Below are 115,343 nucleotides of genomic sequence, written 5' to 3' on the forward strand. Positions count from 1 at the left end.
TCTACCCTGACCAAGTAGAAGAGGTCATTGATCAAATTCCAGGTGTGATTGAATCAGCTGTCATTGGGGTGCCAGACGAATTATATGGTGAAGTGCCAAGTGCGTATATCGTAAAAGACGATTCTGTCGATTTTTGCGAAGAAGATGTGGTGAACTATTGCCAGGAACGTTTGGCAGATTACAAAGTGCCCTCCATTCATTTCACACAGGAGCTGCCAAAAAACAAGCTTGGTAAAATCATGAAGAAAGATTTACGTGAATTGGTTGTGAATGCGTAGTACCTATTCTGCTATAATGAAATTTGAATGATTTTTTGTTTTTCTAACGTTTTGGAGGGAAAGGGTTTGCGACATATTCTACGTAAGAAACACATTCACGATTTGTTAGAACAGAGCAGGCAGCAAAAGGTAAAGAAAACGCTGGGCGGGCTCGATCTCACGCTCCTTGGTATAGGGGCAGTGATCGGCACGGGGGTCATGGTGTTAACCGGAATCACAGCGGCTAAGGATGCAGGGCCGGCTGTCATTTTTTCCTTTGCCATCGCAGCGATTGTGTGCAGTTTGGCAGCACTTTGCTATGCAGAAATGGCTTCAGCACTGCCTGTATTCGGCAGTGCGTACATTTATTCATATACAACGATGGGTGAGCTTGTCGGGCATCTAATGGGATGGACGTTATTGTCCGTTTATATGCTGACTGCTTCAGCTGTCGCCAGTGGCTGGTCGAGCTATTTCAACAGCTTGCTTGAGGGGTTTGGAATTTCGATTCCCCATCAATTTTTAGCGGGACCTGAACAAGGCGGATATATGAATCTGCCAGCCATCATCATTGCCTTACTGATTGCGTGGATCTTATCTAGAGGAACGAAGGAAAGTAAAAAATTCAATAATATCATGGTGTTTGTGAAACTCGGTATTATTGTTCTTTTCATTGTAGTAGGCGGGTTTTATGTACAGCCATCCAATTGGCAGCCGTTCATGCCGTTTGGTGCAGAAGGCGTCATTGCTGGTGCTGCTGCTGTGTTTTTTGCCTTCTTAGGATTTGATGCGATTTCTGCTTCTGCAGAAGAGGTGAAAAATCCGCAGCGGAACCTGCCAATTGGCATTATTGGCTCATTACTCATTTGCACGATCATTTACATTGTCGTTTGTTTGATTATGACAGGTATGGTGCACTATACAAAACTGAATGTCACAGAGGCGATGTCCTATGTCTTGCAAAGTGTACATCAAAATAGTGTAGCCGGTATTATTTCTGTCGGTGCGGTCATTGGATTGATGGCTGTGATTTTCGCCAATAATTATGCAGCAACTCGAATTGCCTATGCGATGGGACGAGATGGTCTTTTGCCGAAAGTGTTTTCGAAAACAAACAAAAGCGATACGCCTGTTGCAAGCATATGGATGATTGGCGGCATGACAGCTGTTATTTCAGGGTTTATTGATTTAAAGGACTTGTCCAATTTAGCGAATATCGGTGCTTTATTGACGTTTGCAATGGTGAGTTTATCTGTCCTCATTTTGAGAAAGACACATCAGCAGCTTGAGAGGGGATTCCGGGTTCCATTTGTGCCGGTCTTGCCGATTATTTCAATGGGCTGCTGCTTGTTCCTTATGTTCAACTTACCAGGCCGGACGTGGCTTTACTTTGGTGTTTGGCTGTTAATCGGTGTTGTCATGTACGCAGCGTATTCAAACAAACATAGTGAATTAGCGAAATCTTCATGAGAAAAAGGTGCAAATCCGTTGACGATTTGTGCCTTTTTTCATACGATTTGGGATAAGCTATAAAAGAGAAGATGGACGGAACAAGAGGAGGATGAGGGGTATGATTAGTGTTAGTCCTTATATTGTGGTAGACGATGTGAAGGAATCTCTTCAATATTATCAAGGGATTTTTGGCGGTGATATTCATATTTTAAATGAACATCAAGACCGTGTGCTGCATGCAGAACTGCACCTTGGAGAATCGCTGCTTCACTTTTCAGATACGTTTGACCGCACACCAAAGCCCGAGAATCTCAGGTTGATTATGCAGTTTGACAATGAAGAAGAACTAAAGGCTGTATATGAAGCGCTAGAAGCTGATGGAGATGTACTGGTCGAATTACAAGATACGTTCTTTGGCGCCCTTCACGGGCAAGTACAGGACCGTAAAAATGGGTTGATCTGGGTGCTGAATTATATGAAATAAACCAAGACCTTCACCTTCGTGAAGGTTCAGCGTGTAGACAAACCCTCGCATTCGGTGTCAGTCCTGCGTGCTGGTGACGAATGACAAATTCGCTCCGCGCCAGTACTCGTCCTTTCTAGGGCTGCAAAGGTTTTCTATCACGCTGAAAAGAAGACAAAAGGCTAAAATCAAGATCATTTTAGCCCTTTGTCAACAATCTGGCCCTTCACCTTCGTGAAGGTTTTTTTGGGAGTGCTTTTATTTTCTGAAAAATGGGAAATATGCTATGTTGGAAGAATAAAGAACAAGGAGAAAGGTGGCAAAGGGATGGAGCAAATTGAATTTCAATCAATCCAAACAAATGGTGTAACACTTCACACAGCAATAGCTGGACCTGAGGATGGCCCGCTGCTTATACTGCTGCATGGATTTCCTGAGTTCTGGTACGGCTGGAAGAACCAAATTATGCCCCTAGCCGAGGCAGGCTATCGTGTCGTCGTTCCTGATCAAAGGGGCTACCATCTAAGTGATAAACCAGAAGGAATTGAATCCTATGTATTAGATCAACTGAGAGATGATATCGTAGGGCTGATTAAGACGCTTAGTCCGAATCAAAAGGCGATTGTGGGTGGTCATGATTGGGGCGGAGCAGTTGCTTGGCATTTGGCATCCACACGTTCTCAATATGTAGAGAAACTAATCATTGTCAACATGCCGCATCCGCGGGTGATGATGAAGGTTCTTCCATTTTATCCCCCGCAGTGGAAGAAGAGCTCCTATATCGCATTCTTTCAGCTTCCGAATGTGCCAGAGGCAGCTCTTCAGGAAAATCACTTTCAAAAGCTGGATGAAGCCATTGGGCTGACTGCAAGACCCCATTTGTTCACGAAGGAAGATGTATCAAGCTATAAGCTGGCTTGGACGCAGCCAGGTGCCATGACCTCAATGCTGAATTGGTACCGCGCCATCAAAAAGGGCGGCTTTGAAAAGCCGATATCAAAGCGCATTTTAGTACCTGTTCGCATGATCTGGGGGATGGAGGACAAGTTTTTAAGCAGAAAGCTGGCGAAGGAAACGATGAAGATTTGCCCAAATGGACAACTAATTTTTGTCGATGATGCTTCTCATTGGATCAATCATGAAAAACCAGAAGTGGTGAACAAACTCATACTCGAATTTTTGAACTAAAGAAAAAAGCTCTGATCAGAGGGGGAAACTCACTCTTGTCCCCATAGAAAAAACACCTCCATATTTTATTTCGGATCACAACGATCCGTTTTCAAACTTGAAGGTGTTTTTTATTTGTCTCATCTTATGGGGTCAGTCCCAAGAGGACCAGAGCTTTTTTGATTTAACCGATTCGATTCTTTTTCAACGAAGCAGGTTCGTCGTCCCAGCATTCAATTTTCTCATTGTTTGGAACGACATTTTTATAAAAGACAGGATCCTTGCCTTCTTTTTTCTGTCTCGTATAATCCTTCAATGCTGCAAAGGCGACCTTAGACAGCATGGTGATGGCGATGAGGTTGACGATGACCATGAGTCCCATGAAGAGATCGGCTAGACCCCACACGAGAGGAACAGTAGCAACTGCACCGAAAAGAACCATTCCAATAACGGCAATTCGATAAATGTTAAGCCAAACTTTGTTGGCTCCAAGGAATTCAATGTTCGTTTCGCCGTAGTAATAGTTACCGATTAATGTACTAAAGGCGAATAGGAAAATCATGATAGCAAGGAATCCAGAGGCCCATGGTCCAATGTGCTGACTGAGTGAAGCCTGTGTTAATTCAATTCCTTGCAAGTTCGTTGTTTTGTATGCATCAGAGAACAGGACAAGGAAGGCTGTGCTTGTACAAATAATTAATGTATCTGTTAACACGCCAAACGCCTGAATTAATCCTTGTTTTACAGGGTGACTTGTCACAGCTGTTGCTGCTGCGTTAGGTGCACTACCCATACCAGCCTCATTCGAGAAAAGACCGCGTTTAATCCCTTGTAATAATGCGCCGCCTAATGTTCCACCAGCAAACTGTTCAAACCCGAAGGCGTGTTTCACAATCGTACTGATGACACCAGGAAGTTCAGTGATATTTGTCACAATAACAAAGAATGCAATTCCGATATAGGCTAGAGCCAGCACAACGACAATGTATTCAGAAGCTTTTGCAATGGCTTGGATTCCCTTGAAAATAATTGCTGCAAAAATAACAGCCATCACAATACCGACTGTTAAACGGTCTAATCCAAAGGAGTTTTCAAAAGCGACAGTAATTGTATTTGATTGCACCGCATTAAAGACGATTCCAAAAGAAATTGTAATCAGAATCGCAAATAAAATTCCCATCCAACGCTTGTTTAACCCTTTTTCCATGTAATAAGCAGGTCCACCGCGGAATCCTGTTTTATCTTTCACTTTATACACTTGGGCTAATGTACTTTCAACAAAGCTTGAGGCAGAACCGATAATGGCTACGATCCACATCCAGAAGATTGCGCCAGGTCCACCAATTGCAATGGCGATGGCAATCCCTGTGATATTCCCTGTTCCTACACGTGCCGCCATACTGATGGCAAATGCTTGGAACGGTGATATCCCTTCTTTTTCTTTTCTTCCTTCTTTCAGGACACGCACCATTTCTTTAATCATTCTCACTTGCAGGAAGCGTGTTCTATATGTGAAGTAGACACCAACTCCAAGTAACAGAGCAATGACAATATAAGTCCAAATAAAATCATTTGTATGTGTTAAATAAGATAGCAAAGCTTTTTCGTTCATAACATCACCTCTTCGAATTCATGACTGTTCATTTTAAAAAATACTGAGATCCCACTCTTTTGCGAGCTTTTTCAGCATCATGACACCGGTAATACTATTTCCGCAATCGTCAATGGCGGGACCATAAATGCCGATTCCGCAGCCTGTTTGAAATGGGAATTCTCTTCTTGCGCTTGGCGGAACGCAAGCCATAATTCCTCCAGACACACCACTTTTGGCTGGAACGCCTACGAAAGCAGCAAAATTACCAGACGCATTATACATGCCGCATGTCAGCATCAATGCCTTTGTTAGTCTTGCGATATCCTTTGGAATGACTTGGACCTGTTTAAAGGGATGATAGCCATCACTTGATATAATCAGCCCAATCAAGGCGATGTCCTCTGTTGTAACCTCGATGGAACATTGCTTTAAGTACACTTCTAATGTGTCCTCGACATCTGATTCTAAGTAATTGGTTTCTTTTAAGTAATAAGCAAGAGCACGGTTGCGGTGCGCAGTTGCCCATTCTGATTGATAAACCTCTTCATTAACAGAGGGACGCTTACCTATTAAGTTTTCGATTAAATCGAAAATATATGCTAGCTTTTCTGTAGAAGTCTTTCCGGGAAGGATGGAGGATACGGTAATAGCTCCAGCATTAATCATTGGATTAAAGGGCTTCCCTGGTTTATGCATCTCAAGACGGTAGATGGAATTAAATGCATCACCAGTTGGCTCTACATCTACCCGATCCAAGACGTATGGTACGCCTCTTCCTAAACAGGCAGCTATAAAGCTGATGACTTTTGAGATACTTTGCAGGGTAAAGGGAACGTCCCAATCACCATATCGTACAGATGATCCATCTGGGCCTATCACGCTGATACCAAGTTGAGAGGAATTCACTTTTCCGAGTGCTGGAATGTAGCCAGCATTCTGTCCATTTTTGTAATACGGACGTATTTCTTCTGCCCATTGATCAACAGAAGACTGGCATGCGTGTTGTGTATTATTAGAAATTGCTGTTTTCATACGATTCCTCCAATCAAAAATCAAAAAGTACCCTATTGAATTGGCGGATGACAAAAAATGCGATCAAATAGGCACGAAAACATGTTACACATCTTCAAAGAACTTGTCATGCGCTGCTTGTACCACTCCTTTACACCTAAATATATGTTGAAATGAAGGCTTTGGCGGCGAAAAAACAAAAAGGGTTTTTAGTGAAAATTCAGAAAACGCTTACATATAGTTTCACTAAAATTGTTCATTCAATTTATCTTGGAAACTACACAATCTGACGAAAATCTACAGAAAAACTTACAAATAAAAATCGGTTTGTCGATCATTGTCTAAACAATTCCCATTATTGTAGACAATCACCAAAATGCTGAATAGCTGAAAGGTCACCATGGCGCCTCGGTGAATAGTCATAAAAAAGGATTTTGAGGAAAGAAGGAGCCGTGAAAATTATTTTTTTGTACGTTGTGAAGAAAAGAGTCTCCTTGTATACTGTGGCTATGCAAAAAGGGGAAGGGATGTCAGTCATTTGAGTTTAAACCAGCTTGTTAAAAAAGACGCATTCATATTAATTTTTATGGTGGTTATTGTGCCGCTTGCAGGAGAACTGAAGTTTTATCCTGTGAATGAAACGTTCCGGATCAGCTTTGGGGCACCTGCGTTTTTCTTTTGTTTATTACTCTTAAGGAAATCTAGACCGTTCTTGCCCGGGTTTTTAACAGGTGCAGCCATTGTGCTTTTTCGAGTAGGTTTAGATCTGATGCAGCATCATGCTGATCTCGCTACATCATTTTATCAGCAATTCCCAAGTTTCTTTTTTTATTTTACATATGCTTTCTTGTTCTTTGCCGTCCGTACGGGACGTTTTAAACAGCGTTCTATTTTTATTGGGATCATTGGTCTCATGATTGAATTAGTGGCTGATTTTGTTGAACTGTTTGTACAATTTTTAGTGTTTGATACGACGATGACGCTATCAAAGCTGAGTGATATGTTTCTCATTGCGTTTGCTCACAGCTTTGTCGTAATCAGCTTTTTTAATATGATGAAGCTGTATGAGGCACAATCAAGAGAGAAGCAGATCATGAAACAAAATGAGCATATGATGATGGTCATTTCAAATTTATATGAAGAAACGGTTCATTTAAAGAAAACGTTAAAACATACAGAGCATATTACGCAAGAATCATACAGGCTTTATCGTCTCTTGCATGAACACGAAGCAGGGAAGAAAGTGAGTCAGGGGCTGTTGAAGCTCGCAGGAGAAATCCATGAGGTGAAAAAGGACAATCAACGTATTTATGCTGGGCTTTCGAAGCTGATTTCTAAGGAAAATATGCAAGACTATATGAAGGCGGAAGAGCTCGTTCAAATTGTCCTTCGCATTCAAGAAAAGTATGCGCTCTCTCTAGGGAAAAACATCTCCTTTACATCTGATATAAGAGGCATTCATTTGCATGATTATCATGTGTTCATTTTCTTATCGCTCATTAATAATTTAATGGCAAATGCGGTTGAAGCCATAAAGGATGACGGAATGATCTCACTCGTATTGAAAGGAAGTCATGATAAAATAGAGATTCGGATTGAAGATGATGGCCCGGGGATTCCTGAAAAAATGAGAGAAATAGTATTTGATCCAGGCTATACTTCTAAATTTGATGCATATGGAACACCATCAACTGGGATTGGCTTATCCTATGTGAAAGAGCTGGTTAAAGAGCTTGGCGGTACAATTAAAATCGAACAAAGAGAATCAAAGGGAACGGCTTTTCAGCTACTCCTTCCTATACAAAATTTAATACAGAGAGGGTGAGTGTATGCGATTTTTCATTGCAGATGATGATCGTGCAATACGCTCGATTTTAGGTCAAATCATAGAAGATGAAGATTTGGGAGAGGTCGTGGATGAAGCCGATGACGGAGTGGGATTAGAAGCACATTCATTGAACCTAAAAAAAATAGACATCCTTCTGATAGACCTTTTAATGCCTGCTAGAGATGGCATTCAAACGATTCGTCATATTCACCCTGAATTCAAAGGTAAAATCATGATGATTTCCCAAGTAGAGGCGAAAGAGATGATGGCAGAAGCCTATGAATTAGGGATCGAATATTATATTCATAAACCTGTCAATCGAATTGAGATCGTCAGTGTGATTCGAAAAGTCATAGAACGGATCAAACTCGAGAAATCGATTTACGATATTCAAGCTTCCCTTCGCCATGTGCTGCCACTAGAGCCTGTGATTTCTCATGATACAACGGGCAATGGGTTGAAGAAAAGGACGATGAAAGAGGCGGGGGAATTTCTCTTATCCGAACTAGGAATTGTCGGAGAGAGTGGTTCTAAGGATTTACTTGAGATCCTGATCTACTTACATGAAACACAGTCAGCCAATTCTCATGAGGTTAATTTCCCGCCACTAAAGCAGCTCTTTATCAAAACAGCGGAGAGGAAGCTGGATCATGGGGCGACCGATGTAGAAGTGATGAGGGAAGTGAAAGCGGCAGAGCAGCGGATTAGACGCGCTATTCATCATTCCTTGAATCATTTTGCTTCACTAGGATTAACAGATTTCTCGAATCCTAAGTTTGAGCACTATGCGTCGAAGTTTTTTGACTTTACCGATGTCAGCCAAAGAATGAAAGAAATGCAGAAGACCTCTTCATCCGCAGGATCAACTGGCAGAGTCAATACGAAGAAGTTTGTTCAAATCTTTTATTTTGAAGCAAAACAGTTATTTGAGGGAATGAGCTGAAGAAAATCTATTGGAATGATTGGAGAAAATAAACAGAAAAAGACCGCTATTCCTATGATCTGTTGTGATCTTCAAGTATCTTTATTATTTAACTGATCATTCTGATTTTTCTTTTTTCTTGAAAATAAAACTCTCATGTGCAATCGTTTGTTAAAATAGTGAGGTTAGACTAGAATGTCGGAGGTTTTATTTTGGGAAAAATTAAACGAAATGCGCTCTGCCCTTGCGGAAGCGGAAAAAAATATAAACATTGCTGTGGTCAAAAGTCAGGCGGAGAACAAACGTCTGAGCTTGTGTTTAAGGAAGCTGTACAAGTTCAAAAGGATTTAATGAATTACGCATTCTCTAAACATCAGAAAGCCATCAATCAATTCATTAATGAGTTTTCTTTTCTTGCAGATATGGATAAAGAAACGCAACAAATCTCAGTCTTTCATTTGAGTGTATGGGGCATCTTCTTCCGTCCATTAACGGATCAGAAAGAAACCATCTTCCAAGAATTCCTGACAAAGAAAGCGGAGGATATTACCCGTCCGAAAACAAAACAAGTGGTTCAATCATGGACAGACATGGAGCCATCTTTGCTTTTATTAAATGAAAAAACGGACGAGTCTCTTTACTTTGAGAATATGGTGACAGCTGAAAAGGTTGAAGTAGATGTAAAACCGGATCAAACAGTGCTGCCTGAAAAGGGAAGTCTCGTGCTTGGATTCCCTGTTCAATTTGAAGAAAAAGCAGAGTTTTTCATTCAATATACGATGTTTGCGAAAGAGTTTACAGATACGCTTCTTCTTCAAGTTCGTCAGCTTGTTGAAGCATTTGAGGCAAATGGAGGAACGCGCAGCACATTTATGAGAGAATCATTCCCTGACGTGTTGAAGTGCATGTTTGCAAAGCAAGAAGTAGAAGAATCAGAAACATCTGCTCAAACAGAAGGCGATACAGGTCTAACAGCAGATCGCATGGACTGGGCAAATGACGTTCAACTGGAAACAGCTAAGCTGATTGAAGACGGAATGAAGGAACACGGGGACCAAAGCTTGACTGATGGCGCTTTAACTGTGTGGAAAGCCTATTGTGATCAGAAATCACCTGTGATCCGTAAAGCAGCATCATTTGCTGCGGGAATCGAATATTACATTCATTCACTTGCAAGCGATGCCCCGCTTTCTCAAGCGCAAATAGCGAAAAAGTATGGCATTAGTGCGTCTACTGTATCGAGCCGTTTTAAAGATATTGAAAAAGCGGTGAAAGAAGAGCAAGAGGCGACTGTATAGCATCAGAAAAGACGCGGCACCTTCATTGGGCCAGCGTCTTTTTTAGTTCATGATTATCTTGTTTTAATAAAACCGCTCATGTACTGCGATGTATTGTAATCGTTAAGGTCAATTTTCCACTGACCATCCCCATTACGTTTCATTTTCACTTCGTATTCAGCCGGGCTGGAGACTGGAGGAAGCTTTTCGAATTCAGATGCGTACAAGTTTAAGCTTTTCTTATACAATTCTTCTTTAGAGCGGATCTTGCCGTTGTAAAACTCGTCTCTTTGCTTGTCCAGCTTGTCTTTTAAGTTAGAAGCATCAATGCCTGTTACTTGAGCGACAACCTTCGCCTCGTCATTAGAGATGGTTTTTACACTTGTTTCTACTTTGGTTTTATCCTTCATGGTGTCTTGAATCCGTTTGTACATCGACAGAATATCACGGTCACTTACTTCATTGCCGTACATGCCGGCAGTTCTTTTGAAGTCTTTTACGAACATATCGTGGTATTTATTCACGACATCGGATTGGTTGTCACCTGTTAAATCTGCAAATTGATCGTTCTTTTTGTCAAATACAATGATATCCGTATAAGCGGATAGCGCTTTTGCAGGGTTATCCAGCTTTTTCGCTGTATCCAGTATTTTGTTTCCATCTAGGTCGATTTCGATCGAATCACTGTTTTTCTTGATGCTGTCTTGGTACACGAACTGATATTTTTTCCCTTTGTCTACTAGGAAATAAAGAGCACCTGATTGTGATTTTCCTTTGTTCAATGAACCAAGGTCAAGACGGTCTTTACTGCCGTAAAATTTTAAATCAGATACTTTGGCATCGTCCTGATAAAGGGAGAAGTCAGAGCTATATAATGATAGAGCTTTGTCACCTTTGTTTGTAATCGTCAGGTTGATTTTTAGCACCAATTCATTGTCTCTTAGCGTAGTTGTTGAGTCTTCTGGTAACGTATATTCGTAGCTATCGACTTTTACCTCTGCTGTTTTTGTTGATTTTTGATCAGTGTTGCTTGATTTTGCTGAGCTCTGGCAAGCTGCAGAGATGATCATCACGAACGAAATCATGAGGAGTGCACTTATTTTTTTAAGATTCACAGTTGATGCTCCTTTGCTTTTCTTTCGTCATTTCATTCCCGCTATCTGACTATGAAAAAAGAAACAGATAGGATGGTATATTCGGGTGTTACAGGGGAAAATCTCCTTATGACGATTTGCACTTTTCATTCTATCGAAATTCAATCATGATGAGGAATAGGTTTTAGTCCCTATCTTTGAAAGGAATTTACACAAAAGCCAATAATAAAAGGAAATGCGTAAGTCTAATATACCGGTTAATAAGAATTAATTTGTAGATTTATTATCGGTTTTAAATGTTTTTTACGTAAAAATCTTGAAGTGAGGGTGTTGGTGCTTCAGAGAGCAGGATACTTGAATGTTGGAAAGGATTCATGGGAAAATAAGGATGATTAAGCAGATAAGGGAGATGAACTTTTGAAAAAGGTAACGCTTGGACGAACTAATTTACAGGTGAATCCGATAGGGCTTGGTACGAATGCGGTAGGTGGACATAATTTGTTCCCGAACCTGAGTGAAGATGCCGGACGAGAGCTTGTGGAGACAGCTCTTGATCAAGGTGTCAATTTCTTAGATTCTGCTTTTATTTATGGGCTGGGCCGTTCAGAGGAGTTGATTGGTGAGATTATTGCCAAAAGAGGCGGTAGAGAAAACCTTGTCCTTGCGACAAAGGGGGCTCATAAAGAAGTAAACGGACAAATTGAATTGGATAACAGCCGAGACTTTTTAAGAGAGCAGGTCGAAAATAGCCTGAAACGACTGCAAACAGATTATATTGATTTATACTATATGCATTTCCCGGACGGCCGGACACCGCTGGAAGAAGTAGCAGGCACATTAAAGGAATTGAAGGATGAAGGGAAAATCAGGGCCATTGGTGCATCAAATCTTGATTTTGAACAGCTTCAAGCCTTTAATCGAGATGGCTACTTAGATGTGCTTCAGTCGGAGTATTCTTTGCTGAAACGTGAGGCAGAGCAGGATCTTCTCCCATACTGCGTCGAGCATCGTATTTCCTTTATTCCGTATTTCCCGTTGGCGTCAGGTTTGTTGACTGGTAAATTTACGAAGGATGCGACATTTGATGATATTCGAGCAAAAGATCCGCTTTTCCAAGGCGAGGCGTTCCTTCAAAACCTCGAAAAAGTAGACAAGCTGAAGGCAATTGCGCAATCAAAGAACGCCGAAACGGCACACGTCGCACTCGCTTGGCTTTTAGCACAGGACGGCATCGACGCCATTATTCCAGGTGCAAAACGAGCTGAGCAAGTTCAGCAAAACCTAAAAACAAACGAAGTTCAATTAACAAAAGAGGAAATCAATCAAATTGACCACATTTTCTCTTAATCAAAAAAGGTGCTTAGCTGCACCTTTTTTTTATGACATCGTGAGAGGGATTTTGATGACAAGCCGCAAATGTGGAGAACGGTAAGTGAAATCAAGAGTACCGTCTGCCTTTTCAACAAGCTGATGAATGATATAAGTCCCCATTCCTTGATGATCCCCGCCTTTTGTCGAGCGGCCAAAGTTTTTGAACAAATGGTCTAACACGTGTTTTTCCATTCCTTTTGTGCTGTTCTCACAATGGATTAAAAAGAGCCCGCTCCGAATAGAGGTCGTAATCGAGATGCTGCCCTCTTTCCCGGCTTGCTTCGCTTCAATCGCTGCGTCTAGGGCATTATCAAGCAAGTTTCCAGTGAAACTAACCTGATCCGCCTTAGAAAAGGGAAGCGATGAAAAAGGTGCTTGAAGGTCTAGAGAAAGGGCAATGTCCTCTTTTTCAGCCCGTTGAAAAAAGGAATGCAGGGTTGAGGCCAAATAGGCATTTTCTCCTTTCATCCAAGGGAAATGTTTTACGTATTGCTGAATCAAATCCTTGATCTCGTGCTCGTCGTTCGACGCGGAAAAGGCATTTAAATGTCTAGCTGTTTCATGATGTTTACTGCGCAGCTCAAGCAGCAATTCATTGGTTCTTGATTCTGCATTGATCAGCTCTTGAAGCCGCCCGTTTAATCGTTTCTCCGTCTGCATCATCTTCAATGAAAGGATATCTGTTGTCATGATGATGATCAAAACTAAAAGAGAGCTCCATCCATTTCCTTGCGTCAGAAAAAGGGAAAGACCTGCACAGGTAAAGAGCACAAAAGCGCCCAACATCACATAACCACTCACATGAGGCAAAAACCTTTTGTATATGAAAAATGTATAAAGACAAATCACACAAAAAGTGAGGAGCCACAGCACTCCTGATGATAGCGGCAGAATAGCTTCAGCAGCTGCATGAAACGCAAGACCTAGCCATATGAGAGCATACATGCGGAATCCAAGATAGAAAGCGTTCACGTTCGTTCTCCTTAAAAATAATATTTCTTAAAATATTCTAATTGCTGCTTGGTCATCATGGCTTTTTTATCTGTACCTTCAAAAGACACGATAAATGAATTTTTGGCATACGCCGAGAAGTTCTTAATGTAATGAATATTGATGATAAACGATCGGTGAGAGCGGATAAAATCTTTTTCAGCTAGATCGCCCTTTAACTCGTTTAGTGTCTGATATGTTTGGATATCTCCTGTTGTTGTGACAATGGTGGTTGACCTGCCTGTTCGCTCAACAAAAATGACATCCTTCTTTTGCAGCACATGAATATCTGACTGCTGTTTAATGAGAAGCCGTCCATGAATGCTTTTCTCCTGCTTGGTGGACATGTAGCGTTCTAAGGATTTGGCAATTCGATCGGCTTGGTAGGGCTTCATAATATAATCGTGAACATTTAAATCAAACGCATGGACCGCATATCCGCTGTTTCCTGTCACAAAGACAACATCGACATTCAGTGCATGAGAGTGAATGAGATCCGCTAATTCATAACCGGACATTCCGGGCATTTCAATGTCTGCGAACAACAGATCAATATCTCCTTTTTTGACCTTCTCGTATGCATCCTCTGCTGACTGCGTGACAAAGACAATCTCCACAGTCTCCATTCTGCCTACAATGGCATGCAGTTTTTCTAAATCTACTCGGTAATCGTCAACGAGACCTACTTTTATCATAAAAATCACCTATGACTCATCGTATTATTTGTCTATTTTATCATTTGTTTTTTAAAATAGATCATTTCAAGACAGAAAAAGGACGTTTCGCGACATTTTTATGTCAGGGAAGCTTTATTTTTTCTATCATAGACTTAGAAAGTTGAAAGGGGCGAACCACATGATTACTCTCAGCGATTGCAGCTGCTGGTTTAAAGATAAGAAAAAAGTCGTGAAAGCGATGAAACATATGACGTTCTCCGTGAAGGAAGGGGAAGTCGTTGGCATCCTAGGAGAAAATGGTGCAGGGAAGACCACATTATTACGCGCCGTAGCCACATTATTAGAACCTACGCACGGATCAGTCACTGTCGCAGGCTTTGATACGGTGAAAGAATCTACGGAAGTGAAAAAGCGAATTGGTGTCTTGTTTGGCGGTGAGACGGGGCTTTACGATCGTTTAACGGCACGAGAAAACCTTGAATACTTTGGCAAATTGTATGGCTTAGATCAGCATGAAATCAAAGCAAGAATAGAGGATTTGGCAAAGCGTTTTGGGATGAGACAATATGTGGATCGAAAGGTGAAAGGATTCTCAAGAGGAATGAAACAAAAGGTGGCGATTGCCAGAACCTTGATTCATGATCCTGACATTATTTTATTTGATGAGCCGACAACAGGCTTGGATATTACATCAAGTAATATTTTCAGAGACTTTATTCATCAGCTCAAGCAGCAAAATAAAACCATCCTTTTTTCAAGCCACATCATGGAAGAAGTCAGCCAGCTTTGTGACAGTGTCATGATGATTCATCAAGGAGAGCTTGTGTATAAAGGGACACTTCCAGAATTATATACACAGGAACAAAGTGATGACTTAAACTATATCTTTATGTCGAAGCTCGCTAGGGGGATTTCATAATGTGGAAAACCGTATTTTTAAAAGAAATGACAGATGCGCTAAGAGACCGAAAAACGCTACTCTTAACAGTGCTGATACCTCTTTTGACGATGCTTGGATTGGTGTTCTTTTATGAAAGCATGATTGCAGATCCAGGAAATGAAACCTATACGGTCGCAGTGAATGAACAGCTTCCAACTGAAATGAATCAAATGATCAAAGAGGTCAAAAACCTCACACTTGAAACATTTGATGACCCGCAGCAAGCTGTCAAAGATGGAAAGGCGAATGCTTATCTGGAAATGCCGAAAGAGGCAGACGACATGCTTCAGCATCAACAATCATTTGCGATTAAAATTCATGGGTACACAACAGATGATGATTCGGTGATAACGGTTCAAATGCTGCAATCCTTACTGGAGCAGTATCAAAACCAAGTCGTAGAAAAGCGTTTAGCCGCTGATCAAATCAATACGTCTGTTGTTCATCCATTTCAGGTGCAGGCTGTTGATGTAGAAGAGGGCGATGAAGGAGAAAATGGCATGACCTCTATGCTTTTGTCGATTCTTCTTCCAATGATTTTGGTGACCTCCGTCATCTCAGGTGCTTTGCCAGCTGCGCTTGATATTGTAGCGGGTGAAAAAGACCGAAAATCCATTGAAGCGTTGTTCCTGACACCTGCCAGCAGACTCCAAATTCTCATCGGAAAATGGCTGGCTGTCTCCATGTTCGGGATTTTAAGTGGAATTGTGGCGATCGGCATGCTGCTACTATCCACGCTGCTCTTTACAGAAAAGCTAAAACAAGCACTGAACTTTGGTGATCAAATGTGGAGTATTATCGGCGTCATGTTTGCGGCGCTCATCATCTTCTCCTTCATGGTATCGATGATTGAACTGCTACTCAGTGTCGTTTCAAGCTCAGTGAAAGAAGCGCAATCGTACATGTCCATGATCATTACATTAGGTGTGATCCCAATGTTCTTTACCATGAGAGCAGGTGCTACGCAGCTAGATACGTATTACTTTGCTGTCCCATTCCTCAATATTCATGCGCTCTGTAAGCAATTGATGTTTGGAATCATTGATCCGATGGCCGTCACTCTGACACTCGGCTCCTCAGCCCTCGCAGTCGTCATCTTGTTTGTCATCGTGAGAAGCTTGTTTATGCAAGAGAAATGGATGCTTGCAAAATAAAGAAAGTAAAAACTTGTAGATTTTATCTGCAAGTTTTTTATATCCAGAGATTTATATAAAAGAGATTCACGATCGGGTGAAAGGAATGGCATAATGGAAGGGGGAACTTACATTATTATCCTAATTTATTTAAAGAGGTGATTCGTTTATGTCTTATCAAACAGAAGACGATGATGTGCTAGAGCTATGTAATATATATGCTCAACAAACACACCATTTTGAAGCTTTTATTTTGGGAAACAGGAAAGGGTTATTGGAATTAAGAAAAGCGATAGATGAGGCATTAGAAACGGGTAGTTCCGTTGCACATTTATATCCATCTGATTTTGAAGGATATGAAACGTATGTTGCTTTAGTAGACGATGAGCAAAAGTTTGAGAAATTAATGGATCCTTATGTAGAGGAATACGGACAAGAGGAGGATGCGGTTGATCCGGTTGAAGTGATAAAAGAGTATGAAGCTGTAAAAGAAAATTCTTCATAATAGACCGTATCTTGCTTTCTGTGCTGTAATTCGGAATTAAATATAGGATCAAACGAAAAACGTTAACAAAAAACCCCCGGCATCGGGGGTTTTTCCTTAGTTCTTGATGAACTTTTCAACTAATGAGCTTGTTTTGTAATCGTTCAAATCAAGTTTCCATTGGTCGATGTCATTTTTCTTCATGTTGACTTCTACTGTTTCTTCAGAAGATGATGGTCCTAATTTTTTGAACTCTTCTGGGTAGATCGAGAGTAGGTATTTTTGAGCTTCATCGTAAGAAGCTGAACGGTTTTTGCTGTAGAACTCAGTCGCTTTTTCTTTTAAACGATCGACAAGCGGGCTTGCATCAATTGGTGTAAGAGTTACAGTCACAACAGCTTTATCACCACTGATCGCTTTTGTTTTTGTTGATACTTTTGATTTTTCAGCTAATGTTTCTTTCACAGCTTTTAGAAGCTTATCAAGGTTTTCGTCCTTCGCTGAGCTAGAAGAAATACCTGATGACGTGATGTAGCCTTGTTTGAATGATTTATCAAATTGGTTGACAACAGTTGATTTGTTATCACCTGTTAGTTTTTCGAACTCGTCGTTATTCTTACCGAAAATCATGACATCAATATAAGAAGAAAGGGCTTTTGCAGATGCTTGAAGTGTATCTGCTTTTTTCATTAAGTCTTTACCTTTAATATCGAATTCTAGTGTTTTGTCATCTTTTTTAGAACCACTACCTGGCTCATTGTACACAAGCTGATAGTCTTTGTCTTTATCAACAACAAAGAAAAGACCGCCTTTTGATACTTTGTCTGCATTTAGAGAGCTTGAAGATAATACTTCATTGTAGTCATCTGGAGAGATCGTAGACACCTGTGAGTCATCTTGGTAAAGCGTAAAGTTGCTTTTATCAACATTTAGAGGCTCTTTGCTGATATTTTTTACAGATACGTTCACTTTTAGTACATACTGATCATCCTGTACAGATGTATCGTATTGAGGTGGTAATGTGTACTCAGCACTTTCTACCTTTACCTCTGCTGCATCAAGAGATTTTGTATCTTTTTCCTTTGCAGCTGACTTTTCTTTTCCACCACTACAAGCAGCAGCGACAACAGTGACACATAAGATCAGAAGAAACAGGGATAATTTCTTTTTAAACATGACGTGTTTTCCTCCTCGGGTTTATGATGAATTTCATTGAAAAGCTTTAGTTCATATCATTCTTTTTGCACAAAAAGAAAAATACTGTATGTTTTTTACTGTAGAATGAAGCGAAAGTACTGTCAATACTTCAGTGCGTTTCTAAGGTCGCACAGCTTCAAGTAGTAAAAATGACACTAAGTTGAAAGGAGAAACTTGTAAAATATGATTTGATGTCTCCTGTAAAAACTCAATATTTTATATTTTAAGGTTTTGAGTCGGATTGTTGAATAGGTTCAAATGACTGTTTTTGATGCTGATGTCGCAATTAGAAGGATTTTTATGACTTGTAAGTGAGTCTATAGTAATGAATATTTTTTCCTGTAATGTGCATGATCACTAGGTTTGTGTGTTGTTGGCAGAGAGACACATGTCCAGCAAAATGTTGAGGTGTTTAGACAGGCTCTCGACACGGAATGTGTCTTTTCCCTTCAAAATGGCAGTCATCTACACAGAAACCCTACATAAAATAAAAGAGAAACGAATGGAGGTGGATGTATGGCAGTGGTAAGAGCGACAAGCTCTGATATTGACCTCATGGCCAGACTGCTGAGAGCGGAGGCAGAAGGTGAAGGGAAGCAAGGGATGCTGCTTGTAGGAAATGTGGGCATCAACCGGTTGCGTGCCAACTGCTCTGACTTTAAAGGGCTGCGTACGATTCCACAAATGATTTATCAGGAGCATGCATTTGAAGCAGTCACGCATGGTTATTTTTATCAACGAGCACGAGAAACAGAAAAAACACTTGCACGGAGGAATATTAACGGAGAACGATTTTGGCCAGCAAAATTCAGCCTTTGGTATTTTAAGCCGCCTGGTAATTGTCCACCGACATGGTACAATCAGCCGTTTGTGGCAAGGTATAAGTCTCATTGCTTTTATCAGCCAACCGCTGAAACTTGTGAAAATGTCTATAACACCTTTTAGCTTGATGAACAGCACAATCCTCTTAGTCAACGATTGCAGAGGATTGTGTTTTTCTTTTTTTCAAAATGGGTAACCATTGTGTATCAACAAGATGAAGCACGTGATAGGAGGAAATAAAGATGTATCAAGATTTAAAAGGGAAAACAGCCATTGTCACAGGTTCTTCAAAAGGAATCGGACAAGCCATCGCATTACGATTTGGACAAGAGCAGATGAATGTGGTTGTGAACTATAAAGGTGATGAAGAGGGTGCTGAAGAAACGGTCCAAGCCATTCAGCAGCGCGGAGGTAGGGCGGTGAAAGTACACGCAGATGTCTCCAAAGAGGAAGGAATTCAATCCATCATGGATACAGCACTGGAGCATTTCGGAACAGTCGATGTGTTCGTCAATAATTCAGGCTTTAATGGTGAAGAAGCGATGCCGCATGAGATGACGCTCAAGCAATGGCAAAAAGTCATTGATGTCAATATCACAGGCGCCTTTTTAGGGGCAAAGGTCGCAATTGCCTATATGATGGAGCATGACATCAAAGGGTCTATTTTAAATATATCCAGTGTCCATCAGGAAATACCGCGCCCGTTCAATGTTCACTATTCCACTTCCAAAGGCGGAATGAACATGATGACAAAAACGCTGGCTCTTGATTATGCAGAAGCAGGGATTCGGATCAATGCAATTGCACCAGGTACAATGGCGACCGAATCGAATGATGATTTGCAGGATGAACAGAAAAAACAAAAGCAGCTTGAAAAGATTCCGATGAGAGCATTTGGTGAACCGAAGGAGATTGGGTCCGCTGCTGCATTCCTCGTATCTAAGGAAGCTTCGTATATCACAGGCACCACTTTATTTGTAGATGGAGGAATGACGCTTTACCCTTCTCAAATCAATGATTAATCCAAAAAAACATCCGCCCAATTAGCCGGCGGATGTTTTTTGTTCGTAGCGGTGTGCGGCTTTGGCTGGTTTGCCGAGCAGCATCGGGTACTTGCTCAGGAAGGAGATACACGGCACCATAAGCAGCAATGTTCCGATCGTGTAAAAGAGAGTCCAAGAGAGCTGCGCTGTATCTGCAATATTGATGCCAAGTCCATAATAAACAAATGCTTTCATGATATCGATGCCGGCAAATTGCAAGACAAGAATAACAATGGAATTTCGTCCGAGATACGTCAAAATAGGGGACGTTTTGAATTTGAAACTTAAATAAATCACAGCAGCTGAACCGAGCAACGCACATGCATAGAAAAGAAAAAGATCACCATAGTCATTCACGCGCATATCAATCCGCGAATTAAAGCTTTGCATGTAAGCCGTCAGTACAAGCAGACCTGTACAAAGAAGAAGGGTTGGGTCTGTTTTTAATTCCACAAACCATTGCTTTGTCAAAAATCCGATTGAATAAAACACAACAGCCGTCAAGGCGACATTGGCATTCCACGGCAGACTTTGGTCTAAAAGCAAGGTTGAGGCATATCCAGCACCTCCGCAAAGGACGGTCAGTAAGATCAAGACAGCAGGTTTCCCTTTTGTCAGACGGTGCATAAAGAAAAAGATCACTTCCACTAAAAAGAGCGTCGTTAAAAACCAGATGGCTGGGTTATGCGTGAGTCTAGCTTCATCTGCATTGGATATAAAAATACCTGTAAACGGAACGAAAGGGTCAATATCCGTTTGTCCCTTAAAGGCAAAAAAACGAGTAACGGTGAACCAGAAAACATACGTAATGATGGAGAAATAGAGATAGGGCAAGAGTAAGCTCTTGGCTTTCTTCTGAATAAATGACAGAGCAGGGCGTGAGGATGATCGAAACATCATGCCTGATAGTAAAAAGAAAAGCGGCATATGAAAAGAGTAAATGAATTGCTTGAGCGGATCTGGAATGGGCACATGTGCCATGACTACGAGCAGAATACCAATCCCCTTAGCTGCATCGACCCATTCGAGTCTCTTATTCATGGCCTGTCATCTCCTTCCTTCTAGCGTCGTAAACGTGTCTTTCATATGTACCTCTACTATATAAAAGGTACACCCCTTATGCGTTTACAGTTCGCTAACGATTAGAAGACACATTTGCGATCAGATGACAGGCGGAAGGATTTTGACATCTTGATGTTACATTTCCCATTTCAGATCGTTGACAAAGGGCTAAAATGATTTTATTTTAGCCCTTTGTCTTCAAAATAATTCGGCAATTCGTTTGAAGGAGCGCTGTTTTTCGATCGGATCAAATGAATTGTTTAAAATCATGATGTCATCCGTTTGATAGCGGTCCATCAAGCTAAGTAATTGCTCTTTCACCGTTGCCTTTGAGCCGACGATCATCCGCTGGCGGTTTAGTAACACTTTTTTCTTTTCCTGCGAGGTGTAGTGATAGGTACTGGCTTCTTCTATAGAAGGTACGCGGCTATCTAGTCCTTTTTCAACACGCAGCAGCCATAAATCTGTACTGCTGGCGATCCGTTCGGCCTCTTCATCGGTTTCACCACAAATGACAAACACGGCAAACATAGCGTGCGGCTGGGTGGAAAAGACAGATGGAGAAAAGTGAGACCGATACGTCTCAAATGCTTGTTTGCCACGTGCAGGGTGGATAAAGTGACCAAAAATATAGTTGATCCCAAGTTCCGCTGCCTGCATGGCGCTATTTTCTCCTAGACCAAGCAGCCAAACTGGAGGACGAGCATCAACAAGCGGAGAAGCCTTGACCCCTGCATGCGGGTGCCCAGAAGGCAGGCTGTCTGATAAGTAAAATAGAAGATCCTTCAGCTGGCGGTCAAACTGAGACAGGTCTTTATGCACGCCGTCTGTCAAAGCCAGTCTCGTCCTTTCAATCCCGCCCGGAGATTTACCGACACCGATTTCAATTCGTCCAGGATACAGAGCCTCAAGCTGCCGCGTGACCTCTGCTACTTTCAAGGGGCTGTACTGCGGAAGTAAAATGCCGCCAGACCCGGTACGTAAGGTCGATGTATGAGCAGCAATATGTGCCATTAATATTTCAGGTGCTGTACTAGCGAGCCCTCTTGTGCTGTGGTGTTCAGCAAACCAATAACGCTCATACCCAAGCGTTTCCGCAAGCTGAGCCAGCTGCGTTGTGTGAATCAATGTCTCTTGCGCTGTCTGACCTTTAGGAATAGCGACTTGATCTAATATGTGAAGTGATGGCATCATCAACATCCTTTCGATAATACGTTGGATATAAGTATAAAGAAATCCACGGATGGAAGGAAACGAAAGGGTTTATCCTTTGATCTCATGCTTTATCTTTTCTATATCAACATATGAAACCACATCAATACACTATTTATCAGCAAGAGCTGTGGACAAGAATTTTCGACAATGTTTCACATGAAACACTTCATTTACGACATGAACCATTTTCAACATGGATCTTTCGTTAAAAAAATATCATCTGTTTGAAACCTATCTTGAACGTAGATCGTATATACTAGTAAATAGAAAAAAGAGTAAGAGGCTCCAATGTCATTTCATGAATTTTGTCGAATTTTCATGTATGATGATTTTAATAGGGTCCATCGCTTAATAAATAGATTTTTATTATGCTGGAGGAGTGATTGATTTGGCGATTACATTAGAAAAAGGTCAACGTATTGATTTAACAAAAGGGAAGGCAGGACTAACGAATATCCTAGTTGGACTTGGCTGGGACCCTGTATCACAAGGCGGCGGATTTTTAGGAAAGCTGTTTGGCGGCGGAGGCGGCGCTGATATTGATTGTGATGCTTCAGTGCTCATGCTGAAAAATGATAAGTTTACGGAAAATAAAGATTTGATTTATTTTGGCAACTTGAAAAGCAAATGCGGCAGTGTCGAGCATACAGGTGACAACCTGACTGGTGAAGGAGACGGAGATGATGAACAAGTCCTCGTCAACTTGAGCAAGGTGCCGGGCAATGTGAATAAATTGGTGTTTGTTGTGAACATCTATGATGCACTAAGAAGAAATCAACACTTTGGTATGATTCAAAATGCGTACATTCGCATCGTGGATCGTTCAAACAATCAAGAATTAGTGAAATATAATTTAAAAGATGAGTATGCAGGGAAAACATCATTAATCGTCGGAGAGCTTTATCGTCACGAGAATGAGTGGAAGTTTGCGGCTGTTGGGGACGGTACAAATGATGCGAAGCTTGCCGATATTACGAGAAACTACATTTAATTAGAAGGGAGAGGTTCCTAGTGGGAATTTCTTTAGCGAAAGGTCAAAAAATTGATTTAACAAAAACAAATCCAGGTTTAACAAAAGTGGTCGTAGGTCTTGGCTGGGATGTCAATAAGTATGACGGCGGACAAGACTTTGATCTAGACGCAAGTGTATTTCTTTTAGATGCGGCAGGTAAGGCAAGCTCACCATCTGATTTTGTCTTTTACAATCAAACAACTGGCGGTGGCGGCAGTGTCGTTCATACAGGCGATAACCGCACTGGTGAAGGCGACGGAGATGACGAGCAGGTCAACATCGACTTATCAGCTGTACCAGCGAGTATTGAGAAGATTTCATTTGTCATCACGATTCATGATGCAGAAGCGCGCAGTCAAAATTTCGGACAAGTCACGAACGCATATGTGCGCATTTTAAATGCAGCATCAAATGAAGAGCTCATTCGCTATGATTTGGCGGAGGACTTTTCAATTGAAACAGCGATTATTGTAGGTGAATTATACCGTCATGGCGGAGAATGGAAATTCTCGGCTGTTGGATCGGGCTATCAAGGCGGACTTGCCCGCATTGCAACAGACTTCGGTTTAGATATCGGGTAACGACCCGTTTTCATATTTTCAGGAGACAGGAGAGATACGAATATGGCGATTCAGCTTTCAAAAGGACAACGTGTCGATTTAACAAAAACCAACCCAGGACTGACGAAAGTGATGATCGGTCTTGGCTGGGATACGAATAAATATTCTGGCGGAGCCGAATTTGATTTGGACGCTTCGGCATTCTTAGTGGATGCAAACAATCGTTGTCAGCAAGACACAGATTTTGTTTTCTATAATAACCTTCAGCACCCAAGCGGCAGTGTCACTCATACAGGTGATAACCGGACGGGTGAAGGAGATGGAGATGACGAGCAAATTCTCGTTGATTTCTCAAAAATTCCTGCTAACATTGATCGTATCGGAATTACAGTGACGATTCATGATGCAGAGACGCGCAGCCAGAATTTTGGACAAGTCTCAAATGCGTTTGTTCGTGTTGTAAATGAAGAGGGCGGGGAAGAATTGATTCGCTTCGATTTAGGGGAAGACTTCTCAATTGAAACGGCTGTCGTAGTGTGTGAATTGTACCGACACGAAAGCGATTGGAAGTTTAACGCGATCGGAAGCGGATTCTCTGGCGGACTTGCAGCTCTTTGTCAAAATTATGGGTTAGAAGTATAAACGAGAGAAACAAAATTCAAGAGGCGCTGCCAATGACTCATATGAGGGCCTTTTCCAAAGTGAGAAAGAAACAGCGATCAAGAATAACAGCAGGCGAAAGCCTGCTGATGCTTCTACACTTATAGGAGGAAAACCAGTTGGACATTTTGAAACATATGTTGGACACGTATGCCTCGTTTTTTGATTGGCATATGTGGGCAGAGGTATTAACAAACCCTGTCTCTTGGGGGCTCATTGGGACCCTTGTTGTGCTTGAAGGATTGTTATCAGCAGATAACGCACTTGTATTAGCTGTCATGGTGAAACATTTACCAGAAAAGCAGCGTAAAAAGGCATTAACCTACGGATTAATTGGCGCTTATTTCTTCCGTTTTCTATTCATTGGCGTGGGGATGCTGCTTATTAAGTTCTGGTGGATTAAGGTTCTCGGAGCTGCATATTTAGCATGGCTTGTCATTAAGCATTTCTGGTTAGGTGACGGCGATGACGAAGCGAAGGAATTGAAAAAAGAAGGCTGGATGATTCGCGTATTTGGCGTGTTCTGGGCAACCGTTATTTCTGTGGAAATTATGGACCTTGCCTTCTCGGTGGACAGTATTCTTGCGGCATTCGCTGTATCTGAGGAAGTATGGATTCTTCTATTAGGCGGAATGCTTGGCATTCTCATGATGCGTACAGTGGCACAGTTATTCCTTGTCCTCATTGACCGTATCCCAGAGCTTGAGAATACCGCGTTTATTCTCATCGGGATTATTGCTATCAAAATGGGCTTAAGTGCTGCACATATTGAAATTCCGCATCTTGCATTCTTTGCGATTATTATTCTAGCGTTTATCGGAACGTTTATTGTTCATAAAATCAATAAGAAGAAACATCAAGATGTGACAAACGAAGCTGCGGCTTCAAAAGAAGAATAGAATAGGACGATCAAAAAGGAATGGAGTTGAACTAGCGGCTCCATCTTTTTTGAATCATCAGGTTATTGATTTTCTCTAAACAACAGGAGGTGGCACAGCATGCGGTATTTCCGTTTTTTATCAGAGGCGAGGCAGCACGATCTTTTTTTCAAGCGGCCGGAGGCGATGCATTCACTGACACCGAGGCATGTACTTGCGCATGCATTAGGTGCTACTTTGTATATGCCTGCGACAAGACAAGATATAGCAGATATGCTGCTGTCGCAGAAATATGAAGCGCTTTGCTCTGTTGTATTTTGCTTGGAGGATGCCATCGGTGATCAAGAAGTGGACATGGCTGAACAGAATCTAGTGGCACAACTGGCCAGTCTCAAAGAGAAAGTCACGCATGCGCCTGAAACGGCTGAACATTTGCCTCTTATATTTATTCGCGTTCGTTCGCCGAAACAGCTGCTCAAAATGGCAGACTTGCTCGGTTCCTCTCTTCAATTACTTACCGGTTTTGTGTTCCCGAAGTACTCGGTTCATAATGCGAAGGATTATTTGGACAGTCTGAAACAGGCATCGTCCCAAACGCAGACAACACTTTATGGGATGCCCATTTTGGAAACACCTGATTTACTAGAAAAAGAAACAAGATATACGGTGTTGTCAGAGTTAAAGCAGATCTTGCTGAATGACGAGGAATATATTTTGAATATTCGCATTGGGGCAACAGATCTTTGCGGTTTGTACGGGATTCGCCGTGATCGTGACACGACCATTTATGAAATTAATTTGATTGCTGATCTGATCACAGATATCATCAATTATTTTGGCCGTTCCTTTGTGGTATCAGGTGCTGTGTGGGAGCATTTTGGCCCTGCACGAAAGGAACAAAAACCATTCATCCGGGCACTTTCTCATAAGAGTGGCGAATCGTCTTCATCTGAATTTGATGACGTACAAGGTTTACTCAAGGAGACAAAACTCGATGTGGCTAACGGCATTCATGGAAAGACGGTCATTCATCCAACACATCTCAAGCCGGTTCAAAGCATGTATGTTGTGACGAAGGAAGAGTATATGGATGCATTAAGCATTCTGGAACATGCAGACGGCACAGTTGGCGTAATGAAGAGTACCTTCTCTAATAAAATGAATGAAACGAAGCCGCATTACCGGTGGGCAGAGCACATTTTAATGAAGTCAGATATTTACGGGGTGTTTCATGAAAATAGAAGCTATATCGACATACTCACAGAAACAGAAGCCGCATACGCTGAGCATCTTGGAACATATGGAAGTTGAGCTTGTTCTCAAAGAAGGTGCGCTTCAGCTAGAAAAAGAGCATCTTTTTGACATGGCTGCAAGGGTGAACAAAAAAAGAGCCTTTTTATTCGTTAGTAAGGTGCTCGGTAAGCACATTCCTGTTCATCCAGTAAAACCGCTCCTTGTCTCGGGACTTTTAGCCATGGCGTATGCCAAAGAGCAAACAGGCAAGACGTCTCCATATCAAGAGCTTTTAGTAGAAGCACTCAAGACGGATGACCACACGGTATTAACTAAAGCCTACGAAGCGCTCAAAAAAGAGAAGCTTTCAACAGGAAAACAGCCGATCGTGATCGGCTTTGCAGAAACAGCCACAGCTCTTGGTCACGGTGTGTATGACGTATTAGAAGGAGCATCTTACATTCATACGACACGTGAACAGCTGCTGGATCTTGATCCTTCATTGGTATTTGAAGAAGAGCATTCGCATGCAACGGATCAGCTTTGTTATGCAGACGAAGCATTACTTCGCACAAACCGTCCCATCGTGCTAGTAGATGATGAAGTCACGACAGGTCGTACGAATATCAATATCATTCGGGACCTTCATGCAAAGCACCCACGGCATTCTTACACGATTCTTTCTATTTTAGACTGGCGGACAGAGGAGCACGAGAAAGCCATGTGTGAGCTTGAAAAGGAGCTTGGTATTCACATCACCTCATTGTCTTTATTAAAAGGGCAAATGGTTTTTCGAGGCAAAACGCTCGATGAACCAGCTTATTCGTATGAGATAGCTGAGCAAAAGGATCTGCCAAGTCTCTCTGTTCACTCCCTTCAATCTTTCTTTCAGCAAGAGCCATATGCACGTTCTCATGCAACCAATTCGGCTGGTCATTCGCCATATATACATGAAACGGGTCGTTTTGGTTTAAACGCAGCAGATACGGCAGTCATCGACCAAGCAGCTGCAGAGGCTGGGCTGCAACTAAAGCAGGATCGCAAAGGAAAGCAGACACTTTGTTTAGGAACAGGTGAGCTGATGTATGTGCCGATGAGAGTGGCTGCACATATGGGAGAAGGTGTTCTCTTTCATTCAACGACGAGAAGCCCAATTCATCCCGTTGAAAAGGATGGATACGCTGTTCAAAACGGGTTCACCTTTGTGAGTCCAGAGGATGCTCGAATCCAGCATTACGTGTACAACATACCAAAAGGTCAATACGATGATGTATTTCTCTTCTTTGAGAAAAAGGTCTCTCAGGAGGCATTGCTTCCGCTTGTTCATTTATTTGCCGAGCGGCATGTGAAGCATGTGCAGATTGTGACTTTATCAGACGAGGTGAAGGTGAATGGCTAATGTGTATACAAAGATGGGAAGCTATCCAGAGCAGGATGTAACCTTCTTACTCAAAGATTTATCATCCATTGAGATGGAGAAAAGTACAGAGGAGCGGGAACGTTCGATTCAGAGTGGTGCCCATTATTCAGAAATGCTGCCGATTGAATATAAACCAACGGAATCTTATATGGATTTATTCTATGAATCTCTGAAAGAAAGTAAGGAGAAGGTAGCAGAAGCAGTAGCTGTTGTAGCAGAACAGATTGTGAAAAAGCGAGGCTTCCAAACGGTGCTTTGCAGTTTGGCTAGAGCGGGAACGCCGATCGGGGTACTTATCAAACGATATATTCGAAAGACATATGGTCTTGAACTGCCTCATTACAGCATCTCGATTATTCGTGATCGAGGAATAGATGAGAATGCGCTGCATTATATGCTCAAGGAGCATCCGGGCTATGAGATTGCCTTTATTGATGGATGGACCGGAAAAGGTGCGATTTCGAGAGAGCTCCAAAAAGCGGTGATTGATTTTGAAAGAAAGTACGGTATTCGTCTTTCTAGTGAACTAGCTGTACTCGCTGATCCTGGCTATTGTACACATGTCTACGGAACGAGAGAGGATTTTCTCATTCCAAGTGCTTGCCTGAATTCGACTGTATCTGGACTTGTTAGTCGTACCGTACTAAACAACCGCTGGATCAATGCCGATGATTTCCATGGGGCAAAATATTATGAAGAGCTTCTTGAAGAGGATGTGTCCAATCTGTATGTGGATACAATCGAAGAAGCATTTTCTAGCCTCGAACCAAATGTAGAAGAGAAAGCAGAAACCATCCTCGCGCACGGAATGCCTGCGGATTGGCGAGGGATGGCGTCCATTGAAGCGATCGGTCAGGAGTTTCAAATTGAAAACAACCATTTGATTAAGCCGGGTGTTGGTGAGACGACTCGTGTGCTGCTGAGAAGAATCCCTTGGAAAATCTTGATTCAGCCTGGGTCTCAGGAGAAGCTAAAGCATATTTTGCTTTTGGCAGAGGACAGAGGCGTTCCTGTCATTGAATATGCCAATATGTCCTATACGTGCTGTGGACTCATTCGTCCGCTGGAGCAGACGTCATGAAGACAAGTGTGTTTGCCAGCGATTTAGACCGGACACTGATTTACTCACACCGAGTGCTGGATCAGTATGAGTATGAAGGAGATTATGATTTAGTTGAGATGCTGGATGAACGTCCGCTTTCCTATATGTCGGTTGAAACGAAAAAATCCTTGCAGAAGATTCATCAATTGGGCTGGTTTATTCCAGTGACGACAAGAACGACCGCTCAGTATGAACGGATCACCTTCTTTCAACAAGAGCTCAAACCGGAGTATGCCATCACGACAAATGGGGGCTGTATCCTGCATCACGGCAAGCCGCTTGAGGATTGGCAGGTCATCGTTGATGAGAGGCTCAAAGCGTGTATGTCAGTCAGAGAGATGCTAAGAGCCATCTCCGAACTTCCAGTTGCAGCATGGGTGAAGCGTACCCGGACAGCCGAGGGAAGATTTCTTTATTTGATTATGAAAGATGAGTATCTGTCTCGCATTCCACTTGCTGAATTGAAGCAGTGGGGCGAGGAGAGAGGCTGGCAGGTGTCTCTACAAGGACGGAAGCTTTACTTTATTCCGTCACCGCTCAATAAGTGGGATGCTGTTGCTTTTCTAAAGGAGCGGCTGGAGCTTGAATATGTATACGGTGCGGGTGATTCCCTCTTAGATGCAGGTCTCATTCGACAGGCAGATATGGGCTTTGCCCCAAGGCATGGAGAAGTGCTCGACTTTGATCCATTACTTGAGCCGACAGCAGCATCTGGCATGGCAGCAGCAGATGAAATCACCGCTTGTGTCATGAACCAGATGACGGCCGCAAAAAAGCCTTCGATTCGATAGCAGAAGTAGAAGGGTGAATGATATGATAGTAGTAGCTTTCGAGAAAATATAGGAGAAAGGAAGGAGCGGCGTGAGTTATAAAGAAATCAATGTTAACCAAACACGGGCGGAGCAGGAAGCCTGGAAAAACGTGCTGAAAAAGCCGCTCCCTGAAAGAGACGGTTATGTAAAGGACGAGCATACATTGTCCTTGCCGCGTCTCGCCGCCCGGGTCCTTGGAACTCCGCATGATGCAACCGATTATTTTATTTATTTACATGAATTATATGAAACAGATGGCGTTCACATTTTAAGTGAAACGCTCAATCGTCATATTGAGCCGGAGCATTTTCAAGCGCTTCAACGCATTCATTTGATTAACCAAGAAGAAAAGGGATTATCTGTGAATCGCTTTGTGGCTTTCTTAGATGGTGAACAGCTGATTGTACGCCATCCAAACCCTGTGATGAACCGGCATATCCGCCTTTCATTGATCAAGGTGTTTGAGCATTTCAAACAGCTGCATGAAGGGGGATTTCAGCATCCCGATTTCCGCCGGGTACTCCTGGATGTAGTGAAGTTTTCAAATAATCATCTAGGTCCATGGCTGAAGGAAGTCAATATAGAAGAAAAAATGCCGGCTGTCATTTGGTATGGAGAGGCGAATAAAAGTCAGCTTTATTTTCTTTACTATGTCATGCTGATTGGCTGTGATGTTGTGCTATTTCATCCAGAGGGCGAGGATTCGTTCCGCGAACTAGATCCAGAAGAAAAGCTGACTTTTATTGATCAGTATCCGGGGACTTCAAAGCTGGAACCGTTCCCTACTGAAAAGCCTGAGAGGAAATCAACGGTGGCGTACCGCTCGACAAGAGAGCTTGAAGAGGTGCTCCACACGGAAGATTCAATGCTGTATAAGCCTTGGCAATTCAGAGATCATACTCCTCATTCTATTACGCTGAAGACAACGTATGATGAGCTGTTTTTAATTGCAAAGGAACGTTCCTTTATCCGCCCTAATTTTCAAGCAGACCGCGACACGATACAGATTCCGAACCTCTTTGCGAAAATGATGGGAGTCACACGAGACAAGCGTGAATACTGGGATCGTATCCACACGTTAATGGAATGGAAAGAGACGAAGACCATTCGCCATTTTCCTTTTACGAAAGAAGTGTCTTCGAATTATCAATTTCATTATCAGCATGCCCTTTCGTCTGCTGGAGAGATTGATCCTGAATTATTAATGAAAAGCAACGTGTGGCAGTTTTCTCATCTATATGAGGGGACGCAGCGTGCGATAGCAGAGGCGATATCTCGAATCTGTCAGCATCCGAAGCTATTAAAAGAAGGCAATGAGACTGAATTAGATGTCCGTATTTATTTATTCAAACAGGTACTGCATATCGGCCAGGAGCTCATTGAACTCATTCAAACCTTTGATTATGCACAAACCGTACCGAAAGTGATTTTATATCATACGGAATATAATGGTGAGCTGACTCGTTCTGATGCGGCTGCCCTGATTTTTCTAAATGAAATGGGTGTGGATCTCTTCGTGTATCATCCGGCGGGATACCAGTGTATTGAGCGGTATATAGATGACCAATTATTTGATACCCATTGGCTTGATGAGATGGTTATGAACCAGGAGTTTAAAGAGCCGTCCATCGTTAGAAAATTATTTCAATCCATTAAAAACAGATAAGGAGATCAAAGCTTATGACAAATACAAACGGAAATGACATCATTTCAATTGATAAAGAGGAAATCTCCATTGAGAAGGCAGACGATATTCGCGTTCAGCTTCGAAATGAACCAGAAGTGCAAAATATTGCGAGACAGATCGATGCGAAAAATCAGCTGGAGCTGCTTGAATACGGAAAACAGCCGGCCGTTGAAATCTCTAAGTTCTCTGATCGTATTCTTTCGATGATGCGTTCAACTAGTGTCACTGACTCAGGAACGATGCTGACGCAGCTTGGAAAAATTATGGATCGTTTTGATAAAAATGATTTTGACGAGCCAAAGGGTGGTTTACTGTCAAAAATCTTTAAACGCGGCGGCAGCATGATTGAAAAGATTTTCAGTAAATATCAAACGCTCGGTGCAGAGATTGAAAAAATTAATGTAGAGATCAGTAAATATAAAGACGAAATGACCAAATCGACTGTGACGCTTGAAGAAATGTATGAGCATAACATTCAATACTATATGGAGCTTGAAAAGTATGTCGTTGCAGGTCAAATGAAAATCGAGGAATTAAAGCAATTGGTTCCTTCTTATGAAGAAAAAGCAGCTAGTGGAAACCAGCTCGCACAAATGGAGCTTGATACACTTCGTAACGGCATTCAAGCGTTGGAAGAGCGTGTATATGACCTTGATATGGCACGGATGGTGGCTCTTCAAACAGCACCGCAAATTCGTTTGCTGCAGCGTGGGAATACGAAACTAATCGGTAAAATCAACTCAGCGTTCATTATCACGATTCCGATCTTTAAAAATGGCATCATTCAAGCTGTGACAGCGAAAAGACAAAAGCTTGTGGCTGATTCAATGAGTGAGCTGGATAGAAGAACAAATGAAATGCTGAAACGAAATGCTGAAAACATCTCAAGCCAAAGTGTAGAGATTGCCAAATTGTCTGGACGTCCAAGTATCGACATTGAAACGATCGAATCTTCCTTTAATACGATTGTACAAGGGATGAAAGAGACAAAACAGATCGAAGAAGAAAACAAACGATTACGCGAAGATGGAACAAAGCGTATGCTTGAATTGCAAGATAATATTAAGCGAGCTGCACTAGAGTCCTAAAAAATAAGCTGTCTGTAACTAAAGTTGCAGGCAGTTTATTAATATTTTAATTAAAATTTGAATGAAAAAGGTTTCTATGTGACCATTTTCGGGTAAATCCTGTTCAGGGGAATGGTTCACCCATGTTCGAAAAAGTTCGCTATGGTGAGGATTTGAGTTATTTTTTAGCACAATTAGGAATTTCCAGTAAAATATTGTCTGATGAGAGGAAATACCCCGTAAATGATGTTGTTTATGAAGCATTCTATAGGATTTACGAGTAATACGGCGTATAAACTCTAATCACCAGACCTCTTATATGGAATTCATACATATTGTGCGGAAATAAGCGAATTCTAAAGATTGTTCGCATCATAACGCTTATGTTACGGTTATAAAGATGCTAATTTGGAGGGAAAATATGAATTCTGAAGAGAGAAATATCAAAATCAAGATAAATAATGTATCTAAAATTTTCGGTAAAAATGCTAAAAAAGCAACTCAAATGCTTGAAAAAGGAAAAACAAAAAGAGAGATCCTAAAAGAGACCGGCGCAACAGTTGGTGTCAATCGAGCAAATTTTGATGTGTATGACGGCGAGATATTTGTCATCATGGGGCTATCAGGGAGCGGAAAGTCCACACTTGTGCGGCTGCTAAATAGGTTAATCGAACCAACCTCCGGCGAAATATATATTGATGGGGATATGATAACAAATATGTCAAAGGATCAATTGCGTGAAGTCAGACGGAAAAAGATCAGCATGGTCTTCCAAAACTTCGCATTGTTCCCGCACCGCACCATTCTTGAGAACACAGAGTATGGTCTTGAATTACAAGGTGTAGACAAAGAAGAGCGCCACTCAAAAGCGCTTGAATCTTTAAAGCTTGTTGGACTTGAAGGCTTTGAAGAGCAATATCCAAACCAATTAAGTGGTGGGATGCAGCAGCGTGTTGGATTGGCACGTGCATTAGCAAATGACCCTGACATCTTATTAATGGATGAAGCATTCAGCGCACTCGATCCATTAATTCGTAAAGACATGCAGGATGAATTGCTTGAGCTTCACACATCTGTAGGAAAAACGATCATTTTCATTACCCATGATTTAGATGAGGCGCTTCGGATTGGCGACCGCATTGTGCTCATGAAGGACGGGAATATCGTCCAAATCGGAACACCAGAAGAAATTTTGATGAACCCATCGAATGAATATGTTGAACGATTCGTTGAAGATGTCGACCTTTCTAAAGTATTAACCGCTGGTCATATTATGAAACGTGCAGAAACAGTCCAGCTCGACAAAGGGGCACGTGTTGCGCTCACGCTCATGAAAAACCTTGGAATTTCGTCAATCTATGCAGTTGATAAGAAAAAGCATTTATTAGGTGTTATTTCTGCACAAGCGGCGAAAAAGGCGGCAGAAATGGGAGCATCGCTTGAAACTGTTCTTGATAAAGAATTCACGACAGTATTGGAATCTACGTATTTGACAGAAATCTTTGATGCAGTGTCTGATGCGGCAAACATTCCAATTGCCGTTGTCGATGAGAAAAACAGAATGAAGGGTATTGTGGTCAGAGGTGCATTAATTGGTGCGTTATCAGGTAATGATGAGTATATCAACATGTCTTCTAACAAGCTTGAGGAAATTAAAACACAAGAGCCTTCTGCACAGGAGGTAGAATAAGATGTTTAGTATGAGTGATTTACCTAGAATTCCGTTCGCGGATTACATCGATCAATTTGTTGACTGGTTAACATTAACGTTTGGCGGTTTCTTTGATGGCATCACAAATGCATTAGCAGGTACAGTAAATGGAATTGTGGCAGTACTTGGTGTGATTCCATCCATTATTTTAACCCTTATTTTTGCCGGCATTGCTTGGTGGATCAGTACAAGAGGAATTGCTCTTTTCACACTTATTGGATTCTTGCTGATTGACTATTTAGGCTACTGGCATCCAATGCTTCAAACCCTTGCGCTCGTTTTAACAGCTGTGGTCATTTCCATCGTAATCGGGGTTCCGATCGGTATTTGGGCATCACAGAAGGAAACTGTGCGTAAAATTGTGACACCGATTTTAGATTTAATGCAGACAATGCCTGCATTCGTTTATCTATTACCAGCCATCTTCTTCTTTAACATTGGCGTTGTGCCTGGAGTTGTGGCATCGGTTATTTTCTCTATGCCGCCAACGATTCGTATGACGATTCTCGGTATTAAACAAGTACCAGCTGATTTAATTGAAGCAACAGAAGCATTTGGTTCAACGACATTCCAGCGTTTGTTCAAAGTTCAGCTTCCACTTGCAACAAAAACCATCCTAGCTGGTATTAACCAAAGTATCATGCTTGCTCTATCAATGGTCGTCATTGCGGCAATGGTAGGTGCACCAGGACTTGGTTCAGAAGTATATAGTGCGGTAACGCAGCTGAAAACAGGAATTGGATTTGAAGCAGGTATTGCCATTGTCATTGTGGCAATTACACTTGACCGTATTACACAAAACATTAAAACGAAAAAAACCAGGGGGAATGCTTAATGTGGAAAAAGTCTCTCTACATTGGGATGACCGCCCTGCTTGTCTTTTTACTAGCCGCTTGTGGCGCAAAGTCGGACTCAAATGCGAGTGCAGCACAGCAGGTGAATAAAACCATTATCGGTATTGATCCTGGTTCAGGGATTATGGCGCTAACGGATCAAGCGAAAAAGGATTACGGCTTAGAGGATTGGACGGTTGTGTCTGCATCAAGTGCAGCCATGACTGCAACGCTCAAGAAATCTTACGACCGTAAAAAGCCAATCATCATCACTGGCTGGAATCCACACTGGATGTTTTCTCGATATGATTTAAAATATTTAGAGGACCCAAAGAAATCTTACGGTGAAGCGGAAGAGATTCATACGATTTCACGTAAAGGGTTTGCAAAGGATCAGCCGGATGCAGCCAAAATGCTTGGTCAGTTTAAATGGTCTCAAGATGATATGGGCGAAGTCATGATGGATATCCAAGATGGTATCAATCCAAAGGATGCCGCCGTTAAATATGTGAAGAAACATAAAGACCAAGTAGCGAAATGGACAAAAGGCGTGAAAAAGTCGAATGGTGACAAAGTCAATCTTGCCTACGTTGCGTGGGATAGTGAGATTGCAAGTACCAATGTTGCTGCAGAAGTACTGCGTGAGCTCGGATTTAAAGTGACCTTGACTCAGGTGGAAGCAGGTCCAATGTGGACAGCAATTGCAACTGGAAGTGCGGATGCCTCGTTATCTGCTTGGCTGCCAAATACGCATAAAACGTATGCAGCGAAGTTTAAAGGGAAATATGATGATCTAGGCACAAGTATGAAAGGTCTTCGCATGGGTCTAGTTGTTCCGACATATATGAAGAACGTCAACTCGATTGAGGATTTGAAAAAATAGCCAATTATGATGAGGTTCCCTTATAATAGAAGGGAGCATATGAAAAAGCAGTCTGCTCAAAAAGCGGCTGCTTTTTTCTTATATATAAGGAAGGTGGACGAGTTGTCGATGATGGTTAAGCCAATCATGATTTTCCTGCATGGCGGAGGAGTAAGTAGCTGGATGTGGCAGGAGCAGATAAAAACATTCAAAGAAGCGTATGAATGCTATACGCCTGACCTCATTGGTCACGGGACTAGAGCAGATGAACAGTCCTTTTCCATGCGAGAAAGTGCTCTTGAAGTCATCTCATGGATCAAGCAGCATGCGCACGGACATAAAGTAATACTCGTTGGCTTCTCTCTAGGTGCACAGGTTGCCGTTGAGGTGTTATCAAAAGAGCCTGACATCGTAGACATAGCCGTCATCAATAGCGCTCTTGTAATGCCGCTGCCATGGCTTTACTTGATGGTGAGACCTCTTTTACCTCTTACGTATCCATTATTAAAGAAAGATTGGTTTATCGAGCTCCAAGCTGAAAAAATGGGGCTTCCAAACGATGTACTCAATCACTATGTGGCGGATTCGAAGAATTTGCAGAAGAAAACCCTTCTGACGATGTTTCAAGAAAATCTCCATTACAAGCTCCCAGACACGTTTCAACAAGCGAAGGCACGAATTCTTGTCACAGTGGGGGAAAAGGAAAAAGGCATCATGAAACGGTCAGCAAAGAAAATAACGAATTCACATCCGCAGGCAGCAGGTGTCGTCGTTCCCGCTATTGGACATACATTTACGTTTGAGAAGAAAGAACTGTTTATGGATATGGTTCAATGCTTTATAGAGGAACGCGCATTACCAGTGGAATTAAAGGAAATCAAGTAACCGAAAGTAAAGACAGGCATAAAAGAGGCAGCCAAATCTTAGAACCTATATGATAGAGGTATAAAACGCTTACAGATGAGCTACTGTCTGACTGAAAGCTCATGAGACGTAGAAGGAGGAGCTATGAGTAAAAACTATATCATATTCGGTGCAAGTCAAGGATTAGGGGATGCTTTTGTTAAAGGTCTTCCTTCAAGCGGAGATACAGTTTGGATTGTGTCTCGAAGTGAACCGAGCAGTTTGAAATTAGATGACGGTGTACATAGAATTTGGCTGAAAATTGATTTATCAAGCCAATCTCATATCCCATACATGATCGAAGCATTGGGGGACAAAACCATTGATGTCCTGATCTATAACGTCGGCTTATGGGAAAAACGAGGCTTTGAAGATGATTATTCATTTGATCACGATCAGCCAGAGGATATCGCTCATTTAATCAATGTGAACGTCACGTCTACGATTACTTACATCCAAGCACTGCTTCCGCACGTAAGAAAATCGGAGAATGGAAAAATCATCGTGATTGGTTCAACGGCGGGACTTGATCATACAAACCTACCGCAAGTTTCTTTTGTTGCATCTAAATTTGGCCTGCGCGGAATTGTGAATGCACTAAGAGAGCATGTGAGAAAAGATAAAATATCTGTCACCTGTATTAATCCAGGAGAGCTGGCGGCAGAGGTACCATATGAAGATGGTGCCGAAAAAGCCATCGCTCTATATGATGAAACGAGAATTCCTGTACAGGATATAGTAGAGCTTGCGAGATGTGTGATTCATTTATCAAGGGTATCCTGTGTAAAAGAAATCAACGTCCCAGCCATGACAGATTTGAATGCGTAAAACAATCAGACCACCCGTTTAAAGAAAAAACGGGTGGTTTTTTGATTTTATGATGAATGCTGCTGAAGGGTTTGATAAACAGCTTCAGTCAAAATCTCAATGCCGGTAAAAATAGCAGAGCGGTCGAATGTCATATACGGATGATGTAGACCGGGCTTTAGATCACAGCCTAAACCAAGCATCGTGGATTTGATATGCGGAACCTTTGCTGCATAAAAGTGAAAATCCTCTCCGCCTGTCGTTACGATCGGAGGATCAAGCTGTTCTTTCCCTAAAATCTTTTCAATGGCTTGAGACATCATCTGAACGGCTTCCTCATTTAAGGTAGCGGCAGGCAGACGATGATCTGTTGAAAGGGTAATGGAAGCGCCAAAGGCATCCGCTACAGCATGTACGGCTCTTTCAATTTCTTTTTCTAGTTCATCCATCACTTCATTTGTTTGTGCTCTGACATCTAATGTAAAAGAAGCTTTGCCGGGGATGATGTTTGAACTACCTCCGCCAGCATGTAGGTTGGTCATTTTCACAGAATGTGCAACTCTTGGGTCGACATGAATATGCGCGAGTCTTTGCACGAGGGTAGAAGCGACTTCAATGACGTTGACCCCTAGATGCGGGCGTGCACCGTGGGCTTCCTCACCAATAATTGTGCCGATGTAATGATTACTCGATCCATGTAAGATCGCAGGTGCGCAGCGTCCGTTTAATGTTTCTTGAATTGGGCGCACATGCACTCCGTATAAGTAATCAACGTCTGCTAGCACACCTTTTTCAATCATTTTCAGCGCACCGCCGCCTTTTTCCTCAGCAGGCTGAAAAATGAAGCGGATGGTGCCGTTTGGGAGCTCCTTTTCTTTTAATGCCATGAAGGTGCCGAGAGCCATTGTCATGTGTGCATCGTGACCACATGAATGATTGGCTTGAAACTCACCATCTACTTCCTGCCAAAGTGCATCAATATCGGCTCTCACAGCGACCACTGGTGAACCTTCTCCCATTTCACCGATCACCCCTGTACAGTCGTCAAATGTTCGAGTTTGACAGCCCATTTTCTTTAATAAGTCCTCAAGATAAGCCGTCGTATTCGTTTCTTCCCAGCTGATTTCAGGGTGGGCGTGAAGGTGATCAAAGATGTCTTTCACCGTTTGCTGCATGTCGTTTGTCAAAGTTGTCATGAATAGCCTCCTTGCTGACAGAAAATCTGTCAAAATATTCTTTTAGTGAAATAATATTGATCTTAAATATCATCAGTGTTTATAATATAACACATCATTTGATTATTCAGAAAATTAAGTGAAATTCCAATCGGGACAAAGGGGTTTTGACACATGAAAACAGCAGCAGTATTACCACCAGAGAAACAAAAAAGAAAACTTCAAATGCCGGATGCGTATGTTCTCTTATTTATCATTGCGCTCATTTGTACCGTTGCAACGTATTTTGTGCCAGCAGGTGAATTTGACCGAAAGACGTCAGGGGAAATTACAACAGCTGTTCCTGGCAGCTATCACCGCATTGATCAATCACCCGTAAGTCCAGTGGGCTTTTTTACAGCCATTCAGGAAGGGATGGTAGGGTCTTCTTCTATTATTTTTCTCATTCTATTTACTGGTGGAACCATAGCCATTTTGGAGAAAACAGGTGCCATTAACGGAATGATTCACCATGTCATCAGCAGATTTCAAACAAAGCAATTATTGTTTATTTGTATTGTTGGAGGATTATTTTCAGTGCTTGGAACGACCGGAATTGTCGTGAACTCTGTTATAGGATTTATTCCAATCGGGATCATTGTGGCAAGATCCTTGAAATGGGATGCTGTGGCAGGAGCTGCGGTCATTTATATCGGCTGTTATGCCGGGTTTAACGCAACCATATTGTCTCCATCTCCACTGGGGTTATCTCAGACGATTGCAGAGCTGCCGATTTTTTCTGGCATTGGCCTGCGTGTCATTATTTATCTTTGTTTTCTTATATCTAGTATTGTGTACATCTATTTATATACAAGACGCCTAAAGAATAAAGAGAAGGGAAGTCTTCTTGGAGATGAATGGTTTCCTGCGAAGGGACTTGGCGGATCTGATGCAGAATCTGTGGACAAGCCTGCATTTACGGGCAGGCATAAGCTGATTTTAGCAGTGTGTGGATTGTCTCTTGGGGGCTTCTTATATGGCGCGCTTCAGCTTGGCTGGACCGATAAGGAAATGGCAGGAGTCTTCATTTTCATGGCCATTGCTGCTGGATTGCTTGGCGGATTAGCAGCCAATGATATTGCGAAAACGTTTATCATCGGCTGTCAAAGTCTTGTTTACGGCGCACTCATTGTTGGAATGGCACGCTGCATTTCTGTCATTTTGGAAAACGGTAAGCTGCTTGATACTGTGGTTAATGGCTTGGCGAGTATGCTGACAGGATTTAGTCCAATTGCTGGTGCGATCGGGATGTATATTGCGAGTGCACTTCTTCACTTTTTGATTTCATCAGGATCAGGAGAAGCGGTTGTCTTTATTCCAATTCTTGCGCCGCTGGCTGACTTAATGGGCATCACAAGACAGGTCGCTGTAGAAGCGGTGATGCTTGGTGAAGGGGTGGTTAACTGTATCAATCCGACGTCAGGTGTGCTCATGGCTGTGCTTGCTGCAAGTGGTATTCCTTATGTGAAGTGGCTTCGTTTTATGGTGCCGCTTGCGCTCATTTGGTTTGTCATTGGCCTTGTCTTTATTTGCATCGGCGTGATGATCAATTGGGGACCTTATTAACATGTATAAAGCTGCTGACAATGGCTTGGCAGCTTTTTTCTTGTGGAAATATGCATGGAGACAGCGCTTTGAAAGCACAATAAGTGTGTTCACAAATTCGCAACATATTTTTTTTCAGAAACCCCCTTGAAAAAGTTTGTGAAGTGTTGCACAATAAGAATGTGAAATACTTCACATACAGAAAACAACCTAGTTTTACTCAGGAGGATGAGATAAATGACAAACGAAAAAGTAAACAAAGTAGCACTTATTGGAGCAGGTTTTGTAGGTAGCAGTTATGCCTTTACATTAATAAATCAAGTGATCACAGATGAATTGGTTGTCATCGATTTGAATCAAGATAAAGCAATGGGTGACGTCATGGATTTAAACCACGGGAAAGCATTTGCTCCGCATCCGGTGAACACATGGTATGGAGATTATGAGGATTGTAAGGATGCGGACATTGTGTGTATCTGTGCTGGAGCGAACCAAAAGCCAGGTGAAACGAGACTTGACCTTGTTGAAAAAAACTTAAATATATTTAAAGGCATTGTAGACAATGTGATGAAAAGTGGATTCGATGGTATTTTCTTAGTCGCCACAAACCCTGTTGATATTTTAACATATGCGACTTGGAAATTCAGTGGACTGCCAAAAGAACGAGTGATCGGCAGTGGAACTACACTTGATACTGCAAGATTTAGATACATGCTTAGTGAGTACTTTGACGCAGCGGCACACAATGTGCATGCGTACATCATTGGAGAGCATGGGGATACAGAGCTTGCTGTTTGGAGTCATGCGAATATCGGAAGTGTACCGATTACAGAATTAATGAAGAAAAATGATCAATACAAACAAGAAGATTTAGATGAGATGATGGAAAATGTCCGTCATGCCGCTTATCAAATCATTGAGAAAAAAGGCGCTACTTACTACGGCGTAGCGATGAGTTTGGCCCGCATAACAAGAGCGATTCTGCACAATGAAAACAGTATTTTGACTGTCAGCACTTACTTAGATGGAGAGTACGGAGCAGAAGATGTCTACATTGGTGTACCTGCCCTTGTGAATCGAAATGGCGCAACAGAAGTGATAGAGCTTGCACTGAATGATACAGAAAAAGAACAATTCGCGCACAGTGTGAATGTGTTAAAAGAGATTTTGGCTCCTCATTTTTAATCAAAAGCAACCTATCTGAGCAGAAAAGGATGAATCACTATGTGGCAGCAAATATATAATCCGTTTGGTAATGAGTTCGTGAGTGCATTGGTAGCAATGCTTCCAATTTTGTTTTTCCTACTTGCATTAACCGTATTTAAGTTAAAAGGTGTTTTAGCCGCTTGTTTTACCTTAATCGTCAGTTTTGTAACAGCGGTTTTCTTCTTTCATATGCCAATTGAAAAAGCATTATCTGCTGTGCTGCTCGGTATATCTAATGGGCTGTGGCCTATTGGATATATCGTCATCATGGCGGTGTGGCTCTATAAAATTGCTGTGAAATCTGGTAAATTCGATGTTATTCGTTCTAGTATTGCAGGAATCTCTCAAGATCAACGTCTTCAGCTCTTATTAATTGGTTTTAGTTTTAACGCATTTTTAGAGGGAGCCGCTGGGTTTGGTGTACCGATTGCGATTAGTGCCGCTCTCTTAACAGAGCTTGGGTTTAAACCGCTGAAAGCTGCGATGCTCTGCTTAATTGCCAATGCTGCGTCTGGCGCATTTGGTGCTGTGGGTATCCCAGTCATTACAGGGGCGCAAATGGGCAATATGACGCCGCTTGCATTATCTCAAACCCTTGTGTTTACGATTCCGTTTATTTCATTCTGTATTCCGTTCCTACTCATTCTCATTGTGGACGGATTCAAAGGGATTAAAGAAACGCTCCCTGCCTTGCTTGTTGTGAGTGGAAGCTATGCCATTTTGCAAGCTGTCACAATGGTGACAATGGGTCCTGAGCTTGCCAATATTATTTCAGCTTTAGCAAGTATGGGGATTTTGGCTTTATTTCTTCGAAAATGGCAGCCGAAACATATTTATCGTGAAGAAGGGGCACCAGACATTGAACAGAAACAAACGTATCGCGGCGTTGAAGTGCTGAAAGCATGGTCTCCATTCTATATTTTAACTGCCGTGATTACGGTATGGAGTCTACCAGCATTTAAAGCATTGTTTGCTGTAGGAGGCCCGCTCAACTGGACAACCATTTTAGTAAAAATGCCATTTTTGCATCAGCAAATTGTGAAATTACCACCAATTGCACAAACAGCAACACCTATTGATGCGATCTTTAAAATTGATGTGATCAGTGCAACGGGTACTGCCATTCTGATTGCGGTGATGCTGACAGGTTTGTTTAGCAGACATATTACATTAACAGAAGGCGCTGCTTGCTTAAAAGCATCAGTGAAAGAGCTTTGGGTGCCAGTTCTCACTATTTGTTTTGTCATGGGCTTTGCCAACTTGGCGAACTTCGCCGGACTAAGTTCAGCCATTGGGCTTGCACTTGCCAAAACAGGCGATTTGTTCCCGCTTGTCAGCCCAGTGCTTGGCTGGATCGGGGTGTTTATTACAGGATCTGTCGTGAGTAACAACGCCTTATTCGGTAACCTTCAAGCGGTCACTGCTTCTCAAATCGGCTCACAAGCAGGTTTGTTAATCGGAGCAAATACAACAGGCGGGGTCATGGCGAAATTAATTTCTCCACAATCTATCGCCATTGCTACAGCAGCAGTTGGAGAAACAGGTAAAGAATCTGAGCTCTTCCAAAAGACTGTGAAGTACAGCTTCATCCTGCTCGGCATAGTGTGTATATGGACATTCATTCTTGCTCAATTTATATAGGTTTAAAAAAAGACTGAGACAGCTCTCAGTCACAGCGTGTAGACAAACCTTCGCATTCTTTGTCAGGCCTGTGCTCCGGTGCTCACGAATGTCAAATTCGCTCCGCTCCGTTGCTCGTCCTTCCTAGACTGCAAAGGTTTTCTATCACGCTGAAAAAAGGAAAACAAAGGGCTAAAATAAAGATCATTTTAGCCCTTTGTCACCAAAAAAGACTGAGACAGCTCTTAGTCTTTTTTGTTTATGTCGATTCCCTTGTCACGAGCCGGGTAGGCAGCTGGATATGTTCACGCTGTAATGGTTTTTGGTCTTGCAGGATCTCGATTATTTGCTGCACAGACCGCTGGCCAAGCTCTACGATCGGGATGTCGATTGTGGTGATCGTTGGAGCCGTCACCTCGCAAATGTCTTGATTGTCATAGCCAATCACCGCTAGATCCTGAGGAATTTGATAACCATATGAAATGGCCTGTTTAATGAGTCCTGCTGCGACTTGATCATTACCGGTGAAAATGGCATCAGGTGCATTCTTCATGTCATGGATGACATCCATTAAGCGAAAACCGTCTTCAATGGTGAAGGCCTCGCCGAACAGCCAATCGTCATGCAGCGGCAAGCCGTGTGCAGAAAGAGCATCGAGATAGCCCTGTTTCCTTTGTTTCTGTGCTTCACTGCTTTCTGTATCAAAGCAAAACCCTATCGATTTCCGCCCCGACTGAATCAAGTAGTCAACTGCTTTATAGGCAGCTTCCCGCTCATCGTATCCAATAATCGGGATGTCTGCTGTTTGATGATATTCATTCGCCATGACAATAGGGCCGTTCGTTAAAAATGGCTCGATCTTTTCCCACGGATTTTCTAATGCCCCTAATATGACCCCATCTACTTCTCTTCTTTTTAATAATTGAAGCCCTTCAAGCTCTAATGATTCCTGATAAAACGTCTGAAGCACGATGGCTTTATAGCCTTGATCCAGTGCTTCTTTTGAAATTCCTTTAATGAATTGTGCAAAAAAAGGATGGTCCACAGCCGGGACAGACACAGCAATGGTTTTTGTCTGATGTGAACGAAGGGTGCGAGCCGCTGAACTCGGTGTATATTCCATTTCTTTCATCACCTGTAAAATGAGCTGGCGCTTTTCCTCTGACACATATGGATGATGATTCAGCACTCTGGAAACGGTGGTGGTTGAAACCCCGCAGCGTTTGGCAATTTCATAAATTGTACACATATTAACAAATCCTTTACACAAAGTTATTGTTCTGAAATCGATAACATCATTTACAATGTGAAACAAGTTAAATATTAACAAATGGAATTGATTAATTGGAGGGAATGGAATGCAAATATTGACGAAGATATCAGGTAAAAGCAAGGATTATCTTCCTTTGCTGGATATGATCAATCAAGGTGTTCAAGTAAAGTCTGATTCAGTTGAGAAGCACCTAGCAAATGAAAAGCTGGTGACGTTCCTCGAGCAAGATATAGGGCACACAGGATTGGAAAAAATTCTCTTCCATTATAAACAAAATAAGGAAAAAAAGATACCGTTCCTGCCAGTCGATAAACTGATTTCAGAGGATGAGATCGATGACATTATGCAGGTGCTGAAAGAAGTATTGAGTTCTGGCCGTTTTACTTCAGGGCCATATATCCCGGCGTTTGAAAAGCAGCTCGCTGAGTACTTAGGGAAGAAATATGTCATTGCCACGTCAAGTGGAACAGATGCCCTAATGATCAGCCTTATATCAGCAGGTGTCACTCCAGGAGATGAGGTCATTTTGCCAGCGAATAGCTTTGCTGCAACAGAAAATGCAGTGCTTGCAATTGGGGCTGTTCCAGTCTATGCCGATATTGATCCAGATACTTACTGCTTGGCACCGAGTGAAATAGAGAAGCATATCACAGATCAAACGGCATGCATTCTTCCGGTTCATTTATATGGAAAACAAGCGGATATGAAGGCCATTTCGGCGATTGCGAAAAAGCATGGGCTGAAAATCATTGAAGATGGCTGTCAGGCAATTGGCAGCACTGGCCTTGGAGCATATGGAGATGGGCTTGTTCTCAGCTTTAATCCATACAAAAATCTTGGTGTCTGCGGCAAGGCCGGAGCCATCGCGACAAATGATGAAGCCTTAGCGGAAAAATGCATGGAGATCAGCTATCACGGCTTTGAAGTAGGAAAGAAAAATGTCAAACGCAGTGACTATGGCTTTAATTCGAAAATTGATAATTTGCAGGCAGCGATCGGACTCGAACGTATGAAGTATTTAGGATTACAAAACTTTAAACGTTTCTACTTAGCAAAGCGATACATTGACCAGCTACAAACGCTTGAGGAAGAAGGATACTTGAAGCTTCCGAAGCTAACGGATGATCACGTCTGGCATCTGTTCCCGATTAGAGTGCTGAAGGGAGGGCGAGATGAGCTTGCAACGAGATTGCTGAAAATGGGCATAGAAACGGATGTTTATTACCCGATTCTATCGCATCAGCATCAAACAAATCTTGTTTCTCAAAAGTATAAACAAACGACACTTCCACAAACGGAAAAAGCAGCACAGGAATTACTTCACTTGCCGCTGTATCCAGGCATGCCGCTGCAAGATCAGGAGAAGGTCATCGAGGGGGTTCATCATGTTATCAAGTCTTCCATTCAATAAAAAGCTGCTGAATCAGCCGGATAATCCGAAGTGGATCGTCTTCTGTGACTTTGATGAAACCTATTATTCTCACGAAATGACAGAGGAGCAGAGAGAGGATGTCAAGCGGCTGGAAGCCTTTGTGGCAGAAAAGAGTGAAGCAGGACAGCTCATGCTTGGCTGGGTCACGGGAAGTAGCCTCGATTCTGTCACAAGTAAAATGGAAACAGGCGGTTTTTATCAATTCCCGCATTTTATTGCGTCGAACTTAGGGACTGAGATTGTGTATACATCGGATGCTCGTTTTGGACAGCCAGATGCGGAGTGGATGAAGCGGCTGGATGCACAGGGCTTCTCAGATGAAAAAATTGAAGACATCCTCGAAACCATACATGAAAAGGGAATTCATCTCAGACCGCAAACGCAGCTGGGCAGCTCAGGGTATAAGAAGAATTTCTATTATCAGGAGCAGGATGAACGGACAGATCTTCATCATCTATCATTCATCCAAACACTTGCCAAAGAGCGCGGGGTGGCGGTCAACATCAACAAATGCAATCCGCTCGCAGGAGACCCTGCGGATTGCTATGATGTCGATTTTTTACCAGTCGGCACAGGGAAGGATGAAATTGTCCGCTTTATGCTGAACCAATATGATTTATCGAAAGATCAAGGCTTTGCCTTTGGAGATAGTGGGAACGATTTGCGGATGCTTCAATCCGTCACGCACGGTTTTCTCGTCCAAAATGCGACGGCCGAAGCCAAGCGGCACCATCATCAAATTTGTCATCATGGGTATGCAAAAGGAATCTATGAAACACTGAAAACAGTGATGTATAAACATGAGGAGGCACATTCATGAAGAAAATTGGAATTGTTGGAGCAGGGAATATTGCAAAAGCACATGCAAGGGCATTATCAACGATCAAAGGTGCAGAGTTATCAGGTGTTTATGATTTACACGAGTCAGTTGCACAGGGATTCATTAAACAGTATGGCGGACGCGTGTATTCAAGTATCGAAACTTTAGCAGATGCATCTGATGGGTTGATCATTGCCTCCCCTAATTTTTGTCACAAAGACCATGCCCTTCAGGCACTAAGAGCAGGACAGCCCATTTTATGTGAAAAGCCGATGGCTGTGTCGCTGAAGGAAGCGAAGGAAATGGTGGAGACAGCCAAACAGTTCCAGGTTCAAGCCAGTATGGGCTTTAACTATCGTTACTTATCCTTTGTGAATATTTTGAAGAATTTGATTGCCAATGGTGAATTAGGTCGGATTTTAACTGTCAGGACTCATTTTAAGAAAAACAGTGCCCTCAGAAGAAAGACATTTTCATGGAGAGACAGCGGGGAGAGTCTGCGTACGAGCGGTGCATTAGGAGATCTTGGCATTCATTTAATTGATATGCTTTGGTACTTATTTGGCAGTGACATGAAGAAAGACTCCTTAAATACCAAGATGCTGACGCATGTAAAGGAAAAGGAAGAGAAAAAGGTACAGGTGGATGATCATACCGAAATTTTCGGTCAGATGGAGAATCAAGTGTTCTTTCACTTGGTCACATCCAAAAGCACGCAGCCTGAGGAATGCGGATTTAGTGTTGAAGTCGTTGGTCATGACAAGGTATTCAAATACCATACGAACATGAAAAACGAATACGAGATCAGCGATGGCTTGTGTGTGGAGCGTCATCAAATGCCGCAAACCTTGCTGACAGATCCGCCAAACGAATTTTACGGATGGTCTGATACGTTCCGTGATCAGCTGATGCACTGGGTGAATACAGATCCATATCCATCTCATATGAAAGTCGCTGATTTTGTAGACGGGTATCGCGCGCAAGCAGCGCTTAATACGTGCTTCGAGAGGGAAGAGGCTGTCGAGTCTGCCCAGACATATTAAAGAGGTGGAGCGGAGGATGTCAAAACTCCGCTCCTTTTTAGAGGAAGTGAAAAGATGAAAAAAGTATTTTATTTTGGCTGTGTCTTTTATTTTTTTATTGGGACCATTCATGTGTTTTTTGGCAGCTTAACTCCTTATTTACTGTCTAGTTACGATAAGGGTCCTGGGGAATTATCTTCTTTAATCTTTTTTCAGTTTATTGGTTTTTTGACAGGGGTTCTGTTATCCCCCATCCTTGTGAGGAAAAAAGGCTACGGCGCTGTTCTGACCATGGGTCTTTTGCTGATGATCGGGTCACTTCTGCTTGGGCTTTTGGTTCCTGGCTGGTCAACACTTGTGCTGGCAGGTTTTTTTCTTGGGAGCGGGGCAGGCAGTCTTGAGACAACAGCCGGAGCGTATGTGATTTCGATGGCAAACAGTGCGAAGCGAATCAGCATCATGGAGGTCTTCTTTGGGTTAGGAGCACTGTTATTTCCGCTTGTGATTTTACTGACTGTCAATGAACAGACGTGGCACTATGTGTTTTTATTTCAAGTCGGTGCACTGACATTCTTTCTTATGCTCTGGCTTGCCTTCATGAACAAATTGCCTAGTGGACAGATGACTGCTCCTTCCAATGGGGTAAGAAAACCGTCCTTACTTGTTGATCGAAACAATCGAATCATTGTGGTGATCATGATTTGCTTTGCCTTTTTCTACGCAGGAATTGAAACGAACTTTGCGAACTTTTTGCCGTCGATCATGCTGGAGAAGGGGGGAGACAATTGGGGTCTCTTTGCGGTCTCTACCTTTTGGACAGCGATCGTCATTGGCAGAACTGTCATTGCGAGAAAAGCTGATAAGTTGCACCCGCTGCGTTTTTTAAAGCTAAGCGCAGCACTCATGATTCTGCTGCTCGTTGTATTTGCCCTGACAACCCACATCGCCGCGCAGCTGCTTCTCATCTTTTTCATCGGTCTGTGTGCAGCTGGTATGTTCCCAATCGCACTGACTGCATCTGCATTAATGATTGAAAATGCGATCGACGAGGCGACGAGTTACTTTATTGCAGCCGCAAGTTTAGGCGGAGCCTGCTTGTCCTTCTTGATCGGCTTTAGTCTTGAATGGGCAGGAGCAGCAAGTGCCGTCTTTGTTTTCGCCTTCTTAGCTGTTCTTCTGTTTGCAGCTGCGATTCAAATGAAACGTGCTACGAAAAAGGAAACGGTCCTGCCGCAACAATCGGCGCTGAAAGCCGATCGATAAGCAATACCCGATGCTCCCTTGAGTCCGCCTGAAAAGATGACAAAGGACTTGTACTAAACCATAGAACGTTTGAATAATATGTACAAGTCAGCATCAAAAGGAGGACGTCTATGTGGCGGTGTTTTTTGGTTATATCTTTTTAGGGTTGTCACTTTCAGCGCCTGTTGGGCCAGTCAATGCAGCTCAAATCGACAGAGGGATTAAAAGTGGATTTTGGCACGCGTGGATTTTTGGTGTGGGGGCCATGGCTGCGGATATTGTCTATATGCTCCTCATCTATTTTGGTGTCGCCCAGCTTTTGACCGCACCTCTTGTGAAAACCTTTTTGTGGCTGTTCGGCTTTTTTGTTCTGACCTATACCGGCATTGAGAGCCTGCGTAAAATCAATTTGCAGGAGAGTCCGAAAAAGGATGGAGGAAACACTTCGGTGGGTCAGTCATTTATGACGGGGTTTTTCATTTCTCTTTCCAATCCGCTCAGTATTTTATTTTGGCTTGGCATCTATGGCAGTATTTTGGCCAATACGATCGAAAAGTATGGGACATCCCAATTGCTCATGTATAGTATGGCTATTTTTATCGGCATGCTGATTTGGGATTTCAGTATGGCACTGCTTGCTAGTTCGTTTCGGCGTTATTTAAGTGAACGTGTCTTACATGGCTTATCCGTGCTTGCAGGCTTATCTTTACTTGGTTTCGGCGTCTATTTTGGTTATCAAGGGATCCTGGCATTGATTGGGTAGGAAAAACAGACTGATACATTCAGTCTGTTTCAGCGTGTAGACAAACCCTCGCATTCGGTGTCAGTCCTGCGTGCCGGTGCTCACGAATCTTCAATTCGCTCCACTCCGGTACTCGTCCTTCCTAGACTTCAAAGGTTTTCTATCACGCTGAAAAGAAGACAAAGGGCTAAAATAAAGATCATTTTAGCCCTTTGTCAACAATCTAAAACAGACTGATACATTCAGTCTGTTTTTTTGTAAGGATTGACAGACATAACACATTCTTGAATAATGGTGAGATATAAAATGGATTTAAGGAGCTTTGCCATGCGTATTTTTCTTCCAGTTTTCAACTATGTGTGCATGCTGATCTTATCAGTCATCATAGCAACATTCGTATATACCATTCTATTTATCCCGACTGAAGTAGGCTTTGGTTATGTGGAGATGACGAGTCTGCTCATTTTGATCGCTTATGTGGTGTTTGCTACACCGATTCAGCTTGTTTTACACCGGCATCCTAGAAGGTTTCGAGGTCGAGACTTACTTATTTATTTTCTTGCGGCGTGGGTGGTTTGTTCTGCGTTAGCGTTATGGATTGATTATGGACTGGTCGTGTTCATTAGCTACAAAGTCTATCTGTTTAGCTTTTGCTCAGCCTTCATTTATTGGGTGCTCGATTCTGTCTTTTTGATGAAGAACCGATCATAGGGATGATAAAAAAGTGCTCTATTAAAAGAAGCAGAATGGGGTGAAAGACACACACCTCAATTTATTTGAACGAGAACATCCACCTCTGGAATGCGCAAGGAAAGTCGTTTCAGGACAGTCACCACAGCCTTTTTTTCTCATAGGCTATGGAGAAGACGCTAAAACGAGGTGGAAGGAAATGGCCCAGTTGTATGCAAAAAGTTGTCTTGATCAAAATCTACGATCTCTAGAAGAATGGAAGCAGGACGCTTTTACGCAATTTGGAGAGATGGTAGGGGATGAGGCAGATACATTCCCATGTGTACCCGGAAGACAGGGGTTTTTTCTTGATCATTTACGGTATGGGTTTGTTGGTGACCCGAGGGAAGAGGATGCGGTTGATGAATTGGCCCAGCTCTTGAGAGAATATCAAAGTTGTTCGAAAGAAACGGGTCAATATGCCTCATTTGTTTGCTTTTTTGAGACACCGCAGGATTTGAGGGAATATTCGCTCGAAGAGTATGAGGAACAGTTTTGGTCGCTCGTTCAGCAATTGCATGAAAAGGATGAAATGAAATGGCCAAAGGACATTCCGACAGATCCTGAGAATCATGAATGGGAATTTTGTTTTCATGGGGAACCCTATTTTATTTTATGCGCAACACCGGCTCACAAACTCAGAAAAAGTCGTCACTTTCCTTATGTGATGTGGGCATTTCAACCAAGATGGGTGTTTGAGAAGATGAACGGATCCACCACATTCGGGCAAAAAATGAGCAAACTTGTTCGGAAAAGGCTCAAGGCATATGATCAAGTAGATGTTCATCCAGCGTTAAAGTGGTATGGTGATCAGAAAAATCTGGAATGGAAACAATATTTCCTCTCAGATGATGAGGCGGAGAAACCAGCCTCCGCCAAATGTCCATTTACTGCATTAAAAAACATGATGAAATTATGATGCGGTCTGATCCTGCTGCTTCCACTTTTTCCTCATAAATAGCACCATGATGGCAATCACTGCAATGATCCCAAGACTGATAAAAAAGCCAGGTCTTCCGCTTGCCTCAGTTAATGTGCCTGAAACGGCGGCTCCAATCAGGAGCAGTGCAAGAATCATTTCGCACGTTTGGCGAGTGGATGGCTTTGATAGCTTTTTACTTGAGAATAGAATGAATACCCATGTGTACAGAAGGGTAAGGCCGGCTGCTGTTGTGAGATGCTCGTAGATGTGTTTGGACAAAAAGAGCGCAAGCAAAATCGAGACAATTAATCCAGCAGCAGTTAAGATAATTGAAGACCATCTGACATGAGATGGGTCTTTTTGTTTAAAACAAGCAGGTGCATCTTGATGCTCCGACATCGTGCCAAGCAGCGTCGTGACTGCATAGAGTGAGGCAACCAATGTCGAAAAGCCGGCAATAATGAAAATGCCATTAAAGATATGAAGAAAGATCGATAAATGAAATGGCTCTAATGATGTAATAAAGGGACTGCTGTTCTCATTAAAGGCTGTCACTGGTACAAGCAAGAGAGCAAGTCCAATTGAGACGATATAGATCACCGCTAGAATGATCAGCATGACGCGTCCAGACTTTGCTGCATCCTTCGGGTCCTTTAAATGAACCGCCATCAGCCCCATGACTTCTATTCCCCCAAATGCATAAAACGCGTAAATCAATCCATTCCAAAGACCAAGCGGACCGAGCGGCATCCATTCGTGATCTTTGTTTGGGAGGTGAAGGGTTGGTTTATGATCTGTCAGAATACCGAATAACACAAGCACAGCAAGGATCATAAATAGAAAAATCGCCGCTGTCTTCAGTACCGCAAGGACATTTTCTGTCTTTTGAAAAGAAGAAAGCCCTATGATAATCACGAGTAGAGCAAGAGCGGAATAAATCGCAGAAAACACCCAAAGCGGAACAGATGGAAACCAGTGGCGGGTAAAAAGAGAAATTGCTGTTAACTGACTTCCTGTAATCAGCATTTCTGCAAACCAATACACCCAGCCATTGCTAAACCCTGCCCAGCGTCCATATGCTTTACGAGCATAGGAACAAAATGACCCTTTATCAGGATTATCGGCTGTCATTGCAGCCAAATGCTTAAAGACAAGATAGGTTCCGATCGCAGCAAGCAAAAAAGAGATGCAGACGGAATAACCGGACTTTGTAATGGCGATGCTGGAACCAAGGAAGAAACCGGTGCCAATTGTACAGCCTACTCCGATGAGAGAAAGCTGCCACCAAGATAAAGATTGTTCTTCTTTCAATGCATGTGCAACACCTTTCTGTTTCAATGACATTAGCTTGTGACCGGCTCCTTTTTTTATACATGATCAAGGGGACGTTTTGGGCATACTGTCAAGGAAAGGAGTGCAGGTGTTGAACGGAGAATACGTGATTTTACCAAAGGATGGACATGGCTTTCGTTTAGGAAAAGGCCAATGTATGCGGGTGGTTGATGTTGAAGGCCAGCAAGTAGCAGATGTCATGGCCTATCACGAAAAGGATTTTTATGAAAAATTTGACCAAGGCGCGACAATGGACAGCCTATTTTCGTCCAAAGTGAAAAAAGGCGATAAGCTCTATTCTAATTTATACAAACCGATGTTTACGGTCATTGAAGATACAGTCGGGTGCCATGATTTATATATGCCCGCCTGCCGGCAAGAAATGTACCAGCTTTTATACGGACGGACGCATTTAGAGGTCATGCATACATGCTACGATAATTTAAGGACTGCCTTCGAATCATTTGGGATTCCGAAGGAGGATATGTACTATCCTTTTAATGCCTTTATGAATACAGTCATTGATGAAAAAGGAAAGCTGTCTGTGGAGCAGCCAAAATCGCTTCCTGGTGATTACATTCGTCTGCGAGCCGAAATGGATCTCATTGTGGCCGTATCCGCATGCCCTGCTGATATTGGGAAGTGTAATGGCGCAAGCTGTACATCTATACGGGTAGAAATTGATTGAAAAAAAGGCAAGTCCGTATAGACGGGGTCTTTTTCATTTGTGAATGTTTGATCATTGATGAAATAGGGGAACGTCTTACAAAATGTTCTTCCTGAAAACATGGTATAATGAAGATTCAAAAAACGTTGTCAAATCAATGAATTTAGAGTAAAACCTGTTCTCTTCATGTAGAGGATGCTTAGGAGGAAAAGTGTATGAGTTTGCAAAAAAAGATCAGCCAAGAGTTGCATGTGCAGCCCTCAATTGACCCGAAGCAGGAGATCGAAAAACGGGTTGGATTTTTAAAGGACTACTTGAAAAAAACCGGCGCGAAAGGATTCGTTCTCGGGATTAGCGGCGGACAGGATTCAACGCTCGCTGGCCGTCTTGCACAGCTCGCTGCATCTGAACTGCGTCAAGAAGGAAAGGAAGAGGCAGTCTTTATTGCGGTTCGTCTCCCGCATGGCGTGCAGCAGGATGAAGATGATGCCCAGCTCGCTTTATCATTTATTCAGCCGGACAAGTCGTGGAAATATGATATTGCGCCTGCCGTGACGGCATTCAGTGAACAATATCAAAAAGACACAGGCGGACCGTTGTCTGACTTTAATAAAGGGAATGTCAAAGCACGCATGCGAATGATCGCGCAATATGCTGTCGGAGGAGAAGAAGGATTACTTGTCATTGGTACAGATCATGCAGCCGAAGCAGTCACTGGGTTTTTCACGAAATATGGTGACGGCGGTGCAGACGTTCTCCCGCTCACAGGTCTGACGAAACGCCAAGGCCGGACACTGCTAGAAGCGCTGCAAGCACCAGAGCGCCTATACTTAAAGAAACCGACAGCCGATCTGCTTGATGACAAACCTCAGCAAACGGATGAAACAGAACTAGGCATTACGTACAATGAAATTGATGATTACTTAGAAGGTAAGCCCGTGTCAGAACAAGCAGCAGAAGCGATTGAAAAGCGCTATGTTCAATCAGAGCATAAACGCCAAGTACCCGCTTCCATGTTTGATGACTGGTGGAAATAAAAAAGCGACCTCTCCAGTAGACGGAGAGGTTTTTTTATGTTGAATTTTTAAATGGGTTTGACAAAATAACCAAAAATTCATTAAATTAGTAGAACGATCTACTCAAGTCCATTTAACTAAATAAAGATTTTTTTGATCAAAAAAAACAATCATAATTAGTTCGATTCACTTAATTTCACTGCTATTTACAGTATTTTCAGAAAAAACGATTGACGAAGAAAAAGAATACGCTTACAATGAAACCACATTCCGAAAAGTGAAATTAGATTCCACTGAATGGAATAAAGGGGTGGTTCACCTCCAAATAAGAAGCTAAAGGAATGATTGACACAATGAAAAATCGAAGTGCACTGGAAATCTACAAAGAGGGAGGCGCTTGGTGGGAAACTGAGATTAGTCATATTCAAAAAAATTCAATTGAACTTCGAGGTTATCCGATTGAAGAACTGATTGGCGAACTGTCGTATCCACAAATGCTTTATTTACTGCTTGTTGGTGAATTATTGGATGATTCAAAAGCAGCTCTTTTTGAAAGTGTTCTTGTCGCAGGCGCGGACCATGGACCAAGAGCGCCATCTATTGCAGCTGCCAGAATGGCGGTGACTTGCGGCATTTCGTTTAATTCCTCTGTTGCAACAGGGGTGAATTTATTAGGTGATATTCATGGCGGAGCCGGAGAGAAGGCCATGCGTATGTTATACGAAGCCAAAGCGATCTACGATGATCAAAAGGATATACAGTCTGCGGCCAAGCAAGTATGTCACACATGGTTAACTCGCAAGGAAAAAATCCCGGGGATCGGCCATCAGCTTCATGATGATGATCCGAGGGTTAGACGTCTATATGAGCTAAGTCACACATATGTCCAGCAAGGTCTTATCAGTGGGATATATTTACGGTTAGCCGAAGCGATTAGACATGAGCTTGAACACCTGAAAGGGAAGAAAATCACGATGAATATAGACGGTGTATCTGCTGCAATCCAATGTGAATTAAACATTCCAGCAGAAGCAGCAAAAGGCATTTTTTCCTTATCCAGAGGAATGGGCATCGTGGCGCATGCATATGAGGAGCTGACAAAGGGAGCCCTCGTGAAGGGACCTTGTCCAAACGAAGAAAGATTGGTTCGGTATGCAGGACATGGAACGCGGCACTTGAAGGAGGGAGAGAAAATTTGAGCAGTTTGAAAGCGTTATCATATATAAACGGCGAGTGGATGGATACCGATCGTGTGAAAACAGATATCATCAATCCTTACTCAGGAGAAAGGATCGGTACATCATATCTCGCCTCATCAGAAGACATAGAACAGGCACTTTCTATTGCGCAGCATGCTAAAAAACAAATAGCGGGAATATCGGCAATCGAACGCTCAAAGCTTCTAACGAAAGCAGCCACCTTGCTTGAAGAACAAAAAGACCATTTCGCAAAACTGATTTCGTTAGAATTAGGCAAACCGCTTAAAAATACAAGAGATGAAGTTTCACGATCAATCGAGACGCTAGCGCAGTCGGCGGAAGAAGCGAATCGATTAGTAGGTGAGACCATTCCAGGCAATGTATCATCACGTGGGCAGGGAGCAATGGCCATGACATTTAAAATACCAGTCGGAGTTGTGCTGGCGATTACTCCTTTTAATGCACCGCTCAACTTAATTTGTCACAAAGTTGGTCCAGCTTTTGCGGGAGGGAATGTCATTATTTTGAAGCCTGCACCGCAAACATCAGCTGTTGCTACAGCGTTTGTCAAACTCCTTCTCGATGCAGGGTTCCCTGAGGCAAGTTTGCAGCTTGTGATTGGCGGGGTCGAGGCTGGGAAACAGTTAGTCACTGATGAAAGAACGAATCTCATCTCTTTTACCGGTGGGGCTGCCGGAGGAGAGCATATTACAACCTCTGCGGGATTAAAAAAAGTATTGCTCGAACTCGGAGGGAATGGCGCGACGATTGTTCATCACGATGCTGATATTGAACAAGCCGCATCCCTTTGTGCCAAGACAGGCTTTAGTAATTCTGGTCAAAGCTGTATTTCTGTTCAAAGAATTTATGTCCACCAGGAAATAATGCCGTCTTTTACTGAGGTATTAAAACAAAAAGTAGAGCAGCTTGTCGTTGGAGATCCGCTGTCCAGTGAGAGTGATATCGGCTGTATGGTCGATGCACAGGCCGCGCAGCGTGTTGAGACATGGATACAAGAGGCAGAGAGTATGGGGGCACAGCTTTTATGTGGGGGAAAAAGAAATGGAGCGAGCATCACACCGGCTATTTTGCTGAACCCTCCGAAACAGGCCAAGGTCGTCTGTGAGGAAGTATTCGGCCCAGTTGTCAGCATTCTCCCTTATGCGGAGCTGGAGGAGGCAATTAAAGAAGCAAATGATAGTCGATATGGTTTGCAGGCAGGGATCTTTACGAATCAGCTGGATGTTGCGTTACACGCAGCAAAAGAACTTGAAACTGGCGGTGTTGTCATCAATGGGACATCAAATTTTAGACTGGATCATTGGCCTTATGGAGGAATTAAGCGAAGTGGTCTTGGAAGAGAAGGTCCGCGTTTCGCTATTGAGGAGATGACCGAAACCAAAATGATCGTGCTTCCACAGGGTCTGTGAAAGGGGCGTTTGGATGTGAATGCATTTCAGCAAAAGGTAAAAAGTGTGCAGACAGGCGGTCAGCCAATGATTTGTACGCCGCTCATCGGGCAAACAAAGGAAGAATTGTTTCATGAGGTCGAGGTATTAACTGAGAAGAAGCCTGATGTGATAGAGTGGCGGGCGGATTTTTTTCATCACCTTCATGACAAGGAACAAGTCATAGAAACCCTTAAGGGAATGGTAGAAAAGGCAAAGGGCATACCATTTTTATTCACCATCCGCTCTGAAAAGGAGGGCGGCGAAAGTATATCACTCTCAGAAAATGAGAAGGTTTCTCTGCTTGTCGAGCTTTGTTCCACACAGCTTGTGGACGCCGTTGATTATGAATTGATGCATGATGTGACACATTTACAGCAAGTCAGTCAGGCGGCTAAAAGTAATGGGGTCACCTTAATTGTGTCGTATCACGATTTCCAGCGCACCCCTGAGTTGGATCGTCTCGTGCAGCTATTCGTCAATGCAGAATCAGTCGGTGCCGACATCGCAAAGATTGCAGTGATGCCGCATTCCTATGAGGATGCATTAACACTGCTCTCTGCGACCAGCCATGCGAACAAGCAGCTGTCGATTCCCGTTATTTCGATGGCAATGGGGGAATATGGGGCTTTTACAAGAATGGTTGGTGGACTTTTTGGATCTGTCATGACCTTTGCTGTAGGGAAAGAAAGCTCAGCTCCCGGGCAAGTGGCAATACAGGATTTGAACAGCGTTCTATCTATTGTTTTTCAAAGAATAAGTGAGTAGCAGATTCATAGCTGCACCGTGAGAGGAGAGAAACATGAAGAAGAATATTTCTACACAGGTTATTCAGTATTTAGAGAATCGGGGAGTCGAGCATATTTTTGGTCTCTGCGGTCATACGAATATTGCTTTTTTATCAGCGCTTGAAAAAAGCTCGATTCAATTTGTAAATGTCAGACATGAACAGATAGCGGCACATGCAGCAGATGGTTATGCGCGAGCAAAGAAACAGACAGCTGTTGTTCTCAGTCATCTAGGTCCTGGACTCACCAATGCGGCAACAGGGGTAGCGAATGCAGCACTTGATTCCATTCCAATGGTTGTCATTGCAGGAGATGTCCCGAGTCATTACTACGGAAAGCACCCACATCAAGAGATCAATCTTCATTCCGATGCCTCTCAATACGAAATTTACCGGCCGTTTGTGAAAAGAGCATGGCGAGTCGATATTCCAGAATTATTTCCAGAGATTTTATTAAAAGCATTTCAGTTAGCTGAAAGCGGCCGTCCTGGCCCAGTGCTGATATCTGTTCCAATGGATGTGTTCTCAAAAGACCTAGATGTGTCCTTGTTTGAACAAATCAACCATCATACACAGACCATTGAAAAACCTTCAATTGATGATCAAACGGCCAATCGGATATTAGATCGATTGCTGCAGGCAGAAAGGCCGCTTTTATATGTAGGGGGAGGCATTTTACTAGCTGACGCAGCTGAAGAATTAAAGGCATTCTCTGATCATCTAAGTATCCCTGTCGCCCATTCTTTGATGGGGAAAGGAGCCATGCCAGATGATCACCCAATGACCCTTGGAATGACAGGATTTTGGGGGACAAAATTTATCAATGATCAGTGCAAAGCGGCGGACTATATATTGGCTTTAGGCACCCGTTTTGCTGAAGCTGATGCGAGTTCGTGGGAATCAGAATATACGTTCCGTTTCCCATCAACCAAGCTCATTCATATTGACATTGATCCGAATGAAATTGGACGTAACTATCCTGTTGACATTGGAGCAGTAGCTGATCTGAAGCAGGCCTTGACTGTACTCAATCGAGTGGCGAGAGAAAGACTGCCAGAAGTGCTAAATCGACCTGAATTGAAAAAGGAAATTGCGGCATATCGTAAGGAGTTTCAGGCGAGCAACCTGAAGAACATTCAAGATGAATCCTTCCCAATGAAGCCGCAGCGTATTTTGCAGGAAGTGCGAGAAGTATTACCGCCAGATGCTTTTATTACAACAGATGTTGGCTGGAATAAAAATGGGGTCGGACAGCAATTTCCTGTGCTCACGCCAGGGACCATTCTAACACCAGGCGGCTTTGCAACGATGGGATTTGGAGCACCTGCCGCACTTGGGGCAAAGATTGCCCAGCCTGACCGTGTCGTTGTGTCACTCGTTGGGGACGGCGGATTCGGTCAAAATCCATCCGTTCTCGCAACAGCCGTTGAAGAGAACATTCCTGTTGTGTGGATTGTGATGAATAACAGTGCGTTTGGAACAATAGCTGGCTTGCAAATGGCGCACTATGAAACGACGTACGGTACTGTTTTCAGAAAAGGTGGAGAAAGCTATTCTCCGGATTTTGCTGCCATTGCAAGAGGTTATGGGATGAAGGGGATTAAAATCACCTCTGCTTCTGAATTCAAAGAAGCTTTAGCTGAAGCAATTGCATCTCAAGAGCCTTGCGTCATCGATGTAGCAATGAAAAATGATCCTGTCCCTACGGATGGACATTGGAATATTAATGATATTTATTCACCAAATTCAAAGCGCTCACATGTCAGCGTGAATTAAACATAACGAGGAGGAAGTAACAATGAAAATTAAAGTATTGAATCCGTTTCAAGATGGGAACCCATTATGGTTAGGTTTAGATCATCCAGAGGAGCATATGATTCGAAAGGTATTTCAAACCATTACACCAGATACTGTTGGGTCAGAGCATATGATGGCAGGTCTCACCATTTTTGAACCGGGAGAAGCAAGTTCAGTGCACAATCACCCAGGTTCAGAGGAATTTGATTATGTGATTAAAGGATCTGGCGAAGTCATTTGTGATGGAGAAAGGCAGTCCTTTAAACAAAATGATTTCATGTTCATTCCAGACGGTGTCTCGCACCAGCATGTAAATACAGGAGATGAACCTTTATGGCTGATTTGGCTTTACACACCGCAAGGGCAGCTTCCGAAGGATTAACAAACTGCTCCGGTAAGCCCTCCTTTTGAATCATCAGGGTCTTCCGGGTCAATCAGAAAGATGACAAGGGCTAAAATAGAAAGTTATTTAGCCCTTCATCACTTGAATGAAAGGGAGTCAAGCAATGAATATGAATACACCGCTCGAAGGAATGAAAATATTAGACGTCTCTACGATGATCGCTGCCCCCTATGGCGCGGTGCTTCTAGGGGATTTTGGTGCAGAGGTCATCAAAGTCGAGATTCCTGGTAAAGGCGATACGCTGCGGCATGTTGGCCCTTTTGCAGAAGGTGAACCACTTAGATGGTCAGGTCTCTCACGGAATAAGAAATCTCTAACACTGGATCTGCACAAAGACGAAGCAAAAGACATTTTTAAAAAGCTTGCAGGTCAGGTCGATGTGTTGATTGAAAATTTTCGCCCTGGAACTCTCGAAAAATGGGGCGTAGGGTACGACGTATTAAAAGAAATCAACCCTCAATTAATTATGATTCGTGTATCGGGTTATGGACAAACGGGTCCGTTTAAGGACAAGGCCGGATTTGGAACACCTGCGACGGCGTTTAGCGGATTTACATATATTCAAGGGTTTCCAGACCGGCATCCAGTCAGTCCTTCCTTTTCTTTAACAGATTATATTGCAGGCATATATGTGGCGTTTGCTACTGTGACAGCGATGTATTACAGAGATACACATTCAGAAGGAACTGGGCAAATGGTGGATTTGGCCCTCTATGAATCTGTGTTTCGTATGTTAGAATTTTTGGTTGCAGAATATGACAAGCTTGGGAAGGTGCGTGAGCGTTCACCGGGGTTAAGCGGTCATTCAAGCCCTGCCGGCACCTATGTGACAAAGGATGGGCATTATTTGGTTCTTGTGACGAGTACGGATTCGACCTTCAATCGATTGGCAGAGGCGATGAATCGATTAGATTTATTAGAGAATGAAAAATTCGCGGTCAATGCATCTAGGCTGAAGCATAACAAAGAGATGGATGCGATCGTCTCTCAATGGATCGCGTCGAAAACAAGGGATGACGTATTAGAAATTCTAGATACTCATGGCGTTCCTGTGAGCCCAATTTTAAGTATTCAGGATATTTTCGAGCATCCGCAATTTAAAGCACGAGAGAATATCGTCGAGGTGCATCACCCCCGTCTTGGAAAAGTAAAGGTGCCTGGGATCATTCCAAAGTTTGAAAAAACACCCGGAAGTATCCGGCACATTGCACCTGATTTAGGCGAACATAATTATGAGATTTTAACAAATATGCTTGGCTTAACAGAAGAAGAGTGTAAACAATTGGAGGAAAAAGGGGTTATTTAAGGCGCTCAACCGAACCGCACGCTGCGGAAACAAAGGAGGATGGTTATGAAAGTGCATTCAGAACTGAAGGGGAATGAATTGCGGCCCGCTTATATGAAGCCAACGAAAGCCCGTTTTGGCATATTGATTCTGTTGTTTTTTATTACCGCCATTAATTATATTGATCGAGCCAGTGTATCTATTGTTGCACCTGCTATTCAATCTTCATTGCAATTAAATCCTGCCTTATTAGGCCTCATTTTTTCAGCATTTAGCTGGACATATACAGCGATGCAAATACCAGGCGGTTTTATTCTCGATAAATTTGGCTCAAAGGTAACGTATGGGATATCACTCATTACTTGGTCTATTTTCACAGGCCTGCAGGCGTTTGCGAACAGCTTTGCCTTTTTATTCGGCTGTCGTTTGTTTATTGGGATTACAGAATCTCCCGCATTTCCTGCGAATAACCGCATTGTCACCACATGGTTTCCAAGGCGGGAACGGGCTTTTGCGACAGGTGTTTATACTGCTGGAGAGTATGTGGGTCTTGCATTTGCGACACCTCTTCTTTTTTGGATCATGACGACTTTCGATTGGAGAACCGTCTTTATTACGGCAGGTGCGCTCGGTATCATATTTGCTTTCTTTTGGTACAAGTATTATCACGAACCGAAAGAGCATCCGAAGATGAATGAAGAGGAGTTAGAATTGATTCGGCAAGGCGATGGACTGACAGTAGCATCACAGGGGAAGCTGAAATGGGCAGACTTTGCCGCCCTTCTAAAATACCGTAAATTGATTGGGCTCTATATTGGCCAATTCTCTGTAGCGTCTACACTTTTTTTCTTTTTAACATGGTTTCCGACCTATTTAGCAGAGGCGAAAAATATGGCATTTCTTAAGGTAGGTTTTGCGGCTTCTCTTCCTTATATTGCTGCATTCTTTGGGGTATTGTTTGGAGGTTATGTGTCTGATTGGCTGCTTAAAAAGGGCGTATCCGTTAATGTAGCGAGGAAGCTGCCGGTAGTGGTTGGCTTGCTTCTGACGAGTACCATTGTTTTAGCGAACTTTACAACGAATATTCCGCTTGTGCTGACCATTTTATCCATCGCTTCATTTGCACAAGGACTGTCTAATATCTCTTGGACGATGCTGTCTGAAGTGGCACCAAGGGAAATGGTTGGTCTGGCTGGCGGTGTATTTAACTTTTTTGCAAATTTAGCTGGGATCATCACTCCGCTTATTATCGGATTCATCGTGTCGGCGACAGGTTCTTACAACGGAGGGATTTTATTCGTCAGTTTAGTCGCATTAGGCGGGGCATTGTCGTACATTTTTATCGTAGGGAAAATTGAACGTATTCAATTAAAACCAGAGTGAGAAAGTAAAAGAGAACTCAAACCAAGTTGAGTTCTCTTTTTTATGAATAAAAGATAATAGTGATGATCGTTGCACATGCGATACCCATGCTGATATAAAAGCCAGCAAACCATATATTCCAGCGAGTGATACGGTAAGGGTTGACCTTCATCAAATCAGCTAACAGGGAGACAGAAACATTAAAAGGACTAAACATGACAGTTGATGTTCCAGCAACGATAAGCATGATGGCAATGGGAAGAGCAGGAAGTTCTTGGATGACAGGTGCCATCATGCTGACTAACAAAGCAAGCGAGACGAGCGGGTGAAAACCGCAAAGAGCGGTGATCAGAAAATATAACCCAATGACACAATAAACCAAAATGGCATCGTCTGATATACTGACAATAAATGCTTGAATCGGCTGCATACTGTTTGTGGCAAGCAGCATATCGACAAAGAAGCCAGCACTTAAAAATAGACACATATAGTTGGAGAGCTGACGGGTTCTTTCTTTCCAATGAGGGACAGAGACGGCGATATATTGTTTTCTTTTTTTGATGACAGAAGAGAATAATAGAGCAAATGGAATAATGGTTAGCACAACAGCGAATAAATAGCCTTTCCCAATCCATGCATCGACAAGTGAGACGGCTGTCATAAAACTCAGCAGCATGAAAGCAAGCTGAAGGGTTTTTCGCTTAATTCGACGAGGATTGGAGTTTGTTTCTGCGGACTGAATGATGTTTGGGAATCGTTTGCTTTGACGAGAGAAGAGCATCCAATCTGTCGCCAGCACGATGACCATTAAACCAAAAGTAACGGGTGCGATTTGATAATATTTGAGTTTGGTTGCATCAATGGTGACGCTTACGAGCACTTCAACAGGACTCCAGCTTAAACATAATGCATATGACCTTAAAAGGTTACGTGTATAAAGATGTTGTCTCACTTGTTCTTTTAGGGAATCCAGCGACGGTTTGAGCGATGTATATAGTAAGGGGATCGTCGCGATATTTAAAAACATGCCAAGAATATGAGTGACAAATGAACTCTTGCGATAAAGCTGGTTTGTGCTCGTTGTATGCAGTGTGAGCAGTTTATTTAATTGTGTATCGAAATGTCCAACATGTATGAGAGAATGAATAAAAGGCAGCATGAAAAATAGAGAAAGCAAGCCTAGCATGGAATGAAAGTGAAGAAAAAACGTGTGCAATGGCTCGTCGGATAAGAAAAATAAGAACAAGCCAATCATGAGAAACATAGCACCTGTTTTCAAATAAAGCCCACTTGCTTTCTTAAAAGAAATGATGAGCGAAGCAGCGGCCAGCAGACCAACAAAATAGGAGAGTATGGGAGCGGGAAATAGTTGATGAACAATATATAGGCTAATAAGAAGTGTAAAAACGAGCAGGTACATTCAAATATCTCCTCCATCAAACCTCTCCAATCGTTTTTATTCCGACTGGTGGAATTTGTTTTCTTTTAGTGGAACGTTTAAAATGGATTATAGCAAAATCGATCGTTTATGTCGATAAGAAATCAAAGGGGAAAAGGAGAAAGTGAACATGGCTGATAAGAAGTCAAAAGAAGAATCAGGACTGCGTACGGTTCAGCGCGCTTTGGATATTCTTTATTGTTTTAGTGAAGAACGTCAAGAGCTGACGCTAACGGAAATTTCAAAAGAGATGAATTTAGCAATGTCTACTACAACGAGACTGCTCAAGGCACTTGAAATGAATCATTTTGTGGAAAAGAATCCAGACACAATGAAATACCGATTGGGTCAAAGACTTTATCTCCTTGGATACATTGCAGGAAAGTCCATTAAATTGAGAGAACTGGCTAAACCACTCATGTACGCACTTCGTGATGAAACAAAAGAAACCGTCAACCTGTATGTACTGGATGCAACAAGCAGGGTTTGTATTGAACAGGCGGAAGGGCTGCAATCGATTCGACATCTTGTCAAGGTTGGTGAGAAGCTGCCGTTATACGCAGGTGCAGGCGGAAAGGTATTATTGGCATTTCAAAGTGAAGAATTTCAACAAAAAGTATTAGCGTCTGAGGCTGATCATGTGATGAGAGATGACTGGCAAAAGGAATGTAAACATATTCTTGACACGTATACTTCTTGCAGCATCGATGAACGAGAGGTAGGATCTGCGGCAGTAGCGGCACCAGTCTTTAACATTCATGGGGAAGTGAAGGCTTGTTTATCCATATCTGGTCCAACCCAACGGTTTACTGAAGAAGTCATTCCCAAGCTGCAGCAAAAAGTGAAAGAACAGGCACAAAGGCTTTCTGAACAGCTCGGCTACGTCGTCAAACACAATTTTTAAGATTGCCTATCTTTTCGCGCTCCATTTATCATATAATAGAAACGTTATGTAGCATTCCTTGTCGTAAGGAGGACGTGTCACGATCATGAAAATCAATAGAGAAATCCCTGTAAGACAGCGGAATATTGTTCTCATTGGCTTTATGGGTGTTGGGAAAACAACCATTGGTCAGCTAGTTGCCAAAAAGCTATATCGAGATTTTATTGATGTCGATCAGGAGATTGAAAAAAAATACAACATGACGATTCCAGAGATGTTTCAGCAAAAAGGAGAAGCATTCTTCAGACAGGCTGAAAAGGATTATATCGTCGATTTATGTGAACATACGCAGCTCAAGATCGTCTCACTTGGAGGCGGTGCATTCAAACAGGAAGAAATCAAACGTGCCTGCTTGAAGCATTGTACGGTTCTTTTCCTTGACCTATCTTGGGAGAATTGGAAGCAGCGGCTTGATATTTTAATTGAAAACCGTCCTGTTCTTCACAACCGGTCGCTTGATGAAATGAAAGAGCTGTTTGAAGAACGCCGTGAGATTTATTCTCTTCATAACTCCAGAGTGGAAACAGATCATTTAGAGGCTGAGGAAGTCGCCAATTATATTGTGGACACACTCAAGCTTGGCTGGGATTTATATTCGAAATAAAAAAAGTCTACCGTTTAGGGACTGACCCCCGTTTTTGAGACAGGGATCAAAACACCTTTATACAGCCAATTGCCGATAGTTTATCGGTGATTGGTTGTTTAGTTTCGTTTGAATACGAATGTTGTTATAATAATAAATGTATTCTTTGACAGTGCGTTCTACGATGCTGGTCGTAGTGCGGTCAATCCTGTTAAGATAGAACGTTTCAGACTTTAGTGAGGAATGAAACGATTCGATGGAGGCATTATCAGCGGGCGTCCCTTTACGGGACATGCTCATGGTAATGCCTTTTATATGAACAGCTTTCTGATACTCGTAAGATGTATATACAGAACCTTGATCGCTATGTAACACGCAATTCTCAGGCAGTGCTGGGAGCTGATTAAGTGTGTTTAAGATAAAGTCTGTGTCCTGCTTATCACCAATCGTAAAAGCAATCACTTCTCCATTATATAAATCCAATATACTGGAAAGGTACAATTGTTTCTGTCCATAAGGCAAATACGTGATGTCCGTTACTAGTTTTTCAAGAGGGCGATCAGACTGAAAGTTCCGATCCAGTATGTTACCGGCCACGGCATAGGGCTGCCCATTCTTCTTACGCTTTTTCATTTTAACCCGGCATTGCCACTGGTTTTTCTGCATGATACGTTGAACAGTTTTATGGTTAATACGCATTCTCATTTTTAGTATGGCTGTGATTTTTCGATAACCATATCGATATTTGTGCTTTCGGCACAACGTGCCGACCTGTTTCTCTAGTTGTCTTTTAGAATGATTCTGAGTCAGATCCTTTTTCCATCTATAATACGAAGTACGTAAGATGCCTAAATGGACACAGATGTCCTGTACCGTCATCGTTTTGTGAAATTCTTCTACCAGTTTGATTGACGTTTCCTTATCAACTTCCTTTCCAATTCGTTGTACTTTTTTAACACTTCATTCTGTTGACTCAAATAGCGATTTTCTGCCTGCAGTCTCTCTAATTCGGAAGAGTACTCGGGACCCTTTCCATAGGTATATTGTTTTCCAACAGGCTGTTCGAACCGGTGTGTATCCCCAGCCTTATGCCACCTCACCCATGTCTGAACCTGCGTCTTATTCTTGATATTCAATTTCTGCATGATCTCTTTCATAGGTACGCCTGCCAATCTCATTTCTACAGCCTTCTGTTTGACTTCAACCGGATAACTCACTCTTGTCCCCATAGAAAAAACACCTCCATGTTTTATTTCGGATCACAACGATCCATTTTCAAACTTGAAGGTGTTTTTTATTTGTCTCATCTTACGGGGTCAGTCCCTTTAGGGTAGACTTTTTTCTATTGATGTCTTTTTCTTCGTAGATAGGATGATGTTTTGACAGTAAAATTTATTTATCCTTTTTTGGTATGTTGCCGTTTGGAAAAAGAGGTATCATACTTCAACCAGTTCATGAAGATGAGGGTTTTTTTGGTTGATATGGTAAACAAAATATATCCCTTATTTTCTTTTTTGGAAAAATAAAATAGTATCTAAAATTCAACAATAGTTTTTTGAATTATTATAATTTTAAAAAAATAATGTTGACACCTCCGGCAATATCATTCTATGATAGTTTACGTAAACGCTTACCGTAAACGTTTACTATAACGAATGGGGAGGAATTTGTTTATGAAAAATAAAGAAAAATGGAGCGGTGTATTCCCGGCTGTCTTAATTCCTTTTAAAGATGACTATTCAATTGATGAACCTGCTTTTCGTAAGCTTGTCCGATGGGTGGCGGATCACAAAGGGATTAACGGGATTGTTGTCAATGGACATACTGGCGAGATTATGACTTTACTGCCACATGAACGAGCTGAGGCAGTGCGCATTGCAGCCGACGAATTAAAAGGGGAAGTACCTGTCATTTCTGGGGTTTCTGCTGAAGGGACAATTGAAGCAATCCAGCATGCAAAAGCCGTTGAAGAAGCTGGTGGTGAAGGTATACTTCTCATGCCGCCACATTCATGGCTAAGATTCGGTATGCAGCCTGAGTCACCTGTCCAATTCTTTAAAGATGTTGCAGAAGCGATTGATATTTCAATCATCGTTCATCAATATCCAACATGGACAAAAACCTCATATACAACCAGTCAATTACTAGAAATGTCGGAAATTGAGAATGTTGTTTCGTTTAAAATTGGTCAAAGAGACATGGCACAATACGAGGTCGATGTACGGGCATTGAAAAAACATGCACCAGATGTATCGTTACTCACATGTCATGATGAATATTTATTGCCAACATTGGTTCAAGGCATTGATGGAGCACTTGTAGGTTTCGGCTGTTTCGTGCCAGATTTGATCGCTGAACTTGTGAAATGTGTGGAAGAAAAAGACCTTGTAGCGGCTAATAAAGTTTACGATAGAATCTTTGAATTAAAGCATGCTGTGTATAAAATGGATGAACCTTCATCTACTTCTCATCTGCGCATGAAGGAAGCGATGTATCAGCGAGGTTTGATCAGTAGCTCGCTTGCTAGGAAGCCGGTATTACCTTTAACTGATGAGGAAAAAGAAGAAATTCGCCAGGGCCTTCAAAGTGTTGGTTTGCTTAAGGAAAACGTCGGTAGATAACAGACCATTGATTTCATGATGAAGGTGAGTCAGGTTATAATAGTGTATAAAACAACAGACTCCCGGAGGTATGAAATGTGTCAGTAAGTATTAAAGATGTCGCATTGAAAGCTGGAGTGTCTATCGCCTCTGTTTCCAGAGTATTAAGTGGTAAACCAGGAGTAGGTGCTCAAACGGCTGAAAGAATCAAACAAGTGATTGATGAGTTAGGCTATCGCCCTAATTTAGGAGCTAGAGGGCTCGTTAAAAGAAAGACTGGCAATATAGCTGTCGTGGTTCCGCGTGGTTCATATATTTTGAATAATCCATTTTTTTCGACGATTTTAGATGGTATTGCGAAGGAATTAGATGAAACTGAATTCAATATGTTGATGTCATTTACATCTATACAGCAGCAGCGATTACTTGAAACACAGGCTGTAGATGGTGCCATTTTATTTTCTCCAAGAAATGAAGAATTGAGTATGGATTGGTTAAAAAGTTTAGCTATTCCCATTATTGTTGTTGGAAGTTACTTAAAGGACTCTCCTTTCCCATGTGTCAGGCCAGATGATGAACAAGGTGTGTGTCAATCCGTAACGGCCTTATTTGAGAAAGGTCATCGAACCATTGGGCTGGTCAATGGTCCAATGAGTTCGATGCATAGTGTGAGGTACTACAAGGGATATGAGCGCACACTTAAAAATTTAGGGTTAACAATGAACAAAGAACTTGTGTTTGAGCTAGATGAATTTGATGGGGGAAAAGTAGTAGAAGTGGTTTCTCAATTTCTCCAAGGAAACCAGCACATGACTGGAGTTGTTTGCTCTTCAGATTTTTTGGCGATGGGGGTCATGAAAGCTGCAGATCACGCAAATGTGTCCATACCTCATGACTTGTCAGTCGTTGGTGCCGATGATGTGCCCATTGCAAGTTTTCTAACCCCTTCTTTATCTTCAGTTCATGTAGATTTAGTTGGAATGGGGAGAAAAGCTGTTTCTTTATTAACACAGGTATTAGAAGGAGAACAGTTAGAGGCGATGGAACATATCTTCCCTATGTACTATATAGATCGGGGCACCACGGGAACGCCAAAAAAGAAATGATAGATGCTGAAAACTCGTATGAACGCTCTAGAATGTCTCTTGATTTAAAATGTAAGCGATTTCTTTAGCGCTCTTCGGCATGTACTTTTGCATCATTTCCTCTAATAAGGAGGAGATATCATGACGTTAGAAGTCAGCGGAAATTCAAATTCTCATGATGGGCAAGTTGTTGATAGAGCTTCACAACTATTGACGAGAATGGAAAGTGTACCTTTTTCTAGATGGCATTTAAAGCCTCGTATCATTATGGGATCTGCCACCTTTTTTGATGCTTTTGATGCTCTGTCTTTAGCGTTTGTTCTCCCAGTTCTCATCGGCATGTGGAGTTTATCACCTGCTCAAATTGGTCTTCTTATTGGGTCTGGTTATATAGGACAAGCGATTGGTGCCATTTTCTTTGGATGGTTAGCAGAAAGGCGTGGCCGTGTTTTTAGTGCAAAGTGGACTATACTCCTCATGTCCGTCATGAGTATTGCATGTGTGTTTTCAGGTAATTTTATGGCACTGTTTATTTTTCGTTTTATACAAGGAATTGGGGTAGGAGGAGAGGTGCCGGTAGCAGCCTCATATATCAATGAGCTATCCCGGGCTCAAGGGAGAGGCAGATTTTTTATGCTTTATGAGATGATTTTTCCTTTAGGGTTAATGATCTCAGCTCAAATCGGCGCATTTGTTGTACCTAGCTTTGGGTGGAAGTGGATGTTTTTAATTGGAGGCATTGGAGGTCTAATCGTCTTTGTATTCTTTTTTATGTTACGTGAATCTCCAAGATGGCTTATTTCGAAAGGCAGATTAGATGAGGCCGAAAGAATTATTGAAGAAATTGAAGCTAGTACTGACAAACGAATGCCTGTAAAACAAGTATATAATAGTACTGAAAAGGGCGATTGGAAAGAGCTTTTTTCAACTTTTTACCGTAAAAGAACATTGATCGTATGGGGACTATGGTTTTCTGCCTACTTTGTATCGAATGGTTTAAATAACTGGTTACCAAGTCTTTATAATACGGTTTACAATTTGCCAGTTGGAGATTCATTAAGGGCAGCCTCTCTCACAAATATTTTACAGACCATAGGTGTATTCGCTTGTGCATTTTTAATTGATAAAGTAGGACGAAAGCGCTGGGCAACCATTGCATTTATCGTAACAGGTGCTTTATTAACGGCTTTATGGATCAGCGGAGCGAGTTCTCCAGAAAGTGTGATCTATTTAGGGTCCGCTGCTTACGGAATGATGGGGACAATTACAGTTCTTCTCTATTTATATACACCTGAAATTTATCCAACACGTATGAGGGTGATTGGAACGGCATTTGCTACTGCTTGGCTTAGGCTGGCCTCAGCGATTGCTCCTATTATGATAGGCTTTATTTTAGAGGTGAGCGGTGTTTCAACTATTTTTATTCTTTTCGCAAGTGTGACTGTAGTGGGAGCAATTCTTGCTTTTAAAATGATCGAAACGCGTGAGAAAGTATTAGAGGATATTGCACCGTGATTGACGCACGCAGTGAAGAACTTATTCCAAAGAGGGTAGGTTCTTTTTTTATTCAGAGGATCTACGTACAATTTTTAAAATGCCTAACCTATCTCCGTTCTTTTATCTTATAATAGAAACACGATGTAGCACTCCTTGTTGTGAGGAGGGACGTGTCACAAACATGAAAAGCAATACCTGTGAGACAGTGAAGATGTATATTCGAAATAAAAAAGTCTACCGACGAAGGTAGACTTTTTCTATCAGTTTAATTCTTGATTCCTTGAATGAGTGCAGCTTTTAAGCAGAAGGAAATAGGCTGCTGCTGTGCATCGAATTGAAGCTGAAATAGCTGCTTTGTATCAGGGTCTGCGGCTTGAAGATGGGAAACGATCTCCTGTTGGACATTTTCTGGTGTGCGTCCACGTGTGATCCAGTCCTGATAATCAATTTGCAGATCCCAGTAACGAACCTCTTTTTGAGTCAGTTTGTTGGCAGCGAAAAGCTCTTCCCATTCTGATAATGAGCTTTCTCGCACATGAGAAGGATCTCTAAGTCTATTTAAGTGATTAATGAATGAATCCTGTGCCGCATTCTCAGGTGCATAATGGTCGACGAGCAGAAATGCGCCGCCTTTTTTTAAGACCCGGCTGATTTCGGACATGGCTGCGGGAAGGTTTGGAAAGTGGTGAGCGGCAAACCGGCACGTCACGATATCAAATGATTCATCAGCGAATGGCAATGCTTCTGCGGCTGCCCGTTCAAAAGTAATATGTTCCAGCTGGCGTTCTTTTGCAAGTGCTGCTGCAACCTCGATCATTTTTTGCGTGACATCAATGCCGATCCCTTTAGAAATAATGTCTGAAAAGGAAAAAACGGTATGCCCTGCTCCGCAGCCGATATCAAGTAAATGCTCATGACCCTTCGCATTTGCTGTCGCTTTCATCCATTCCAGCTCTTCTCCGGCTGAAAATATAGGTGAATCTCGATAGTTCTCGGCATTTTGTGAGAATTGGTTTTCAGCTTTAGCATATGGATTCATTTCTTCTCCCCCTTTGTTGTCTCTTTATCGTAAAATTCCTTTTGTTATTTGTCTAAGACATAAAAGATATGACATGAATAGTTAAAACCTATGAGGTGATGTAAGTGGATATACGAATGATGGAATATGTCATGGAAGTGTACCGGCAGAAAAGTTTTACAAAAGCAGCGGACCAGCTTCACATTGCACAGCCTTCTTTAAGCCAACAAATAAAGAAACTGGAAGAGGAATTAGACACCCCCCTATTTATTCGAAAGTATGGACAAGTCACACCCACCCCTCAAGGGAGTCGATTCATTAAAAGGGCTGAGAACATTTTGAAGGAAAGAGATGACTTGCTGCGTGAAATGGGAGAAGCTGCTTATGAGGTGGGGAAAGAGCTGAACATTGGAGCGCCAGCAGTCACAGGAGGATATGTCTTGCCCGGTTTATTAAAAACCTTTTGTCAAACGTATCCTCATGTTCACGTTCAGCTAATAGAAGAATCACCTCGTGAGCTAGAAAAACTTCTATTGGCTGGTCAGCTGGATTTGGCTATTTTATCTATGCCTGTCGAGCATGAATCATTGAAAACGAAACAAATGCTGACAGAGCCGCTTCTTCTCGCAGTTCCGCAAACTGCTCAGCCCTGGTTAACAGGTGAATTGAACGAAATCATCAATCAAGCAGATCAGAAAGGGGCTGTTCCGTTTCGCCTTCTGGAAGACGCAGCATTCATTATGCTGAAAGAGGGATACGGCTTTCGGCAAGTGGTCACGGAACTATGTCTTCATCATGGTTTTCAGCCGAAGATTACCTTTGAAACAAGTCATATTCAAACAGCGCAGGCATTGGTCAAAAATGGACTAGGTGTGACAGTTGTGCCGAAAATGGTGGCACAAGAGGACAGGAACGAAGTCACTTATTTGAAAATTGATTCATGCCCAACCCGCACTCTTGTGTTTGCATATGTGGAAGAAAGGTATTTAACGAAAGCAGCTCAAGCCCTAATGGACCTTTATCAAAAAGCTTAAACAAACGTTTAATTAAATGCAAAAAGCAGGGGAGCACCCTGCTTTTTAATAAATATCCAGACGCTGATCTGTCATCACAGGAATCTGCTGTCTCACTTCATCCACTAGCTGAAGGTCAATGTCCGCATAATAAATGTCTTCCTCATGACTTGTTTCAAGCAGAATACGGCCAAGTGGATCAATCACCATGGAGTGTCCAGGGAATTCAGTGTCTCTGCTTGTGCCTGTTCTGTTAACAGCAATCATAAATGACTGATTTTCTATTGCTCTTGCGATGAGCAAGCTGCGCCAATGATCCACTCTTGCTGACGGCCATTGCGCCGTATTGATAAGCACCTTCGCCCCTTTGTTGACAAGTGTTCTGGAAAGCTGCGGAAAGCGAAGGTCGTAGCAGATCATCGCCCCGATCTTCACATCCTCATCATAGTCAAATAAACCAAGCTGATCACCAGCGGTTAAATAGTTGTGCTCATCCATTAAGCGGAACAAATGAATTTTGTCATAATCGACTAAAAGCTCACCTTGGCGGTTAAATCCATACATCGTGTTGGTGATCCTCTCATCTTCTGTACGCTTGTTCAATACACTTCCTGCAATGAGAACGACTTGGTGCTTACGGGCAAAGGAAGAGAAAAGCTGTTTTGTTCGTTCACCGTTTACATCCGCCAGCTGATCGGCTTTTTCAAGAGCGTAACCAGTATTCCACATTTCGGGTAAAATGATCAGATCAGGCTGCTCGCGGATCGCTTCTTCTAAAAATGCTTCTGCTTTTTGAAAGTTCACATCAGGTTCTCCAATTTGTACGTCCATTTGGACAAGGGCGATTTTCATACAGGTTCCTCCTTTATTCGATGATTGCAAATATGAAATCCATGAATGGATCGATTTTGATTTTTTTGACTGAGATGAGAATCTCTAGTTTTCAAGCCAGTTTCTTTATCATAAAGGTTTCAATCTTCTTTGCCAATAGAAATGTCAGAAGGTTTTGTCTTTTGTAGTGAAAATGTCTTTCTTCGTCAAGAAAACAGTGATATGATACACACAACTAATAAAACAAAGGGGGATAGTAGGATATGCAATTGTTTGATTTACCGTTAGATGAGCTAAAAAAGTATAAACCGAAGAAAACAGCACGTCCTGATTTCTCAGACTTTTGGAAGGCGTCGCTTGAAGAACTGAACCAAGTGGAGGCAGAGCCAGCACTTGAACCTTATGATTATCCAGTAAAGGGCGTTAAGGTGTACCGCCTGACGTTTCAAAGCTTTGGTCAATCTCAAATTGAAGGCTGGTATGCGGTACCAGATCAAACAGGTCCGCATCCAGCACTCGTTCGTTTTCATGGCTATAATGCAAGCTATGACGGCGACATTCATGACATCGTCAATTGGGCACTGCATGGCTATGCGACATTTGGCATGCTCGTCCGCGGTCAAGGCGGCAGTGAAGATAAGACAGTGACACCAGCAGGGCAGTCTCTGGGATGGATGACAAAAGGTATTTTATCGAAAGAGACCTACTATTATCGTGGTGTTTATTTAGATGCGGTTCGAGCGCTCGACGTGATTCAGTCCTTCCCAGAAGTGGATGAACACCGAATCGGCGTGGTGGGCGGCAGCCAGGGTGGTGCACTAGCGGTTGCAGCTGCAGCACTTTCAGACATTCCGAAGGTCGTCGTGGCAGATTATCCGTACTTATCAAATTTCGAACGTGCGGTAGATGTGGCATTGGAGCAGCCTTATTTAGAAATCAATTCATACTTTCGCAGAAACAGCGACCCAGAAGCGGAAGAAAAGGTATTTGAGACGTTAAGCTATTTTGATTTAATCAATTTAGCCGGATGGGTGAAACAGCCCACATTGATGGCGATCGGTCTGATCGACCAAATCACCCCGCCATCTACTGTGTTTGCGGTATACAACCATTTAGAAACAGATAAAGATTTAAAGGTGTATCGCTACTTTGGACACGAGTACATCCCGGCTTTTCAAACAGAGAAGCTTGCCTTCTTACAAAAGCATTTAACGAATTAAAAGAAAAGAGGCCACTCTCTAGGAGGCCTCTTTTTTAATAGCTCGTATTCTGTCTCGTTTTTTCATCAGGCACTAACGCGGTGATAATGAGAGCAAGGGCAGTGATGATATGAAGAATGAATCCGAGAATCGGAATCCAGGCAAGACAGGATGTGACAATTCCGATGATGCTTCCAATCATTGGTCCCTGGTCTCGCTTCGATAAGACGAGTGTGATAATATGCAGAATAAGCATGACCATGAGCGGTGTATAGCCATTACTGATAACGAATAGACCTCCGATCACAGGGATGGCAAGGCAGGCTTCAAAAATCCCAGTGATCCATTTCATAATGCGAGATATAGACATTAGATCCAACTCCTTTTTCATATATGTCTTATTCGTATTTTCCCAAAACGTGAAGAAGTCATGCAGAATTCTATAGAAAGAGTTGATGGACGCTTGAGAGAGAGAATTAAGGAAGAGCTGAAAATCATTGAAAAAACGTATGACGTAAAGATTTGCCTTGCCGTCGAATCAGGCAGCAGGGCATGGGGATTTCCCTCGACCGATAGTGATTATGATGTTCGTTTTTTATATGTTCCCCGGAAAGAATGGTATTGGGTGATGGAAGAGCATCGTGATGTCATTGAACGGCCGATTGATGACATGCTTGATATCAGCGGCTGGGAGCTTAGAAAGGCACTGCGCCTATTCAATAAATCAAATCCGTCCATTATGGAATGGCTGTCTTCTGATATCATCTATGCTGAATCTTTCTCTTTGGCAAAGCAGCTAAGAGAATTAAAAGATCGAGCGTTTTACCCTGCGGCTTTGATGTATCATTACCTCAATATGGCGAAGCGGAATGAGAGTCGGCATTTACGAGGAGAGCAGGTGCGAATCAAGAAGTATTTCTATGTGCTTCGTCCGCTGCTTGCCTGTCAGTGGATTGAGCGTTACCGGACAGTTCCACCAATGGACTTTCATGAATTGCTCAAAGAGCTAGTGGAGGAAGGCCCGCTTTTAGCAGAAATTCACGAACTGCTCAAACGTAAAATGGACGGAGAAGAAATGGATGTAGAGAACCGTCTCGCTCATGTCCACCCATTTATTGATAAAGAGCTGGCGCGTTTTGATGAATTGGTGAAAAGCTACAATCAACCGAAAGATAATCTGATGCAAGAATTAAATGAGCTGCTGCAGTCTACCCTTGATGAGGTGTGGGCGTAGGAGGGAAGAGCCAGCCGGATAGCGGCAGGCTCTTTTTTATCTCTTATTGTGATAAAACCACAAAAAAAGTCAGAATTTTTGTCATCTTCAAATATTGTAGCGGACAGCTTATGAGCCTTACAATAAAGACATAGCTTACAAAGAGTGGGAGGTGCCCTTTATGGAGTCGGTCACAAGAAATTTCTTCTTGTTTTTGTCAAAAAGCAGTCTCTTGAACCATATTGCTCGTAATTGGGGAAGTGCTGTTGCATCTAAGAAAATCATCGGTGGGAAAGATTTTGAGAGCGCTATCTCTGTCATTAAACGATTAAATGATCAAGGAATGGCTGTAACAGTCGATCACCTTGGTGAGTTTGTCACAAAGGCAGAGATTGCAAATGAGCGGACGGATGAGTGTATTCAAACCATTCAGCGGATTGCAGAGGCCAAGCTCAATTCCCACGTGTCACTCAAAATGACATCACTCGGCCTGGATATTGACGATGACCTTGTGTATCGCAATATGAAACGTATTTTAGATACGGCAGAAAAACACCGTATCATGGTGACAATCGATATGGAGGATGAACAGCGCTGTCAAAAAACGCTGGACATTTTTAAAGAGATGAAATCTCAATATGAGTATGTTAGTACGGTCCTGCAGGCGTATTTGTACAGAACAGAAAAGGATCTTGATGACCTCAATGAGCTGCAACCATTTTTACGACTTGTAAAGGGTGCCTATAAGGAATCCGCCGAAGTGGCGTATCCGAACAAAAAAGACGTTGATCAGAATTACAAGAAACTGATCGAAAAGCAATTACTTACAGGGAACTATACAGCCATTGCGACACATGACGATCAAATGATCGAGTTCACGAAAAATATTGTAAAAAAACACAATATACCGACAAGTCAGTTCGAATTTCAAATGCTGTATGGCATGAGATCAGAAACGCAGCAGTCACTTGTGAAGGAAGGCTATCAAATGAGGGTCTATACCCCGTATGGACGAGAGTGGTATGGCTACTACATGAGACGTCTTGCAGAACGGCCGGCAAACATTGCCTTTGCTTTAAAAGGAATGACGAAAAAATAATTTGAAACGGGAGCGTGACAAAGATGACAACACCTTACAAACATGAACCATTCACGGATTTTAGCCAGGAAGAAAACCGTAAAGCGTTTGAACAAGCATTAGCAAAGGTAACAGAATCACTGGGTCAAACCTATCCGCTCGTGATTAATGGCGAAAGAATCGAAACGAAAGACCAAATTGTCTCGATCAATCCAGCGAAAAAGGGTGAAGTTGTTGGAACCGTATCAAAGGCCGGGAAAGAAGAGGCAGAACAAGCGGTTCAGGCTGCGGCCAAAGCATTTGAAACTTGGCGCTATACGTCTCCAGAAGAAAGAGCCAGCGTCATATTCCGTGCTGCGGCAAGCATTCGCCGTAAAAAGCATGAGTATTCAGCCCTTCTTGTCAAAGAAGCAGGTAAGCCTTGGAACGAGGCGGACGCAGATACAGCAGAAGCGATCGACTTCCTTGAATATTATGCTCGTCAAATGCTGGAGCTGGCGAAAGGCAAACCAGTGAACAGCCGCGAAGGGGAACACAATCAATACGTATACACACCAACTGGCGTGACGCTCGTCATTCCGCCGTGGAACTTCTTGTTTGCCATTATGGCAGGAACAACAGTAGCACCAATCGTTACAGGGAACACAGTTGTCTTAAAACCTGCAAGTGCAACTCCTGTCATTGCGGCACGTTTTGTGGAAGAGCTTGAGCAAGCAGGTCTTCCAAAGGGTGTGGTGAACTTTGTACCAGGAAGCGGAGCTGAAGTTGGAGATTACTTAGTCGATCACCCGAAAACAAGCCTGATTACATTCACTGGCTCAAGAGAAGTAGGGACACGTATCTTTGAACGTGCGGCAAAAGTACAGCCAGGTCAGCAGCATTTAAAGCGTGTCATTGCTGAAATGGGTGGTAAGGATACAGTGGTTGTAGATGAGGATGCAGACGTCGAATTAGCGGCTAATGCCATTTTCACATCAGCCTTCGGTTTTTCAGGTCAGAAATGTTCAGCTGGATCTCGGGCAGTCGTCCACGTGAAGCTGTATGACCAAGTGATCAAGCGAGTGAAGGAAATCACAGAAACGAAAACAACAGCGAACCCTCTTTCTGCGGATGTCTACATGGGACCTGTCATTGATCAAGCGTCCTTTGACAAGATCACGGATTATATCGAGGTTGGCAAACAGGAAGGCCGCTTAGTCACTGGCGGAACGAGTGATGATTCAGAAGGATATTTCATTCACCCAACCATTTTTGCAGATCTTGAGCCAACATCTCGCTTGATGCAAGAAGAAATCTTTGGACCTGTCTTGGCCTTCTCGAAAGTATCTAGCTTTGATGAGGCACTTGAAGTAGCCAACAACACGGAATATGGTTTGACAGGTGCTGTCATTACCAATAATCGTGATCACATCAACCGTGCGAAGCAGGAGTTCCACGTAGGAAACCTCTACTTTAACCGTAACTGCACAGGAGCCATCGTGGGATACCACCCATTCGGCGGATTCAAAATGTCAGGAACCGATTCAAAAGCAGGCGGTCCAGATTACCTAGCTCTACACATGCAGGCAAAAACGATTAGTGAAATGTTTTAAGTTGGAAAAGCATGAACCTGTGCACACGGGTTCATGCTTTTTTTGCTTGTCTACGACTTGTTTCTATGCAAATCTGTCCGGAAAGAAGTATGATAAATGTATTACTTAATCAGGGAGCAATCGGGATGGAAGAGATATTAGAAAAGCTTCATACATTTTTTGATGTCGATAAGTTAATTGCATTTATTAGCGGGTATTTAAAAAAACCAGTCATTTTAGAAAGCACAGAGTGTCAGCTCCTTGCTTATAATTCTTACAGCATTCAGCAGTTTGACCCAGTCAATCAGCAAACGATTTTCTCAAAGGAATGTCCGGGGTCTGTAGTCGATTGGTTAAAGAAAACAGGGGTCATCGAGCGGCTTCACAAGGAGTCAAAGCCTTTTTATGTGAGCGGTCATGACGAGCTCGGGTTTAATCGGCGGGTGGCTGTGAGCGCCAAGCATAAACAAGAGGTTGTAGGCTTTATTTGGGTGCAGGACATTGAGGATTCCCTCTCTCAGGAGGAGCTGCAATTTTTGCATGAAGCTTCCTTTCAAGTGGGAAAAGTGATTTATAAGAATAAGAAACAGCTGGAGAAAAAGGAAGGCAAGATTGAAGAATTTTTCAAAAAGGTCATGGATGATCATTTTTATACAGAAGAAGAACTGAAGTGGGAGGCTGAGAATTTAAGCATCCCGCTGCCAGCGGTATTTACTGTCATGGTCGTACACGCTGCCGATAACAAAAGTGAGACGGCAGAAGATGTAAAGGACGTCATTCGGACGTATTTGCAGCTAGAAGACAAGGTGAATCACGTATACTCCGTTCAAGCCGACATTGTCGTGATATTGGGCAGCTTGTCAGACCGGCACTCACCGAAAGCGACTGCGGCTGACGTCATCGCTCACCTGCAATCGAAAGCGCATGCCCATCCTTTTCCATTGTATATTGGAATGGGAAGAGAATATCGAGATGTCATGAAAATGAGCACAAGTCGATTTGAAGCGATAGAGGTCGTGAAGGCTGTGAAAATTGTGGGGGGACAAGAGCTGATTCCATATGATTACGAGAATCTGGGGGTTTTCCGGTTCTTAGACTCAATTTACAGTCATCAAAAAAAGAAAAATGACTTCAATCCAGATTTATTACGTTTGAAAGAAAAAGACCGTGACAGCCAAACCTCATTTTTAAAAACGCTTGAAGTCTACTTATTGAATAACTGCAAGCTAAAGCCAGCCGCGGAGCAGTTGTTTATTCATCAAAATACATTAAATTATCGAATGAAACAAATCTTTGATATGACCTCAATCGATTTAAGTCACTTCAGCCAGCGATGTGAGTTATTTATTGAATTAATGCTGATGAAAAAAGATCAATAGTCATCGAATCCGCAGGTGCCCGGGATCACCTGCGGGTTTTCATGTGAAAATGGCATACAACGGCTGTGTTTCGTTGTATGATAGATAAGGATTTTATGAAAGGGGGGCCACCTTTGGGAGCAGTCACCTTGGCCATTTTGATTTTCATCCTGACCCTCGTCCTTGTCATTTGGCAGCCAGGACGTTTAACCATTGGATGGTCAGCATGTGGAGGCGCCATTCTTGCACTTGCCTTTGGTGTCGTTCATCTGGGCGATGTGTGGGAAGTGACGCAGATAGTATGGAACGCAACATTTGCGTTTATTGGCATCATTATTATTTCGTTAATTTTAGATGAAATTGGGTTTTTCGAATGGGCTGCACTGCATATGGCAAAAGCCGCAAAAGGGAACGGTGTCCGCATGTTTATTTATTTAACATTGCTCGGCGCTGTCGTGGCTGCTTTTTTTGCGAATGATGGAGCGGCACTGATTTTGACCCCGATCGTCTTGTCTGTAGTGAGAGCGTTAAAGCTGGATGAGCGGATGATCCTGCCTTTTGTGATGGCGAGCGGCTTTATTGCAGATACAACCTCCTTGCCATTTGTTATTAGTAACTTGGTCAATATCGTATCAGCCGACTATTTTCATATTGGGTTTCTAGAATATACAGCAAACATGTTCGTGCCAAACCTTGTGTCGCTTGGAGCAAGCATGCTAGTGCTTTATGTGTTTTACCGAAAGCTTATCCCAAAAACATACGATGTATCACAGGCGAAGGAACCGGCATCAGCAATCCGGGATATCCGCATGTTCCGCTTGTCTTGGTATGTACTTGGCTGTCTGCTTGTCGGTTATTTTGCAGGGGAACTCATTGGGGTTCCGGTCTCCATCATTGTGGGCGGTATTGCCCTTGTCTTCTTGTGGCTGGCGAGAAGAAGTCCGCAAGTGGCGACAAAACGTGTCGTAAAAGAAGCACCGTGGTCCATTGTCTTTTTCTCAATCGGCATGTATGTCGTCGTATATGGACTGAAGAATGTCGGTCTCACAGAAATATTGGCGGCATGGATCGAACAAGGAGCATCGCATGGCTTGCTTGCGGGAACGATGTTTATGGGCGTGCTTGCCGCAGTGCTGTCCTCTGTCATGAACAATCTGCCTACCGTATTGATTGATGCGATAGCAATCGGTCATACAGATACAGCAGGCGTCATGAGAGACGGACTGATTTATGCCAATGTCATCGGCTCCAACCTTGGTCCGAAAATGACCCCTATCGGCTCATTGGCGACATTGCTGTGGCTTCATGTTCTTAAGAAAAAAGGCGTCCATATCTCTTGGGGTGCATACATGAAAGCCGGAATCATCCTGACCATCCCAACCTTGATCCTTACTTTACTGGGGTTATATGCGTGGTTATGGCTAATACATTAAAGCTGAATCTAAAAAAGAGCAGGTCGATTGGATCTGCTCTTTTTTGTTACAGATATTTTGCATAGTGTTTTTCTAAAAAGTCCTGAAGCAATGAGACTACGCTGCAAATGCCCCAGTAAATGAGGGCGACCAAAATATACATGGTCATATAATCGAATTCGCGCCCACCTACGATCTTTGCTTGCTGGAAAAGCTCGGGTACAGTAATCATCGCAGCCAGTGAGGAGGCTTTGATTAAATCGAGCATGACATTGGTCAATGGTGGCAGTGCGATGCGGACGGATTGAGGCAAAATGACACCGCGCATCGTTTGCCAATAGCTGAGCCCTAGTGATTTGGCAGCTTCCACCTGTCCACTTGGAACAGATGAGAGGGCCGCCCGATTGATTTCTGCAATATAGGCAGCGCTATTGAAGCTGAATCCAATAATGGCAGCAGTGACCGCTGTAAACTCAATGCCGATATAAGGAAATCCAAAATAAAGAATAAACAAAATCACCAGAATGGGCACACCACGCATGAATGAGATATACAGCCGTGCAGGCAGCCAAAGCATCCACGTGTTCGCCATTCTGGCAAGCGCAATAAAAAAGCCAAGAATGGTGCCAAAAAACATGCTCACAAAGGAAATGAGCAGCGTCAGCCAGATGCCTTTCATGACAAATGGAAATGACGCCTTTGCCAGTGCAGGATTAAATATATATTCTAAATGAATATCTCCCACGCTTGCGGCTCCTTATTTAGAAATGTCGACATCTTCGACATCAGCATTTATTTTCTTTGAGACGTCTGCATGATTAAAGAATTTTTCGGAAATCTTTTTCATGGTTCCGTCTTTTTTCATTTCTTTTAAGACACGATTTAATTCTTTTTGAAGCTCTGTGTTGTCTTTCTTCATCACAAAACCTTGTTCGTTTGGCATGTATTTTAAGTCAGGGTGAATCGTAATATTTAATTTCGGGAATGCAGCTAGAGCTAGTGTCTGCAAGTAATAATCATTTAGAATGACATCTGTACGACCGTTAGCGACATCCTTTAAGTATTGCTCGTTTGTCGCATTATCATAAATGACTTCCTTCGCACCGTACTTGCGAGCGACATCCATGTAAATCGTTGTGGCAGCACCAGCTGCTTTCTTTCCTTTTAAATCTTTTAACGTTTTAATGCCAGACAAATCATCTTTTCTTACGATCGCCGTGCCATAAGAATATTTATAAGGAGTTGAAAAGGCGAACTTATCTTTTCTGTCATCTGTGATGTCAATGTCATTTGCAGCGGCATCCACTTGACCAGAATTAATGGCGCTCAGCATGCCATCATAGCCCATTTCTTTAAATTCTACTTTCACATCAAGGCGTTTAAATGCTTCTTTGACCACTTCCACTTCATAACCAGTCAATTGATCCTTGCCATTAGCGGTATCATGATATGACGTTGGATAAAGGGTGCCTGAAGTAGCAACCACGATTTTCCCTTTCTTTTGAATCTCATCCCACTTTGAATCTCCAGACTGAGAAGAGCCTGATTGACTGCAAGCAGACAAGACAAGTATGAAAGCAGACACAACAAGCATTACCCAGATCGATTTTCTATGATAAAAACGACTCATTTAAGAATCCTCCTCTATTTTTTATACAAAACAAAACATAGCACGCTTTTTCTGTTAGGACAACGTTTTCAGAAGAAAAGCGAAAAAGTAAGAATATTATGTGCAATTTGTGTGATGGAATATGTATAAAAAAGGAAAGTGTGCACAAAATAAATGCGAATAAAGGAGGGAATAAAATGATGAAAAGAATAAGTGGATTGATCATATTATCGATGATGCTGTTGTCTGGTTTTTATATGGAAACAGCTCATGGAGAAACACCCCAAATGGAAAAGCGTCCAGTAACGCATCAAGTAAAACTAACGACAGAACAACAAAAACAAATTGAAACGCTTGAGCAGCAAATTCTTTCTAAACGAAAAGAAGTGATTGAGAAGTACGTCCAATATGGTGTGTTAACAAAGGAACAAGGTACACATATTACGAAACGGATGGATGAGCATTACAATCATTTGAAAAACAACGGATTTGTGCCATTGCTGAAAAAACCACAGCACCATCGACCATAAGGATGAAACCGGCAGCGAGGTGCCGGTTTTTTATTGTTTATCAATCTATTCAAAAGGAGAGACTTTCACCATCTTTAGGGACAAAAATGGCTTGTGCTGCTTGATGATCCTGAATGTAAGCTTGTAAAGAGGCTCTTGTTAGTAAGCAATGATTCACTGCCTCAAGGTGAGTAGCGACAATTTGTGCAGTTGGGTGAGAACGGTGAACGTCTAAAATGTCTTCCTTCGTCATCGTAATCGGATCGCCTTCTAAAAATTGAGCAGCTCCGCTATTGACCACAATGACATCTGGTTTGCAAGTATTGATAACCTCCTTCGGCTCATCACACCAAATGGTATCACCTGCAATGTAAAGGGTAGGTTCATCAGGGTGAGAGAAAATAAAACCGCTGACCTGTCCCATCCGCTTTGCAATTTCTCCTGTCCCATGCTGTCCACCTGTCCGCTGAATATGAACACCATAAATGTCTATTTCATCTTCAATGCATGTGACATGCTGGAAACCAGCCTCTTCAACTTCTTTTTTGTCATTATCCGATTGCGTATAAATGGGTTGGTCTTGGTCTAATTTTTGTTTCGCCTCGTCATCAAAGTGATCCACGTGCAAATGAGTGAGTAAGACAGCATCTGGGTGTAGCATGTTGTCTATGTCAATGTTTACAGGCAAATCAACAATCGGATTGTTCAAATGTTGATTGGCTGTATGAGGAAACGGTGGATATGTTCCTTTTGCTGCTAAAAAGGGATCAATGAAGAAAGTTGCCTGACCATATTCAAGGTAGAAAGTAGCATTCCGAATGAGTGTGATTTTCATGAAAAGGCCTCCTTTTTTTCTGCTTAAGTTTACAGTATATTAAAAGAGTTCCATGTGACAGAGGGTAATGAAAGTCTTTCATCAGAAGGACTTGATTTTTGAAAGAGGTGAGCCAATGTTAGACCAAACCGATTTGGATATATTAAAAGAGCTCTCAAAAAACAGCCGATTAACTATGAAAGCGCTAGGTGAAAAAGTTCATTTAACGGGTCAAGCTGTTGCAAATCGTGTGTTAAAGCTTGAAGAAGAGGGTGTGATTGAAGCATATACCATTTCGATTGACTGGCGGACGCAAAAGACCATTCAAACATTTATGCAGCTCTATACCCGCAGTCATCATCACGAACCGCTTCTGTCCTTTCTCGACCGACAGGAAGAGATCAAGAATTTATTTAAAATAAGTGGTGAGGGCTGTTATATGGCTGAAGGTCATTTCTCCAGTCATGATGAACTGGATCTGTTTTTAACGGAGCTGACAAATTACGCAAATTATAAACTGTCTATTGCGGTTAAGCGTCTCATTCAGCAGTAAGAAAAGAGACGCAGGAGGATAAGGAAACGATGAAAAAATTAATCGAAAATCAAGCTGAACCGGTGACAAAGGAAAAAATCAAAGCAGACTTGGTTCAACTTGGTGTGAAAAAAGGCATGATTTTATGTGTTCACTCATCTTTATCATCTATTGGATGGGTAAACGGAGGCGCTGTTGCCCTCATACAAGCATTGATGGAAACCTTAACAGAAGAGGGGACACTAATCATGCCGGCACAAACGTTAGAGCTTTCTGAGCCCGCTGATTGGATCGATCCGCCTGTTCCTTTTTCATGGTGGAAATCGATCAAAGACACGATGCCTGCATTTGATCCAGCTTACTCGATGCCAACAGCAATGGGAAAGGTAGCAGAAACGTTTTGGAAATACCCGGGCGTGGCGAGAAGCAATCATCCTCATTTTTCATTCACGGCTTGGGGGAAAAAGAAACATGAGCTTCTGAAACACCACGCACTTTCTTTTGGATTAGGAGAACATTCGCCTCTAGCCCGCATGTATGAGCTTCAGGCTCAGGTGCTGCTGATTGGTACGTCTTTTGAAAGTCTGACAGCTTTCCATCTGGCTGAATATCGCATCCCTCAGCAAGACCTCATGACAAGAGGAGCTCCCATCTTAGAAAATGGATGGAGGGTATGGAAAGAATACCAAGATATTATCACAAGAGAAGAACTATTTGAGCAGATCGGCCGTGACTTTCTTCTATCAGGAGGCACTCATCATCACGGTCAAATCGGGCTTGCCAGTTCATATTTATTACCGGTGAGAGAATCAGTAGACTTTGCGGAAAAGTGGCTTGATTTGTACGATCAGTCGTGACCTACACCGTTTGGAAATTCATATGATAAAGGTCTTGATCAGCCTGCTGAGAAGTATAGCAGGTGAGCTGATAGTCTCCCTTTGGAATAGGGAAAGACAGCACCTGAGCCATGACGCTTGTGATATAAACTTGATCGTTTGCATGCGTAAAAGGCACTGTGACCGTTCTATCAGCCGAAGCTGGGGGCATATTGCTATTTAAAGTTACGGTAACAGATGCTTTTCCGTTGTTGACCCCTTCAAAGGATACACCGTGATCTCCTATGGCGAATCCTTGAAGAATGTCATCATCTGACCAGTCAATCACAGGTGGTGTTTTGCTTCCGGTGTATACGGTGATTTGGTGATAGGAGATAGATAGGGAATAGGCTTGGTTTAAGTTATTCATTTAAAAAACTCCTTTATACATAGATTTTCGTTGGAATGTGAATGGTTGAAAGAGTGATTCTTGAAGAGAATGTTAGGCAGCAAGACGATTGTCGCCGTCTTGCGCTTCTATATGAGGAATCTAGATGTGAAATTGTGAAACCATTGCTTTTAAATCTCCTGCTAAATGGGCAAGAGCTTCTGATGAAGCAGTTACTTCTTCCATTGCGGCAAATTGTTCTTCTGTTAAACCAGCTACTTGTTGTGAATGTTCACTTGTTAGTTTAACCCCTTCTGTAATAGTGGCAAAGGATCGTTTCGCATCGTTTGTATAAGCTACGATTTTTTGTGATGCACTAGATAAATGCTTGATACCATCTGCCATTTCTCTCATTGACTGCTGAATATCAATAAATGATTCTTCTGTATGAGAAATAAGTACAGTCCCTTGAGCCGCTTCCTCTCTTACTCGTTTGATCGCATTAGTTGAATGAGTCATCTCTTTTTGGATTTCAGAAATGAGATGGGAAATCATATTTGATGATGCTTGAGACTCTTCAGCGAGCTTTCTTACTTCGTCTGCGACAACTGCAAATCCTTTCCCATGCTCGCCTGCTCGTGCTGCTTCAATTGCTGCGTTAAGGGCAAGCAGGTTGGTCTGGTTAGCGATGTCTGTAATAACATGGGAAATATGATCAATTTCAGCCGAACGTGTTTCTAATGCTTGAATGGCTGTCCCATTTTCCTCTATTGATTTTGCAATAGATGTCATTTGTGAGTTTACTTCCCCAATATTCTGTACACCTTTTAGGGCGATTTCTTGTGCAAATTGACTTCTTGAAGCCATTTGCCCCGCATTTTCCGTGATGTTTGCCAACTCGTTAGATACTTGAATCATCGTGTGCTCACTTGTTGTCATTTGAGCTGACTGTTCTTCTGATGATTGAGCAACTTCCTGAATACTATGGGTGATTTTTTCGGATGCTGCACTTGTTTCTTCTGCACTAGCTGACAGCTGTTCAGATGAAGTTGCCACTAATTCAGACGTGTTCATCACATTAAGAATGGTGTGATTTAGTTTTTCCCGCATTTTATTGAAATGATCAGCCAGATCAGACAGTTCGTCGCCTGCTGTATCTGTCACATTGATGGTTAAATTTCCTTCACCTGCACTTTTAATGGCAGAAGCCATACGCTTGAGACGGGTTTGAATCCGCTTTGTGAAAATAGAAATAATGATCACAGCAACGATTAGGCTTAACAACAGAACTATGAAAAATTGAATGTAGAATGACTGAAGCATTTGTGAAATCATGCTTTGGTTGGCGCCAGTATAAAAAATACCGATCGTTTCGCCTGCATCATTTTTGATCGGCATATAAGCCGTTTGATAGTCTTTCCCTGCAACATTTGCTGTGCCGTAATAGTTTTCACCTTTATCTAATACAGTGGCCTTCACTTCTGGTGAAACTTGTGTACCGACAGCTCGTTTTCCGTTTAACATGACATTTGTTGCGACACGGGTATTTCCTTGGAAAATTGTGACGGTATCATCGGTGTATTCTGCTAAATGGTCGACCAATGTATCATGATCATTGATTTGGGTATTCCCTTTGTAAAGCTTTCCATCTTTTATCTGCCACGAGCCTGCTACTTTTTCATCTAGGTAGGCATAGCCTAGCTTTAAATCACCTTTTGCTTTTTCAGTGGCCATGTGCTTGATGTTTTCTGTCATTTCGCGATTCACCACATAACCAACAATTGCTGAAAAGATGATGATGACACTTAAAAAGATCAGCAAAATTTTGGCACCAAGCCTCAGTTTTCCCTTTTTCTTCATGCTTTTTGACTCCTTTAGGTATAAGGTAGGATAAACCTCCTTAAGGATTATCGGCATGAAAAAAATGTTTGAAATACCTGAATGCAGTTACGAGGAAATTTTTTTAGATAGAAAAGGGAAATGGCGTTAATCGATGATAAATTGTATTCTTGTGCCGTCAGGATCATCCGATAATTGATGACCGACCCATGAGCCGGCTCCTCTATTATCTGAAGGACTAATATATTTGACTGAAGCTCCTGTTCCTCCTTCCTTACACATCGCCATCGGCCATTCGTCCCGATCATACCCGCGCTTTGTTGGGATGCCATGAAGTGATTGTTCTCTTTGTTCATCGCTATGTTTACGGTCAATCGTGCATACGGATGAATGCCCTTCATCAATTGCCTCTTCTATGTGCTTCGCGGTTTCAGGGTAACGTTCTGATGGGAAGTGAATGGTCTTGTCATAAGATGAATTCGTCGTCTCTTGTTTACTTTGCTCCAGCTGAATATAGCCTGTTGCTACACCAACGACGATCAGTAAAAGCAAGAGAATGATTTTAAGAAGTTTCATAGATGATAGCTCTCTTTCTTGTTTGCGTATTTTGTAAACAGAAGTATAGCAGAATTACTTACCAATTTCTCCTGGTTTTGAAAAAACGCCTTTTAAAGTTCGAAAAACGGTTTTTATCCGTTTTCTTGCTTTTCACATTTGTAAAAATTCATAAAAATTTTAATTTTTCAGTTCATAAAAAGATTATGCTTTATCAAAATGGCTTTATCACTGCTTTTTGGGCTAATTTCAAGAATTTAACACACAGAAATTTTAAAAAAATAAAATTGACTAGACCGATATGCTTTAATAATATGGAGTCAAATATCAAATAATGTCGTAATTTATCAAAATATCGTTCTATTTACATTGTAGGAGGGAAGTACAAATGGCGGATGTCTCTTATCGGCTTGGCATAGACATAGGCGGAACATTTACTGACTTATCGCTGATGAATGAAGCAACAGGGGCGCTAACTGAACTCAAAACACCCACAGTGACTGACGACCCAGCTCAGGGAATTATCAATGGGCTAAAACATCTAAAAGACAGAGGTGTTGATTTAGCTAAAATCCAATATCTCGTACATGGCATGACAATCGGTCTTAATACATTATTGCAGAGAAAAGGAGCAGATTTGGCCCTTTTTGTGACGGAAGGCTTTCAAGACATATTGTCACTACAGCGTTTACGATTACCCATTCCTTATGACTTCAATTCTCGTTTGCCAGAACCATTGATACCACGAAAGCATGTATATCCAATCTCTGAAAGGTTGATACACGATGGTACGATCAAAAAACCTCTCCATCTGCAGCAATTAGATCAGGCTGTCCAGCAGGTCATGTCTAAAGGGCTAGCAGGTATTGTCATTTCTTTTTTACATAGCTATCAAAATCCAGTTCATGAATTACAGGCAAAAGCCTATATCAAACACCATTATCCGCAATTAGAAGTCCTTACTTCATCTGAATTATGGCCCCAAATGAGAGAATACGAGCGTACTGTGATGTCTGTTGTCAATTTGTATATCCAACCAAAGGTGAAACAGTATTTACAAACATTGAAAAGCCGGTTGAAAGAAGAAGGTGTACCAATTTCTCCATACATTACACAATCAAATGGTGGTTTAATGGATGCAGAAAGTGCAGCAACTTCACCTGTTAAAACACTTTTTTCTGGTCCGGCAGCTGGTGTCATTGGTGCGGCAAGAATTGCAGCCGCTGCAAATGAATCCAATCTGATCACGTTTGATGTGGGAGGGACGAGTGCAGATATCTCCATTATTCAAAATGGACAGCCTACAATGGCTCAGTCAAATCAGCTTTCAGGTTTTCCGATCATTCTTCCATCTGTTGCGATGTATTCAATAGGGGCAGGCGGGGGTTCTGTTGCATGGATTGATCAGGGAGGGCTTCTCAAAGCAGGACCAGAATCAGTTGGCTCACAGCCGGGACCAGCTTCGTATGGAAAGGGAATGAAAGCCGCCTTAACTGACGCGTTCCTCATATGTGGTTATCTCAATCAAGAGCGTTTTGCCGGAGGACATTTACAACTACAGCTGTCCGCGGCGGAAAAGGCCTTTCAGCCAATTGCTGACCAGCTCAACAAAACGGTAGAAGAAGCGGCTGACCAGCTGATTCAAGTAGCTGTCGCCAATATGTACACAGAATTAAGCAATGTCATGGAGCAGCAAGGGTTTGACCCAAGAGATTTTAGTTTACTAGCGTTTGGCGGAGCAGGACCGGTTGTAGCGAATTTCCTTGCGCGAGAAATTCATGCGAAAAACGTGGTCGTTCCTCCAAGTCCAGGAACATTATGTGCATTAGGTGCCCTGAACGCTGACTTTATTCATGATGCGGTACTGTCGAAGAAAATATGTTTACAAGACTACTCGATAGATCAACTAAAAAAAGATTATGAGATGCTTTCTCGAAAAGCGACTGATTGGTTCAGTCAGCAGAACATTCAGCATATTAAACAGACATCCATACTATTATTGGCAGATGCACGTTATCAAGGACAAGCCTTTGAGATTGAATTACCTTTATCAGCTGAATGGCTGAAGCAAGAACAAGATATCCATCAACTCATTGAAGCCTTTCACAAACTACATCAGCGTCAATATGGTCATAGAGATGATCAGGCGAACATCGAGTTTACTCATTTACGAGTTCGAGTCATAGGCGAGACGCCGCCGCTGCCTTTCACAACTGTTCATGAAAGCAGCGGACAATCTTTGAAGCCACATGAATTTAGGCGAATCTTTATGGAAGAAAAAGAATATGAAGCAGCTATTTATTACAGAGATACTTTGTCAGTAGGCTCTGTCATTAATGGACCTGCCATCATTGAGCAGGATGATACGACAACATTGATTCTGCCAAATTGGGCAGGCAGCATTGATCAATCAGGGAACTTGGTGATTTCAAGGGAGGCGGCTTTACATGAGAACTGATCCAGCAAAGCTTGAGATGATGCGTAGTTATTTTAATGCAATTGCATCTGGCATGGGACATGTCATTGAGCGGACGTCTTTTACGACTTTCGTCAAAGAATCAGCTGACTTTGCGACAGCGTTAGCCACGCCTTCTGGAGATTTCTTTGTTTATCCGAAGACAGTGGGTGTCACGATCTTTTTAGGGCTGAGTCTTAAAAAAGCGATTGAAGAGAGCGGACCGATGCAGCCAGGAGATATTATCATCACAAATGACCCTTATACGACAGATGGTTTAGCAACTCACCTGCCAGATGTCCATATCATTAAGCCGATTTTCGTAGATGGTGAAATTGTCAGCTATGCTTGGTCTTTTGTTCATGTAAGTGATGTGGGCGGACTTGTGCCCTCAAGTATTTCACCGACAGCGACAGATGTTCATCAAGAAGGATTAAGAATACCGCCAGTGAAAATTTATGAAGGCGGAAAAGAGAATCAGGTCGTTCGTACTTTTTTAAGAGCCAACAGCCGAGCCAGTCATTTAAATGATGGGGATATCAATGCAATGATTGCTGCAGTAAATACAGCAGAAATTCGGTTAAAAGAAATGATCGGGAAATTTGGAATAAATGAAGTGAAACAAGGAATGATGGACCTCCTGAAACAATCTGAGGTTCGTGCAGGAAAGGTCATTGAAGCCATTCCGGACGGAACGAGTGAATTCGCTGATTATTTAGATGATGATATGATCTCGGATGTGCCGATCCGGTTGAAAATCAAGTTAACGGTGAAAGGAAAGCGGCTGACACTTGATTTTTCTGAGTGTGACCCGCAAGTGAAAACAGCTTTTAACCTTGTCACCAATGGTCAGAAGCATTCCTTCCTATATCAAGGATTGATTAATTACATTATTAGTAAAGATCCCTTTATACCGATTAATGGCGGAATCACATATCCGATTGAAGTGATTTCACCTAAAGGGACGTTAGTGCATCCAGAATACCCGGCTTCTGTTGGTATTCGGCATTCAATTACGATGAGGCTGTACAATGTCGTACTAGGCGCCATTGGTAAGCTGTTACCTGAAGCGGTGCCGGCAGCAGGTGCAGGTCAATCTGCAATTGTTGTTCTCTCCGTTCCTGATAATCAAACAGGTGGCAGGAAAATGTCTGTTGTCGAACCATTAGGCGGAGGCGGCGGTGCTCAAAATGGAACGGATGGAGTAGATGGTATTGATCATTCGTCTGGCTTTTTGAAAAATACACCCATTGAGAGCTTAGAACAGCATATTGATATTCATGTTCACCGATATGAGCTTTTGCCAAACACAGGCGGAGCAGGAGAAAACAGAGGCGGACATGCGATTGGTTTGGAATTCGAAATGATCAAGCCTGAATCCATGGTGACCGCACGAGGGATGGAACGGATGAAGTTTCAGCCTTGGGGGCTAATGGGCGGCCGCGCGGGAGCTATCGGTGAGGTCAAACTAGTCACAACAAAAGGTGAAAAACAAGACCAGCCGAAAATAGATGTTCTACGTCTTGAAAAAGGCGAAATTGTGCAATTGATATCACCAAGTGGAGGCGGCTGGGGAAATCCATTTGCAAGAGAGAAAGAAAAAGTCCTTCATGAAGTGGAAGCAGGTTTATTAAGTGAAGAAAGAGCGCTGCAGCAATATGGCGTTAAAGTGTATCTAGACCAAAATGAATGGAAGATTGATGAGGAGCAAACGAATCTGCTTCGTGAAAAGGGTAATCATCCTGCTAATATCATGTGGGATGTTGGAGAACACAGAGAAGCTTATGAGAAAGTATGGACGGATGAAGCCAGCAGCGAGCTTGCTGTGCGGCTGCGTTCCTACCCAGCCAATGAACGTACACATTATAAACATGCAGTTCATCAATATTTCAGTCATAGAAATGAGCCGTTAACAAAGAAAGATATTATTCAAGCACTTCGTCATATGGATGGACAAAAAGGGGGAAATGAATCATGAAAAGAAGATTAATCACTATTTTTGCAGGTGTTCTATCAATGATTCTACTGCTGACAGCTTGTGGTGGGAATGGACAGGATCAAGGTAAACAGCAGCAGACTGTAATCGTTGGCGTATACGGAGGCGATTGGGAAAAGAATATCAAACCGATCCTCGAAAAGTTTGAAAAAGATACGGGAATTAAAGTCCAAACCGTCTCTGGTGCGGATTCTGAATGGTTTACAAAATTAAAAGCGTCAAATGGTAAAAATCCACCGTATGACCTGCTTATTTTACAGCCTGATACGATTCAAAGAGGCATTGCAGCAAACGTTCTTGCACCTATCGATGAAGATCAAGCACCAAATGTCAAAAAACTTTACCGTTCTGTCCAAAAGAAGCTCACTGTTGATGGAAAACAATATGCAGCAGGCTTTAGTATGGGTCAGCTTGGAATTGCTTATAGAAAAGACCTCGTAAAGCAGGAACCAAACAGCTGGACAGACCTATGGAGCAGTCAGCTAAAAGGGAAGGTAGCGATTTCATCCCCGACTTATTCAGCCGGGCTGCAATTTTTCTCTGCGCTTGTCCATGCTCAAGGGGGGACAGAATCAAATCCTAAGGATATTGATAAAGCCTTTAAAAGCCTTTCGCAATTAAAAGGGCATGTAGCTGCTTTTCCAGACAATCCAGGGTCTATTCAAACCTTGTTAGAACGTGGTGACGTCGCAGCAGTTCCATATTGGGATGGACGAGCATTTGCACTTGAAGAAGAAGGAATGAATATTGGTTTCTCATACCCGAAAGAAGGCGCTGTTGCAGCAGTTGCGAGCTGGGCTTTAACGAAGGGAAGTCAGCATGAAGAAGCGGCTTACAAACTATTAAACTATTTAAGTGGAAAAGAAGCTCAAGAGGCTTTCTCGGCAGTATCTTATTATGGTATGTCGAATTCTGATGTGAAATACGGTGACAAGATTAAGGGGAAGGTCAAGGTTGGAGAGAATTATTATAGCAAGCTGACTTGGGTAGATTACGAAACAGCAACTTCGGAGCTGGGCAATTGGACAAATCGATGGAACGAAGTATTAGGCGGAGGAAAATAGGTGATCGTATGAGTGGAATCCATTTAGAACATATTAGCCAGCATTTCGGCGAGCAGATTGCTCTTAACGATGTCAGTCTTACGGTGAATGAGGGAGAGTTTTTCTCCCTTCTTGGTCCTAGTGGCTGCGGGAAATCAACGTTATTAAACATCATTGGCGGTTTTTTAGAGCCAACAAAAGGTGTCGTCTATGTTGGTGATCAGAATGTGACGAATTTACCGCCTTATCAAAGAAAAACGGGTATGGTTTTTCAAAGCTATGCACTCTTTCCGCATCTGACTGTATTTGATAATGTGGCGTATGGGTTAAAGGTTCAAAAGAAAAAGAAGGCAGAAATTAAAGAGAAGGTAATGGAGAGTTTGTCTCTTGTGCAATTAGAAGCGTTTGCGAAACGTATGCCGCATCAATTAAGTGGTGGACAGCAGCAGCGGGTAGCGATTGCAAGGGCGCTTGCGATTCAGCCATCTGTTCTTCTTCTTGATGAACCGCTCAGCAACCTAGATGCAAAACTAAGAAAAAATATGCAGACAGAGCTTCGAAATATTCAAAGGAATGTCGGAATTACCACCATTCTCGTGACCCATGATCAAGAGGAAGCATTAAGTCTTTCTGATCGGGTTGGGATTTTAGGAGAGGGGAAAATCCAGCAGATTGGGACGCCTTTAGAGGTGTACCGCCAGCCGAACAATCGATTTGTTGCTGAATTTATCGGACAAGTGAACCTATTTGAGGCGGTCTATGATGAAGCGAAAGCTGCATTTATCGTTCCTCATTTAATCCAGTCAAACGGGCAGGAAGTTCAATTAAAGGTAGCGGCACACCAAGAGAAGAAGGAGAAGCATTTACTCATGCTCCGTCCGGAAAGAATCAACATATCTTCTGAGCGGGAAGACATTCAGTCCAACCATGTATCAGGTGTGCTGACTGATGTCAGTTATATTGGTCACTCATTACGTTTGGTGGTGGGGCTCGATAGCGGTGAAATGATTGTTCATGCTTCTGATGCAGCATTTCCAGAGCTGCCGAAAACTGGAGAAGCTATTCATATCAATTGGCAGCCTGAAGATATCGTTTTCCTAGATTCGAAGGTGCATACGTGATGCGTATCAAGAAAAAGAATCAGCGATTTCATTGGTTCATGCTGCTGCCGGCGTGTTTGTTTCTTGTTGTATTTCTTCTAGCGCCGCTTGTGATGATGTTCGTGCTCAGTTTTCGTGATGTGGATTCAATGATGAACACATTACAAACGTATAGCTTTTCTCAATATATTCATGTGTTCACGACAGATGCGTATGTGAAGGCGATTGGAAGTACAGTGTGGGTAGCCTTACAGACAACGGTGATTTGTTTATTGATGGCATACCCTGCGGCATACGTGCTCGTCAAGGCACCTCATCCGCGTCTGCGGGCATTTTTCTATATCTTACTTGTCTCGCCGCTTTTGACAAGCGTTGTGATTCGGACATTTGCATGGATTGTCCTTCTTTCACAAAATGGTCTGATCAATGGCATGTTATTAGATTTACATGTGATTGAGAAGCCGCTCTCTATGCTGTGGAATATGAATGCGGTGATTATTGCTTATGTCCAGGTCATGCTGCCTTTTGCAGTGCTGCCTATTGCGACGAGCTTAACTGATATGGATCGTCATTTACGATCGGCTTCTATGAGTCTAGGAGCTGGACGAATTCGAACCTTCTTTCATGTGACCTTTCCATTGACCATTCCAGGGATGGTGACTGGGGCTATTATTGTCTTTTCGCTGGCGGCTGGGAGCTATATCACTCCGCTCTTAGTCGGCGGAAGAATGCAGCCGCTGCTACCGCTGTCTATTTATCAGCAGGTCATGCAGGTGTATAACTTGCCTCTTGCTGCAGCGATGTCCTTTACGTTATTGGTTTGTGTGCTTGTGGTGGTCAGTTTATTAAGCTATCTATTGAAGCGCTGGGAGGCGAGGATGCATGCGTAAAAAATCATTAGGTGATCGCTTGCTTTCCATCCTGATTTGGACTGCTGGGTCATTGGTTTATCTCTTTTTGACCATACCTGTTCTTGTCATTGTCCTATCTGCTTTTAGTCCAAATGCCTTTCCTGAATTTCCGCCGACTTCGTTCTCTGTTCGTTGGTTTCAAGAGGTCGTGTCGAATCCAGAATGGATGGAGTCTCTGCGTATCAGTGTGATTTTGCTATTCATCGTAACGCCTCTCACGGTTCTTTTAGGCACGATGGCTTCGTATGCTTTAGCAAGGCTTTCCTTTAAGGGAAAAGAGGCGATTCAAGCCTTCATTTTGTCACCTCTTATGATTCCTCAAGTAGTGTTAGGGATTGCCATGCTCTATTTGTTTACGGCTATGGGGTTTACGGGATCTTTGTGGGCGCTTGTCATAGGTCATGTCATCATTGGCTTTCCCTATGTGGTTCGAACAGTAGGTGTCAGTGTCTCGAATTTGGATCCGCGGCTTGAGCTAGCTTCAATGAATCTTGGCGCAGGACCCATTCGCACATTCTTTCGAGTGACGCTGCCTTTGATAAAGCCAGGAATTATTGCAGGTGGGGTATTTTCTGCCGTGACGTCATTTGGGGAAATATCGATCAGTTTGTTCGTTTCCTCTCCCCAAACGATTACGATTCCCGTCAGGACGTTTAATTACATTGAGCAAACCTTTGATCCGAGTGTCAATGCGATATCTGTCATATTTATTATCATTTCTATCATTGCGTTGCTCATTATTGAAAAAACAATTGGCCTGTCTAAGGTGATGTAAATATAATGAAGAAACAAGGGAGCTGTCATTTGAAATGGCAGCTCTTTTTGTGTTGTTTTTACGGTAAATATTTTCAATTTTTTAGGGAATATAGTTCTTAAGATTTAAGAAATTGTGGAGGATGGAAGGAGACCTCTATCCTACATTTTCGGTCATATTTGCAAAATTTAAGGGAAAACATGAAATTTTTGCGGTATTTAGTCGATTCTTTTCGGTTGAACGCAACTATTATTAGTTATTTTCGGTAAATATCGTAAATTATTATGTGATTCATTCGGCATAACGCATGAATCTTTACACCCATTTTTCGGTGAAAAAAACAATAATTTCATATAAAGTGGACGTAATATAGAAAATATTTAAAAAGAAAAGAAGAAAAAGGCAAATCTATGGAAACGTAGAGACGCAAAGCCATGTCCTAAGGTAAATGTTGCTTTTTTACTAAGGTCGCCAGGTTACCGAATCAAAATGGGAGTCCCTCCGTTTTATTCGGGGTGGGCTTCTTTCCGTATTCTGTCTATTTTAATGAAATAGACTTGGTTCTTTTGATATAGAGGGTGCTGGGTGTCACATTGGTGGAGAAAACATAGAAGAGGCGGAGGATGAAAATGAATACAGTTTATTACCCCTTAACACATGCGCAAAAGCGAGTATTCTACACGGAAAGATTTTATCCAGGTACAAGTATTTCTAATTTGGGTGGATTCGCCAGATTGAGATCGGTATCAGGTTTAGATCCATCTTTGGTCGTTGACGTGCTTCAAGCGTACATTCGCCAAACTGACTCCCTTCGGTTGAGGCTGGTGTATCGACATGAGCAGGAGGAGCCTGTTCAATATATCAAGCCTTATGAAGAACAGCCGATTCGCATGGAAAAGGGCTGGAGTGAAGAAAAAGTGAGGGCTTGGGCGAATGAGCAAATCCGTGAGCCGATGCCGTTGATTGACAGTCCCTTGATTGAATTTACGGTCTTTCAAATCAGTGATCAAGAGTGCTGGCTGTTTTGTAAAGCACATCATATTGTGGCGGATGGCATCTCCATTATCTTAATGGGAAATCGCATCATCGACTTATACCAGGACATGCTGCAGGGGGTAGACATCTCACCGGTTGAGGAGATTTCCTTCGTTGACCACATCATGAGTGAGCAAAGCTATGAAACTTCTAAACGATTTCAAAAAGACCAAGCTTTTTGGAATGAGCAATTTGCCAATATTCCAGATTTCGCTTCATTAAAACCGCATAAGGGATACGAGATGAGTTTACATGCGGAGCGATTTTCAGGGGATATTCCAGATTCTTTGAAGGAGAAACTTCGTGCGTTTTGTGAGGAGCAGAAAGTCAGTATGCTCTCGATGTTTATGTCCACTGTTTATGTATATTTACATCGTTTTAGCGGCATGGGGGATGTTGTTCTTGGAACCTTTATGGGCAACCGAACAAACGCCAAAGAAAAAAAGATGATTGGTATGTTTGTTTCCACCATTCCGATGCGTGCATCTGTTCAGGGGTCGCAATCATTTCTGGATTTCGTCAAACAGGTCATGGCGGATCAAATGAAGATCTTGCGTCACCAAAAGTACCCTTACAATCTTCTCATGAATGATTTGAGAGAAAGAGAAGGGTTTACAGGACGCCTTTTTGATATTTCTTTAGAATACCAGGTCATGCAGTGGCAGAAAAAAGAGAATCTGTCTTTCATTACTGAACCGATCTTTAGCGGGAGCGGAATGAATGATATTTCCATTCATGTAAAGGACCGCTGGGATACTGATACATTGACCATTGATTTGGACTACCGTACAGATGTATTCACCGAAGAAGAAATCAGTAAGATGTTTGATCGATTCTTAATCATACTAGAAGCGGCAGTCTCCCAGCCTGACCAGCTGATTGGGAAACTCCCTTTACTTCCACCAGATGAACAAAAGGAACTGCTTCAATTATCTGAGAGAAAACCTTTTGAAAAGCCAGCTGAAAAGCCGGTTCACCACCTGTTTGATGAGACAGCCAATAAGTATGCAAAGCGAACAGCTGTTGTAGCAGAAAATGGAGCATTTACTTATGGAGAACTGTTTCAAAAGGCAGAAAAGCTGGCGCGTTTTTTACAAATGAAAGGTGTCTCGCGTGATGTGCCTGTTGCTGTCTTAATGGATCGGAAGGCAGAGGCTATGGTGTCGATCTTCGGCATATTAAAGGCTGGCGGGGCGTATGTACCGATTGATCCGGCATTACCTGAGGAGCGTATTCAATATATTGTGGAGGATTCTGGTGCTTCCATTGTGTTAACAGAGGAATCGTTCGTTTCAACATACCGTGCCCTCTCGGAAAAAATGGTCGTGCAGCAGCAAATCGCATTAGATGATGAACTGCTGCCTCAGCTTGTAGATCAGTCGGTACCAGAGGATTTGGCTTATATGATTTATACATCGGGGACGACTGGAAAGCCGAAGGGCGTCATGATTGAGCATCTTCAGCTGCATCATTTGGTCCATGCCTTGCATCATGAGATTTATGAAGAGGCGAGTGAGCTTCAAATGGCGCTTCTTGCACCATTCCATTTTGATGCATCGGTGAAACAAATCTTTGCTGCGCTATTATTTGGGCATACGCTTCATATCATCCCGCGAGAATCAACGAGAAATGGTGTTCAATTAGCGGCTTATTATAAAAAACATCAAATTGAAGCAGCAGACGGAACACCGGCGCATGTGCAGCTTTTACTTGCAGCGGAATTAGATGGGCTGTCCTTGAGGCATATGTTAGTTGGGGGAGAAGCATTGCCTGCGAAAGCAGCATATTCTCTTATCGAAGCGGTTCGGATGAGTGAGCCTGATTTTACTTTGTGGAATGTGTATGGTCCGACTGAGACGTGTGTCGATGCGGCGGTTCATCGCCTAGAACTAAGTGAGCTGCGCGAATCCTCTGAACAGCAGCGTTATGTGTCAATCGGAAAGCCGCTCGGTCATCACCGTCTTTACATTTTAAATGACCATGATCAATTACAGGTACAGGGGGCTGCTGGAGAACTGTGCGTTGCAGGGATAGGTGTTGGACGAGGCTATGTGAATCAGCCTGAATTGACGGAGAAAGTATTTACGGCAGATCCATTTTCTCCAGATGAGCGGATGTATCGAACAGGGGATCTAGTCAGATGGCTTCCGGATGGCACAATTGATTATCTTGGCAGAATGGATGATCAAGTGAAAATAAGGGGTTACCGCATAGAAACAGGCGAAATTGAAGCAGTGATGGAGCAGGTAGATGGAGTGGATCAAGCTGTCGTACTTGTTGTCGAAGAAGCGGATGGGGAAAAGGTGTTAAGTGCTTACTATCAAGCTCGTCATGAAAATGTGTCAGTTGACATACTTCAAGCCGCTATCAAACATCAGCTACCAGCTTACATGATGCCGCTCTATTTCAAAGAGCTCGATGCATTTCCACTCACAGTCAGCGGCAAAGTTGATCGTCGTGCGCTTGCTGCCTTAAAAGGTGATAAAGCCGTTCAAGCTGTTTATGCTGCGCCTAGAAACGGTCTCGAAACGAAGCTTGTACGTTTGTGGGAAGAAATTCTTGGTCAAGAGAAGATTGGTATATATGATTCCTTCTTCGAACGAGGGGGGCATTCACTGAAAGCAATGACTGTACTCACACATGTGCAGCGAGATTTTCAGGTGGAGGTGCCGCTGTCCGTTTTATTTGAACAGCAGACCATTGCCGCTTTGGCTGCCTACATTGAGCAAGCGGAAACATCTTCTGAAACGGTGATACCTAAAGCACCTGCCTTAGACCATTACCCATTGTCACCTCCACAGCAGCGCGTTTATATGGTGAGTCAATTAGAGCAAAGCACTGCATACCATATGCCAGCTGTTGTGAGGTTAAAAGGAACACTGCAGCAAGAGAAGCTGACGGAAGCCTTTGAAAAACTCATCACACGTCATGATATGCTGCGTACGTCTTTTCATACGTTGAAAGGTGTTCCGCGTCAACGGGTAGCTCCATCCGTGCCTTTTCAAATAGAGCAGCTAACAGGCGGTACGATGGAAGAAAATATGCAGCAATTTGTCAGACCCTTTGACCTTGGGTGTGCACCACTTCTTCGCATTGGCCTGAAGTCATTAGATGATCAGGAGCACCTGCTCTTTTTCGATATGCATCACCTGATTTCAGATGGTCTTTCGATTGATTTGATGCTGCGTGAGCTGTCAGATGCTTACGAGGGATCGGTCAAAGACCCATTGAAGCTTCAATATCAGGACTATGCTGTTTGGCAAGAACAACAAGATTTTCAAAAAGAAGAAGCATTCTGGCTGCAGGAATTTTCGGGTGATCTTCCTGCTTTACAGCTGCTGACCGATTATCAGCGCCCAGCGGTCCAGTCGTTTGCAGGGGATCGTGTGATCAAAGAAATCAATGAAACGTTAAAGCGGCAATTACAGGAGCTAGCGGCAAAACACCATACGACACTGTATACGGTTCTGCTTTCTGCTTACTATACATTGCTTGCGAAGTACACGGGTCAAAAGGAATTCGTGGTTGGAACACCGGCGGCGGGGCGAGTGCATGCAGACTTGGATGACATGATCGGCATGTTTGTCCAGACACTTGCTTTGCGGTCCGAGGTTGATCCGAATGGAACCATGTCGCAGTTGATCGAGCAAGTGAAGGAAAAGACGATGCATGCATTTGAGCATCAGCAATATCCATTTGAACGACTGCTTGAAAAACTGAATGTGCCAAGGGATTTTAGCCGTCATCCATTATTCGATACCGTTTTTACACTCATGCCAGATCATGAATCAGCCCAGCATATAGGAGAAATGCAAGTTGAAATCGAAGAAACCAATTTCCATATTGCAAAGTTTGATTTAACGCTGCAAGCGATGGAGTCAGATCAAGGGTTATCCTTTGTCCTCGATTACAGTACGGCGCTATTTAAACGAAGTACAGCCGAGCAGATGCTTCATCATTATATGTATTTGCTGAAGCAGATGGTTCAAGCGCCGGAGGAGGCAATTCGATCTTATCGATTACTGTCTGAACAAGAAGCAGAAGCTCAACTGAATCTGTGGAATCCGTTACCGACGCCTTATCCGTCAGAAGAAACCATTGTGACGCAGTTTGAAGCACAGGTGCAGGCGCACGGTCATAAGTCTGCCCTCCAATGTGAAGGTGTGATTCTTTCTTACCAAGAACTAAATGACCGTGTGAATCAGCTGGCTCATTATTTACGTGAACATGGGTTTGAAAGAGGGATGAAAGCAGCCTTATTCTTTGAACGGTCTAATGAGATGGTACTCTCTGTTCTAGCTGTACTTAAGGCGGGCGGCGTCTATGTACCAATTGATCCTGATTTCCCTGATGAACGCGTGAAGCACTTTTTAACAGACAGCGGTGCGCAATTCTTACTGACACATCAAGTGCTGCGCCATCGTTCGGTGCTTGCTTCTTTCGAGGGAACCATCATCGAAACAGAAGATCGTGGAATTGTTCAGCAATCAGACAGCAATATAGACATTCGGGTATTGCCAGAGGATTTGGCGAATTTGACCTATACATCTGGTACAACTGGAAAACCTAAAGGAAATATGGTGACACACCGGAACATTTTGAGAACAGTGAAGCAATCAAATTATCTTGCCATTCATCATGAAGACACGGTGATGAGCCTATCAAACTATGTATTTGATGCTTTTATGTTCGATGTGTTTGGTGCTTTATTAAACGGTGCGAAACTGATTGTTCTGCCAAAGGATCATATCTTAAACATGAATGAGCTTTCTGGAGCGATTGAGAAGGAGAAAGTCAGTATTTTAATGATCACGACAGCTCTTTTTCACTTACTTATCGATATGAAAAAAGGCAGCCTGAAGAACGTCAGAAAAGTTCTATTTGGTGGAGAACGTGCTTCCGTACCTCATGTCATGACTGCACTTGAAACGGTAGGGGAAGGCAAGCTTGTTCATATGTACGGTCCTTCTGAAAGTACGATTTTCACTACGTATTATCCAGTGAATCACATTGAGGAGCAGGCGTTATCCATTCCAATCGGAAGGCCAGTGAGTCAAACGGCTGTTTATATTGTAGATGAATTTGGACAGCTGCAACCGCCAGGTGTAGCAGGAGAGCTATGTGTCGCTGGTGATGGACTGGTCAAAGGATATTATGGGCAGCCAAAACTCACAAGTGAAAAATTCGTGGAAAATCCTTTCCGCTCTGGTGAGGTCATGTATAAAACGGGTGATCTTGCCCGCTGGCTGTCAAATGGAGAGATTGAATTCATTGGACGAATCGATCATCAAGTGAAGATTCGTGGTCAGCGTATTGAACTTGGAGAAATTGAGCATCAGCTGCTGCGCCATCCGCAATTAAAGGAAGCCGTCGTCATTGCAGCCCCAAATGACACATTATGTGCATATTTTACAGCCGAAGGATCCGTCTCATTAACTGATTTGCGCGAGCAAGCAGGACGTGAACTGCCTGTGTATATGATGCCGTCATTCTTCATGCAATTAGACGAGCTTCCGTTGACGAATAACGGCAAGGTAGATAGGCGAGCGTTGCCAGTGCCTGACCTAAGTGAGCAGGGGATAAATGAGTATTTCCCTCCTCAAACCGAAACAGAGCATCACGTAGCGCGCATTTGGGAGGAAGTTCTTGAAGTGCCGCGAATCGGCAGGAACGATCATTTCTTTGAATGCGGCGGCCATTCGCTACGCGGCATGAAAATGCTGAACAAGCTGTATGAAGAGATGCATGTGGAGCTCACTTTGAAGTCTTTATTTGAATCCCCGACATTAGAGGCGTTTGCCTTGGCGGTTGATCAAGCGGATCAAACGGAGATCAAGCGAGTGGAGATCGCAGAAGAAGCGGCCTATTATCCAGTGACATCTGCTCAGAAAAGACTGTTTGTATTGGAGAAAATGACCGATGCGGAGCAAAGCTATCATATGCCGGCTGCTTTAAAGCTAGAAGGTGCTTTTGATGAAAAACGATTTAAAAAAGCGATTGAACAGCTTGTCCATCGTCATGAAGCATTCCGAACGAGCTTTGATTTTGTTGAGAATGAACCTGTTCAACGGATTGAACCAAACATCTCCGTAGACATTGAGACAATCGAAGGGAACGGAAGAGACATACAGGAATTGATGAATGATTTTATCCGTCCTTTTGATATAGAAAAGGCGCCTCTACTCAGAGTAGGTCTAGTTTCTGCTTCCGTAAATGTCCATTATTTACTGATTGATATGCATCATATCATTTCAGATGGTGCATCTGTGGGCATTTTAATTGAAGAGCTTTCAGCCTTGTATCGAGGAGACAAACTAGAGGAATTACCTGTTCAATATAAGGATTATGCGGTTTGGTCAAAAAGCGAGACGTTTGCTGCACAAAAAAGAGCTGAAGAGGCGTTTTGGCTGGAGCAATTAGAAGGAGAACTGCCTGTACTGGCACTCCCAGAAGATTTGCCAAGACCAAAAGTGCAAACATTCGCAGGAGATCGTGTCTCATTTACAATCAATGGGCCGCTTAAAGCGAAATTGGATGAGCTGGTCAGAGCACTCAACAGTACGACGTATACAGTGCTGCTCACTTGCTACAGTACCCTTTTAAGCAAGCTTTCGAGACAAGAAGATATCATCATCGGTTCGCCGATTGTAGGCAGAACTCATCCTGATATTCAATCTGTCATTGGCATGTTTGTGAACACGCTGGCACTTAGAACAAAGCCAGCAGGACATCTGACAGCCGCAGAATTTGCGTCAAATGTTCATCAGCTTGTGTTAGAGGCAAATGAGCATCAGTTGTACCCATTTGAAGAATTGGTAGACCGAGTACAAGCGGTTCGAGACACTAGCCGTCATCCAATCTTTGATGTGGTGTTCTCGATGGAAAATGCGGATATCCGTAATTTAACGATGGATGGACTTCATATTGTTCCGGAGCCATTCGAAGAGAATATCGCCAAATTTGATTTGACCTTAACTGGAAACGAATCGGCTGATCACATTGAGCTTGTGTTCGATTTTAATTCTTCTATCTTTCAACAGTCGTCGATTGAAAAGTGGAAGGAGTTTTTCCTTCATTTATTGGAACAAATGGTATCAGCGCCAGATCAATCGCTAGATCAAATGCAGCTATTATCATCGAAGCAGCAGCAAAAAATGCTCAACGAATGGTCAGGTCCTGTCCTAGACGTTCCGTCAGATCAAACGGTTCATGAACTGATCGAGGCTAAGGCATTTGAAGCACCTCATCAAAAAGCGGCGATCTTCTGCGGAACGAGCTGGACGTATGAAGAGCTGAACAATCGGGCGAATAGAGTCGCTTCAAGACTTATCTCAAGGGGCATAAAACGAGGAGATCGTGTCGGTATTCTCACCCGTCCGTCCCTTGACATGACGGCAGCTGTCCTTGGCATCTTGAAGTCAGGTGCGGCATTCGTTCCAATTGATGCGGATTATCCGGATCAGCGTATTGCCTACATGCTGGAAGACTGCGGGGCAGAGGTTCTTCTCATGCAAAAAGGATTAACTGCACCAACTTCCTTTGCAGGTCATGTCCTGTTGATAGAAGATACCGTAGAAGGCGAAGCGCAAGAAATTCAGGTTCATGTCAAACCAACAGATCTCGCCTATATGATTTACACATCGGGAACGACAGGACAGCCGAAAGGTGTCATGGTCGAGCACCAGTCCCTTGTGAATCTTGCGTTCTGGCACAATGATGCCTTCCAAGTGACAAATGCGGATCGAATCGCTAAATATGCCGGCTTTGGCTTTGACGCCTCCATTTGGGAAATGTTCCCGACATGGATTGCCGGCGCAGAGCTGCACATCATTGATGAAGCGATTCGTCTCGATATGATCAAGCTCAATGCGTATTTCAATGACGAAAATATCACCATTGCATTCCTGCCAACTCAGCTATGCGAGCAGTTTATGTCGATGGACAATCACTCCTTGCGTTACTTACTAACAGGAGGAGACAAGCTGAAACAGGTAAAACCAGTTCCATATCAACTCGTGAATAACTACGGTCCGACAGAAAACACCGTCGTGGCGACAAGCGGGATCATCGATCCAGATCAAGGCACGCTTCCGATCGGAACAGCGATTGCCAATACCCGTTTTTACATTATGGGTTCGTTATATGACCTCTCGCCGCCAGGCGTACCGGGTGAGCTTGTGATCGCAGGAAAAGGACTGGCAAGAGGGTACTGGAATCTTCCGGAGGAAACAGAGAAAAGCTTTGTCCCAGATCCATTTTATCCAGGTGAGCGTATGTACCTGACAGGCGACTTAGTGAAATGGACAGAGGATGGCGAGCTGATCTATCTCGGCAGAAAAGACCATCAGGTCAACATCCGCGGCTTCCGGATTGAGCTGTCAGAAATTGAGGCGCAGCTCCTTGCGCTGGCAGAAGTCAAAGAAGCAGTTGTGACAACGGTGAAAGATGCCAGCGAACAGGATGCCCTTGCCGCTTACGTCATCACAGATGAAGAAACGACCGACCTAAAAGAAAGTCTAAAACGAACGTTGCCAGACTATATGGTGCCTTCATGGATCATCAAGCTAGACCAACTGCCGATGACGGCAAATGGCAAAGTCGATCTGAAAGCATTGCCAGCACCTGATATGGAAGCGAACCAAACAGCATACGAAGCCCCAAGAGACGAAGTGGAAACACTTCTATGCGGCATTTGGAAAGACGTGCTTGGCGTCAGCCAAGTCGGCATTCACGATCACTTCTTCTTCCTTGGCGGAGATTCAATTAAAGGCATCCAAATGGCAAGCAGGCTCACACAAGCGGGCTGGAAGCTTGATATGAAGCTATTATTCCAGTATCCAACCATTGCCGAGCTGCGCCCATATATCGAAGAAGCTGATCAACTGACAGCCGACCAATCACCTGTCGAAGGGGAAGTCATGTTGACTCCAATTCAACGCTGGTTCTTTGAACGAAACTTTACGAGTCAGCACCATTGGAACCAATCAGTTATGCTCCAAGCGCCAAATGGCTTGGATGAAACCATCGTTCAGCAAGTGTTGGAGCAGCTCATGATCCATCATGATGCCTTGCGAATGGTGTATCCGCTTGAAGAAGGACGCGTAATCCAGCGTCATCGAAAAATCGAAGAAAACTTGGTGGCTGTTGATGTGGTAGAAGTACAAGGGGAACTGTCGCAGCAAATCCAGCAGGTAGAAAACCTGGCAAATGAAGTGCAGGCGAGTATATCGCTAGCGGAAGGACCTTTAGTAAAGCCAGCCATTTTCCGAACGGATCAAGGGGATCATTTACTGCTCGCTGTACATCATCTTGTCATCGATGGTGTGTCATGGCGTATTTTCCTTGAAGATTTTATGGCTCTTTATGAACAGTCGAAGCGCGGGGAAATCCTGACACTTCCTGAAAAAACACACTCTTTCCAAGAATATGCCCAGAAGCTGACGGAATACGCGATGTCAGATGAGTTGCTGTCGGAAAGAGCTTATTGGAAAAAGGTACTTGCGCATTCTGTTACACCGCTTCAAAAGGATCATGTGACGGAGGATCAGCGGATGCTTCATACACAGACCATTCGTTTTACATTGTCTGAGGAGGAAACGCGCAGTCTGCTGACAGATGTACATGAAGCATATCAAACAGACATCAATGATATTTTGCTGACAGCACTCGGATTGTCCATGAAAGAGTGGACTGGTGAAGACAGACACTTTATTCATCTTGAAGGACACGGAAGAGAGAACATCCTCCCTGCGGTCAATGTATCACGGACGATTGGCTGGTTTACAAGTATGTATCCTGTGTTACTGGATATGTCGCATGCAGACGATCTTTCTTATCAGATCAAGCATTTAAAAGAGGAACTCAGGCACATCCCGAACAAGGGAATCGGCTATGGCATATTAAAATATTTAACCCCTGACAAGATGAAGGACGATATCTCATTTGAGCTCGCGCCACATATCAGCTTTAACTATCTTGGTCAGTTTGATGAACAGATCAGCGGTGAGTTAAGCCGCTCAACGTGGCATCCAGGACAATCGCTGAGTCCTGAATCAGAGAAACCTCATGCACTTGATATTGTTGGTTTCGTCGAACAAGCCATGCTCCATGTGACGATTTCTTATCATCATCTTGAATTTGAAGAACGTACGATGGAACAATTCAAGGACCTTCTTGAAAAGAATGTGAAGGCGCTGATCTCACATTGCGTATCACAGGAGGAAACCCAGATGACACCTAGTGATGTAGGGGATGAAGATCTCACGATGGATGAACTTGAAAAGCTAATGGATATATTTTAAGCAAACGAAGAGGTGGACATATGAGCAAGCAGAAGATTCAAAAGGTATATCCTTTAACACCCATGCAGGAGGGCATGCTGTATCATGCCATGCTAGACCCTAATTCCTCCTCTTATTTCACACAGCTTGAGCTTGGAATAAGCGGAGAATTTGATCACGCTCTTTTTGAAAAAAGTCTCAATGAGCTCATACGGACATATGACATTCTCCGTACAGCCTTTGTTTATCAACAATTACAAAAGCCTCGTCAGGTTGTACTTGCTGAACGTCATCTCGATGTGTATCGAGAGGATCTATCACATCTGAATCATCAAGAGCAGCAAAAGGTATTGGATCAATATAAAAAACAAGTGAGAAAGCAAGGATTTCATTTAACAAATGATCTGTTATTGAAGGTCGCTGTTTTTCAACTAAATGAAACAAATTGGCATCTAATTTGGAGCAACCATCACATCATCATGGATGGTTGGTCCATGGGTGTTTTAATGAAAAAACTGTTTCATTACTATGAATCTTTTCGGAACGGTCGAACGCCGGATCGCTCACAGGGTAAGCCTTATGCAGATTATATCCAGTGGCTTGGAAAGCAAAATAAACAAGAAGCGGAAAGCTATTGGCAGGAGCGTCTAGATGGAGCGGTTCAGCATCAAGGGCTGCTGCAGCAAAAAGAAGCGAACGGACAATACGACCATCAGGAATGGACGTTTACATGGGATGCTCAAACGGTACAAGCCATTCAAAATGTAGCAAGACAATGCCAAGTGACAGCCCCGAACCTGTTTCAGGCTGTCTGGTCTGTTCTTTTAGGCACCTATCATGCAGCTGATGACGTCACGTTCGGCACCGTTGTATCGGGCAGACCTCCAAGTGTATCTGGAATTGAGCGCATGGCAGGGCTGTTTATCAATACGATACCCGTTCGAGTGACATTGGATCAGAAACAGACGTTTAAACAGCTGTTTCAAAAGGTTCAGCAGCACGCACTGGAAGCGGAAAACTATGATTTTATGCCGCTTTATGACATTCAGCAGAAGACAGCTGCTGGAGGGCAGCTCTTTGATCATTTGGTTGGGTTTGAGAACTATCCTTTAGATCAGGAGCTGTCTGGTGACACCATGTCTGCACGTCTTGGTTTTTCCATTGATGTAAAGGACGGATTTGAACAAACGAATTTTGACCTAAATATCCTTGTGTATCCAGGTGAAACATGGACATTGAAAATCAAATACAACGCCATAGCTTTTGAAGAAAAGATCATTGAAAACATATCGAAACATCTAACCAATCTCATGAAGCAAATCATCCAAAACCCTGAAGTACGCCTTCAGGACGTGACGTGTATCACGGAAGAGGAGAAGCAGCAGATCAAAGCGTGGAATCAGACGGAGCGAGATTATCCGAAGCATCTGTCTATTCCTGAGCTGCTCAATGAACGTGTGAAGGCGCAGCCTGACCATCTGGCATTAGTTGAAGGCGATCAAACATTCACGTACGAGGAGCTCGGACAAGAAATCAGTCGTTTAGCTGGCAGTCTTATTGAGAAAGGCGTACAGCCAGGAGATGCTGTTGCAGTGTATATGAACCGATCAGCTGATGCGGTGATTGCCATTTTAGCAGTTCTGCACGCAGGGGCAGCTTATGTGCCGATTGATCCTTCGCAGCCTGAAGAAAGAATCCGATTTATGCTTGAGGACAGTGGCGCATCCATTTTGCTTCATGCTGATAGTCAGCCGCCAGTTGATGAACAGATCAAGGCTGTACATGTGACGAGTCAGCCTCATCACTCACACATGGATGTATCAGTCAGGACGTCTCCATCTCACTTGGCGTATATCATGTATACATCGGGATCAACTGGACAGCCAAAAGGGGTTCAAATTGAGCATCAGCACATTGTGAGATTGGCTTGTTCTCAGGAGAAATTAGGCTTGAATAAGTCGGATCGTATGGCGCATACAGGAGCGGTCAGCTTTGACGCCATTACCTTTGAAATCTTTACCACGCTGCTGGGTGGGGCGACGCTGTATCCTGTTGACCGCGATACTTTATTGGATATTCATCGATTTGAACAATTTATCCAAACACATCAGATCACGACGCTCTTTTTAACGACTGGATTATTTAATCAGCTCGCTCAGCAGCGGCCGCAAATGTTCAAAGGATTAACCACATTAATTACAGGCGGTGACGTGATCAATGTGAAGAGTACGGAGCTTGTGAAACAGCATCATCCAGCACTTGTTTTGCTGAATGCCTATGGTCCAACAGAAAATACAACCATCTCGACCATTTACGAAGTAAGAGGAGATGAAACGGGTCCAATTCCAATTGGCCAGCCGATTAACCATTCGTCGGCTTATATTTTAGATGGTGATCAACGATTGCAGCCAATTGGAGCGCCAGGAGAGCTGTATGTTGGCGGGGATGGTGTCGCAAGAGGATATCTCCATCGTCCAGATTTGACCAATCAAGTATTCATGGCAGATCCTTTTAAGCCGTCAGGCCGTTTGTATCGAACAGGGGATTTGGCTCGGTATGGCGCGGATGGCCAAATCGAATTCCTCGGCCGGACAGATGATCAGGTGAAAATTCGAGGCTTCCGTATTGAGCTTGGTGAAATTGAATCAGTGCTTCAGCAAAAAGTGGGCATAGATGATGCGGTTGTGCTTGTCCATTCGTTTTCCTCAGATGAAAAGGAAATCACCGCTTACTTCACAGGGACAATGACAGAAGAAGAAGTGCGAGATTTATTTAATCAAGAGCTGCCAGCTTATATGGTGCCGCACCATGTGATGAAACTGGAGGCTTTTACGCTCACATCGAACGGCAAGGTAGATCGAAAAGCTTTACCAAAGCCGGACGAAGCGTATCAGGAGAAAAAGGAAATCATTCCGCCTGAGACGGAGACAGAAAAGGCACTCGCTCAAATTTGGGAGGAGCTTCTTGGAAAAACGGTAGGAGTAGATGAACATTTCTTCATGGCTGGCGGGCACTCTCTTAAAGCGATGATGATGTCCGCGAAGATTCAAGAGGTGCTTCAAAAGGAAATGCCGATTCAAGTGATTTTTGAGAAGCCTACGATTCGTTCATTAGCGGGATATATCGATCAGGATGGTCAAGAAGAAATGGGGCATCCGATTTTACCAGCAGAGCAGGCGGACGAGTATCCGGTATCACCAGCTCAGCGCCGTTTATACATTTTGCAGACACTTGAACCAGACAGCACGAATTATCATATTCCAATCGTCTTAACGCTTGAAGGAACGCTCGAATATCAGCGGCTCAAATCGGCGTTCGATCAGTTGATCCAAACGCACGAAATCCTAAGAACGAGTTTTCATATGAATGGAGAAGATATTGTTCAAAGAGTGAATGAATGGACGGGATTTGACCTTCCTGTTCATGATATCAAGGAAGAAGAGGCGGAGGCATTTCTTTCTGAACATCAATCACCATTTGATTTAACAGCTGCGCCTTTATTACGAGCCCAGTTGTTGAAGATCAGTGAAAACCGTCATCTTCTCGTCTTGGAAGCGCATCATCTCATTACAGATGGCAGCTCCATGAAGACGTTCATACAAGATTTGGCGAAGGCCTATGATGGCGAAGCTCTTGCAGAAAGAACCATTCATTATAAAGATTACGCTGTCTGGCAGTTAAGTGAAGAAGAGACGGAGAAACAGAAGGAGCATGAAGCCTATTGGCTGAAGCAATTCGAAGGAGACTTGCCAGTATTAGAGCTGCCAACGGATTATTCGCGTCCAGCGGAACGTGATTTTTCAGGAGAACGATTCATGTTTGGCTGTGATCAAGCGACGACTCAGCGGATTCATGACCTGCTTCAGAAAACAGATACGACCATGTACATGTTCTTGTTATCTGCTTTTCAGGTGCTGCTTGCCACCTATAGCGGTCAGGAAGATATCATCGTTGGTTCCCCTTTTGCAGGACGGACACATCCTGATATACAGGACATGCCAGGGATGTTTATCAACACCGTTGCGATGCGCGGAAAACCAGAGCAAACGAAAACATTTTTACAGCTGCTTGAAGAAATAAAAGAAACGAGTGTTGATGCTTTTGCTCATCAAAGCTATCCGCTTGAAGAGTTAATTGCACGTCTTCCGTTAGATCGTGATACAACCCGAAGCCCGCTCTTTAGCGTGTCATTTAACATGCAGAACATGGAGGTTCCCGCGCTAAAGCTCGGCGACCTGCACATTTCGCCTTATGCCATACAGCATCACTCAGTCAAATTTGATTTGTCTCTAGAAGCATTTGAACGAGAGGGAGCATTAAAGCTGAGCTTTGACTATGCAGCGGCGTTATTTAAAGAAGAGACGGTCCGCAGATTCGGAACGCATCTTCTTGCGATTATTCATGAAGCGGTCCAACACCCGGAGGAACAGATCGGCTTGCTCCCTATTCTTGAACAGCATGAGCAAATAGAGCGGTTGGAGAAAAAAGACGAAGTGCAAACAAATCATCATGAGCTTTTCCACGTCCAATTTTCACGTCAGGCAAAGGAAACACCAGATGCCATTGCGGTGATGGATGATCAACGGAAGCTCACTTACCGCAAGCTGGAAGACATGTCAAATGCGCTTGGCAGTGAACTGAAGATACGTGGCGTCGAGAAAGAAAAGACTGTAGCGCTGATTCTTGATCGCTCTGTCTATGTCATCGTTTCAATGCTTGGTGTGATGAAAGCAGGAGGTGCATTTGTGCCAATTGATCCGGCCTTCCCTGCGGAACGTATCAACTACACATTAGAAGATTCAGGTGCACAAGTGATCGTAACAAATGAGTCTCTTGCAGGGTCCTATCAACATCACAAGTCGATTCAGGTCGTGCAGGTTGAAAAAGCAGTACTTCAAAGCCGCATGTTAGATTTACCGGAAGCATCAGCCAATCAACTTTCGTATGTGATTTACACGTCTGGGACAACAGGAAAACCGAAGGGTGTTCAGCTCACGCATCGTAATCTATCACACTACGTTAACTGGCTGACAAATGAGGTGACATTGCAAGAATGCGATCGGACGGCACTTCTTTCTTCTTATGCATATGATCTTGGTTACACAAGCATTTTCCCTGTCTTAAAGGCAGGAGGAACCCTGTATGTGCCTCGTGAAGATGTGTATACAGACCCGGTACGACTCATGCGTTTAATTGATGAACAAGAGCTGACTTATATAAAAATGACACCATCCTTATTTCATATGATGGCAGATTCGAAGGATCATGCATTTAACGCTTTACGCCTTGTCATACTTGGAGGAGAACCGATTGTCTCTGAGGATGTGGAGACATTTATGGAACAGCATCCATGTGTGGCTGTGATGAACCACTACGGCCCGACAGAGACAACCATTGGAACTGTGACCAAGCTGATCACAAAACAAGAGCTAGGCACACTCAAGGATCGCTCTGTGATCGGACAGCCAATTGCTCACACAAGAGCGCTCGTACTCAATCGGCAGCAGCGCTTCATTCCTTATGGTGCACCTGGAGAGCTTTATATATCAGGGGAAGGTGTATCGAGAGGGTATTTGAATCAGCCTGAATTAACGGCAGAGCGTTTTCTAGAAAATCCGTATTTTTCTGAAGAACGGATGTATCGTACAGGAGATTTGGTCAGACAGCAGGCAAATGGAGACATTGAATTTCTCGGAAGAATAGATGATCAGGTGAAAATCCGCGGCTATCGTATTGAGAAGCAGGAAATTGAGCATGCCGCACGTGCACGATTATCCATTCAAGAGGTGTATGTCAAAGTACTTCATATGTCCCGTTTACCAGAGCTTGCACTTTATTACACGTCGCCTGAACCGATTGGAACACTGACGTTTAGAGAAAAGCTTGCGGAGACACTGCCGGATTATATGATCCCAACGTACTTTGTCAAAGTCGACCACATCCCGCTCGCGCAAAACGGAAAGGTAGATGCGAAGTCTCTGCCGCTTCCGCACGAGGTGCATATGAATCGCGCGGTCCATGTAGCACCAGACACGGCACTTGAGCAGACGCTTTGCGATATTTGGTCAGAAGTACTTGCGGTTGAACAAATAGGTGTGCATGATCACTTCTTTGAATTGGGAGGTCATTCCCTCAAAGGCATGGTGCTCATTTCAAAAATGCAAGCCAAGCTGAACAAGCATGTGCCGCTCAAAGCCCTTTTTGAAAAGCCAACGATACGCGCGATGGCAGCTTATTTAGAAGAAGTGGGTTCCTCGGACATGACATCCATTCAGCCGGCGGAGAAGCAAGATTTCTATCCTGTCTCTTCTGCTCAAAAGCGGATGTATGTGTTGCAGCAGCTGCATCCAGAAGCAGTGACTTACCATATGCCTGCCGTATTGATGATGGAAGGCAGTCTAGATGTAAAGCAGCTAGAAGAAGCGCTGCAAGCCTTGATCGAACGACATGAATCATTGCGGACAGCCTTTGTAGAAATTGACGGCGTACCCGTTCAAAAAGTGTATCGCCGAGTGCCGTTTACGTTAGAGGTTGTTGAAGTAGAGAAAGGTCATGAGCAACCTGTCATAGACGCATTCATCACCCCATTCTCATTACATCAAGCACCATTAATGAGGGCAAAGGTGGCGAAGCTTTCTGAAGAAAAATATGTGTTCATGATGGATATGCACCATATCATCGCAGATGGTGTCACACGCAGTCTGCTCATTCAAGAATTGGCAGAGCTATATGAGAAAAAGACGTTACCGCCAGTTCAGCTGCACTACAAGGATTATGCGGTGTGGCAGCAGGAAGAAAAGCAGCAAGCGCTGCTCCAGAAACAGCGTCAATATTGGCTGGAGCAATACGCAGAGCCACCTGAAGATTTGGCACTGCCACTTGATTTTCCGCGCCCTCATGTCCAGTCATTTGAAGGAGACCGAGTCGATAGATGGTTATCTCTTGAGAAGGTGCAGACCATTAAAGCACTCATGGCTGAAAAAGGTGTAAGCATGAACATGGTCATGCAAACGGCATTTGCTATTTTCCTTTCCAAATTAACTGGGCAGACAGATATCGTCATAGGCGCTGTCACAGCAGGACGTACACATGCTTCAATCGAACGGGTTCCAGGCATGTTTGTGAATACACTGGCTCTTCGACATGAAGTGCAGCTCGAGGAAACGACAGCACAATTGCTTGAAAAAATGAAAGATCGAAGTCTATCAGCCTATGAACATCAAGAATTTCCGTTTGAGGAATTGGTAGCACAGTTAGATC

At 42.9% G+C, this 115,343-nt stretch carries 92 protein-coding genes and 1 riboswitch (2 of these 93 only partly in view); of the genes, 70 read left to right on the forward strand and 22 right to left on the reverse strand.

Annotated features, from left to right (window positions below; genetic code table 11):
• From MKZ05_RS01620 to MKZ05_RS01635, 4 genes are all read left to right on the forward strand, one after another.
• Positions 1-278 carry the 3' portion of an AMP-binding protein gene (locus tag MKZ05_RS01620; RefSeq protein WP_106032908.1) on the forward strand. 1,231 nt of this gene lie to the left of the window's left edge, so the window shows 278 of its 1,509 coding nt (coding positions 1,232-1,509); its start codon lies beyond the left edge, outside the window; the stop codon is at positions 276-278.
• A 66-nt stretch (positions 279-344) separates the two neighbouring features.
• On the forward strand, positions 345-1,727 hold the full coding sequence (locus MKZ05_RS01625) for an amino acid permease (RefSeq protein ID WP_137055199.1): 1,383 nt from the start codon (positions 345-347) through the stop codon (positions 1,725-1,727).
• A 100-nt stretch (positions 1,728-1,827) separates the two neighbouring features.
• A complete protein-coding gene (locus MKZ05_RS01630; RefSeq protein ID WP_003217104.1) occupies positions 1,828-2,193 on the forward strand; it encodes a VOC family protein in 366 nt (121 codons plus the stop codon).
• A gap of 306 nt (positions 2,194-2,499) precedes the next feature.
• Positions 2,500-3,360 (forward strand): alpha/beta hydrolase, encoded by an 861-nt coding sequence (locus MKZ05_RS01635; protein ID WP_034620713.1) that lies wholly within the window; start codon positions 2,500-2,502, stop codon positions 3,358-3,360.
• Between the two features lie 163 nt (positions 3,361-3,523).
• Here MKZ05_RS01635 and MKZ05_RS01640 read toward each other — a convergent pair whose 3' ends face one another.
• Both MKZ05_RS01640 and MKZ05_RS01645 read right to left on the reverse strand, forming a co-directional pair.
• On the reverse strand, positions 3,524-4,951 hold the full coding sequence (locus MKZ05_RS01640; protein ID WP_003216901.1) for an alanine/glycine:cation symporter family protein: 1,428 nt from the start codon (positions 4,949-4,951) through the stop codon (positions 3,524-3,526).
• Between the two features lie 33 nt (positions 4,952-4,984).
• A complete protein-coding gene (locus tag MKZ05_RS01645; RefSeq protein ID WP_008342152.1) occupies positions 4,985-5,965 on the reverse strand; it encodes a glutaminase in 981 nt (326 codons plus the stop codon).
• Between the two features lie 517 nt (positions 5,966-6,482).
• On the opposite strand from MKZ05_RS01645, the gene MKZ05_RS01650 reads away from it, so the two are divergent.
• The 3 genes from MKZ05_RS01650 to MKZ05_RS01660 all read left to right on the forward strand — a co-directional run bounded on the left by MKZ05_RS01650 (position 6,483) and on the right by MKZ05_RS01660 (position 9,992).
• Positions 6,483-7,769 carry a sensor histidine kinase gene (locus tag MKZ05_RS01650; protein ID WP_339161101.1) on the forward strand — a complete coding sequence of 429 codons (1,287 nt, stop codon included), beginning with the start codon at positions 6,483-6,485 and terminating at the stop codon, positions 7,767-7,769.
• A gap of 4 nt (positions 7,770-7,773) precedes the next feature.
• Complete coding sequence (locus tag MKZ05_RS01655) at positions 7,774-8,715, forward strand: response regulator (RefSeq protein WP_137055203.1); 942 nt, start codon at positions 7,774-7,776, stop codon at positions 8,713-8,715.
• Positions 8,716-8,906: 191 nt separating this feature from the next.
• On the forward strand, positions 8,907-9,992 hold the full coding sequence (locus MKZ05_RS01660; protein WP_339161103.1) for an SEC-C metal-binding domain-containing protein: 1,086 nt from the start codon (positions 8,907-8,909) through the stop codon (positions 9,990-9,992).
• Positions 9,993-10,045: 53 nt separating this feature from the next.
• On the opposite strand, the gene MKZ05_RS01665 is transcribed toward MKZ05_RS01660, so the two are convergent.
• Positions 10,046-11,086, reverse strand: a complete 1,041-nt coding sequence (locus MKZ05_RS01665) for a DUF4352 domain-containing protein (protein ID WP_339161105.1) — start codon at positions 11,084-11,086, stop codon at positions 10,046-10,048.
• 396 nt (positions 11,087-11,482) lie between these two features.
• Between MKZ05_RS01665 and MKZ05_RS01670 the strand changes: the two genes are divergently transcribed.
• Positions 11,483-12,412, forward strand: coding sequence for an aldo/keto reductase (locus MKZ05_RS01670; RefSeq protein WP_034620710.1), 930 nt, complete (start codon positions 11,483-11,485; stop codon positions 12,410-12,412).
• Between the two features lie 30 nt (positions 12,413-12,442).
• On the opposite strand, the gene MKZ05_RS01675 is transcribed toward MKZ05_RS01670, so the two are convergent.
• Complete coding sequence (locus MKZ05_RS01675; protein ID WP_226804611.1) at positions 12,443-13,408, reverse strand: GHKL domain-containing protein; 966 nt, start codon at positions 13,406-13,408, stop codon at positions 12,443-12,445.
• An 11-nt stretch (positions 13,409-13,419) separates the two neighbouring features.
• Positions 13,420-14,121, reverse strand: coding sequence for a LytTR family DNA-binding domain-containing protein (locus MKZ05_RS01680; protein ID WP_050943318.1), 702 nt, complete (start codon positions 14,119-14,121; stop codon positions 13,420-13,422).
• Positions 14,122-14,281: 160 nt separating this feature from the next.
• On the opposite strand from MKZ05_RS01680, the gene MKZ05_RS01685 reads away from it, so the two are divergent.
• The 3 genes from MKZ05_RS01685 (at position 14,282) to MKZ05_RS01695 (ending at position 16,681) form a co-directional block, all read left to right on the forward strand.
• Complete coding sequence (locus MKZ05_RS01685; RefSeq protein WP_339161108.1) at positions 14,282-15,022, forward strand: ATP-binding cassette domain-containing protein; 741 nt, start codon at positions 14,282-14,284, stop codon at positions 15,020-15,022.
• Positions 15,022-16,197 carry an ABC transporter permease gene (locus MKZ05_RS01690; RefSeq protein ID WP_339161110.1) on the forward strand — a complete coding sequence of 392 codons (1,176 nt, stop codon included), beginning with the start codon at positions 15,022-15,024 and terminating at the stop codon, positions 16,195-16,197. The genes MKZ05_RS01685 and MKZ05_RS01690 overlap by 1 nt, the downstream gene beginning before the upstream one ends.
• Before the next feature lie 148 nt (positions 16,198-16,345).
• Complete coding sequence (locus MKZ05_RS01695) at positions 16,346-16,681, forward strand: hypothetical protein (RefSeq protein ID WP_106032914.1); 336 nt, start codon at positions 16,346-16,348, stop codon at positions 16,679-16,681.
• A 96-nt stretch (positions 16,682-16,777) separates the two neighbouring features.
• On the opposite strand, the gene MKZ05_RS01700 is transcribed toward MKZ05_RS01695, so the two are convergent.
• On the reverse strand, positions 16,778-17,836 hold the full coding sequence (locus MKZ05_RS01700) for a DUF4352 domain-containing protein (RefSeq protein ID WP_003217128.1): 1,059 nt from the start codon (positions 17,834-17,836) through the stop codon (positions 16,778-16,780).
• 537 nt (positions 17,837-18,373) lie between these two features.
• Between MKZ05_RS01700 and MKZ05_RS01705 the strand changes: the two genes are divergently transcribed.
• Both MKZ05_RS01705 and MKZ05_RS01710 read left to right on the forward strand, forming a co-directional pair.
• On the forward strand, positions 18,374-18,802 hold the full coding sequence (locus tag MKZ05_RS01705) for a cell wall hydrolase (RefSeq protein ID WP_003217242.1): 429 nt from the start codon (positions 18,374-18,376) through the stop codon (positions 18,800-18,802).
• 119 nt (positions 18,803-18,921) lie between these two features.
• On the forward strand, positions 18,922-19,701 hold the full coding sequence (locus MKZ05_RS01710) for a glucose 1-dehydrogenase (RefSeq protein WP_335365101.1): 780 nt from the start codon (positions 18,922-18,924) through the stop codon (positions 19,699-19,701).
• 21 nt (positions 19,702-19,722) lie between these two features.
• Here the strand turns inward: MKZ05_RS01710 and MKZ05_RS01715 are convergent, their stop codons facing one another.
• Positions 19,723-20,763 (reverse strand): acyltransferase family protein, encoded by a 1,041-nt coding sequence (locus MKZ05_RS01715; RefSeq protein WP_339161114.1) that lies wholly within the window; start codon positions 20,761-20,763, stop codon positions 19,723-19,725.
• Between the two features lie 219 nt (positions 20,764-20,982).
• Positions 20,983-21,975, reverse strand: coding sequence for an LLM class flavin-dependent oxidoreductase (locus MKZ05_RS01720; protein WP_310427431.1), 993 nt, complete (start codon positions 21,973-21,975; stop codon positions 20,983-20,985).
• A gap of 412 nt (positions 21,976-22,387) precedes the next feature.
• Here MKZ05_RS01720 and MKZ05_RS01725 point away from each other — a divergent pair, with 412 nt between their 5' ends.
• The 15 genes from MKZ05_RS01725 (at position 22,388) to MKZ05_RS01795 (ending at position 37,567) form a co-directional block, all read left to right on the forward strand.
• Positions 22,388-22,990 (forward strand): TerD family protein, encoded by a 603-nt coding sequence (locus tag MKZ05_RS01725; protein WP_044139240.1) that lies wholly within the window; start codon positions 22,388-22,390, stop codon positions 22,988-22,990.
• Positions 22,991-23,010: 20 nt separating this feature from the next.
• A complete protein-coding gene (locus MKZ05_RS01730) occupies positions 23,011-23,592 on the forward strand; it encodes a TerD family protein (RefSeq protein WP_003217119.1) in 582 nt (193 codons plus the stop codon).
• A 42-nt stretch (positions 23,593-23,634) separates the two neighbouring features.
• On the forward strand, positions 23,635-24,213 hold the full coding sequence (locus MKZ05_RS01735; RefSeq protein WP_003216935.1) for a TerD family protein: 579 nt from the start codon (positions 23,635-23,637) through the stop codon (positions 24,211-24,213).
• Positions 24,214-24,350: 137 nt separating this feature from the next.
• Positions 24,351-25,130 carry a TerC family protein gene (locus MKZ05_RS01740; RefSeq protein ID WP_012008834.1) on the forward strand — a complete coding sequence of 260 codons (780 nt, stop codon included), beginning with the start codon at positions 24,351-24,353 and terminating at the stop codon, positions 25,128-25,130.
• Positions 25,131-25,229: 99 nt separating this feature from the next.
• Complete coding sequence (locus MKZ05_RS01745; RefSeq protein ID WP_322000220.1) at positions 25,230-26,420, forward strand: HpcH/HpaI aldolase/citrate lyase family protein; 1,191 nt, start codon at positions 25,230-25,232, stop codon at positions 26,418-26,420.
• A complete protein-coding gene (locus tag MKZ05_RS01750) occupies positions 26,410-27,741 on the forward strand; it encodes a phosphoribosyltransferase family protein (RefSeq protein WP_339162331.1) in 1,332 nt (443 codons plus the stop codon). Before MKZ05_RS01745 ends, MKZ05_RS01750 begins: the two co-directional genes overlap by 11 nt.
• A complete protein-coding gene (locus tag MKZ05_RS01755; RefSeq protein WP_339161117.1) occupies positions 27,734-28,843 on the forward strand; it encodes a cysteine protease StiP family protein in 1,110 nt (369 codons plus the stop codon). Before MKZ05_RS01750 ends, MKZ05_RS01755 begins: the two co-directional genes overlap by 8 nt.
• Entirely contained in the window at positions 28,840-29,655 is an 816-nt protein-coding gene (locus tag MKZ05_RS01760) for an HAD family hydrolase (protein ID WP_339161119.1), read from the forward strand. The genes MKZ05_RS01755 and MKZ05_RS01760 overlap by 4 nt, the downstream gene beginning before the upstream one ends.
• A 70-nt stretch (positions 29,656-29,725) precedes the next feature.
• Positions 29,726-31,342, forward strand: a complete 1,617-nt coding sequence (locus MKZ05_RS01765) for a YceG family protein (RefSeq protein ID WP_003217097.1) — start codon at positions 29,726-29,728, stop codon at positions 31,340-31,342.
• A 14-nt stretch (positions 31,343-31,356) separates the two neighbouring features.
• Complete coding sequence (locus MKZ05_RS01770; protein ID WP_003217200.1) at positions 31,357-32,451, forward strand: toxic anion resistance protein; 1,095 nt, start codon at positions 31,357-31,359, stop codon at positions 32,449-32,451.
• 400 nt (positions 32,452-32,851) lie between these two features.
• Positions 32,852-34,120: a glycine/proline betaine ABC transporter ATP-binding protein OpuAA gene (gene opuAA, locus MKZ05_RS01775; protein WP_003216978.1), complete on the forward strand. Its 1,269-nt coding sequence runs from the start codon at positions 32,852-32,854 to the stop codon at positions 34,118-34,120.
• Between the two features lie 10 nt (positions 34,121-34,130).
• Positions 34,131-34,976: a glycine/proline betaine ABC transporter permease subunit OpuAB gene (gene opuAB, locus MKZ05_RS01780; protein ID WP_284905960.1), complete on the forward strand. Its 846-nt coding sequence runs from the start codon at positions 34,131-34,133 to the stop codon at positions 34,974-34,976.
• Positions 34,976-35,857, forward strand: a complete 882-nt coding sequence (locus MKZ05_RS01785) for a glycine betaine ABC transporter substrate-binding protein (RefSeq protein WP_003217117.1) — start codon at positions 34,976-34,978, stop codon at positions 35,855-35,857. Before opuAB ends, MKZ05_RS01785 begins: the two co-directional genes overlap by 1 nt.
• 39 nt (positions 35,858-35,896) lie before the next feature.
• Positions 35,897-36,721, forward strand: a complete 825-nt coding sequence (locus MKZ05_RS01790; RefSeq protein ID WP_003217161.1) for an alpha/beta hydrolase — start codon at positions 35,897-35,899, stop codon at positions 36,719-36,721.
• A gap of 123 nt (positions 36,722-36,844) precedes the next feature.
• The gene (locus MKZ05_RS01795; RefSeq protein WP_050943293.1) at positions 36,845-37,567 is read left to right on the forward strand and encodes an SDR family oxidoreductase; all 723 of its coding nucleotides are present in this window, start codon (positions 36,845-36,847) and stop codon (positions 37,565-37,567) included.
• Positions 37,568-37,614: 47 nt separating this feature from the next.
• Here the strand turns inward: MKZ05_RS01795 and MKZ05_RS01800 are convergent, their stop codons facing one another.
• Positions 37,615-38,742: a M20 peptidase aminoacylase family protein gene (locus tag MKZ05_RS01800; RefSeq protein WP_106032920.1), complete on the reverse strand. Its 1,128-nt coding sequence runs from the start codon at positions 38,740-38,742 to the stop codon at positions 37,615-37,617.
• Between the two features lie 153 nt (positions 38,743-38,895).
• Here MKZ05_RS01800 and MKZ05_RS01805 point away from each other — a divergent pair, with 153 nt between their 5' ends.
• From MKZ05_RS01805 to MKZ05_RS01815, 3 genes are all read left to right on the forward strand, one after another.
• The gene (locus tag MKZ05_RS01805) at positions 38,896-40,326 is read left to right on the forward strand and encodes a YfcC family protein (RefSeq protein ID WP_003217247.1); all 1,431 of its coding nucleotides are present in this window, start codon (positions 38,896-38,898) and stop codon (positions 40,324-40,326) included.
• A 216-nt stretch (positions 40,327-40,542) separates the two neighbouring features.
• On the forward strand, positions 40,543-41,490 hold the full coding sequence (locus MKZ05_RS01810; RefSeq protein WP_003217251.1) for an L-lactate dehydrogenase: 948 nt from the start codon (positions 40,543-40,545) through the stop codon (positions 41,488-41,490).
• 39 nt (positions 41,491-41,529) lie between these two features.
• Complete coding sequence (locus MKZ05_RS01815; protein WP_137055225.1) at positions 41,530-43,152, forward strand: L-lactate permease; 1,623 nt, start codon at positions 41,530-41,532, stop codon at positions 43,150-43,152.
• Between the two features lie 238 nt (positions 43,153-43,390).
• Here MKZ05_RS01815 and MKZ05_RS01820 read toward each other — a convergent pair whose 3' ends face one another.
• The gene (locus tag MKZ05_RS01820; RefSeq protein ID WP_137055227.1) at positions 43,391-44,380 is read right to left on the reverse strand and encodes a LacI family DNA-binding transcriptional regulator; all 990 of its coding nucleotides are present in this window, start codon (positions 44,378-44,380) and stop codon (positions 43,391-43,393) included.
• 109 nt (positions 44,381-44,489) lie between these two features.
• Between MKZ05_RS01820 and MKZ05_RS01825 the strand changes: the two genes are divergently transcribed.
• From MKZ05_RS01825 to MKZ05_RS01855, 7 genes are all read left to right on the forward strand, one after another.
• Positions 44,490-45,815 (forward strand): DegT/DnrJ/EryC1/StrS family aminotransferase, encoded by a 1,326-nt coding sequence (locus MKZ05_RS01825; RefSeq protein WP_137055229.1) that lies wholly within the window; start codon positions 44,490-44,492, stop codon positions 45,813-45,815.
• Complete coding sequence (locus tag MKZ05_RS01830) at positions 45,790-46,656, forward strand: HAD-IIB family hydrolase (protein WP_137055231.1); 867 nt, start codon at positions 45,790-45,792, stop codon at positions 46,654-46,656. The genes MKZ05_RS01825 and MKZ05_RS01830 overlap by 26 nt, the downstream gene beginning before the upstream one ends.
• Entirely contained in the window at positions 46,653-47,699 is a 1,047-nt protein-coding gene (locus MKZ05_RS01835; RefSeq protein ID WP_212046236.1) for a Gfo/Idh/MocA family oxidoreductase, read from the forward strand. The genes MKZ05_RS01830 and MKZ05_RS01835 overlap by 4 nt, the downstream gene beginning before the upstream one ends.
• Positions 47,700-47,753: 54 nt before the next feature.
• Positions 47,754-48,941 (forward strand): MFS transporter, encoded by a 1,188-nt coding sequence (locus MKZ05_RS01840; protein WP_050943281.1) that lies wholly within the window; start codon positions 47,754-47,756, stop codon positions 48,939-48,941.
• A 112-nt stretch (positions 48,942-49,053) separates the two neighbouring features.
• Positions 49,054-49,683 carry a LysE family translocator gene (locus MKZ05_RS01845; protein ID WP_212046235.1) on the forward strand — a complete coding sequence of 210 codons (630 nt, stop codon included), beginning with the start codon at positions 49,054-49,056 and terminating at the stop codon, positions 49,681-49,683.
• 306 nt (positions 49,684-49,989) lie between these two features.
• Entirely contained in the window at positions 49,990-50,373 is a 384-nt protein-coding gene (locus MKZ05_RS01850) for a UPF0715 family protein (RefSeq protein ID WP_137055235.1), read from the forward strand.
• Positions 50,374-50,551: 178 nt separating this feature from the next.
• Positions 50,552-51,310 (forward strand): YqcI/YcgG family protein, encoded by a 759-nt coding sequence (locus MKZ05_RS01855; protein ID WP_050943464.1) that lies wholly within the window; start codon positions 50,552-50,554, stop codon positions 51,308-51,310.
• Here the strand turns inward: MKZ05_RS01855 and MKZ05_RS01860 are convergent.
• Positions 51,305-52,657 (reverse strand): amino acid permease, encoded by a 1,353-nt coding sequence (locus MKZ05_RS01860; protein WP_050943275.1) that lies wholly within the window; start codon positions 52,655-52,657, stop codon positions 51,305-51,307. The two genes, MKZ05_RS01855 and MKZ05_RS01860, sit on opposite strands and share 6 nt — an antisense overlap.
• A gap of 79 nt (positions 52,658-52,736) precedes the next feature.
• Between MKZ05_RS01860 and MKZ05_RS01865 the strand changes: the two genes are divergently transcribed.
• The 9 genes from MKZ05_RS01865 (at position 52,737) to MKZ05_RS01905 (ending at position 62,630) form a co-directional block, all read left to right on the forward strand.
• Positions 52,737-53,333: an urea carboxylase-associated family protein gene (locus tag MKZ05_RS01865; RefSeq protein ID WP_327840385.1), complete on the forward strand. Its 597-nt coding sequence runs from the start codon at positions 52,737-52,739 to the stop codon at positions 53,331-53,333.
• A 194-nt stretch (positions 53,334-53,527) separates the two neighbouring features.
• Complete coding sequence (nadE, locus tag MKZ05_RS01870) at positions 53,528-54,349, forward strand: ammonia-dependent NAD(+) synthetase (protein ID WP_044139266.1); 822 nt, start codon at positions 53,528-53,530, stop codon at positions 54,347-54,349.
• A gap of 320 nt (positions 54,350-54,669) precedes the next feature.
• Positions 54,670-55,527 carry a citryl-CoA lyase gene (locus MKZ05_RS01875; protein WP_080772930.1) on the forward strand — a complete coding sequence of 286 codons (858 nt, stop codon included), beginning with the start codon at positions 54,670-54,672 and terminating at the stop codon, positions 55,525-55,527.
• Positions 55,524-56,957 (forward strand): aldehyde dehydrogenase family protein, encoded by a 1,434-nt coding sequence (locus MKZ05_RS01880; RefSeq protein WP_268459576.1) that lies wholly within the window; start codon positions 55,524-55,526, stop codon positions 56,955-56,957. Before MKZ05_RS01875 ends, MKZ05_RS01880 begins: the two co-directional genes overlap by 4 nt.
• Before the next feature lie 9 nt (positions 56,958-56,966).
• Complete coding sequence (gene aroD, locus MKZ05_RS01885) at positions 56,967-57,743, forward strand: type I 3-dehydroquinate dehydratase (RefSeq protein ID WP_044139268.1); 777 nt, start codon at positions 56,967-56,969, stop codon at positions 57,741-57,743.
• A gap of 34 nt (positions 57,744-57,777) precedes the next feature.
• Entirely contained in the window at positions 57,778-59,538 is a 1,761-nt protein-coding gene (locus MKZ05_RS01890; protein ID WP_339161125.1) for a thiamine pyrophosphate-binding protein, read from the forward strand.
• A 22-nt stretch (positions 59,539-59,560) separates the two neighbouring features.
• Positions 59,561-59,941 (forward strand): cupin domain-containing protein, encoded by a 381-nt coding sequence (locus MKZ05_RS01895; protein WP_339161126.1) that lies wholly within the window; start codon positions 59,561-59,563, stop codon positions 59,939-59,941.
• Between the two features lie 124 nt (positions 59,942-60,065).
• Positions 60,066-61,268, forward strand: a complete 1,203-nt coding sequence (locus MKZ05_RS01900; RefSeq protein ID WP_080984713.1) for a CoA transferase — start codon at positions 60,066-60,068, stop codon at positions 61,266-61,268.
• A gap of 45 nt (positions 61,269-61,313) precedes the next feature.
• A complete protein-coding gene (locus MKZ05_RS01905) occupies positions 61,314-62,630 on the forward strand; it encodes an MFS transporter (protein ID WP_106029634.1) in 1,317 nt (438 codons plus the stop codon).
• Between the two features lie 40 nt (positions 62,631-62,670).
• Here the strand turns inward: MKZ05_RS01905 and MKZ05_RS01910 are convergent, their stop codons facing one another.
• Positions 62,671-64,029, reverse strand: coding sequence for a hypothetical protein (locus tag MKZ05_RS01910; protein WP_050943263.1), 1,359 nt, complete (start codon positions 64,027-64,029; stop codon positions 62,671-62,673).
• Between the two features lie 148 nt (positions 64,030-64,177).
• On the opposite strand from MKZ05_RS01910, the gene MKZ05_RS01915 reads away from it, so the two are divergent.
• The gene (locus tag MKZ05_RS01915; protein WP_050943261.1) at positions 64,178-64,951 is read left to right on the forward strand and encodes an IclR family transcriptional regulator; all 774 of its coding nucleotides are present in this window, start codon (positions 64,178-64,180) and stop codon (positions 64,949-64,951) included.
• An 85-nt stretch (positions 64,952-65,036) separates the two neighbouring features.
• Positions 65,037-65,594 carry a shikimate kinase gene (locus MKZ05_RS01920; RefSeq protein WP_050943259.1) on the forward strand — a complete coding sequence of 186 codons (558 nt, stop codon included), beginning with the start codon at positions 65,037-65,039 and terminating at the stop codon, positions 65,592-65,594.
• A gap of 57 nt (positions 65,595-65,651) precedes the next feature.
• Here the strand turns inward: MKZ05_RS01920 and MKZ05_RS01925 are convergent.
• Positions 65,652-66,802, reverse strand: a protein-coding gene (locus MKZ05_RS01925) for an IS3 family transposase (RefSeq protein WP_339160451.1) whose coding sequence is annotated in 2 segments (ribosomal slippage) — positions 65,652-66,529 and positions 66,529-66,802 — 1,152 coding nt in all. Because the reading frame shifts where the segments join, the coding sequence is not laid out codon by codon here.
• Positions 66,803-67,246: 444 nt separating this feature from the next.
• On the opposite strand from MKZ05_RS01925, the gene MKZ05_RS01930 reads away from it, so the two are divergent.
• From MKZ05_RS01930 to MKZ05_RS01940, 3 genes are all read left to right on the forward strand, one after another.
• Complete coding sequence (locus tag MKZ05_RS01930) at positions 67,247-68,194, forward strand: dihydrodipicolinate synthase family protein (protein WP_003213849.1); 948 nt, start codon at positions 67,247-67,249, stop codon at positions 68,192-68,194.
• A gap of 77 nt (positions 68,195-68,271) precedes the next feature.
• The gene (locus MKZ05_RS01935) at positions 68,272-69,279 is read left to right on the forward strand and encodes a LacI family DNA-binding transcriptional regulator (protein WP_339161132.1); all 1,008 of its coding nucleotides are present in this window, start codon (positions 68,272-68,274) and stop codon (positions 69,277-69,279) included.
• Between the two features lie 120 nt (positions 69,280-69,399).
• On the forward strand, positions 69,400-70,773 hold the full coding sequence (locus MKZ05_RS01940) for an MFS transporter (protein WP_003214203.1): 1,374 nt from the start codon (positions 69,400-69,402) through the stop codon (positions 70,771-70,773).
• A gap of 247 nt (positions 70,774-71,020) precedes the next feature.
• Here the strand turns inward: MKZ05_RS01940 and MKZ05_RS01945 are convergent, their stop codons facing one another.
• Complete coding sequence (locus MKZ05_RS01945; RefSeq protein WP_003214198.1) at positions 71,021-71,794, reverse strand: class I SAM-dependent methyltransferase; 774 nt, start codon at positions 71,792-71,794, stop codon at positions 71,021-71,023.
• A gap of 116 nt (positions 71,795-71,910) precedes the next feature.
• Here MKZ05_RS01945 and MKZ05_RS01950 point away from each other — a divergent pair, with 116 nt between their 5' ends.
• On the forward strand, positions 71,911-72,807 hold the full coding sequence (locus tag MKZ05_RS01950; RefSeq protein WP_268459585.1) for a LysR substrate-binding domain-containing protein: 897 nt from the start codon (positions 71,911-71,913) through the stop codon (positions 72,805-72,807).
• Between the two features lie 45 nt (positions 72,808-72,852).
• Here the strand turns inward: MKZ05_RS01950 and MKZ05_RS01955 are convergent, their stop codons facing one another.
• On the reverse strand, positions 72,853-73,638 hold the full coding sequence (locus MKZ05_RS01955; RefSeq protein WP_212046228.1) for a carbon-nitrogen family hydrolase: 786 nt from the start codon (positions 73,636-73,638) through the stop codon (positions 72,853-72,855).
• A gap of 242 nt (positions 73,639-73,880) precedes the next feature.
• Here MKZ05_RS01955 and MKZ05_RS01960 point away from each other — a divergent pair, with 242 nt between their 5' ends.
• Positions 73,881-74,837: an acetylxylan esterase gene (locus MKZ05_RS01960; protein WP_050943250.1), complete on the forward strand. Its 957-nt coding sequence runs from the start codon at positions 73,881-73,883 to the stop codon at positions 74,835-74,837.
• Between the two features lie 34 nt (positions 74,838-74,871).
• Here MKZ05_RS01960 and MKZ05_RS01965 read toward each other — a convergent pair whose 3' ends face one another.
• Positions 74,872-75,186, reverse strand: a complete 315-nt coding sequence (locus MKZ05_RS01965; RefSeq protein WP_003213913.1) for a hypothetical protein — start codon at positions 75,184-75,186, stop codon at positions 74,872-74,874.
• Positions 75,187-75,246: 60 nt separating this feature from the next.
• Between MKZ05_RS01965 and MKZ05_RS01970 the strand changes: the two genes are divergently transcribed.
• From MKZ05_RS01970 to MKZ05_RS01990, 5 genes are all read left to right on the forward strand, one after another.
• On the forward strand, positions 75,247-76,050 hold the full coding sequence (locus tag MKZ05_RS01970; protein ID WP_339161136.1) for a nucleotidyltransferase domain-containing protein: 804 nt from the start codon (positions 75,247-75,249) through the stop codon (positions 76,048-76,050).
• A 160-nt stretch (positions 76,051-76,210) separates the two neighbouring features.
• Positions 76,211-77,128, forward strand: coding sequence for a proline dehydrogenase (locus MKZ05_RS01975; RefSeq protein ID WP_050943247.1), 918 nt, complete (start codon positions 76,211-76,213; stop codon positions 77,126-77,128).
• 23 nt (positions 77,129-77,151) lie between these two features.
• Positions 77,152-78,699, forward strand: coding sequence for an L-glutamate gamma-semialdehyde dehydrogenase (gene pruA / locus MKZ05_RS01980; protein WP_339161138.1), 1,548 nt, complete (start codon positions 77,152-77,154; stop codon positions 78,697-78,699).
• A 125-nt stretch (positions 78,700-78,824) separates the two neighbouring features.
• Positions 78,825-80,057, forward strand: a complete 1,233-nt coding sequence (locus MKZ05_RS01985) for a helix-turn-helix domain-containing protein (protein WP_339161139.1) — start codon at positions 78,825-78,827, stop codon at positions 80,055-80,057.
• Positions 80,058-80,170: 113 nt separating this feature from the next.
• Positions 80,171-81,469, forward strand: a complete 1,299-nt coding sequence (locus MKZ05_RS01990; protein WP_065098769.1) for an arsenic transporter — start codon at positions 80,171-80,173, stop codon at positions 81,467-81,469.
• Positions 81,470-81,515: 46 nt separating this feature from the next.
• On the opposite strand, the gene MKZ05_RS01995 is transcribed toward MKZ05_RS01990, so the two are convergent.
• Entirely contained in the window at positions 81,516-82,193 is a 678-nt protein-coding gene (locus MKZ05_RS01995) for an amino acid ABC transporter permease (RefSeq protein WP_003214368.1), read from the reverse strand.
• A gap of 12 nt (positions 82,194-82,205) precedes the next feature.
• Positions 82,206-83,078, reverse strand: a complete 873-nt coding sequence (locus MKZ05_RS02000) for a transporter substrate-binding domain-containing protein (protein ID WP_050943239.1) — start codon at positions 83,076-83,078, stop codon at positions 82,206-82,208.
• A gap of 179 nt (positions 83,079-83,257) precedes the next feature.
• Between MKZ05_RS02000 and MKZ05_RS02005 the strand changes: the two genes are divergently transcribed.
• Positions 83,258-83,587, forward strand: a complete 330-nt coding sequence (locus tag MKZ05_RS02005) for a YckD family protein (RefSeq protein WP_050943461.1) — start codon at positions 83,258-83,260, stop codon at positions 83,585-83,587.
• A gap of 49 nt (positions 83,588-83,636) precedes the next feature.
• Here MKZ05_RS02005 and MKZ05_RS02010 read toward each other — a convergent pair whose 3' ends face one another.
• The gene (locus MKZ05_RS02010) at positions 83,637-84,401 is read right to left on the reverse strand and encodes an MBL fold metallo-hydrolase (protein ID WP_310427488.1); all 765 of its coding nucleotides are present in this window, start codon (positions 84,399-84,401) and stop codon (positions 83,637-83,639) included.
• Positions 84,402-84,516: 115 nt separating this feature from the next.
• Between MKZ05_RS02010 and MKZ05_RS02015 the strand changes: the two genes are divergently transcribed.
• Together MKZ05_RS02015 and MKZ05_RS02020 are read left to right on the forward strand one after the other, a co-directional pair.
• On the forward strand, positions 84,517-84,933 hold the full coding sequence (locus tag MKZ05_RS02015; protein WP_003214483.1) for a winged helix-turn-helix transcriptional regulator: 417 nt from the start codon (positions 84,517-84,519) through the stop codon (positions 84,931-84,933).
• A gap of 29 nt (positions 84,934-84,962) precedes the next feature.
• The gene (locus tag MKZ05_RS02020) at positions 84,963-85,769 is read left to right on the forward strand and encodes an AAC(3) family N-acetyltransferase (RefSeq protein WP_339161142.1); all 807 of its coding nucleotides are present in this window, start codon (positions 84,963-84,965) and stop codon (positions 85,767-85,769) included.
• A gap of 1 nt (position 85,770) precedes the next feature.
• Here MKZ05_RS02020 and MKZ05_RS02025 read toward each other — a convergent pair whose 3' ends face one another.
• The 3 genes from MKZ05_RS02025 to MKZ05_RS02035 form a co-directional block, all read right to left on the reverse strand.
• Complete coding sequence (locus tag MKZ05_RS02025) at positions 85,771-86,157, reverse strand: competence protein ComJ (protein WP_284905732.1); 387 nt, start codon at positions 86,155-86,157, stop codon at positions 85,771-85,773.
• A gap of 120 nt (positions 86,158-86,277) precedes the next feature.
• Entirely contained in the window at positions 86,278-87,975 is a 1,698-nt protein-coding gene (locus MKZ05_RS02030) for a methyl-accepting chemotaxis protein (RefSeq protein ID WP_339161145.1), read from the reverse strand.
• Between the two features lie 126 nt (positions 87,976-88,101).
• Positions 88,102-88,530, reverse strand: a complete 429-nt coding sequence (locus MKZ05_RS02035) for a NucA/NucB deoxyribonuclease domain-containing protein (protein WP_003214307.1) — start codon at positions 88,528-88,530, stop codon at positions 88,102-88,104.
• Between the two features lie 367 nt (positions 88,531-88,897).
• Here MKZ05_RS02035 and MKZ05_RS02040 point away from each other — a divergent pair, with 367 nt between their 5' ends.
• The 8 genes from MKZ05_RS02040 to MKZ05_RS02075 form a co-directional block, all read left to right on the forward strand.
• On the forward strand, positions 88,898-90,967 hold the full coding sequence (locus tag MKZ05_RS02040; RefSeq protein WP_339161147.1) for a hydantoinase/oxoprolinase family protein: 2,070 nt from the start codon (positions 88,898-88,900) through the stop codon (positions 90,965-90,967).
• The gene (locus MKZ05_RS02045; RefSeq protein ID WP_339161148.1) at positions 90,957-92,942 is read left to right on the forward strand and encodes a hydantoinase B/oxoprolinase family protein; all 1,986 of its coding nucleotides are present in this window, start codon (positions 90,957-90,959) and stop codon (positions 92,940-92,942) included. Before MKZ05_RS02040 ends, MKZ05_RS02045 begins: the two co-directional genes overlap by 11 nt.
• A complete protein-coding gene (locus MKZ05_RS02050) occupies positions 92,939-94,024 on the forward strand; it encodes an ABC transporter substrate-binding protein (RefSeq protein WP_003214282.1) in 1,086 nt (361 codons plus the stop codon). Before MKZ05_RS02045 ends, MKZ05_RS02050 begins: the two co-directional genes overlap by 4 nt.
• An 8-nt stretch (positions 94,025-94,032) precedes the next feature.
• Positions 94,033-95,124, forward strand: coding sequence for an ABC transporter ATP-binding protein (locus MKZ05_RS02055; RefSeq protein WP_339161151.1), 1,092 nt, complete (start codon positions 94,033-94,035; stop codon positions 95,122-95,124).
• Positions 95,124-95,993 (forward strand): ABC transporter permease, encoded by an 870-nt coding sequence (locus MKZ05_RS02060; RefSeq protein WP_003214329.1) that lies wholly within the window; start codon positions 95,124-95,126, stop codon positions 95,991-95,993. The genes MKZ05_RS02055 and MKZ05_RS02060 overlap by 1 nt, the downstream gene beginning before the upstream one ends.
• Positions 95,986-96,789: an ABC transporter permease gene (locus tag MKZ05_RS02065; RefSeq protein WP_003214190.1), complete on the forward strand. Its 804-nt coding sequence runs from the start codon at positions 95,986-95,988 to the stop codon at positions 96,787-96,789. The genes MKZ05_RS02060 and MKZ05_RS02065 overlap by 8 nt, the downstream gene beginning before the upstream one ends.
• A 370-nt stretch (positions 96,790-97,159) precedes the next feature.
• Positions 97,160-97,252: riboswitch (cyclic di-GMP riboswitch) on the forward strand.
• Positions 97,253-97,397: 145 nt separating this feature from the next.
• Entirely contained in the window at positions 97,398-108,104 is a 10,707-nt protein-coding gene (locus tag MKZ05_RS02070; RefSeq protein WP_339161154.1) for an amino acid adenylation domain-containing protein, read from the forward strand.
• A gap of 20 nt (positions 108,105-108,124) precedes the next feature.
• A protein-coding gene (locus MKZ05_RS02075) for an amino acid adenylation domain-containing protein (protein ID WP_339161157.1) crosses the window boundary here: on the forward strand, positions 108,125-115,343 show its 5' portion. The gene runs 3,476 nt beyond the window's last position; only the first 7,219 of its 10,695 coding nucleotides appear in the window; its start codon is at positions 108,125-108,127; the stop codon falls past the right edge of the window.

The organism is Bacillus sp. FSL M8-0277, from assembly GCF_037975305.1.
GTDB lineage: Bacteria > Bacillota > Bacilli > Bacillales > Bacillaceae > Bacillus > Bacillus pumilus.

Bases quoted from the DNA above. Each gene is read 5' to 3' on its own strand.
- MKZ05_RS01630 (WP_003217104.1), top strand. From the start codon at position 1,828: ATGATTAGTGTTAGTCCTTATATTGTGGTAGACGATGTGAAGGAATCT.
- MKZ05_RS01635 (WP_034620713.1), top strand. From the start codon at position 2,500: ATGGAGCAAATTGAATTTCAATCAATCCAAACAAATGGTGTAACACTT.
- MKZ05_RS01640 (WP_003216901.1), bottom strand. From the start codon at position 4,951: ATGAACGAAAAAGCTTTGCTATCTTATTTAACACATACAAATGATTTT.
- MKZ05_RS01645 (WP_008342152.1), bottom strand. From the start codon at position 5,965: ATGAAAACAGCAATTTCTAATAATACACAACACGCATGCCAGTCTTCT.
- MKZ05_RS01655 (WP_137055203.1), top strand. From the start codon at position 7,774: ATGCGATTTTTCATTGCAGATGATGATCGTGCAATACGCTCGATTTTA.
- MKZ05_RS01680 (WP_050943318.1), bottom strand. From the start codon at position 14,121: ATGATAAAAGTAGGTCTCGTTGACGATTACCGAGTAGATTTAGAAAAA.
- MKZ05_RS01685 (WP_339161108.1), top strand. From the start codon at position 14,282: ATGATTACTCTCAGCGATTGCAGCTGCTGGTTTAAAGATAAGAAAAAA.
- MKZ05_RS01690 (WP_339161110.1), top strand. From the start codon at position 15,022: ATGTGGAAAACCGTATTTTTAAAAGAAATGACAGATGCGCTAAGAGAC.
- MKZ05_RS01695 (WP_106032914.1), top strand. From the start codon at position 16,346: ATGTCTTATCAAACAGAAGACGATGATGTGCTAGAGCTATGTAATATA.
- MKZ05_RS01700 (WP_003217128.1), bottom strand. From the start codon at position 17,836: ATGTTTAAAAAGAAATTATCCCTGTTTCTTCTGATCTTATGTGTCACT.
- MKZ05_RS01705 (WP_003217242.1), top strand. From the start codon at position 18,374: ATGGCAGTGGTAAGAGCGACAAGCTCTGATATTGACCTCATGGCCAGA.
- MKZ05_RS01710 (WP_335365101.1), top strand. From the start codon at position 18,922: ATGTATCAAGATTTAAAAGGGAAAACAGCCATTGTCACAGGTTCTTCA.
- MKZ05_RS01715 (WP_339161114.1), bottom strand. From the start codon at position 20,763: ATGAATAAGAGACTCGAATGGGTCGATGCAGCTAAGGGGATTGGTATT.
- MKZ05_RS01720 (WP_310427431.1), bottom strand. From the start codon at position 21,975: ATGCCATCACTTCACATATTAGATCAAGTCGCTATTCCTAAAGGTCAG.
- MKZ05_RS01735 (WP_003216935.1), top strand. From the start codon at position 23,635: ATGGCGATTCAGCTTTCAAAAGGACAACGTGTCGATTTAACAAAAACC.
- MKZ05_RS01745 (WP_322000220.1), top strand. From the start codon at position 25,230: ATGCGGTATTTCCGTTTTTTATCAGAGGCGAGGCAGCACGATCTTTTT.
- MKZ05_RS01750 (WP_339162331.1), top strand. From the start codon at position 26,410: ATGGAAGTTGAGCTTGTTCTCAAAGAAGGTGCGCTTCAGCTAGAAAAA.
- MKZ05_RS01755 (WP_339161117.1), top strand. From the start codon at position 27,734: ATGGCTAATGTGTATACAAAGATGGGAAGCTATCCAGAGCAGGATGTA.
- MKZ05_RS01760 (WP_339161119.1), top strand. From the start codon at position 28,840: ATGAAGACAAGTGTGTTTGCCAGCGATTTAGACCGGACACTGATTTAC.
- MKZ05_RS01770 (WP_003217200.1), top strand. From the start codon at position 31,357: ATGACAAATACAAACGGAAATGACATCATTTCAATTGATAAAGAGGAA.
- opuAA (WP_003216978.1), top strand. From the start codon at position 32,852: ATGAATTCTGAAGAGAGAAATATCAAAATCAAGATAAATAATGTATCT.
- opuAB (WP_284905960.1), top strand. From the start codon at position 34,131: ATGAGTGATTTACCTAGAATTCCGTTCGCGGATTACATCGATCAATTT.
- MKZ05_RS01785 (WP_003217117.1), top strand. From the start codon at position 34,976: ATGTGGAAAAAGTCTCTCTACATTGGGATGACCGCCCTGCTTGTCTTT.
- MKZ05_RS01790 (WP_003217161.1), top strand. From the start codon at position 35,897: ATGAAAAAGCAGTCTGCTCAAAAAGCGGCTGCTTTTTTCTTATATATA.
- MKZ05_RS01795 (WP_050943293.1), top strand. From the start codon at position 36,845: ATGAGTAAAAACTATATCATATTCGGTGCAAGTCAAGGATTAGGGGAT.
- MKZ05_RS01800 (WP_106032920.1), bottom strand. From the start codon at position 38,742: ATGACAACTTTGACAAACGACATGCAGCAAACGGTGAAAGACATCTTT.
- MKZ05_RS01805 (WP_003217247.1), top strand. From the start codon at position 38,896: ATGAAAACAGCAGCAGTATTACCACCAGAGAAACAAAAAAGAAAACTT.
- MKZ05_RS01810 (WP_003217251.1), top strand. From the start codon at position 40,543: ATGACAAACGAAAAAGTAAACAAAGTAGCACTTATTGGAGCAGGTTTT.
- MKZ05_RS01815 (WP_137055225.1), top strand. From the start codon at position 41,530: ATGTGGCAGCAAATATATAATCCGTTTGGTAATGAGTTCGTGAGTGCA.
- MKZ05_RS01820 (WP_137055227.1), bottom strand. From the start codon at position 44,380: ATGTGTACAATTTATGAAATTGCCAAACGCTGCGGGGTTTCAACCACC.
- MKZ05_RS01825 (WP_137055229.1), top strand. From the start codon at position 44,490: ATGCAAATATTGACGAAGATATCAGGTAAAAGCAAGGATTATCTTCCT.
- MKZ05_RS01830 (WP_137055231.1), top strand. From the start codon at position 45,790: ATGTTATCAAGTCTTCCATTCAATAAAAAGCTGCTGAATCAGCCGGAT.
- MKZ05_RS01835 (WP_212046236.1), top strand. From the start codon at position 46,653: ATGAAGAAAATTGGAATTGTTGGAGCAGGGAATATTGCAAAAGCACAT.
- MKZ05_RS01840 (WP_050943281.1), top strand. From the start codon at position 47,754: ATGAAAAAAGTATTTTATTTTGGCTGTGTCTTTTATTTTTTTATTGGG.
- MKZ05_RS01850 (WP_137055235.1), top strand. From the start codon at position 49,990: ATGCGTATTTTTCTTCCAGTTTTCAACTATGTGTGCATGCTGATCTTA.
- MKZ05_RS01855 (WP_050943464.1), top strand. From the start codon at position 50,552: ATGGCCCAGTTGTATGCAAAAAGTTGTCTTGATCAAAATCTACGATCT.
- MKZ05_RS01860 (WP_050943275.1), bottom strand. From the start codon at position 52,657: ATGTCATTGAAACAGAAAGGTGTTGCACATGCATTGAAAGAAGAACAA.
- nadE (WP_044139266.1), top strand. From the start codon at position 53,528: ATGAGTTTGCAAAAAAAGATCAGCCAAGAGTTGCATGTGCAGCCCTCA.
- MKZ05_RS01875 (WP_080772930.1), top strand. From the start codon at position 54,670: ATGATTGACACAATGAAAAATCGAAGTGCACTGGAAATCTACAAAGAG.
- MKZ05_RS01890 (WP_339161125.1), top strand. From the start codon at position 57,778: ATGAAGAAGAATATTTCTACACAGGTTATTCAGTATTTAGAGAATCGG.
- MKZ05_RS01895 (WP_339161126.1), top strand. From the start codon at position 59,561: ATGAAAATTAAAGTATTGAATCCGTTTCAAGATGGGAACCCATTATGG.
- MKZ05_RS01900 (WP_080984713.1), top strand. From the start codon at position 60,066: ATGAATATGAATACACCGCTCGAAGGAATGAAAATATTAGACGTCTCT.
- MKZ05_RS01905 (WP_106029634.1), top strand. From the start codon at position 61,314: ATGAAAGTGCATTCAGAACTGAAGGGGAATGAATTGCGGCCCGCTTAT.
- MKZ05_RS01910 (WP_050943263.1), bottom strand. From the start codon at position 64,029: ATGTACCTGCTCGTTTTTACACTTCTTATTAGCCTATATATTGTTCAT.
- MKZ05_RS01915 (WP_050943261.1), top strand. From the start codon at position 64,178: ATGGCTGATAAGAAGTCAAAAGAAGAATCAGGACTGCGTACGGTTCAG.
- MKZ05_RS01920 (WP_050943259.1), top strand. From the start codon at position 65,037: ATGAAAATCAATAGAGAAATCCCTGTAAGACAGCGGAATATTGTTCTC.
- MKZ05_RS01930 (WP_003213849.1), top strand. From the start codon at position 67,247: ATGAAAAATAAAGAAAAATGGAGCGGTGTATTCCCGGCTGTCTTAATT.
- MKZ05_RS01940 (WP_003214203.1), top strand. From the start codon at position 69,400: ATGACGTTAGAAGTCAGCGGAAATTCAAATTCTCATGATGGGCAAGTT.
- MKZ05_RS01945 (WP_003214198.1), bottom strand. From the start codon at position 71,794: ATGAATCCATATGCTAAAGCTGAAAACCAATTCTCACAAAATGCCGAG.
- MKZ05_RS01950 (WP_268459585.1), top strand. From the start codon at position 71,911: ATGATGGAATATGTCATGGAAGTGTACCGGCAGAAAAGTTTTACAAAA.
- MKZ05_RS01955 (WP_212046228.1), bottom strand. From the start codon at position 73,638: ATGAAAATCGCCCTTGTCCAAATGGACGTACAAATTGGAGAACCTGAT.
- MKZ05_RS01960 (WP_050943250.1), top strand. From the start codon at position 73,881: ATGCAATTGTTTGATTTACCGTTAGATGAGCTAAAAAAGTATAAACCG.
- MKZ05_RS01965 (WP_003213913.1), bottom strand. From the start codon at position 75,186: ATGTCTATATCTCGCATTATGAAATGGATCACTGGGATTTTTGAAGCC.
- MKZ05_RS01970 (WP_339161136.1), top strand. From the start codon at position 75,247: ATGCAGAATTCTATAGAAAGAGTTGATGGACGCTTGAGAGAGAGAATT.
- MKZ05_RS01975 (WP_050943247.1), top strand. From the start codon at position 76,211: ATGGAGTCGGTCACAAGAAATTTCTTCTTGTTTTTGTCAAAAAGCAGT.
- pruA (WP_339161138.1), top strand. From the start codon at position 77,152: ATGACAACACCTTACAAACATGAACCATTCACGGATTTTAGCCAGGAA.
- MKZ05_RS01985 (WP_339161139.1), top strand. From the start codon at position 78,825: ATGGAAGAGATATTAGAAAAGCTTCATACATTTTTTGATGTCGATAAG.
- MKZ05_RS02000 (WP_050943239.1), bottom strand. From the start codon at position 83,078: ATGAGTCGTTTTTATCATAGAAAATCGATCTGGGTAATGCTTGTTGTG.
- MKZ05_RS02005 (WP_050943461.1), top strand. From the start codon at position 83,258: ATGAAAAGAATAAGTGGATTGATCATATTATCGATGATGCTGTTGTCT.
- MKZ05_RS02010 (WP_310427488.1), bottom strand. From the start codon at position 84,401: ATGAAAATCACACTCATTCGGAATGCTACTTTCTACCTTGAATATGGT.
- MKZ05_RS02015 (WP_003214483.1), top strand. From the start codon at position 84,517: ATGTTAGACCAAACCGATTTGGATATATTAAAAGAGCTCTCAAAAAAC.
- MKZ05_RS02020 (WP_339161142.1), top strand. From the start codon at position 84,963: ATGAAAAAATTAATCGAAAATCAAGCTGAACCGGTGACAAAGGAAAAA.
- MKZ05_RS02025 (WP_284905732.1), bottom strand. From the start codon at position 86,157: ATGAATAACTTAAACCAAGCCTATTCCCTATCTATCTCCTATCACCAA.
- MKZ05_RS02030 (WP_339161145.1), bottom strand. From the start codon at position 87,975: ATGAAGAAAAAGGGAAAACTGAGGCTTGGTGCCAAAATTTTGCTGATC.
- MKZ05_RS02035 (WP_003214307.1), bottom strand. From the start codon at position 88,530: ATGAAACTTCTTAAAATCATTCTCTTGCTTTTACTGATCGTCGTTGGT.
- MKZ05_RS02040 (WP_339161147.1), top strand. From the start codon at position 88,898: ATGGCGGATGTCTCTTATCGGCTTGGCATAGACATAGGCGGAACATTT.
- MKZ05_RS02045 (WP_339161148.1), top strand. From the start codon at position 90,957: ATGAGAACTGATCCAGCAAAGCTTGAGATGATGCGTAGTTATTTTAAT.
- MKZ05_RS02050 (WP_003214282.1), top strand. From the start codon at position 92,939: ATGAAAAGAAGATTAATCACTATTTTTGCAGGTGTTCTATCAATGATT.
- MKZ05_RS02055 (WP_339161151.1), top strand. From the start codon at position 94,033: ATGAGTGGAATCCATTTAGAACATATTAGCCAGCATTTCGGCGAGCAG.
- MKZ05_RS02060 (WP_003214329.1), top strand. From the start codon at position 95,124: ATGCGTATCAAGAAAAAGAATCAGCGATTTCATTGGTTCATGCTGCTG.
- MKZ05_RS02065 (WP_003214190.1), top strand. From the start codon at position 95,986: ATGCGTAAAAAATCATTAGGTGATCGCTTGCTTTCCATCCTGATTTGG.
- MKZ05_RS02070 (WP_339161154.1), top strand. From the start codon at position 97,398: ATGAATACAGTTTATTACCCCTTAACACATGCGCAAAAGCGAGTATTC.